A 108,843-nucleotide genomic window follows, 5' to 3' on the forward strand; every position below is an offset into this window, starting at 1 on the left:
GTCGGCGCGTTGGTGTTGCCCGAGGTGATCGTCGGCATCACGCTGGCATCCACGACCCGCAATCCCGCGATGCCCCGCAGGCGCAAGGCGCCATCGACCGGTGCGGCGGCGTCGATGCCCATGCGCAGGGTGCCGACAGGGTGAAAGATCGTGGTGCCGATGTCGCCCGCGGCGCGCACCAGTTCCGCATCCGACTGCGCCGCATCGCCGGGCGTCACCTCGCAAGGGCTGTAACGGGCCATAGGGCCTTGCGCCATGATCCGGCGGGTCAGGCGAATAGCATCGGCGGCGACCCTGCGGTCGCCCTCGGTCGACAGGTAATTCGGAGAGATCGCGGGTGCCGCACGGAAATCGGTCGAGGTCAGCCGGACCGTGCCGCGCGATTCGGGCCGCAGGTTGCACACGCTCGCGGTGATCGCGGGATAGGGATGCAGCGGCTCTCCGAAGGCCCCGAGTGACAGCGGCTGAACGTGGTATTCCAGATCCGGCGTCGCCAGATCCGGGCGCGACCTGGCGAACGCGCCCAGTTGCGACGGGGCCATCGACATCGGCCCGGTCCGCCTCAGCGCGTATTCCAGCCCGATCAGGGCCTTGCCCCAGAGCGCGTTCGCCAAGGTGTTCAACGTCTTGGCTCCGGTCAGCCGCCAGGAGCACCGCAGCTGAAGATGATCCTGCAGATTGCCCCCGACTTCCGCCATGTCACGCCGTACCGCGATGCCCTGTCCGGCCAGAAGATCTGCCGGGCCGTAGCCCGACAATTGCAGGATATGGGGCGATCCGATCGCACCGGCGCACAGGATCACCTCGGCCCGGGCGCGTGCGGTGCCCGCGACGCCGTCCCGGTCGAACTGCACGCCCACCGCGCGCCCCCCCTCGATGTCCAGCCGCTTGACCTGAGCGCCGGTCTCGATGCGCAGGGCGTCGGGATCGGCCTTGCGGAGAAACGCCTTGGCCATCGACACCCGCCAGCCGCCTTTCTGGCTGACCCGGAAATAGCCCACACCGGCGTTGTCGCCGGTATTGAAGTCATCGACTCTGGGAATGCCGGCCTCGGAGGCCGCGGCCATCCAGTCATCCAGAACCGCCCAGGACAGGCGCTGGTTTTCGATCCGCCAGGGCCCGCCCGCCCCGTGATGCGCGCTTTCGCCCTCGACGTAATCCTCGCTGCGCTTGAAATAGGGCAGCACGTCGTCCCACCCCCAGCCGGTCAGGCCCATCTGACGCCAGCCGTCGTAGTCGGCGGCCTGCCCGCGCAGGTAGAGCATGCCGTTGATCGACGAACACCCGCCCAGGATGCGCCCGCGGGGGTAAAGCAGCGATCGTCCGTTCAGACCGGGCTCGGCGCCGGTCCTGAACATCCAGTCGGTGCGCGGATTGCCGATGCAATAGAGATACCCCATCGGGATATGGACCCAGTGGTAATTGTCGCGCCCGCCAGCCTCGAGCAGCACAACCCGGTGGCCCGCATCGGACAGGCGGCGCGCAACGACGCAGCCTGCACTGCCCGCGCCGACAACGACGTAATCTGCCTCGATCTGCATGGCGTGTCCCTCCCTCGGGACAGGACCGTCGCTCCTGGCGGCGCGATTGACAAGTCCGTGGCCAGGCGGTCCGCTCACACCGATTGACATATGGCGGGCGTCCGTTACCCAAGGTCGGGATCGCCCGCGACATCGACCCGATGCGCGGCGCAACACCAAGGAGTGACGGGCATGCACTGGCAGTCCTGCCTGGAACCTGGACCGACAGAACGAGGAGGACAGAATGAAGATCGGCTGCCCCACAGAGATCAAGGCGCAGGAATTCCGCGTCGGCATCACACCCGAAGCCGCCGCCGAGGCGATCGCCCACGGTCACCAGGTTCTGATCCAGAAGGGGGCCGGTGACGGCGCCGGTTTCACCGATGACGACTATGCCGGGCGCGGCGCGCAACTGGTCGAGGCCGCGGACGACATCTTTGCCCAGGCCGACATGATCGTGAAGGTAAAAGAGCCGCAGGCTTCCGAACGCAAGATGCTGCGCGCGGGACAGATCCTGTTCACCTACCTCCATTTGGCGCCCGACCCCGAGCAGACCCGCGACCTGATCGCCTCGGGGGCCACCTGCATCGCCTACGAAACGGTGACCGATAACCGCGGCGGGCTGCCGCTGCTGGCGCCGATGTCGGAAGTGGCCGGCAAGCTGGCACCGCAGATGGGGGCCTGGACCTTGCAGAAATCCAATGGCGGGCGCGGTGTGCTGATGGGCGGCGTGCCCGGCGTCTTTCCGGCCCGCGTGGTGGTGATCGGCGGCGGCATCGTGGGCACCAATGCGGCGCGGGTCGCCGCCGGGATGGGCGCGGATGTCGCCGTGCTTGATCGGTCGCTGCCGCGCCTGCGCCATCTCGACGAGCTCTTCAAGGGGGCGTTCAAGACGGTCTATGCAAGCCAGGCCGCAACCGCCGAACTGGTGACCGAGGCCGATATGGTGATCGGTGCGGTGCTGGTCCCCGGTGACGCCGCGCCCAAGCTGATCAGCCGCGACCAACTGTCCACGATGAAGCCCGGCGCGGTGCTGGTGGACGTGGCCATCGACCAGGGCGGCTGCTTCGAGACCTCGAAGGCCACGACCCATCAGGACCCCATCTTCGAGGTGGACGGCATCATGCACTATTGCGTCGCCAACATGCCGGGTGCCGTGGCGCGCTCTGCAACCATCGCCCTCGGCAACGCCACGATGCCCTTCATGCTGGCGCTGGCCGACAAGGGCTGGAAACAGGCCTGCGCTGACGATCCGAACCTGCTGAACGGTCTCAACGTGCATGCCGGAAAGCTGACCTATGAGGCGGTCGGTCGCGCGCTCGGCATCGACGTGACCGCGCCACAGCGGGTCTTGCATGATGCAACGTAAGCCACCCGAACGATCCCCGGCGCCGCTGCCATGACCCGGTTGACCGTCCTGACCGACGTGCTCACCGACCGCGGTTCGAAATACGCGGTCTCGGGCGGCCCGGTCGGCAGCCGCGGCGCGGCACGAGCGTTGGCAAGCGATCTCAAGCGGCGCAAGACATTCGCCCGGGCGACACATGACAGTTGGGCGATCCTGCTGCCCGATGGCCCGATCAAACAGGACAACGGCGAAGGCGGCGCTGGAATGGTCATTCTCAAGCGCCTCACCGGTGCCGGGCTGACCGGCCACCTGGTGATCGTGACACGATGGTTTGGCGGTACGTGTCTGGGCGGCGACCGCTTTCGTAACGTCAAGACCGCAACGCAAACCGACCTCGACCACATCCCCCGCGCCTGAGCCCCGACAGCGGCTACCCGCCACTTTTTTTTCACGAACGGACCGGAAATACTCTCGGGGGAGTGTGAGGGGGCAGACAGCCCCCTCGCTGCGATCGCCGCGCTAGAGCACGACTATGCCGTTATGCTTGGCCTTGTGCTCTGGCTCCACATGGATCGTCACCGTGCATTCCGACAGGGTGGCCTTCAATGCGGCCTCGATCCGGTCGCAAATGCCGTGGGCATCGTGCACGCTCATCTCTCCCGGAACGATCAGATGGAACTCCACAAAGGTCGCGCGACCGGCGGACCGGGTGCGCAGATCATGCGCCTCGATGGCGCCCTCGGCGTGTTCCGAGATCAGATCGCGCAGCGCCGAAAGGTCCGCGTCGGGCACCGCCTCATCCATCAGCCCGCCGACCGAGGCCATGATGACGCGATAGCCAGACCACAGGATGTTCAGCGCCACGAACCCCGCCAGCGCCGGGTCGAGCCACATCCACCCGGTCAGCGTGGCCGCGGCGATCCCTGCCGCCACCCCCAGGGACGACACGATATCGGTGACCAGATGGCGGCCATCCGCCGACAGCGCCGGCGACCGCAGCGCCCGTCCTTGCCGGATCAGCACGAAGGCCCAGACACCGTTGATCACGCTCGCCCCCAGGTTCACCGCGAGTCCCTGCCAGGGGGCCGTGATCACGCGCGGCTCGAGCAATGCCCCCCAGGCCTCGCGCAGGATGAACAGCGCGGCGAGGATGATCAGAACGCCCTCGAAGATGGCCGAGAACAGTTCGGCCTTGTGGTGGCCATAGGGATGTTCGGCGTCGGGCGGACGGTCGGCGATGCGCACGGCGAGCAATGCCGCCAGCGCGGTGGCCACGTTCACGATGCTCTCGAGCGCATCCGACAACAGCGCCACAGAACCGGTGATTGCCCAGGCGAAGGTCTTGATGGCCAGCACCAGCACACCCACCAGAACCGAAAACGCGGCAATCCGTGCGGTTTTGCTCATGTGCCGAAGACCCCGTTCTGCGCGTTCTCCGGCGGGTCATAAAAGAGCCGGCGCGGTTCCTCAACCTCGCGCATGAAACCGGCCTGTTCCGATCGGAAACAGGCCGCCCGCATGACAATCGGATGGAGACCTATTTCTGCAGCGAGTCGCGGATCTGGATGAGGATGTCCAACTCGGACGGACCGGTCTTGACCTCGGGGGCGATCTCATCGGGCTTTTCGGCGGCGGATTTGATGCGGTTGACCATCTTGACCAGCACGAAGACCACGAAGGCCACGATCAGGAAGTTGATAACGGCCATCAGGAACGACCCGATCGCGAAGACCGGCACGCCCGCCTCCCGGGCGGCCTCGAGCGATGTCTGGTCGGACCCGTCAAGCGTGTAGAACCACCCCGAAAAGTCGATGCCGCCGGTGAACAGCGCGATGATCGGATTGATCAGATCGCCCACCAGCGAGGTGACGATGGCGGTGAACGCTGCGCCGACGATGATGCCGACAGCCATGTCCATGACATTGCCCTTGGCGATAAAATCCTTGAATTCGTTGATCATGTTCCCAATCCTTGAGGCGTCATGCCTTGAAAGTGCCACTGAAGCCGTGCCCGTTTCGGCCCGGACATCGCGAAACGCAAGCCAGGGTCCGAAAAATTTTTCAAATTCTTTCCTTGCCGACACACGGCAAATCCGGCAATCGCCAGAGTCCCCTGCCGCCACCGCGTGCGCCCCGGATTTTTTTGAAAAAAATCCGAGTATTGCCCGACATGGCAAAGACGCCGCGTTCAGCCCGGGATCTGCCCGGTCAGGACGTAGCGCAGCACGGCGACGACTTCTTCGGGGCTTCTGGCGACCGCGTCGGCAGCTGCATCGACCTCTTTCAGCGGGTGGTCGTGGTCCTCGGACTGCAGAACTACCAGGCTCTTGCCCAGCGCCGCCGCATAGCCCGCGTCGAAGGCCGCATTCCATTGCTTGTACTTGTCGCCAAAGCGCACGACGACAACGTCCGCGTCACCGATCGCCTTGCGCGTGCGGATACCGTTGACCAGCGCGCCCTTGCGGTCATGCCAGAACTTCCGCTCTTCGGCGCCGAGGATCGCCACGCCGCAATCGTCCGACGCCGCGTGATCGGTCACCGGCCCCGAAAAGGTCACGTCGAGCCCCTTGGCCCCGTCGATGATCTGATCCCGCCAGTCGGTGTGGATTTCTCCGGCAAGATATACGTTGAGACCCATGGCATATTCTCCCGTTCTGGTCCGGTCTGAGGAATTGGCGCGCGTTTTCACCCGCCTCTCGCGTGTTACTTTGACACCGCGCGCATGCAGGGTGTCACCCCCTGAGCACGCCGCCCGTGGCCCGCTGCACCTTCTCGACGATCCTGGCACCGACCGCCTCGATGTCCTTTTCCTTCAACGTCGCCTCGGTGGGCTGCAGACGCACGGTGATGGCCAGCGACTTCTTGCCCTCGCCGAGACTGCCGCCGATGAATTCGTCGAACACGCGGACCTCTTCGATCAGCGCCTTGTCGGCCCCTGCCGCGGCGTTGACCAGATCCAGTGCCTGCACCCCGGCATCGACGACGAAGGCGAAGTCGCGTTCGACCGGTTGCAGGTCGTTCAATGCCAGTGCGGGCCGGGTCGTGCTGCGGGATTTCGGCATCGGGATCTCGGCCGGCCAGAGGGTAAAGGCCACGGCGGGCCCCTTCACATCCATCTCGCGCAGAACGCGCGGGTTCAGCTCTCCGAAGATCCCCAGCACCTTTTTCGGCCCGAGACACAGTTTGCCGTGACGCCCGGGATGCCACCAGTCCGACGCACCGCGCAGGATCTGCATCCTGGCGGGCGCGTTCATCGCCGCCAGCACCGCCTCGGCATCGGCCTTGGCATCATAGAGGTCCACGGCGCGCGCGGCCCCATGCACATCCTTGGGGCCGGTACGTCCGACCAGGAGCCCCGAGATGAGCAGATGCTGCTCCCCCGGCTCGCCGCCGTGAAAGGCTGCTCCGATCTCGAACAGCGCGAAATCATTCTGCCCGCGGGCCTGGTTCCGCGCCGCCGCCAACAGCAGGCCGGGCAGCAAGGCCGGTCGCATGTGCGACATCTCGCTGCTGATCGGATTTGCCAGCATGGTCGAGTCATGGCCGCCGTTGAACAGGGCCGCCGACTTGGCGTCGATAAAGCTGTAGGTCACGCATTCGCTGTAGCCCAGCGACGCCGCCGTCCGCCGCGCCGCCTGTTCGCGCCGCTGCATCGGGGTCATCGTCGGTTTCGGAACGCCGGGCGCGCGCGGCAGCGGCTTGCCCTGCAGCCGGGTCAAAGACGCGACGCGGGCCACCTCTTCGACCAGATCGGCGGATCCCGTGACATCGGGGCGCCAGCTTGGCACATGCGCCATGTCGCCCTCGAGCCGGAACCCCAATGCGGTCAGGGTCTCGCGCTGTTCGGCCTCGGGAATGTCCATGCCGACCAGCGACTGTACGCGTGCCGGGTCCAGCTTGTAGGCGCGGGAATGGTCGGGGATGGCACCTGCCTGCACCACGTTCGACGCCTCGCCACCGGCGTGATCAAGGATCATGCGGGTGGCGTGTTCGATGCCGTGCGGTGTCCATTCGGGGTCGATGCCCCGCTCGAACCGGTAGCGCGCATCGGAATTGATCCGCAGCGCGCGCCCGGTATAGGCGGTGCGGACAGGCTCGAAGAAGGCCGCCTCGAGGAACACGTTGACGGTCGCCTCTGTCACACCCGACAAAGCGCCGCCCATGATGCCGCCAAGGCTCTGGATGCCGGTATCGTCCGAGATCACCGTCATGTCCGCATCGAGCCGATAGGTCTTGTCGTCCAGCGCCAGCAGCTCTTCGCCGCCCTCGGACCTGTGCACGCGCAGATCGCCCGAAAGCCTGTCGGCGTCAAACACGTGCAGCGGGCGGTTGCGGTCGACGGTGAAGAAGTTGGTCACATCCACCAGGAACGAGATCGGGCGCAGGCCGATCGCCTTGAGCTGCTGTTGCAGCCAGTCGGGCGACGGGCCGTTCTTCACGCCCCGGATCAGGCGGCCGAAAAAAACCGGACAGGCCGCACGCGTATCGTCGTCGATGGTGACATTGATCGGGCTGGCGAAAGCGCCGGGAATGGCATCGGTATCGCGGGCGATCATCGTGCCGAGGCCCCGCGCCGCAAGATCGCGGGCGATGCCGCGTACCCCCAGCGCATCGGGGCGGTTGGGGGTGATGGCGATCTCGATCACCGGATCGACCTTCGCGGGGTCGTGTTGCGCCAGCCAGTCGGCGTAGCTCTGGCCGATTTTGCCCTCGGGCAACTCGATGATCCCGGCATGCTCCTCGGAAAGCTCCATCTCGCGCTCGGAACACATCATGCCATGGCTCTCGATGCCGCGAATCTTGCCGACCTGGATGGTGGTGTCGATGCCGGGCACATAGGTTCCGGGCTTGGCGACGACGACGAAGATGCCGTCGCGGGCATTTGGCGCGCCGCAGATGATCTGGCTCTCGCCGGTATCCGTTTCGACCCGGCAGACCTTGAGCTTGTCGGCGTCGGGGTGCTTTTCGGCGGCGATGACCCGCCCGACGGTAAAGTCGCGCAGCTTTTCCGCGGGATTTTCAACGCCTTCCACCTCGAGGCCCAGATCGGTCAGCGTCTCGGCGATCTCATCGACGGAGGCTTGCGTGTCGAGATGGCTTTTCAGCCAGGAGAGGGTGAATTTCATCGCGTGCGGCCCTTTGGTGCGGTCTTGGGCCGCGTGTTAGCGGATCGGCGTCCGGGGGGGAAGGGGCAGCCGGTTTCAGCGGGTTTCGCGCTGCACCAGCGGCTCGAGCCTGCCCGCGCGATAAAGATGGATTTCGCGCGCCAGCCGCAGCGTGGGCTTGGTCGCGAAGAACACCGACCCCAGCACGAAACACCAGATCGCCGGGGTCTCGTAGGCCTTCCAGAAGAACAGGACAGAGCCCACGAGGAACAGCATCGCGGCGGTAAAATCGACGGCGGTATGCGCGATCTCGTAAAGCGCGTAGAGGGCGCGGGTGCGATCGTTGCGGTCGCGGTTCTCGTGGTGGAAGAGGGGCATGGCGGGGGTCCTTCGAAGATGCTTGCGAAAAGCCTAGCCGCCACTCTCCGGCTGTCCACCAGCCCAGCCGCGAGGGGCCGGGCCAGCGCCGGACCGGCGGGCTGGTGCAGCACCGAATGTGCTCAGCGGTTTATCTCGTCAGGTCATCGCCCCGCCCGAGCGGCGCACTGGCGTCCCCAAAGCGCCAGACCGTTCCGGTCGGGTCATGTGTGACGCATGCCTTTGGCATGTTCGCTGGCCCGGCGGCTGCCAAAGGCAGCTTTGCTCAGGCCAGAATCCCCAATGAAATCAATAAATTTAAAAATGTTTATATGCTCACGCCCAACTTCTCTGCAACTTCTTGCTTTAAGTAGGTAACGGCAATCTCTCGCATCATCGAGAGGGTCACTCCACCAACGCTTTTAGCACCCTCACGAGTTTTATTCCAAATCGTGTCACTTCGAATAGCGTCCAAGTAATCATACCCATCGTTTGTCAAACGATACGTGCTATTTGCCACAGGCGCGACAAAACCTGCATCCACCAGCAATCGAACGTGCCCGCTTTTGACGCGATCTTGCGTGTTACTTCCGAGCGTATCGGCCACTATAAGCAACCAGTCTTCGTTCGCTTCGAACTCAAAAAGTAAGCTGCGCAGTAGCTCCTGATCTCGCTTCACCGCGACAAGCCCCCATGCAGCGTCGGCACGTCCAGGCTTGAAAAACCGTAGTGCCGCAGCCACCGCAGGTCCGAGTCGAAAAACGCCCGCAGGTCCGGCATGCCGTATTTCAGCATCGCGATCCGGTCGATTCCCATGCCGAAGGCAAAGCCCTGCCATTCGTCCGGATCGACCCCTGCGGCCTGCAAAACCTTGGGATGCACCATGCCCGACCCCAGCACCTCGAGCCAGCCATCGCCCTCGCCGATCTTCAGCTGGCCATTTTCCCACGAACACTGGATGTCCACCTCGGCGGACGGCTCCGTGAACGGGAAATGCGACGCGCGGAAGCGGGTCTTGATGCCCTTGACCTCGAAGAAGGCGGCAAAGAACTCCTCAAGCACCCATTTCAGGTGCGCCATCGAGATGTCGCGGTCGATGGCAAGCCCCTCGACCTGATGGAACATCGGCGTATGCGTCTGGTCGTAATCGGCGCGGTAGACCCGCCCCGGCGCGATGATGCGGCAGGGCGCGCCGTGCTTTTCCATGTGCCGGATCTGCACCGGCGAGGTATGCGTGCGCAGCACATGCGGCGGGCGGTTATCGCCCGCGTCGCGGTGCATGTAGAAGGTATCCATCTCAGCCCGTGCGGGGTGGTGACCGGGGATGTTGAGCGCGTCGAAATTGTACCAGTCGGTGTCGATCTGCGGCCCTTCGGCCACCGCGAACCCCAGATCGGCGAAGATCGCGCCGACCTCCTCCATCACCTGGCTGATCGGATGGATCGTGCCCGCACGGCGGTCGCGCCCGGGCAGCGTCACGTCGAGCCATTCGTCCTTCAGGCGCGCATCGAGCGCGGCATCCGACAGCGCGGCTTTCTTGGCGCTCAGGGCAGAGTTAATTTCGTCCTTGAGCGCATTGAGCGCCGGGCCCGCGACCTGGCGCTCCTCGGCGCTCATCTTGCCCAACTCGCGCATCTTCAGGCTGATCTCGCCCTTCTTGCCAAGGGCCTCGACGCGCAATGCCTCGAGGGCGGTTTCGTCACCGGCCCCGGCAATCGCTTCGATATACTTGTCGCGCAGATCGTCCATGTCGCCCTCGGCGCTGCCTCATCGGGCGCCTAGCTACCGCGCCGCGCGGGTGGGCGCAACTCCCGCAGGACGTCCATTTACCGCGGCGCGGACCATGACAGCGACTGCGCCAGCGGCGCGCGCAGATGCGCCGCGATCAGACGTTCGGCCCCGATCCGGCTGAGGTGATCGTCGTCGCGGTAGAAAATTTCTTCGCCGTCAGCGATCGGACAGAATTCGGCGCACCACGTCTCGATCAGGGGCACGAAGGTGACATCCTCCCTGCCCTCCGCAAGCCGCGCCAACAAGGCCGAGGCCCGGGCGTTGCGCGCCTGGGTTTCCGCACGGCTGGGCGGATGGCGCAAGGAGGCGCCGAACAGCGTTGCGGACGCAAAGGCCTGCGGCACGTCGAAGCCGATCTCGGGCACCCCTTCCAGCAGCACCACGCGCCGTCCGGTCGCGGTAATGCGTGCGATCAGCGCGTCGAGCCCCGCCGCAATGAGTGCCGGATTGCCCGTGATGTCGCCCATGCCCGCAGCGGCCACATCGCCACCCGGCGTGACCTCGAAGGTCGCGATGCCCGGCGCTTCCCCCGGCGCGCGCACACCTTCGACCGCCAGCGCCCAGCGCGCCACCAGAACGATGGTGTCGTAATCCTCGGTGTCGAGCAGGCGCAGCAATTCCGCCTTGGCGTCGGTGCATTCGGCTTCCTCGTCGGTTCTGCGTACCCCGGCAAGCGGCGTGCAGGCCGAGGCATAGAGCAACGCCCCCCCAAGGCCTTCGTCCCGCATCAGCGCATCGAAGCCATAGGCAAGCGCGCCCGCGTGCGAATCCCCGAAGACCAGCACGTCGGGCGCGACATCCGGGGCAGCCGCCCCGCCCGAATGCGCCAGCCCCAGCGGGCAGGGCACGGCCTCGGAGCGCTTGCCACAGCGCGCCACCGGCAGCGTCTTTTCGTCCGAGATGGCCAGGATCGGCGTCAGCGCGGCAGGCATCCGCGCTGCATAGCCGTCTTCCGTGTCGATGGTGCTGCCCGCAGTATACAGCAGCGCGGCCCCCACCGCACTGGCGGCAAAGATGGTGCGACGGCGCAGACCGCCCGCCTTGGCCGGACGGCGGAATGGGCGCTCGACAAAACGCCAGCTCAGCACCGCAAGGATCAGCGCTGCGGCGATGGCAAGCGCTGTCAGGCCGGGCGACAGCACCCCGTCACCGACCCAGAGGCGCGCCGCGACCAGAACCGGCCAATGCCAGAGGTAGAGCGAATAGGACACCAGCCCGACCCCCACCAGCGGCGCCCAGCCCAAAATCCGCGCGGCAACGGTGTCATGCGTCGCGCCGGTCCAGATCAGACATGCCGCCCCCAGCACCGCCGGAAGCGCGGCGAGACCGGGGAACGGTGTCGTCGCGGAATAGAGCACCACCGAGGCGGCAATCGCACCCAGCGCGCCCAGCGACAGCGCATTGGCCACGGGTCTTGACGGCACCACGCGGGCGCCAAGCATCGCCACCAGGGCCCCTGCCCCCAACTCCCACGCGCGCCCGGGCGTGGCATAAAACCCCGCAACCGGGTCGGTCGCGACCAGGGTGGTGGCATAGGCCAGCGACACGGCCGACAGAAGCGCCACAAGCATCCAGGCTTGGTGCCGCATCAGCGCAGTCGCCCCCAGCAACAACAGCGGGAACACGATGTAGAACTGCTCTTCCACCGCCAGCGACCAGGTATGCAGCAGGGGCATGAACTCGGCACCCGGCGCGAAGTAGTCAGAGGCGATCCACAGGAAGTGATAGTTGGAAAAGAAAAACGTCGTGGCAATGACGCTTTCGGCCATCGCCTCGTATTGCCCCGGCACCAGCATCCACCAGCCCGCCACCAGCACCAGCAGGATCATGGCGAACAGTGCAGGCAGGATGCGGCGCGCCCGGCGTTCGTAGAACGAGACCAGACTGAACCGGCCCGCCGCGATCTCTTCCGCGAGGATGCGGGTGATCAGGAACCCCGAGATGACGAAGAAGATATCGACACCCACATAACCCCCGCCGAAACCCGGCACATGAGCATGGTCCAGTACGACGGGCAGTACCGCCACGGCGCGAAGTCCATCGATGTCGCGGCGGTATTTCAAGGCCGGCCTCCGCCATGCTGCAAGATTGCTTCCGCTTACCCGCGAACGCCGCCGACGTCAAAGCGCGCGCGAGAGGTCCGGATCGCGCATGTCGCGCGCCGGTCACTTGCATGCGTCGTGGGACCAGCGGCGAGGCCGGTTCGAAAGGTCCGGGGATAGACGCGGCACTTCCATCCCTTGCCCGCCCGGGGCCTTTGGGATGGGTGCGGCGGGCACCGCGGCTTGCGCCGGGGCCGGTGGCGTATAGGGTTGCAGGGCGCGGCGAGACAGGACGGGACGGGACGGGACATGCCAGCTTTCCGGCGGTCTGGTCCGGCGGGTTTGTCGCGTGGCACCGGGTTGCGCGCTTGCCCGGAAACGCCCGCGCTCCCACCTTGGGACCGGGCCATCGACGAGAGGATACCGGATGCGACTGCGCCTTGCCTTTCTTCTTATCTCTCTGACGGCCGCTTGCGGGCGCGGGGTGCCCGAGGGCGCGCAGATCGTCGTCGCGGGCGATTCGGTCATGGCCTGGAACCGCGTGCAGGGTGCGTCGGTCGCGGACGGTGTGTCGCAACGCCTCGGTCAGACCGTGGGCGATGTGTCCCTGCCCGGGGCCAGCGTGACCGGATCGTCCGGGGTGGCCGCGCTGAACATCTCTCGGCAGGTGGCCGATCTGTCGCCGCGCTGGGTGGTGATGAATGGTGGTGCCAATGATCTGGGCGTCGGCTGCTCGGGTTCGGAGACGGGCGCCATCCTCGACCGGCTCGTATCCGCTGACGGCACAAGCGGCGCGATCCCGCGCATGGTGTCGGGGCTGAGGGCGCGCGGCGTGCTGGTGCTTTGGGCGGATTACTACACCTCGCCGAAATACGCCGGGACGCTCTGCGGACAGATCTACGACCAGATGGGCGCGCGCACGTCGCGGATGGCCGCACGGGATTCGGGCATCGTCTTCGTCGACATGGGCGCCGTGGTGCCGGCGTCGAACCTCGGGCTTTTTGCGGGCGACCGGGTCCATCCCTCGGCGCAGGGATCGGATCGCATCGCCGGATTGGTCGCGGACGCCCTGCGGGCGGCGGATCCCGGGCTGGCGCGCTAGGTCGCGCCCCGGCTCGGGCGCAAGACAGGTCAGCCAGGACACGCGGGCCAGGGCATGTCGGCCGAAACATATTGGCCGAGATGGAAAAAGACCCCGGTCGCGCCTGCGATCCGGGGTCTTTTCCGTAGAGCGGTGCCGGGGCGCGTTACGCGGCCAGCGCGCCTTTCGCCTGATCGACGATGGCACCGAAGGCTTCGGGCTCGTGCACGGCGAGATCGGCCAGAACCTTGCGGTCGACCTCGATCCCGGCCAGCGACAGGCCGTTGATGAAGCGCGAATATGTCAGCGCGTCATCGTGCATGCGCACGGCGGCGTTGATCCGCTGGATCCACAGCGCCCGGAAGTTCCGCTTACGGTTCTTGCGGTCGCGCGTGGCGTATTGGTTGGCCTTGTCGACCGCCTGGGTGGCGACCTTGAAGGTGTTCTTGCGGCGACCATAGTAGCCTTTGGCTGCCTTGGTGATTTTCTTGTGACGGGCGTGGGTAACGGTCCCACCTTTGACTCGCGCCATGATCTAGCTCCTTGAATTCTGTATATCTGGGTGGGATCAGCGGTCGTAGGGCATGAAGCCCTTGATGATCTTTGCATCGGGGTCCGACAGGGTCGTCGTGCCACGTGCATCCCGGATGAACTTCTTGCTGCGCTTGATCATGCCATGGCGCTTGCCGGCCTGCGCCGCGAGGACTTTCCCGCCGGCGGTGACCTTGAAGCGCTTCTTGGCGCTCGACTTCGTCTTCATCTTGGGCATTTCCATCTCCATCTGCTTGAGCGTCGGTTACACGCGACTCGGCAATGCCACTTGGCCGGCCGCGCGACGGCGGAGCCGCCCCATTAGAACGGCGGCCCCCGGATTGCAAGCGCAGATCAGAGCGCGCGCAATGCCGCCACCAATTCGTAGAAAACCATCGGGATATCGGCCAGCCGGTATCCGCCCCCCGACGCGTCCCAGGCATAGAGAATCGCCGCTCCGGCCCCGCCGACCAGCACCAGCGCCAAGATCGGTCGACGCCCGTCGGCGAAAGCCGCCAGCGCGGATGTGACCGACAGCGCCAGGACAAACAGTCCCAGCGCCAGCGCGATATCAGGTGACATGACAGACCCCTTCCCGGCGTGCGGGAAGCCTACTCCGGGTCGGTGGCGTAGATCAAACGTTCGTCGCAGGGGGCCACACGCAGGATGTTGGTGGTGCCGGGCGTGTTGAACGGCACGCCGGCAGTGACCACGATGAGGTCATTCTCGTTGGCGTATCCCATCGCCCGGGCGGCCTTGGCCGCATCGACCACCGCCATCTTGAAGCGATCGAGCGGGCCGGTGGTCACACATTGGGTGCCCCAGGTCAGCGCCAGCCTGCGCGCCGTGCCCTTGGACGACGACAGCGCAAGGATCGGCACGCGGGGCCGTTCGCGTGCCACCAGAAGCGCCGTGGTTCCCGATTGCGTATAGCAGCAGATGGCTTTGACCTGCGCGCTTTCGGCGATCTCGCGCGCGGCGGCGACGATACCGTCCGCGACGGATTTCTTGCTGGCGATGCGCGACGCCTCGATGATGTCGGTATAGGTGGGGTCGCTTTCCACCTCCCTGGCGACGTTATCCATCGTCGTCACCGCCTCGATCGGATAATCGCCCGCCGCCGACTCCGCCGACAGCATGATCGCGTCAGAGCCTTCGTAGATCGCGGTGGCCACGTCCGAAACCTCGGCACGGGTCGGCATCGGGCTTTCGATCATCGATTCGAGCATCTGCGTCGCCACGATCACCGGCTTGGCAGCGGCGCGACACTTCCGGATCAGACGCTTCTGGATCGGCGGCACGTTCTGCACCGGCAGTTCGACACCCAGATCGCCGCGCGCGACCATGATGCCGTCCGACACCGCCAGAATTTCCTCGAAGGCCGTCACCGCGGCGGGCTTTTCGATCTTCGACAGGATCGCGGCGCGGCCCCGGGTCAGCGTGCGTGCCTCTTCGACGTCGGCGGGGCGCTGCACGAAAGACAGCGCCAGCCAGTCGACCCCGAGGTCGGCAACAAATTCCAGATCCTTGCGGTCCTTGTCCGACAGTGCCGCCAGGGGCAACACCACGTCGGGCACGTTCACACCCTTGCGATTCGAAATGGTGCCCCCCACCACCACCGTGCAATTGGCGAAATCGGCACCGCATTCCTCGACCTTGAGCCGGATCTTGCCGTCATTGACGAGCAGCGACGCGCCCACTTCCATCACCTGGAAAATCTCGGGATGCGGCAGGGTCACGCGGGTGGCGTCCCCCTCGGCCGGATCAAGATCGAGGCGGAACGCCTGCCCCACCTCAAGCTCTTCCTCGCCGTTGGCAAAGGCACCGACGCGCAGCTTGGGGCCCTGCAGGTCGGCCAGGATGCCGATGGTCGAATCGAGGTCTTCCTCGACCTGCCGGATAATCTTGTGACGTTCGGCGATTTCCGCGTGGCTGCCATGGCTCATGTTGAGACGAAACACATCGGCGCCAGCCTCGTGCAGGGCGCGTATCATCTCGTAGGTCGATGATGCCGGGCCCAGCGTCGCCACGATCTTTACGTTTCGCATCCGTTTCATGACAAGGTCCTGTTCGTTTCTTCCAAAGGGAGACGCAGCGATGTTACCGCTACCATTCGCGCACCTTATGGCGCGTTTCGTTCGCGTTCTCAACTGAAACCGGTGAATGCGATGAATGTCAAAGGGCGCGAGGCCAACCGGTGCCTTTTTGCGCCGCCTCTTGCGTTTCAGGGCCGGACGCACGACCTATGGCCCAAAGAGGGAGAGAGCCATGGAAGATCAGACCCGCCTAGAGCTTGAGGCCGCCGCGTTTCGCCGCCTGCGCCAGCACCTGATGCAGGACCGCACGGATGTTCAGAACATCGACATGATGAACCTTGCGGGGTTCTGCCGGAACTGCCTGTCGCGCTGGTATCAGGAAGCCGCCAACGATCGCGGCATCGAGATGGACAAGGACACCGCCCGCGAGATTTTCTACGGCATGCCGATGGCCGAGTGGAAAGCCAACTTCCAGACCGAGGCATCCCGCGAGAAGCAGGCAAATTTCGAAACCGCCTTCGCCGAGAACGTCGGCAAGAAGGACTGACCCGCATGCGCCCCGAAGACCGTCTGGATGCCTTTGTTGGTGACGCGCTTGCCGCCGGTCAGGCGCGCGACGCCATTGCCCGCCAGATTAAGGCTGCCGGATGGTCCGAGGCCGAGACCCGCGGCGCGATGGCGCGATGGGCCGACGGCGACGGCCCGCTGCCGGTGCCTCGGCCCCGTGCCGCCCTCGGGGCGCGCGATGCCTTTCTCTACGGGCTGATGTTCGTCTCTCTCGGCGCGATCATCGGCTATGCGGTGACCCTTGGCTTCAACCTGATCGACGCCTGGCTGCCCGATCCGGGGGACCGACGCTCCTTCGGGTTCAACGGCGCGATGCGCTGGTCCATCGCCAATCTGGTGATTTTCCTGCCGATCTTTCTGCTTCTCGACCGGCGCATGGTGAAGAACCGCATCGCCGATCCGGCGGGCGGGCGATCCCCCATGCGCGCGATGTTCGGCCACCTGTTGCTGTTTCTCGCCGCCGCGGCGCTGATCTGCGATGCGGTGGCGGTGCTCTATGCCTTCCTGTCGGGGGACCTGACGGCGCGCTTCATTGCCAAGGCCGCGCTGGTGGCCGTCGCCGCGGGCCTCGTCTTTCTCTATATCCGGGGCGTCATGACCCCCGAGGAGGCCGCATGAGCCCGGATCGCATCGCCGTCGGGGGCATCACGGCCCTGACCCTGGGCCTGGTCGCGCTGGCCTTCTGGCAAGTCGGCGGCCCCGCCACCGGCCGGATGGAAGCCCGTGACGAGACCCGCTTTTCGGACCTGCTGTCGCTGACCTCGGTGGTGACCTGCAAGGCCACGACCGAAGGCAACGTGCTGCCCCAGACCCTCGACGCGAGCGAAAGCTGCTACTACGACGTCCGCCGCGTGGACCCCTATAGCGGAGAACCCTATCGCTACGCCGTCGTCGGCCCCAACGAATACCGCCTCTGTGCAACTTTTGATGCGCCAGAACGACTGGCGCGGCGCGCCCAGAGCTTCGATCCTCAGACCGGCTGCCTCTACCAGCAGATCACTTTTGACTGACGTCGGGCGACGGACGACAGATCGCTAGACCGCCGCCTTGCGGCTTTCCTCGAGGTAGATCTCGCGCAGACGGGTCGTTCTTGCGCCCGGCGTGCCATCGCCAAGACGCACACCGTCGATCTCGACCACCGGCATCACGAAGGCCGAGGCCGAGGTGACGAAGGCCTCGTCGGCCTGTTGCGCCTCGTCGATCGAGAAGTTGCGCTCTTCCACCTTCATCTGCGCCTCGGCGGCATAGCGCAGCACCGCGGCTCTGGTGATCCCGTGCAGGATGTCATGCGACAGCGCCCGTGTGACGATGGTGTTGCCCTTGATGATATAGGCGTTGTTCGAGGTGCCCTCGGTGACGAACCCGTCCTCGACCATCCAGGCATCGTCCGCGCCCGCCTTCCTGGCCATCATCTTGCCCATCGACGGATACAACAGCTGCACCGTCTTGATGTCGCGCCGTCCCCAGCGCTGATCCTCGACCGAGATGACGCGCATGCCGGTCTTCGCCGCGGCGCTGTCGGCCAGACCCGGCTTGGCCTGGGTGAACAGCACGATGGTCGATGGCGTGACGTCGGGATCGGGAAAGACAAAATCCCGGTCATCCGGCGCGCCTCGGGTGATCTGAAGATAGACCAGACCTTCGGTGATGGCGTTCCGCGCCACCAGTTCGCGATGGATCTCCAGCAGCGCCTCCATGGTCACCGGGTTGCGCATCTCCAGTTCGGCCAGCGACCGTTCCAGCCGCGCCGCATGGCCCGCAAAGTCGATAAGCTTGCCATCCAGAACGCTGGTCACCTCGTAGACGCCATCCGCCATCAGGAAGGCGCGGTCGAAGATCGACACGCGCGCTTCGGTCTCGGGCAGGTAGTCACCGTTTACATAGACGGTCCGGGTCATGTCTGTCGCTCCTCGGTCGTATCGGTCAGCCCCAGAGGTCGGGCTTGGGGGGATGCACCCCCTGATCATCGTAGACCAGGGGCACGGCGCGGTCTTCGGCCAGAAGCAACGGCCCGTCAAGGTCGGTCACGCGCGCCCCCTGCGCCACCAGGACCGCGGGCGCCATGGCCAGCGACGAGCCGACCATGCAGCCGACCATCACCCCGAGCCCCGCGTCCCGCGCCGCCGCTTTCAAACCCAGCGCCTCGGTCAGACCTCCGGTCTTGTCGAGCTTGATGTTGACCACGTCATACTTGCCCCCGAGTGCTGCCAGCGACGCCCGGTCATGGCAGGATTCGTCGGCACAAAGCGGCACCGGCCGGTCGATCCCGATCAGCGCCTCATCCGCCCCCGCGGGCAGCGGCTGCTCGACCAGCGACACCCCCAGCCTGACCAGATGCGGCGCCAGTTCGGCGTAGATCGCGGCACTCCAGCCCTCATTGGCATCGACGATGATCCGCGCCCCGGGCGCGCCGCGCCGTACCGCCTCGAGCCTCGGCATGTCGTCCGGCGTCCCGAGCTTGATCTTCAACAGCGGGCGATGCGCATGCTTGCGCGCCGCCGCCTCCATCTTCCCGGCGCTGTCGAGCGACAGGGTATAGGCGGTGATCTCGGGTCCGGGCGCGGCAAGCCCGGCCAATTGCCAGACCCGCCGTCCGGTTTGCTTGGCCTCGAGATCCCAAAGCGCGCAATCGACCGCGTTGCGCGCCGCACCCGCGGGCAACAGCCTTTGCAGCGCCGCGCGGTCCACATCCTCCGGCAGCGCCGTGATCTGGTCGGTCACCGACGCCGACGTTTCTGCGTAGTGCCCGTATGGCACGCATTCGCCCCAGCCGGTCACGCCGCCCCGCGTCACCCGCACGGTCAGCACCTGCGCCTCGGTGCGCGACCCGCGCGAGATGGTGAAAGCCTCGGCCAGCTGGAAGACATCCGGTGTCACGGTGATGGTCAAATCGACGGTCCTGTCTTTCCATTTTCCAAATACGCATCCGCACCCTGCCGCCCCGCGCGGCACCGCGGTCAGAGCGCGACCAGCGCGTCCACGAGCCTGCCCGCGCCGTGCCGGTACGGATCGACCGCGGGCAGACCCAGCCGGTCCTCGAGATCCGCCAGATAGGCTTCGGCCTCGCGCTCGGCCAACGCCTTGGTGTTCACCGCGATTCCCACCACCCGGCACGCCGGGTTGGCCACCCGCGCCAGGGTCAGCGCAAGATCGCGCAGCGCCTCCAGCGACGGCAGGGCGTGGTCCGGCAGACCGCGCATATGCGTGCGCACCGGCTCGTGGCACAGGATCAGCGCATCGGGCTGGCCGCCATGGATCAATGCCAGCGTCACCCCGGAATAGGACACGTGGAACAGGCTGCCCTGACCCTCGATCACATCCCAATGGTCCGGGTCGTTGTCCGGCGTCAGCCATTCCACGGCACCGGACATGAAGTCCGCCACCACCGCATCAAGCGGCACACCCTCGCCGGTGATCAGGATGCCGGTCTGGCCGGTGGCGCGGAACGTCGCGGCCATGCCGCGCCGCCTCATCTCTGCATCGATCGCCAGCGCCGTGTACATCTTGCCGATCGAGCAATCGGTGCCCACCGGCAGGACCCGCTTGCCGCTGCGCTTGCGGCCATCCGCGATCGGATAGTCGACCGTCGGCACCCGCACGTCATGCAGAATTCTGCCCTTCTCGGTCGCTTTTGCGGCAAGATCGGCCTCGTTGCGCAAAAGGTTGTGCAATCCACTGGCGATATCGAACCCCTGGTCCAGCGCCTCGAGCAGCACCTCTTTCCACGCCGACGAGATCTTGCCGCCGCGATTGGCCACGCCGATGACCAGCGTCCGGGCCCCGGCGGCGCGCGCCTCGGCCAGCGTCATGTCGGCCAGCCCCATATCCGCGTTGCACCCCGCCAGACGCAGCTGGCCGACGCAGGTCTCGGGGCGCCAGTCCCTGATGCCCTGCGCCACCTTGGCCGCCAGCGGATCGGGCGCGTCGCCCAGGAACAGAAGATAGGGGGTCTCGATCATGTCAGAAGCTCCGGTTGTCGGATCGGCAGGCAGGCGGCGCGCGATGGACTGTTCTTCGTCATACCGCCCGATTGCAAGGGATACCCGGACATTTTGCCTGCGCGCGCGCATCCTTGCCCGCGAAAGGACTCCCGGTCCGCGAAAAGGACACCCTGCATGCCCACCGCAGAGGCGTCATGCTGCACCTGCAAAATCGGGTTGCGCGCGCGCCAGCAAGATTATACCGATTGCGCGATCCGTTTGGTAATTTCCTTAGCCCGAGAGGAGGCCGCATGTCCTTCCGTATCCAACCCACACCCGTCGCGCGTCTCAACCGCTGCCAGCTTTTCGGCCCCGGCTCGCGGCCCGCGATCTTTGAGAAGATGGCCGCCTCGGCGGCGGATGTCATTAATCTCGATCTGGAAGATTCGGTATCGCCGGGCGACAAGGACAGCGCACGGCAGAACGTCATCGCCGCTATCGGTGACGTCGACTGGGGCGACAAGACGCTTTCGGTCCGGATCAACGGGCTGGATACGCCCTATTGGTATCGCGACGTGGTCGACCTGCTTGAACAGGCGTCCGAACGGCTCGACCAGATCATGATTCCGAAAGTGGGCAATGCCGCCGATCTCTATGCGGTCGATGCCCTGGTGACGGCGATCGAGGCCGCGAAAGGCCGCAAGAAGAAGATCGGCTTCGAGGTCATCATCGAGAGCGCCGCGGGCATCAGCCATGTCGAGGACATTGCCGCCGCCACGCCCCGCCTTCAGGCGATGAGCCTCGGTGCGGCCGATTTTGCCGCCTCCATGGGCATGGCCACCACCGGCATCGGCGGCACGCAGGAATGGTACTACATGCACCGCGACGGGCAGAAGTACTGGTCGGATCCCTGGCACTGGGCCCAGACCGCCATCGTCGCCGCCTGTCGCTCCCACGGTGTATTGCCGGTGGACGGACCGTTCGGCGATTTCTCGGACGACGAAGGCTTCCGCGCCCAGGCCCGCCGGTCGGCGACGCTTGGCATGGTCGGCAAATGGGCGATCCATCCCAAGCAGGTGGCCCTGTCGAACGAGGTTTTCACTCCGTCGGACGATGCCGTCACCGAAGCCCGCGAGATTCTGGCGGCGATGGAAGAGGCCACCGCTCGCGGGGAAGGTGCCACGGTCTACAAGGGCCGCCTTGTCGACATCGCGTCGATCAAGCAGGCCGAGGTAATCGTGCGCCAAGCCGAGAAGATCGGGTTGTAGGCACTGCGTGGCTGGGGGCTCTGCCCCCAGACCCCCGGAGTATATCCGGTCCGATCGTGACAGGCGCCGCGCCTGCCGTCAGCTGTTGCGGTCTTTGCGGAGCCGCGCGAAATACGCCATCCGCTTCTTCAGGTCGCGTTCGAAGCCGCGTTCGACCGGTTGATAGAAGTCGGGACGTGCCATGCCGTCCGGAAAATAGTTCTGGCCCGAAAAGGCATCGTCCTGATCGTGATCATAGGCGTAGCCGGTGCCGTATCCCTGTGCCTGCATCAGCTTGGTAGGTGCATTCAGGATGTGTTTCGGCGGCGGGGCAGAGCCGGTCCTCTTCGCGGATTTCCGCGCCCCCTTGTAGGCCGCGTAGCCCGCGTTCGATTTGGGTGCCAGCGCCAGGTAGATCACCGCCTGCGCCAGGGCCAGCTCACCCTCGGGCGAGCCCAGCCGTTCGTAGATCTGCCATGCCTCGAGACATCGGGCCCGCGCCTCGGGGTCCGCAAGTCCGATATCCTCGACCGCCATTCGGGTGATCCGCCGCGCCAGGAAGCGGGGGTCTTCGCCGCCTTCGAGCATGCGGGCGAACCAGTAGAGCGCGGCATCCGGATCAGAGCCCCGCACCGATTTGTGCAACGCCGAGATCAGGTTGTAATGGCCGTCGCCCGATTTGTCGTATTGCGCCGCCCGGCGCATCAAGCGTGCCGACAGTTGCGCCGGTGCCAGCGGTGTCGCCACCGACCAGGCCGACACCTGCTCGATGAGGTTCAACAGCGCCCGCCCGTCGCCATCGGCCATCTCCCATAGTGCGCGCCGCGCATCGGCGTCGAGCGGCAGGGCCCGACCGAGGTCGTTTTCGGCCCGGACCGTCAGCGCCTCGAGGTCTGCCTCTGACAGCCGTTTGAGGACCATGACCTGCGCCCGCGACAGAAGGGCCGCGTTCATCTCGAAGCTGGGGTTCTCGGTGGTGGCCCCCACCAGAAGCAACGTGCCGTCTTCCATATGGGGCAGAAAGCTGTCCTGCTGGGCCTTGTTGAAGCGATGTATTTCGTCGACGAACAGCAATGTGCCCTGGCCCCTCTGGCGGCGCAGCCGGGCAGTCTCGAAGACCGCCTTCAATTCGGCCACACCCGAGAAAATCGCCGATATCTGCACGAAAGCGAGGTCGGTCTCATGCGCCAGCAGGCGTGCGATGGTGGTCTTGCCAACCCCGGGCGGCCCCCAGAAGATGATCGAGCCCAACGCACCGGCATCGAGCATGACGCGAAGAGGCCCGTCAGGGCCGAGGAGCTGCGCCTGACCGATCACATCGCCCAGCGATTGCGGTCGAAGCCTGTCCGCCAGAGGCCGCGGCGCAGAACCGTCGGGCACCGCGGCACCGGTATCGAAGAGATCTGCCATCAGGTCCGGAACCTGAGCGCGACGCGCTGCCCGTTCCGGTTCACATCGATCCGGATCCGCGGAGCGGCGGCGCGCAACGCGGACGCTATGTCAGCGGGATCTGCAGGCGTCTTTCCGTTGATCCGCAGGATCACGTCGCCGCTGCGCAGGCCGATCCGCGCGCCCCAGGGCCCGGGATCCCGCACCAAGAGCCCGCTGCTGCGCAGTCCCAGCCCCATCTCGTCGGCCACCGCCGGATTGATTCGCGACACGACCAGCCCCGGCAGCACGCTTCGCTCGCCAAGCGAAACGGTCCCACGCTCGGGGATCTCGGGCGCCGCGATCAACAGCACGCTCAGCTCCCGGGTCGCGCCGTCACGCCATATGCGCACCGGGACACGAGCCCCGATGCCCCTGACCGACATGCGGTAGATCATCTCGGGCGGCGTGTTGACCGGCGCGCCATCCACCGCCTCGATGACATCGCCGATCCCGAGACCTGCGGCGGCAAACGGGCTCAGGGGATGAATATCCGAAATCAGGATGCCGCCAGGCCGTGTCTGACCCAGGGTATCGGACAGATCCTGACCGACCGGCTGCCCGCTCATCCCCGCCCAGGGCCGGGTGAAGGACGTCCGGCCTGCTTCCGCCTGCACGACGAACTGCTTTACCAGCGCTGCCGGAATCGCAAAGCCGATGCCGTTCGATCCGCCCGAGCGGGTCAGGATCGATGTGTTGACCCCGATCAGCCGCCCGGCCACATCGACCAATGCGCCACCCGAATTGCCCGGGTTGATCGGCGCGTCGGTCTGGATGAAATAGCCGCGCGCATTGCCCGTCGCGGTACCCGAGCGCGCCAGCCCCGACACGATCCCCGATGACACGGTCTGGCCGACGCCGAACGGATTGCCGATCGCCAGCACCAGTTCGCCAACCTCCACCTCGGACCCTTCGCGCAGTGGCAGATATGGCATGTCGGTCGCGTCCTCGAGCTTGAGGATCGCAAGATCGGCTTCCTCGTCCCCCAGAAGGACGCGTGCAACAAATTCGCGCCGGTCGTTCAGCACGACGCGGATGTCCTCGGCATCGCCGACCACATGATAATTCGACACCACGATGCCGTCCGCCGACAGGATGACCCCCGAGCCCAGCGAATTCTGCACATGCGGGCGCGACGGCGCCAATTCCCTAAAAAACTCGCCGAATATCGGATCGTCCGCAAAGGGCGACCGACGCTCGACCACCCGGCGCGCATAGATGTTGACCACAGCCGGGGCCGCCGCGCGCACCAGCGGTGCAAAGGTCAGCGTGATCTCGGCAGGGCGTTGCGGCACCCGCTCCTCGGCGGCAAGCGGCATGGCAAGAAAACACAAGACCACGGCAATCAGGCGCATCTCGAAGACCCTCCCGGACGACATGACAGGGATATGTCCGGCTGACCCCTCGAATGCAAGCGCGCGACCCTGTCCTTTCCATTTTCCAAATACCGCCGGGGGTGAATTCGGCCCTCGGGCCGAAGAGGGGGCAGCGCCCCCGCCCGACCGCGACACCAAGAAACCCCGCCGGAGGTCCGGCGGGGTCCACTCTGCACAGGGCATGCAGAAAAATCGATTAGTCGGCGTCTGCCGTCGCGTCTTCCTCGGCGAGGCGGGCCTTGTCGGCGGCGCCCTTGGCATCCGGATCGCGGTCCACCAGCTCGATGATCGCCATCGGCGCCATGTCGCCATACCGGAAGCCGGCCTTCAGCACGCGCACATAGCCGCCCTGACGCTCGGCGTAGCGCGGCCCGAGGATCTCGAACAGCTTGGCGACGTGCATGTCCTGCTTGAGCTGTGCAGCGGCCTGACGGCGCGCGTGCAGATCGCCGCGCTTGCCCAGCGTGATCAGCTTTTCGATCACCGGGCGCAGTTCCTTGGCCTTGGGCAGGGTGGTCTTGATCTGCTCATGTTCGATGAGCGAACCGGCCATGTTCGCGAACAGCGCCTTGCGGTGTTCATGGGTGCGGTTCAGGCGGCGGTAGCCTCTTGCGTGACGCATTGTCGTTCTCCTAAGTACTCTTTTGCTTTGTCCGGCGGCCCATGCGTGGTGAAACCGCTCTCCTTGGGGCTTTTGGCCCGGGTCGATGCCCGGCTGGCGGTCAGACCTGCCGGGCGGTGTTCATGCGACGGGCGACCTCAGAACTGGTCTTCCATCTTCTTCGACAGATCCTCGATGTTGTCGGGCGGCCAATCCTCGACATCCATGCCGAGATGCAGGCCCATGCCGGACAGCACTTCCTTGATCTCGTTCAGCGATTTGCGGCCGAAGTTCGGCGTGCGCAGCATCTCTGCCTCGGTCTTCTGAATGAGATCGCCGATATAGACGATGTTGTCGTTCTTCAGGCAGTTGGCGGACCGCACCGACAGCTCCAGTTCGTCCACCTTCTTCAGCAGCAACGGGTTGAACTCGAGACCGTCGTCGTCGTCCTGACGCTGGGCGCTTTCCGGCTCGTCGAAATTGACGAAGATCGACAGCTGGTCCTGCAGGATGCGCGCGGCATAGGCGATGGCGTCCTCGGGCGTCACAGAACCGTCGGTATCGACCTTCATGGTCAGCTTGTCATAATCCAGAACCTGGCCTTCGCGGGTCGGCTGCACGTCATACGAGGCGCGCTTGACCGGCGAATAGATCGCGTCGATCGGGATCAGGCCGATGGGGGCGTCCTCGGGCTTGTTCTTGTCCGCCGAGACGTAGCCCTTGCCGGTGTTGACCGTCAGTTCCATGTACAGATCCGCGCCATCGTCGAGGTGACAGATGACGTGCTCCTTGTTCAGGACCTCGATGCCGTTCGATTCCGAAATATCGCCCGCGGTGACGACGCCCGGACCCTTCTTGGAGATCGACAGCCGCTTGGGGCCCTCGACTTCCATCTTCAGCGCAACCGCCTTGAGGTTCAGCACGATATCGGTGACGTCCTCGCGCACGCCCGACACCGACGAGAACTCGTGCAGCACGTTGTCGATCTGGACGCTGGTGATGGCGGCCCCCTGCAGCGACGACAGCAGGATGCGGCGCAGCGCGTTGCCAAGCGTCAGGCCGAAACCCCGCTCGAGCGGCTCTGCCACCAGCGTTGCGGTCTTGGCGGGATCGTTGCCGGGACGCACGTCAAGCTGGGTCGGCTTGATGAGCTCTGCCCAATTCTTATGGATCATGTGTGACCTCCATTCCTGTCCTGGCCCCATGTCCGAAAGGTCCAGGACGCCCGAGGTGAAATAAAACGGCGGTCCGGGGCCGTGCGCATGGCACAGCCCCGGACAGAAAGATCAGGCCTCAGACGCGGCGACGCTTGGGCGGGCGGCAGCCGTTATGGGCGATCGGTGTCACGTCGCGGATGGACGTGATGTTGAAGCCTGCGGCAGCCAGCGCACGCAGCGCGGACTCGCGGCCCGAACCCGGGCCCTGCACCTCGACCTCGAGGGTCTTGACGCCGTGCTCCTGGGCTTTCTTGCCCGCGTCCTCGGCGGCCAGCTGGGCGGCGTAGGGCGTGGATTTCCGCGATCCCTTGAAGCCCATGGTCCCGGCGGACGACCAGGCAATCGCGTTGCCCTGCACGTCCGAAATCAGGATCTTGGTGTTGTTGAAGCTGGAGTTCACATGAGCGACGCCAGCTGCGATGTTCTTGGAGACCTTCTTCTTGCCTCCGCGACGGGTATCTCGTGCCATTGCGCGTGCCCTCCCTTATTTCTTCTTGCCGGCGATAGCTTTCGCCGGACCTTTGCGCGTGCGCGCATTGGTGTGGGTACGCTGACCGCGCACGGGCAGGTTGCGACGATGACGCAGGCCGCGGTAGCAGCCGAGGTCCATCAGGCGCTTGATGTTGATCTGCACTTCACGACGCAGGTCGCCTTCGACGGTGTAGTTCGCGTCGATATGCTCGCGCATGGCGACGACTTCGGTGTCGCTCAGCTCGTTGATGCGGCGGCTCTCGTCGATGTTGACGGCAGCGCAGATTTCCTTGGCAGCGGTCGCGCCGATGCCGTGAATATAGGTGAGTGCAATCGGCACTCGCTTGTGGGTCGGGATATTGACGCCGGCAATACGTGCCAAATGTCTGTTCCTCTTCGTTGCGGTTCCGTAGCCCCAGAACCTTTTTTCACAACACAAGGCCCGAAGCGCGGTGCCGCGGGCCATAGGTCGATCAGGTGATCTTGCGGGAGCCTAGAAATGCGCCCCGCAGGAGACGATTCTCCGATGGAGATGGGGGTGCGTAGGGGGATTTTACACAAGCGTCAAGGGGTGCGTGGGCGATGTTCTGCCACCACCCCCGAAAGCGCGGGATGCCGTTGCGACAGGCAGCCCAGCCTGGGCGTTTGCCCGCCCTGCCCCGCGCCGCACCGGCAAGAGGCGGCGACGACTGATCCGTGTCGGCGGTACGGTATGGACGGCACCGGTCGCAATGCCCGGCCGCGCCCGATACGGCCCCCGGCGCGTCGGCTGGACACCATGGCAGCCCCCCGACCCTGTCGGAAGACCGGGTCGCGTCACGCGTCGAGAACGCCCGCGATCTCGGCTTGCACGGCTTCGATTTCGCCCAGGCCGTCCACGGTCGAAAGCTGACCCTTGGCGTGGTAGTAGCCGATCAACGGCGAGGTCTTCTTGTAATATTCCATCAGCCGCTGCTTCAGGCTGTCGGCGTTATCGTCGGCGCGGCGCTTGAACTCGGCCTTCTGGCCGCAATTTGTGCACACGCCGTCTTCCGGGATCGGCTTGGTGATGTCGTTGTAAACCTCGCCGCAATTGCCGCAGGTCGACCGCGCGGTGATACGCGCGACAAGGGCGCTGTCGTCCACCGCCATCTCGATCACCGCATCCAGCGTTTCGCCTTCTTCGGTCAGCAATTCGGCCAATGCGTCAGCCTGGGCCAGCGTGCGCGGGAAGCCGTCGAAAATGAACCCTTCGGTCTTTTCGCCTTTCAGCTTCTCGCGGATCAGGCCGATGACGATCTCGTCGGTGACAAGTTCGCCCTTGGCCATGACATCCGCCACCACACGGCCCATCTCGGTGCCCGAGTCCTTGGCCTCGCGCAGCATGTCGCCGGTGGACAGCTGGGTCATGCCCCGGGTGTCGACAAGATGGCGGGCCTGCGTGCCTTTACCGGCGCCCGGCGGTCCCAGAAGAATGATGTTCATCGACGCTGCGGACCTCTGTTCTTGCGACCCTTGCCCCGACCGCGCAACTGCGACTTCTGGATCAGGCCTTCATACTGATGTGCAAGCAGATGGCTCTGCACCTGCTGGATCGTGTCCATCGTGACGCTGACCACGATCAGTACCGACGTCCCGCCGAAATAGAACGGGATGGCGAACTGGTTGCGGATGATCTCGGGCAGGAGGCAGACGAAGGCCAGGTAGGCAGAGCCCATCACCAGGATGCGGTTGACCACGTATTCGAGGTATTCCGCCGTCCGCTTGCCGGGACGGATGCCGGGCACGAAGCCGTTCTGGTTCTTCAGGTTATCGGCCACCTCGTCGGGTTTGAAAGACACGTTGAAGGTGTAGAAATAGGCGAAGAACACGATCATCGCGGCGAAGAACAACAGGTAGAGCGGCTGGCCGGGCCCGAAATAGGCCAGCACCGTCGACATGATCGGCCCGGTATCCGACCCTGAGAAGGTCGAGATCGTCACCGGCAGCAGCAGCAGCGACGAGGCGAAGATCGCCGGGATCACGCCCGCGGGGTTGACCTTGACCGGCAGGTGGCTGTTCTGCGCCTCGGTCATCTTCATGCCGACCTGGCGGCGCGGATACTGGATGGTGATCTTGCGCAGCGCGCGCTCCATGAACACCACAAAGGTGATCACGGCGATGACCATGACAATCACGCCGAGGATGACCGCCGGGCTGATGGCGCCCGACCGACCCGAGGCAAAGAACTGCGCCAGCGCCGCCGGAACCTCGGCGATGATGCCGACGAAGATGATCAGCGAAATGCCGTTGCCGATGCCACGCGCGGTAATCTGTTCGCCGACCCACATCAGGAACATGGTGCCGCCCACAAGGGTGATGACCGTGGAGGCCTGGAAATAGAGCCCCGGATTGGTGACCAGGTCGCCCGCTTCCAGGCTGACGGCAAGCCCGTAGGCCTGGAAGGTCGCCAGGATCACCGTGCCGTAGCGCGTGTACTGGTTGATCTTCTTGCGGCCGACATCGCCCTCTTTCTTGATCTGCTCAAGCGCGGGCACCATCGAGGCCAGCAGCTGAACGATGATCGAGGCCGAGATATAGGGCATGATGCCGAGGGCGAAGATGCCCATGCGTCCCAGCGCACCGCCGGTGAACATGGTCAGGATGCCGCCGATACCGGCCTGCGCCCCCTCCATGAACTCGCGCAGCGCCAGTCCGTCGATGCCGGGCACCGGGATGAAGGTGCCCAGTCGGAAAATACAAAGCAACGCCAGCGTGTAGACGATGCGTTTGCGAAGATCGGTGGCCGAGGCGAGCGCGGACCAGCTCGTATTCGCGGCCATTTGTTCGACAGCAGATGCCATGAAGCGGTCTCTCTTTTCAGACGAACGCCGCCCCGAGCCATGTCCGGCTTGAGGCGGCGTCGGAAAACTCTTGAGGTGATGTAAGCGGCAGGCGCGCCGCCTACAACCTTATTCGGCCGCCTGCGCCGTGGTGAGCGATCCGCCGGCCTTCTCGACCGCGTCGACAGCGGACTTCGACGCACCGGTGACGGCAAGCGTCACCTTCGAGGTGATGTCGCCCTTGGCCAATACCCGGACACCGTCCAGCTTGCGACGCACGAGGCCGGACGCGACCAGCGCATCCTCGTCGATGGTCGCCGACGCGTCGAGCTTGCCCGCGGCGATGAACTTCTCGATCAGGCCCAGGTTGACGACGGCGAAGGCCTTGCGGTTGGGCTTGTTGAAGCCGCGCTTGGGCAGACGCTGGTAAAGCGGCATCTGGCCGCCCTCGTAGCCGTTGATGGCCACACCCGAACGGGACTTCTGACCCTTGATACCACGGCCACCCATCTTGCCGAGGCCCGAACCGGGGCCGCGGCCGACGCGCTTCTTGCGCTTGGTGGCGCCGTCGTTGTCGCGCAATTCATGCAGTTTCATTTCGCTTCTCCTCTGGCCGGATACGGTCCCCGAAGCGAAATGGACCGAACGCGGCATGTTGATGTCAGTGCGATCCCCTGGGATCACCCGGGGGCGTATAGACGGGGTTGGTTTGAGGATCAAGCGGTCGCGACACAAAACTCCGGATGCGGAGTTTTACCGATTTCCGAAGACGGAAATCGCGCATCGTGGCCACCGTTGTCCGCCTGAACCCTTTGCCCAGCGGCCGTCAAAGGGCGGCAAAAAATCCGTCTTCGGATTTTTCCGGCGACATCGTCGCGGGATGGCGGCGGCGGCAAACGAAAACGCCCCCCGGGAATCTCCGGAGGGCGCCATTCAAGTCCGGATGCGGACGGCTCAGTCGCGTTCTTCGACGATCTCGACCAGATGCGGGATCTTGTTGATCATGCCGCGCACCGAGGGGGTATCCTCAAGCTCGCGGGTCTTGTGCATCTTGTTCAGACCGAGACCGATCAGCGTCTGGCGCTGCTTCTCGGGGCGGCGGATCGGGCTGCCGATCTGCTTCACGACGATGGTCTTTGCCATGATGATCAGGCCTCCTCAGCCACTTGGCTCGATTCTGCCGGCGCATCGTCGCGCTTGGGCAGGATATCGGCCACTTTCTTGCCGCGACGCTGGGCGATCTGACGCGGGCTGGAGCCGCGTGTCAGGCCATCGAGCGTTGCGCGAATCATGTTGTAGGGGTTCTGCGAACCAGTCGACTTGGCGACCACATCCTGCACGCCCAGCATCTCGAAAACGGCACGCATAGGGCCACCTGCGATGATCCCGGTACCTTGCGGGGCGGTGCGCATCACAACGCGACCGGCGCCGTGACGGCCTTCGACGTCGTGGTGCAGGGTGCGGCCTTCGCGCAGCGGCACGCGCATCATGTTGCGCTTGGCCTGCTCGGTTGCCTTGCGGATGGCCTCGGGGACCTCCTTGGCCTTGCCCTTGCCAAAGCCGACACGACCCTTCTGGTCGCCGACAACGACAAGTGCCGCGAAGCCGAAGCGCTTGCCGCCCTTGACGGTCTTCGACACGCGGTTGATCGCGACCAGGCGATCTGCGAATTCCGGCGTTTCGTCGCGGTCGCGACGGTTGCCCCGGCGGTTATCACGTTCTGCCATATGGCATTCCCATTCTCTCATGCGCCACAGCGCGGTGTTCCAATCGAAGTGCCCCGGCGCGGCCGGGAGCCCCGATCATCGAGGCGGACACCCGGGCCCGCCTGCGTAGTCGACGAAACGGCGCGCGGTCGCCCGCGCACCCTTTCTGATCAGATCTTCAGACCCGCTTCGCGTGCGGCATCCGCCAGCGCCTTGACGCGACCGTGGAACAGAAAGCCCCCACGGTCGAAATAGGCCGCATCGACGCCGGCCTTCTTGGCCCGCTCGGCAATCGCCGCACCGACCTTCTGGGCCGCCGCGACATCGTTCTTGCCGACCACGCCGAGATCCTTCTCCATCGAGGAGGCGGCGGCGAGGGTCACGCCATTGACGTCGTCAATGAGCTGGGCGCTGATGTTCTTGTTCGAACGATGCACCGAAAGCCGTGCCCGTCCGGCGTTCGACTTGCGAAGCTTGCTCCGGACGCGCAGGCGGCGCTTCTGGAACAGTTCCCGTTTGCTGTTTGCCATTTCCTGCGATCCTTACTTCTTCTTGCCTTCCTTCTGGAAGATGTATTCGCCCTTGTAGCGGATGCCTTTGCCCTTGTAGGGCTCGGGCCGCCGCCAGTCGCGAATGTTGGCTGCCACCTGGCCGACCTGCTGCAGATCATGGCCTTCGACCGTGATCTCCGTGGGCTTGGCCGCAGTGACGGTCACACCGTCCGGAATGGGGAAGTTGACGTCGTGGCTGAGACCCAGGTTCAGCTTCAGGACATTGCCCTGAACCTGCGCGCGGTAACCCACGCCCTGGATTTCCAGCTCTTTCTTGAAGGTCTGCTGCACACCGTGGACCAGATTGGCCACGATGGTGCGGGTCATCCCCCACTGCTGGCGCGCGCGCTTGGACTTGCCGCGCGGCGACACGGTGACGCTGTCATCGGCGATGGTCAGCGTGACGTCGTCGGTCGCGGTGAAGCTTTGCGTGCCCTTGGGGCCTTTCACTTCGATCGTCTGGCCCGACAGGGAGGCCGAAACCCCCGAGGGCAGATCGACCGGAGTCTTACCAATACGAGACATGCTCAGCCCTCCTTAGAATACGGTGCAAAGCACTTCGCCGCCGACATTGGCTGCGCGTGCATTTGCATCCGACATCACACCCTTGGGCGTGGAGACGATCGACACACCAAGGCCCTGGCGGACCTGCGGGATGTCCGAAACCGCCATGTAAACGCGGCGACCGGGCTTGGAGACCCGTGTCAGTTCGCGGATCACGGGCGTGCCTTCGTAGTATTTCAGGCTGATCTCGAGCGTGCCGTGGCCCTTTGCATCCGTGCCGGTCTCGTAGCCGCGGATGTAGCCCTCATCGCTGAGGACGTCGAGAACCCAGGCGCGCAGCTTGGACGCTGGCGTCGAGACGGTGGACTTGCCACGCATCTGCGCGTTGCGGATGCGGGTCAGCATATCGCCGATAGGATCGTTCATCTGATGCCCTCCTTACCAGCTCGACTTGACCATACCGGGAAGCAGGCCTTGCGAGCCCAGCTCGCGCAGCATGATCCGGCTGATCTTCAGCTTGCGGTAATAGGCGTGCGGACGCCCCGTCAGCTGACAGCGGTTGTGAAGCCGGGTGGCCGAGCTGTTGCGCGGAAGCTCTGCGAGCTTGAGCCGCGCTTTGAAACGCTCTTCCATGGGCTTCGATTGGTCGTTCGCGATTTCCTTCAGCGCGGCGCGCTTCTCGGCGTACTTGGCCACCAGGCGCTGGCGCTTCTTTTCGCGTTCAACCATGGATTTCTTCGCCATTGGTTAAATCTCCTTACGCGCTGAACGGCAGGTTGAAGAGCTTCAACAATGCCTTGGCTTCCGCGTCGGTCTTCGCGGTCGTGGTGATGTTGATGTCCATGCCCCAAACCTCGTCGACCTTGTCGAAGTCGATCTCGGGGAAGACGATGTGTTCCTTGATGCCCATGGCAAAGTTGCCACGGCCGTCAAAGCTGGACTTCAGACCGCGGAAGTCGCGGATGCGGGGCATCGCGATCGTCACGAGGCGATCGAGAAACTCGTACATGCGGGCCTGGCGCAGGGTGACTTTCGTCCCGAGCGGCATTTCCTCACGGACGCGGAAGCCCGCGATGGACTTTTTCGCCTTGGTGATCACGGCCAGCTGACCGGCGATCTTGGTCAGGTCTTCCTGAGCCGATTTCGCCTTCTTGCTGTCGCGGACCGCCTCGGCGCCGCAACCGATGTTCAGAGTGATCTTGTCGAGGCGCGGAATCTGGAGGTCGTTCGTGTACCCGAACTCTTCCTTCATCGCGGCCTTGATCGTGTCATTGAACTGCGCCTTCAGGCGCGGGGTGTAATTCGCGGTATCAAGCATCAGATCACGTCCCCCGTGGTCTTGGCAAAGCGCACCTTCTTGCCGTCTTCCTCGCGGAAGCCGACGCGGGTCGGCTTGCCGTTCTTGTCGACCACGGCGAGGTTCGACAGATCGACCGGCATCGCCTTCGGCTGGCGGCCACCCTGGTTGGACTGGCTTTGCTTGACGTGGCGGATCGCCATGTTCACGCCGTCGATGACGGCCTTGCCGGCCTTGGGATCGACCGAGGTGATTTCACCGGTCTTGCCCTTGTCCTTGCCTGTGAGCACGATGACATTGTCACCTTTGCGGAGTTTGGCAGCCATTACAGCACCTCCGGAGCAAGCGAGATGATCTTCATGAAGTTCTTCGCCCGCAGCTCGCGCACGACCGGCCCGAAGATACGGGTGCCGACAGGCTCGCCCGCGTTGTTCAGGATGACGGCGGCGTTGCGGTCAAAGCGGATGGCGGTGCCGTCGTCACGACGGACTTCCTTGGCGGTGCGCACGACGACGGCCTTGCGGACGTCCCCTTTCTTCACGCGACCGCGCGGGATGGCTTCCTTCACCGAGACGACAATGATGTCGCCGACGGAGGCGTATCTACGCTTGGAACCACCCAGGACCTTGATGCACTGAACTCGGCGTGCGCCGGAGTTGTCAGCGACATCCAGATTGGTCTGCATCTGGATCATGTGGTTTCTCCCGACCTATGGGGGCTGTTCTCGTTAGCTCCCCCAGGGTTTCGATAAAACCGGGTGTTATCGCCTACTCGGCAATAACCTCCCAGCGTTTGGTTTTCGATCTCGGCGCGCATTCGATGATGCGCACGCTGTCGCCGACGGTGAATTTTTCCGCCTCGTCATGAGCACGGTACTTCTTCGACTTCCGGATGGTCTTCTGCAGCACGGGGTGCTTGAAGCGACGTTCGACCGAGACCGTCACGGTCTGGGCGTTCGCCGTCGAGGTCACGGTGCCTGAAAGGATACGCTTGGGCATAAGGTCCGTCCCCTCTTATTCTGCGGAGGCCGCAGCGGCGGCCTTCTGGTTCAGCACGGTCTTGACCCGTGCCACGTCACGACGCACGATGCGCATGCGTGCGGTGTTTTCCATCTGCCCGGTGGCCTGCTGAAAGCGCAGGTTGAAGGCCTCTTTCTTGAGCTGGACAAGCTGGTCCCGGAGTTCGTCCGGGGTCTTGTCACGGAGATCGCTGGCGTTCATGTCGCCCCTTTCTTCAACATCACCGGAGAGCCCCTCCCACTATGCGAGGGTCACCCTGATTCCGGTGGAGTCCGTGGATGAATGCGCCGCATACTAGGGAACGGATTTTGGTGCAACCCTTTCTTTCCGGCAGGCCTGCGGCGTTCGGTTCACGGCACTGCACGGGCGTGGCAGGCAGACGCGAGCCCGCCTTGTCGATGCGGATCGGGACCGGGTGTCAAGACCGGGCGGACAGCCGCCTCACACCCACTTGTAGTTGAAGCTGACCGAAATGCGTTCATCCTCCGCCGGGTTCATCGGCACCTCGTGGCGCAGCCACGATTCCCACAGCAGCACGTCGCCGGCCTTCGGCGATACATAGACAAAGCTTTTCAGTTCCTGCCGCGCATCCTTGCGGCGCACCGGGGCCGCCATCATCATCGGCAGGCGCGGGTCCTCGAGCTTGAGCGCCGAGGTGCCCTCGGGCATCGCCACGTAGGTGGTGCCGGAAATCACCGAATGCGGATGGATGTGACTGGCGTGAAAGCCGCCCTCGGGCAGAATGTTGATCCACAGATCCTCAAGCACCAGCTTGCCCTCGCCCAGATCGAAGGCCAGATCCTCGGCGAAGGTCGCCACATGCGCATCGAGCGCCGCCACCAGATCCTTAAAGATCGGAAACCGCCACGGCAGGTCGGTCAGCGACGCATATGACGTATAGCCGGGGTAGTCGTTGGCCGCGCACCAGTTCTGTCCGGCCTCGTCATCCTCGGCGATGGAATGGCACGACGCCTCAAGCTCCCGCGCGTCGACCGCGGGCGCGTGATCGGACAGGGGGGCATGATAAAGGCGGGTCGCGAACAGCGATGTGATCTGGGTCATGCGCGCCTTCTAGCGCAGGCCGCGTGGCGTGGCGAGGGGCCGCGCGGGATTGCGCGGGATCAAGGACGGGCGCGCGCGTCGGCGTATGATCCGGGCCGAACCCGTGGATATCTCTCAGCCCAGGAGGCCCGACATGATCGAAAAAATGCCCGGAACGACGGAAAACCGGCTTGAATTGCGCTTCTCCGGCGCAATCTCGGACGACGATTACAAGACCGTGCTGGTGCCCGCGCTGGAAGCGGCGATACAGGCCCGCGACCGCGTCCGCCTGCTGGTCCGGCTTGATAGCGAGTTCAAGGACTTCACCTTTGGTGCCATGATGCAGGACGCCAAGATGGGGCTGAAGCACTGGAACGGTTTCGACCGCGTGGCAATCGTCGCCGAGCCGGGGTGGATGACCACCGCCATGCGCGCCTTCAGCGTGCTATACCCATGCCCCGTGATGATCTTTGAGCCGTCCCAGGAAGACGAGGCCCGGCGCTGGCTGTCGGAATCGCTCGGCGCGATCCATCAGACAGACCTTGGCGGGGACGTGCTGCACGTGCAGCTTCTGGGCAAGCTGGATGCCGCCGTCTACGAAGAGGAAGAGCGCGACATCGACGCCTTCATCCGGACGCATGACCGCTTCAAGCTGCTGCTGGACCTGCGCGAATTCGACGGCTGGCAGGGCATGGGGGCATTGGGCCAGCACCTGTCGCTGGTGCGCGATCACCGCAAGCTGATCGACCGCTTCGCCATCATCGGCGACAGCGCCATGGCGAAAGCCGCCGAAACCCTGGCGCATTCCTTCGTCAACGCCGAGACGCGTTACTTCGACGCCGACGATTTCGACGCTGCGAAGCGCTGGATCTCGAAGGACTGAAGCGCGCGGCATCGCGCCCCCTTCATCCGGACACGAAAAAGCCCCCGCCGATAGACCGTCGGGGGCTGATCGTTCATCCGTTCGAGGGGGCGCCGTTGACCTCGCACCAATCCGCCCGACCTCGTCATCCATGGCGATGAAGCAATACGCATAAAGGAAATCGAAACCAGACCGATGCTAGGTAGCGTCCCATCGACATCTTTGCAGAAGGGCCGCACCATCCGCCGCATCCACGTTCTTTTCCTTGCCACAGCCCTGTTGTTCGCGGCGGTCTCCGCCCGGGCGGAGGGCTTCCTTGCCGCGCGACAGCCGCTGTTCCCGGGCACCGGGTCGGATGCAACAGCGTCGGATGCAACAGCGGACGCGCGCCGCTCTGGCAGCCTGTTTTCCGGTCAGGCCGGGCAAAGCCTGCTCAGCCGAGCGCCTCTCGATGTGTTCAGACAAGGCCCTCAAAGCAGCGACACGGCCACCCGGATCCGGCACCTGATCGCCGAGGCGGAAGCCGGGCCAAAAGGCTACGACGCCGTGCAACTCGGTGCGCGCGTTCGCCCCGCACGTGCCCCCACGCAAATGACGATCGCGGATATCGACGACTGGATCGACCGCACCCCCGGACAGCCGCACGCCATCGGGCGATACCAGTTCATCCCGCCGACCCTTCGTCGACTGGTGCGGGTGACCGGCATCGACCGGACGGCACGGTTTTCCCCGGCGTTGCAAGACCGGTTGGCCGATCAGCTTCTGCGAGAGGCGGGATTGCCCGCGCTGGAACGCGGTGACCTGCCGCTTGAGGACTTCATGCACAATCTGGCCAAGATCTGGGCCGGGCTGCCGACCTCGACCGGACGCAGCTATTACGCCGGATATGCGGGGAACAAGGCCACGATGACATGGAACGAGTTTCGCGCGCGCGTGGGTGCGATTTTCCCGGGATGATCGGCATGATCGGCCGTGCGATGGTGCCTCGCCGCCACTGGCGCAAAGGATGATCCGCAAAATTCAGCGGTCCGTGAACACGATCCACGCCACCGAAAGGCAGCGGGCGCATCGACTGGCCGGGCGCATCGACTGGCACAGGCCCGGCAAATGAAAAGCCCCTGCCGATCGCTCGACAGGGGCCAATTCATTCACGCGGGCTATGCGCCCACCATCGCTTACCAGTCTTCGCGCACCACGACACGGGTCTTGACCGGCAGCTTCATCGACGCGAGGCGCAGCGCTTCGCGGGCGATGTCCTCGGCGACGCCGTCGATCTCGAACATCACGCGTCCGGGCTTGACCTTGCAGGCCCAGAAATCGACCGAACCCTTACCTTTACCCATCCGCACTTCGGTGGGCTTGGAGGTTACCGGCACATCCGGGAAGATCCGGATCCAGACCCGGCCCTGACGCTTCATGTGGCGCGTCATGGCACGACGGGCAGCTTCGATCTGGCGCGCTGTCACCCGCTCGGGCTCAAGCGATTTCAGTCCGAAGGTGCCGAAGTTCAGATCGGAGCCGCCCTTGGCGACGCCCTTGATCCGGCCCTTGTGCTGCTTGCGGTACTTCGTTCTTTTGGGTTGAAGCATCTGTCAAACCTCCTCAGCGCCGCGGGCCGCGGGGTGCGGGGCCGTCTTGCAGCTCCTGCGCCTTGCGGTCACGCGCCTGGGGATCGTGCTCCATGATCTCGCCTTTGAAGATCCAGACCTTGATCCCGATGATGCCATAGGGCGTCTCCGCCTCGACGATGGCGTGGTCGATATCGGCGCGAAGCGTGTGCAGCGGCACCCGACCCTCGCGATACCACTCGGTCCGGGCGATCTCGGCACCGCCAAGGCGGCCCGCGACGTTGACCCGGATGCCGAGCGCACCCATGCGCATGGCGTTCTGCACCGCGCGCTTCATGGCGCGACGGAACGAGACACGGCGCTCGAGCTGCTGGGCGATGTTTTCACCCACCAGACGCGCGTCAAGCTCGGGCTTGCGCACCTCGACGATGTTGAGGTGCAATTCGCTGTCGGTCATCGCCGCCAGCTTCTTGCGCAACACCTCGATATCCGCGCCCTTCTTGCCGATGATGACACCCGGACGGGCGGCATGGATCGTGACACGGCACTTCTTGTGCGGACGCTCGATGATGATGCGGGCCACACCGGCCTGCTTGGCTTCCTTGTGGATGAAATCGCGCATTGCGATGTCTTCCAGCAAAAGATCGCCGTAGTCCTTGGTATCGGCGTACCAGCGGCTGTCCCAAGTGCGGTTGACCTGAAGGCGCATGCCGATCGGATTGGTCTTGTTACCCATTAGGCTTGCTCCTCGACCTGACGCACCTTGATGGTGATTTCCGAGAACGGCTTCAGGATCTTGCCGAACCGGCCACGGGCGCGCGGACGGCCACGCTTCATGATGAGGTTCTTGCCGACCCAGGCTTCCGCGACGACCAGTTCGTCGACATCGAGCCCGTGGTTGTTCTCGGCATTGGCGATGGCCGATTGCAGGCACTTCTTGACGTCAATCGCCACGCGCTTGTTCGAGAAGGTCAGATCGGTCAGCGCCTTCTCGACCTTCTTGCCGCGGATCATGGCAGCGACGAGGTTCAGTTTCTGCGGGCTGGTGCGCAACATGCGCAGCTTCGCCATCGCCTCGTTGTCCGCCACGCGGCGGGGATTCTTATCCTTGCCCATGGCTTACTTCCTCTTGGCTTTCTTGTCGGCCGCATGCCCGGTATAGGTGCGGGTCGGGGAGTATTCCCCGAATTTCTGGCCGATCATGTCCTCGGACACATTGACGGGCACATGCTTGCGACCGTTGTAGACGCCAAACGTCAGACCCACGAACTGGGGCAGGATCGTCGAGCGGCGCGACCAGATCTTGATCACTTCATTGCGCCCGGATTCGCGCGATGCCTCGGCCTTCTTGAGGACGTAGGCATCCACAAAGGGGCCTTTCCATACGGAACGTGTCATGGTTTAGCGCCTCTTCTTCCGAGCGTGGCGCGAGCGCAGGATCAGTTTCTGCGACGCCTTGTTGGTGTTGCGGGTGCGCGCGCCCTTGGTGGGCTTGCCCCACGGTGTGACAGGGTGGCGACCACCAGAGGTGCGGCCCTCACCACCACCATGCGGGTGGTCGATCGGGTTCATCACGACGCCGCGGACCGACGGACGCTTGCCCATGTGGCGCACGCGACCGGCCTTGCCGAGGTTCTGGTTCGAGTTGTCGGGGTTCGACACCGCACCGACCGTCGCGAGGCATTCCTGCCGCACGAGGCGAAGTTCACCCGAGGACAGGCGGATCTGCGCGTAACCACCGTCACGACCGACGAACTGGGCATAGGTGCCCGCGGCGCGCGCGATCTGGCCGCCCTTGCCGGGCTTCAGCTCGATGTTGTGGATGATCGTCCCGATCGGCATGCCCGAGAACGGCATCGCGTTGCCGGGCTTGATGTCGGCCTTGGCGGACGCGATGACGCGGTCCCCGATGGCCAGGCGCTGCGGCGCCAGGATATAGGCCTTTTCGCCATCGTCATACTGGACGAGCGCGATGAAGGCGGTGCGGTTGGGGTCATATTCGATGCGCGCGACGGTCGCGCCCACGTCAAACTTGTTCCGCTTGAAATCAACGATCCGGTAGAGGCGTTTTGCCCCGCCACCGCGGCGACGTGCCGTGATACGTCCGGTATTGTTCCGGCCACCCGATTTCGTCAAACCCTCGGTGAGGGCCTTGACGGGGCGTCCTTTCCACAGTTCCGAACGGTCGATCAGCACCAGCCCGCGCTGGCCCGGCGTCGTCGGCTTGTACGACTTGAGTGCCATGCTTTCTGTCTTCCGTATAGCAGACGGCGGATCTTGCCCCGATCGGGCGCGGTCCGCCTATGTTTTAAAGGACGGCTGGACCGTCCTTCGGATAAAGGCCCCCGTAGGTGCCCGGTGGTATGTCAATCCCGGCGGCAGGTCCGCCGAAACAAAAGCGAAGCCCCGGACGAATCCGGGGCCATGCCGATGGGGTCGTTTAGTCACGGCTGGCTGGAAGGTCAAGCGGTGCCGCCGTGGAACCCGTCATCCGCAGGAAAGCCGCAGTTTTTCCGCCGTCGGCGGGACCGGCGCCCGGGCACCGCGACCTGCACCGCGATGGCACGCGGACCCCGCCCCTCGGGCAGCCAATTGGCCACTGCCTGTTGCAGGCACGCGGACCACCGGTCCCACCATCCCCCTCCGATGCCCACGGTGTGAAAAGCCGCGCCCCTAGTAGATCTGGGCGAACGTTCCGGGCGTCATCGACGGCATCACGATCACCGTCGCGCCGTGGACCGCCCGTTGATGAAGATCGATGACATCGTGGTTCAGCATCCGGATACAGCCCGACGAAACCGCCTTGCCCAGTTCCCACGGCTTGGCATCGCCATGGACACGATAGAGCGTGTCCTCGCCGTTCTGGAACAGATAGAGCGCCCGCGCGCCCATGGGATTGCCCGGACCGGGATCCATGCCGCCATTGGCAACCGAATAGGGCGCAAGCTTGGGCTGGCGTTCGATCATGGTCGCGGGCACCTTCCAGCGCGGCCACTTGCGGCAGAACTGAAGCCGCGCCGTGCCCTCCCACGAAAAACCGACCGCGCCGACGCTGACGCCATAGCGCATGGCCCGGTCGGGCGACTCGACAAAATGCAGAACGGCGGCGTTCGGGTCGATGACGATGGTGCCGCGCGCATGTCCCGTCCAGGGGTTGGCAACCTCTCGCCGCCACATCTCGGGTGGTACGCTGCCCGCCTCGAGGGCGGGAACCGGGTAGGGTTCATCGGTGATCGCACCGTAGAAGTCCGGCATCGGTGGCAGGATCGGCTCCGGTATCTGCCGGGTCACGGTCTCGGTTTCGGTCTCGATTTCGGGTTGCGGGGTGGCGCAGGCCACAAGCCCGGCCATCGCCCCAAGGGCGGTAAAGCTGCGTCGCGTTAGCATGAGGATTTCCTGTTTTCAGTCTGAACGGTTTTGGCGGCGACCGCCGGATCCGGTTCAGACGAAACGAGGAGGCTCTCGGGGGGGCGCGGTCATGCGCCCTTCAAGAGCGAGATCTGGTATGGCCAGAACGACCGCCTGCCATGGCGCGTCCCGGCGCGTCGTCACCGTTTCGGGCAGCGCCCGGTCCGGGGCGCAGGACGCGCCCGGCAACATCGCCATGCGGCAGGCCTTTCTGACGGGTGCAACCGTCGGTCTCACGCTTTCGGGCTGGTCGTCGTTCAGGGCGTCGCCCTGATCGGGCGTATCGACCGCTGCAACCGCGCCGGACGCCGCGCGCGCGGTATCCGCCGCGTACGCGCCCCAGGGCAGCAGCATCACGGTTATCACGACCAGAAGCAGGGTTTGGACACAGCGCATCCAGAACGTGTCGGTCATCCGGCGCGGCTTGTCCACGCCGCACCCTTGCCGACCCATTCACATCTGGGCGAGTGGCCATCGGCGAGACCGATCGCCTCTGGATGGCCAGATGCCTAGAGCGCCGGACCCCACTCGTAGCGCGGGTCTTCCTCGGGACGGGACCAGTAAAGCGTTCCGCCATGGCGCCACGGATCAAGCACGAGCCCGTCGTCGATGTCCCCGCCCCGCGCGCTGATGACGGCGGAATGGTGGATGACCCGGAACCCCTCGGGCGGCGATGTCGACCAGTGCAGGCTCAGCGTCTGGAAGTCTTCTTGCCTCAACCGCGCCAGCATCGCCTCGGCCCAGTGGTTGCAAAGGCCCTTGTCGCGCAAATTGTGCAAAACCTTGGCATTGTGCACCAGGGGCGCATCCGTCACCCGCCAGTCCTCGGCCAGTTGCAGCGGGTAGTCGATGGCGATGCGGGCGGCAAGGTCCGCCTCTGCGGGGTCGACCTCCGGCCCAAGCGCCGCAATGGCCAGCGCCAGCGCATCGACATCGCGGGCGGAGGCATCCGGCTGTGCGGTGCATCCCGCGAGACCGGCCAGAAAAAAAGCCGCCAGCATGGGGGCGAACAGCCTTCTGATCATATCACCTGCACCCGTCATTCCGCCCCCATTCGCCGATTGGACCTGCCATACGCCAAGCCGCCTGCGCCGCCAAGTCTCCGCCCCGAAAAACCCCGGCAACTTGCGCAGCCGGGGTCCACCATGCCCCGCACGAGGCGGGCCACCGCCCGCGGTCACAGGGCTGCGTGAAAAACGGCAAAGGCCCCACCATCGGGCGGGGCCTTTGAAACTGTGCAATTCGGGCGTGCGTCCCGGCTCAGGCTTACAGCCCGGTGGTCACGTCGATCGTGTTGCCCTCTTCGAGCGTCACATAGGCCTTTTTGACGTCCGAGCGGCGACCGGGACGACCCTTGAACCGCTTGGTCTTGCCCTTGGTGATCGTCGTGTTGACCGCCTTGACCTTGACACCGAACAACGCCTCGACCGCATCCTTGATCTGCGGCTTGTTGCTGTCGATGGCCACTTCGAAGACAACGGCGTTGTTTTCGGACGCCATGGTGGTCTTCTCGGTGATGATCGGCTTGCGGATCACGTCGTAATGTTCTGCTTTCGCGCTCATTTCAGACGAGCCTCCAGTGCTTCGACACCCGCCTTCGTGATCACCAGGGTGTCACGCTTGAGGATGTCATAGACGTTTGCACCCATGGACGGCAGCACGTCGAGACCAACAATGTTGGCCGCGGCCTTGGCGAAGTTCTCGTTCACCTCGGTGCCGTCGATCACAAGCGCGCGCTTCCAGCCCAGGTCACGCACCATCTTGGCGAGTGACTTGGTCTTGCCGTCCGCATCGGCGGTGTCGATCACCACCAGCTGGCCGTCGCGGGCCTTGGCCGACAATGCGTGCTTGAGACCAAGCGCGCGGACCTTCTTGGGCAGGTCATGGGCGTGGCTGCGGGGCGTCGGGCCCTTGTAGACACCACCCTTGCGGAAGATCGGTGCCTTGCGGGACCCGTGGCGTGCGCCGCCGGTGCCCTTCTGGCGATAGATCTTCTTGGTCGAGTAGCTGACTTCCGAGCGGCCCAGCGTCGAGTGGGTACCGGCCTGCGCCTTGTTGCGCTGCCAGCGGACCACGCGGTGCAGGATGTCGGCGCGGGGTTCGAGACCGAAGATCTCGTCACCGAGCTCGACCGAGCCGGCAGAGCCGCCGTCGAGTTTGATCACGTCGAGTTTCATGCCTCACCGTCCTTCTTCTCGGTGTCCTCATCGGCCGCGATGTCGGATTCAGCCGCTTTCAAGGCCTCTTCCTGCTGCGCGGCTTCTTCCGCCAGACGGGCTTCTTCAGCGGCTTGCGCCTCTGCTTCGGCCTGCTTGGCAGCCTCTTCGGCAAGACGCTTGGCTTCTTCGCCAGCCGACTTCAGCGCCGCGGGAAGAATGACATTCTCCGGCGTGGCCTTCTTGACGGCGTCCTTGACGGTGACCCAGCCACCCTTGGCCCCGGGCACGGCGCCCTTGACCATGATGAGACCACGGTCGGCGTCGGTGCGGATGACCTGCAGGTTCTGCGTGGTCACGCGGACAGCGCCCATGTGACCGGCCATCTTCTTGCCCTTGAAGACCTTGCCCGGATCCTGACACTGGCCCGTCGAGCCGTGCGACCGGTGCGAGATCGAAACACCGTGCGAGGCGCGAAGACCGCCGAAGTTGTGACGCTTCATCGCACCGGCAAAACCCTTACCGATGGACGTGCCCGAGATGTCCACGAACTGGCCTTCGAAGTAGTGGTCAGCGGTGATCTCTTCGCCCACGTCGATGAGGTTCTCGGGCGCAACGCGGAATTCCGCGATCTTGCGCTTGGGCTCGACCTTGGCGGCGGCGAAATGGCCCCGCATCGGCTTCGAGACGTTCTTGACCTTGGCGGTGCCACAGCCCAGCTGGACTGCGGAATAGCCGTGGTCTTCGACGGTGCGCTGCGCCACCACCTGCAGCTTGTCCAGCTGCAGAACGGTGACGGGAATCTGCTTGCCGTCGTCCATGAAGAGCCGGGTCATGCCGACCTTCTTTGCGATCACTCCAGAGCGCATCATGATCTGCCCTCCTTATACCTTGATCTCGACGTCGACACCCGCCGCGAGATCGAGCTTCATCAGCGCGTCCACGGTCTGCGGGGTCGGATCGACGATGTCGAGAAGCCGCTTGTGGGTGCGGATCTCGAACTGGTCACGGGACTTCTTGTTCACGTGGGGACCACGCAGAACGGTGAAGCGCTCGATCTTGTTCGGCAGCGGAATGGGCCCGCGCACATCGGCGCCGGTCCGTTTCGCGGTGTTGACGATTTCCTGGGTGCTGGCGTCCAGCACGCGGTAGTCAAACGCCTTGAGCCGAATGCGAATGTTCTGGCTTTGCATAGGTCTGGCCTTATCTTGGCGCGTCAGAGTTGAGAGGAAGAGGCAAGACCACCCTGCCGCTTCATCGAACCCGTTTCGGCCCCGGGAACGACGCGCCCCGGACCTGATCCGGGGCCACGTCGAGCCGGAAGCCTGGAGATGCGGGATGCGCGCTTGGCGCACCGTTTGCCCGAGGTCCCGGATCACGTCCGGGACCTGCAGGCACTTGGCTTACTCGACGATCTTCGACACGACGCCGGAGCCGACGGTACGACCGCCTTCACGGATGGCGAAGCGCAGGCCGTCTTCCATCGCGATCGGCGCGATCAGCTCGACGCCGAACTTCAGGTTGTCGCCGGGCATGACCATCTCGGTGCCCTCGGGCAGGGTCACGGTGCCGGTGACGTCCGTCGTACGGAAGTAGAACTGGGGACGGTAGTTGGCGAAGAACGGCGTGTGACGGCCACCCTCTTCCTTGGTCAGGATGTAGACCTCGGCCTCGAACTTGGTGTGCGGGTTCACCGACTTGGGCTTGCACAGCACCTGGCCGCGCTCGACGCCTTCACGGTCGATGCCGCGCAGCAGCACGCCGACATTGTCGCCCGCCTCGCCGCGATCGAGCAGCTTGCGGAACATCTCGACGCCGGTGCAGGTCGTCTTCTTGGTGTCGCGGATGCCGACGATCTCAAGCTCGTCGCCGACATTGACCACGCCACGCTCGATCCGGCCGGTCACAACCGTGCCGCGACCGGAGATCGAGAACACGTCCTCGATCGGCATCAGGAACGGCTGGTCCACGGCGCGCGCGGGCTGCGGGATGTACGCGTCCACCGCCGCCATCAGTTCGCGGATCTTGTTCTCGCCGATCTCGGGATCGCGGCCTTCCATCGCCGCAAGCGCCGAGCCCGCGATGATCGGAATGTCGTCGCCCGGGTAGTCGTAGGCGCTCAGCAGTTCGCGGATTTCCATCTCGACCAGCTCGAGCAGCTCTTCGTCGTCGACCTGGTCGACCTTGTTCATGAACACAACCATGGCGGGAATGCCGACCTGACGACCGAGCAGGATGTGCTCGCGCGTCTGGGGCATCGGGCCGTCGGCGGCGTTCACCACGAGGATCGCGCCGTCCATCTGCGCCGCACCGGTGATCATGTTCTTGACGTAGTCGGCGTGGCCGGGGCAGTCGACGTGAGCGTAGTGGCGCGCGTCGGTCTCGTATTCCACATGCGCGGTCGAGATGGTGATGCCGCGGGCCTTCTCCTCGGGCGCGCCGTCGATCTGGTCATACGCCTGGAAGTCGCCGAAATACTTGGTGATCGCCGCCGTCAGCGTGGTCTTGCCGTGGTCGACGTGACCGATCGTGCCGATGTTGCAATGCGGCTTCGAGCGATCAAACTTTTCCTTTGCCATGCGAAAGGCTCCTTTTTCTCTTTCGGATGGTGAGCCTGGGCTCACCCTACGGTGGTGGGTAGGGCGGGGTTGTCCCCGCCACCCGGGTTATGCGTATTTCGCCTGAATCTCGTCCGAGATATTCTGCGGAACCGGATTGTAATGATCGAACTGCATCGTGAACTGCGCACGGCCCGAGGACATCGAGCGCAGGGTGTTGATGTAGCCGAACATGTTGGCAAGCGGCACCATGGCGTGGATCGCGACGGCATTGCCGCGCGGTTCCTGACCGGTCACCTGACCCCGACGGGATGTCAGGTCCCCGATGATGTTTCCGGTGTATTCTTCCGGACCCACCACTTCGACGCGCATCATCGGCTCGAGCAGTTTCGCGCCGGCCTTGCGAAGACCTTCACGCATGCCCATCCGTGCCGCGATCTCGAAGGCGAGAACCGAGGAGTCCACGTCGTGGAACTTGCCGTCGATCAGCGACACCTTGAAGTCGATCACCGGGAAGCCCGCCAGCGGACCGGAGTCCATCACCGACTTGATGCCCTTTTCGACACCGGGGATGTATTCCTTCGGCACCGAACCGCCAACGATCTTCGACTCGAACGAATAGCCTTCGCCCGGTTCTGTTGGCGAGATGACCAGCTTGACCTCGGCGAACTGACCCGAACCACCCGACTGCTTCTTGTGGGTGTAGGTATGCTCGACCTCGTGACCGATGGTCTCGCGGTAGGCCACCTGGGGCGCGCCGATGTTGGCTTCGACCTTGAACTCCCGCTTGAGACGGTCGACCAGGATGTCGAGATGCAGTTCGCCCATGCCCTTCATGATGGTCTGACCCGATTCGAGATCGGTTTCGACCCGGAAGGACGGATCTTCCGCCGCCAGTCGTGCAAGACCGGCCGACATCTTCTCTTGGTCGCCCTTGGTCTTGGGCTCGACCGCGATCTCGATGACCGGGTCGGGGAAAGTCATGGTTTCCAGAACCACCTGCTTCTGCGCATCGCAGAGCGTGTCGCCGGTGGTCGTGTCCTTCAGACCGGCCAGCGCGATGATGTCGCCTGCAAAGCCTTCCTCGATCTCCTGGCGGTCGATCGCGTGCATCACCATCATCCGGCCGATGCGCTCGCGCTTGCCCTTGGTCGAGTTCATGATCGCGTCGCCCTTGCGGATCACGCCGGAGTAGATCCGGGTGAAGGTCAGGGAACCCACGAAGGGGTCGTTCATGATCTTGAACGCCAGCGCCGAGAACGGCTCTTCGTCAGAGGCCGGGCGCGGAATGTTGCGCGTCTCGGTCTCGTCGTCGGGCGAGAAACCCATCAGCGTCGGCACGTCGAGCGGACCCGGCAGGAAGTCGACCACGGCGTTGAGCAGCGGCTGGACACCCTTGTTCTTGAACGCGGAACCGGCCAGCATCGGGAAGAACGACAGCGACAGCGTGCCCTTCCGGATCAGCTTGCGCAGCGATGCCTCGTCGGGCATTTCGCCTTCGAGATACGCTTCCATCGCGTCGTCGTCCATCTCGACGGCGAGCTCGATCATGTTGTCGCGCCATTCGGCGGCCAGATCCTGAAGCTCGTCACGGATCGGACGGCGTTCCCAGGACGCGCCCAGATCCTCACCGATCCAGACCCATTCTTCCATCTTGATCAGGTCGACGATGCCTTCCAGCGAATCCTCGGATCCGATCGGCAGGGCGATCGGCATCGGGGTGCCGCCGGTGCGTTCCTTGACCATCTTCACGCAGTTGAAGAAGTCGGCACCGATCTTGTCCATCTTGTTGACGAAGACAAGCCGCGGAACCTTGTAGCGGTCGGCCTGACGCCACACCGTTTCAGTCTGCGGCTCGACACCGGCATTGCCGTCCAGCAGCGCCACGGCGCCGTCCAGAACCGCCAGCGAACGCTCGACTTCGATGGTGAAGTCGACGTGTCCGGGGGTGTCGATGATGTTGAACCGCGTCTTGGTGTCCGAGGTGCCTTCCGGCGTCGGATCTTCCTGGCGCTGCCAGAAGGTCGTGGTCGCCGCCGACGTGATGGTGATCCCGCGCTCGGCTTCCTGCTCCATCCAATCCATGGTGGAGGCGCCCTCGTGGGTTTCGCCCATCTTGTGGTTCTTGCCGGTGTAGAACAGGATGCGCTCGGTCATCGTGGTCTTGCCAGCGTCGATATGCGCCATGATTCCGAAGTTGCGGTAGCGCTCGAGCGGATATTCGCGTGCCATTGGGAGGTGTCCTCAGGCTAAATTTCAATTACCAGCGGTAGTGGCTGAATGCCTTGTTGGCATCGGCCATCTTGTGCGTGTCTTCGCGCTTCTTCACGGCAGAGCCGCGCGACTGAACAGCATCCAGAAGTTCACCGGCAAGGCGCTCTTCCATGGTGTTCTCGTTGCGACCGCGCGACGCGGTGATCAGCCAGCGGATGGCCAGTGCTTCGCGACGTTCGATGCGGACTTCGACGGGCACCTGGTAGGTCGCACCGCCAACCCGGCGGGAACGGACCTCGACGGCCGGCTTGATGTTCTCGAGCGCCTCGTGAAAGACCTCGATCGGGGCGCGCTTGATCTTGCTCTCGACGCGGTCCAGCGCGTTGTAGACGATCCGTTCCGCGACCGACTTCTTGCCGTCGATCATCAGGTTGTTCATGAACTTGGTCAGGACCGTATCGCCATATTTGGCGTCGGGCAGGATATCGCGCTTCTCGGCGGAGTGACGACGGGACATGGTGTAATCCTCTTACTTCGGACGCTTGGCGCCGTATTTCGAACGACGCTGCTTGCGGTCCTTGACGCCCTGGGTGTCAAGCACACCGCGCAGGATGTGGTAGCGCACGCCGGGAAGGTCTTTCACACGACCGCCCCGGATAAGCACGACCGAGTGCTCCTGCAGGTTGTGGCTTTCGCCCGGAATGTAGCTGATGACTTCGTAGCCGTTGGTCAGACGCACCTTGGCCACTTTCCGCATCGCCGAGTTCGGCTTCTTCGGAGTGGTGGTGTAGACGCGCGTGCACACGCCCCGCTTTTGCGGGCACTGCTCGAGGTGCTGTGATTTCGAGCGCTTGACTTTGGGCTGCCGCGGCTTGCGGATCAGCTGCTGGATCGTTGGCATTCCGGTTTCCCCGTGTAGCTCACATATAAAGTGCGACAGGCCAAATGCCCGACGCAGGTTCTTTTGGTCTGGTGTTCGCGCGTCCGCGACAGCACCGGTATCTCTTTCGCGGGCCTCCGGGGGCGCCAAAACTGGTCGCGCCGCCTTTGCCGGTCTGGTCCCCGTCGATCCACGTGAGACCGACGCAAAAAGCCGCATTCGTTCCCCGATTTCGGGAACGACGCGGGAGATACCAGAGGATCGGGGCTGATGCCCGGATCATGACCGCAACTCGTCTGTATTTCAGACCGTCCGCATGGCGCGGGTCCGGTCAGGATGGGCGGCGTATATGGGGAGTCGGATAGCTTGTCAACAGCCGCCCGGGCCGGGTTTCGGCCCCTGCGCACCGACATGTTCGGGCGCGTGTTCGGCCCCGTGTTCAGGCCGGTCTTCGGGCTGCTCTCCGACACCCGGATTTTTTTGCCCGGCGAAAGCCTTGCCGCGTCGCCGACACCCTGCCACGCTGCCTGTGATCGTCCCCAATGCGCAAGGTGCCCCGCAAGATGCAGGTAATCGGTTTCTGCCGCTTTTCCTATCCCGCCGAGGGCGGTTTCCAGGTCGAGCATGACGACCTCGCCAGCCGCATCGCCTATCTCTATGCGCCAGAGCGCCTGGACGAGCGGCTGCGCCTGTTCGAGACCGTCTGCCTGCCGTCCCTGCGCGCCCAGAGCGACCCGGACTTCACCTTCGTCGTGCTGGTCGGCGACAGCCTGCCCGCCGATGCCCGCGCCCGCCTTGACGCGATGGTCGCGGATCTTCCGCAGGTGGTGATCGAAGCACAGCCCCCCGGCCCGCACCGGCAGGTCTGTCAGGACGTGATCAACGCCACCCGTGACGACATCACCGCGCCCTGCCTGCAGTTTCGCCATGACGACGACGACGCCGTCGCGGTGAATTTCGTGGCATCGCTGCGCAAGGCCGCCGCCGATTGCGCCCCCCTGTGTGCCGAGCACCGCCTTGTCGGCTTTGACTGGAACCGGGGGTATCTTGTCAGCGCCGACGCCAACGGCCTGTGCGCCGAGCCGGTGGTGCACCCTTACTGGGGCGTGGCGCAGGCGGTCGCGGCGCAGGGTGGCGTGCGGCAGACGGTGATGAACTTCGGGCATCAGAAAATCAACCTGCACATGCCGACGGTGACCTTCAACGCGCCCGCGATGTATCTGCGGGGCCATAACGGCTTCAACGACTCGCGGCAGAAGAAACATGTCAAGCCACACCCCCTGCCCCGGCTCGATGCGGCGGGCGAGGCCGAGATGAAGCGCCTGTTCAACGTCGATGCGGACCACGTCCGGCAGGTCTTCGGTGGCACGGCCCGAACCGCTGTTCCGGCCCGGGGCTGAAAAGCCCCGCCGCCGCAAAGGTCGGCGGCTCGGGCCCGGTCACCCAGGGCGACACCCAAAGACGACAGGGCCGAGGATCGACGCCCAAAGCAGACCGGTGCGGCGAAACGTCGACACCGCGCTGACATCGGCCAATCGCGCCAACCTGCAAAGACACCGATGCTCTATCGGGCAGACCTTGCCGTGCGGCCCATGCCCCTGTCACCCGACGGCATGCCACGCCAGATATTGCGGCGCTTGCCCCGCCTGCCGCCAGATGGTCTAATCCGGGTCCAACCCAACCATAGAATCCGGGACCGAGCAGCGTATGGCCGAAGACCTTCTCTCGGGCCAAGAGCCCACCGACTACGACGCCTCCTCCATCGAGGTGCTGGAGGGGCTCGAGCCCGTCCGCAAACGCCCCGGCATGTATATCGGCGGCACCGACGAACGCGCGCTGCATCACCTGGTGGCCGAGATCCTCGACAACTCGATGGACGAGGCGGTGGCCGGCCACGCCAACCGCATCGAGGTCGAGTTGCTGGCCGACGGGTCCTGCACGATCCGCGACAACGGGCGCGGCATCCCCATCGACCCGCACCCGAAGTTTCCCGACAAATCCGCGCTCGAGGTGATCCTGTGCACGCTGCACGCGGGCGGCAAGTTCGGCGGCAAGGCCTACGAGACCTCGGGCGGCCTGCACGGCGTCGGTGCCTCGGTGGTCAACGCGCTGTCGGATTCCATGGTGGTCGAAGTGGCGCGCAATCGCGAACTTTTCGAGCAGCGCTTTTCGCGCGGCGTGCCGCTGGGCCCCGTCGCCAAGATCGGGCAGACCCCGAACCGGCGCGGCACCACCATCACGTTCCATGCGGACCCCGAGATCTTCGGTCACCACAAGCTCAAGCCCGCGCGGCTCTTTGGCATGGTCCGGTCGAAGGCGTACCTGTTCTCGGGCGTCGAGATCCGCTGGAAATCGGCCATCGACGACGGTACCACGCCGACCGAGGCGACGTTCCACTTTCCCGGCGGGCTGTCGGACTACCTGACCGAAACGCTGGGCACCGCATCGACCTATGCGGCCGCGCCCTTCGCGGGCACGGTCGGGTTCCGTGAACGCTTTGGCCGGCCCGGCAAGGTCGAATGGGCGATCAACTGGACACCGTCACGCGACGGCTTTCTGCAAAGCTATTGCAACACCGTGCCCACCCCCGAAGGCGGCACCCACGAACAGGGCTTCTGGGCCGCGATCCTCAAGGGCATCCGGGCCTATGGCGAGCTTGCGGGCAACAAGAAGGCCTCCAACATCACCCGCGAAGATCTGATCACCGGCGGTTGCGCGCTGGTGTCGTGCTTCATCCGCGAGCCGGAATTCGTCGGCCAGACCAAGGACCGGCTGGCTACGGTCGAGGCGGCGAAGCTGGTCGAAGGCGCGGTGCGCGACCACTTCGACAACTGGCTGGCGTCGGATACCAAAAGCGCCGGGGCCATCCTCGATTTCCTGGTGCTGCGCGCCGAGGAACGGATGCGCCGCCGCAAGGAAAAAGAGACCGCGCGCAAGACCGCGACCAAGAAGCTGCGCCTGCCCGGCAAGCTGACCGACTGTTCATCGAAGACCCGCGAGGGCACCGAACTGTTCATCGTCGAGGGCGACTCGGCGGGCGGGTCGGCCAAGGGCGCGCGCTTCCGCGAGACGCAGGCGCTCTTGCCGCTGAAAGGCAAGATCCTGAACGTGCTGGGCGCAGCCTCGTCGAAACTGGGCTCCAACGCCGAGATCAGCGACCTTTGCGAGGCACTGGGCGTGGGCATGGGCACCAGATTCAACCTCGACGATCTGCGCTACGAGAAGATCATCATCATGACCGACGCCGATGTCGACGGCGCACATATCGCGTCATTGCTGATGACGTTCTTCTTCTCGCAAATGCGGCCCCTGATCGACAACGGCCACCTCTACCTTGCCTGCCCGCCGCTCTATCGGCTGACCCAGGGTGCGCGGCGGCTTTACGTCGCCGACGAGGCCGAAAAGGAGCTGTGGCTGGAAAAGGGGCTCGGCGGCAAGGGCAAGATCGACCTGCAACGCTTCAAGGGTCTGGGCGAAATGGACGCAAAGGACCTGAAGGAAACCACGATGGACCCCGCCACCCGCAAATTGATCCGCGTCACCATCGACGAGGACGAACCGGGAGAGACCGGCGATCTGGTCGAACGCCTGATGGGCAAGAAGCCGGAGCTTCGGTTTCAGTACATCCAGGAAAACGCGCGGTTCGTAGAAGAGCTGGATGTGTGAGCGCGCGCGCGCAGTTCCCGAGCCATTGACTGAGTGATCGGCGCGGCAGGTCGCCACCGGGCCAGCGCCGGTCTGGTGGGCGGGCGCTGCAACGGCTGGGGTCGGCACTTTTTCCCGCCGTCTCATCGCGTCGCCCGAACCGCGCGCCCACGGCACCAAAGCGTCCCTCCGGTGGGGCCGGACCGGCGCTGGCCCGGTGGCTGCCGATGGCAGCCTTGTTCCTGGCCGGGTGCTTGGTTCGAACGCGTCCTGATCATGACCCCGTGTCAGTCGGAAAATATCATCCCGGAAAACACTTGCGCCGCACCCCCGGGACACCCCATCTTTGAAAGGCAGATCGCGCGTCGTTCTGCCTCACCGGTGACATCGCCCTGATCCCTCAGGCAACCCTGCCCCTCTGAGCGCTGATCCGGCGGGCATTGGGTCCGGCGGAGCCTTAAGGGAGACCCCCATGTCCAAGAGCAAGAACCGCGGCAACCGCGAAGTCAAAAAACCCAAGAAGGAAAAGCCCAAGGTGTCCGCGACGGCCAACAGCGGTGCGGGCAAGACCGTCACCACCATTGCCGGAAAATCCGTCAAGTAGGCCTGACGCCCAGCCGGGCGGGGTGCCCCCACGAAACGCGGCGCGCACGTTTCGCCTGCCCGGCGCAGCGGTCGTCGGCGGTGTGTCTGGGCACGCGCCTGCGCGACGCCGTGACTCGCGGACTTCCGGAACCGGCGCACATGCCCTGCGGTCGGGTGGCCGTTGCGCCCCAGCGGGGCGCGCGTGCCATGGATCGCGATCCGTTGATATCCCATCCCCCGACCGGGGCTTGCCGAGCCGCGTCTTTTCCGCTTCCCTCCGCGCATGCGCGTTGTCCTTCCCCTCACCCTTGTCCTGCTGGCGTCCTGCGGTCGCCCCCTGACCGAGAACGAGACCCAATTCGCCCATGCGCTGCACGGCGCGGGGATCGATCCCGCCCGCGTGCGTTTTTACGATGGCCACTTCGCCAGCGCGGTCACCTACCTACGCCCGGCCCGCCCGCGCGTCACTTGTCAGGAACGTATCCTTCCGCCCCGGGACGAAAAGATGGTGACGGTCTCTCCCGGGGCGACGACCCTTTTCAATCACGTTCTCTACCGCGAGGACCTCTATCGCGACGACTTCCTTGCCGAGCTGCCCAAGGTGATCGACCTCTATAGCGCCATGCTCTTCGCGCATGAGATGACCCATGTCTGGCAATGGCAGAACAGGGACCGCACCGGATTTCACCCGATCCGCGCCGCGCTTGAGCACACGGCCAGCGCCGATCCCTACCTGTTCGAGGCCGACCAGGGCGATTTCCTGGAGTACGGGTTTGAGCAGCAAGGCTCCATCGTCGAGGAATATGTCTGCTGTCGTCTGCTCGACCCCGACGCCCCCCGCACCGCGCGGCTGGGTGCGATGATCGGGGCCGCAATGGACATCTCGCGCCTCGACAGCGCGCTCGCGGGTCCGGACATCCGCATTCCCTGGTCAGGGGCCGAAACCGACGGCATCTGTCGCGCCGAGTAAGCGCCGCTGCCCGGTCCGTGCGACCCATCAGGCCCCCGAACATCCCGGAAACGCCCCGGGCCTGACCCGGGGCCTCGGATCCCGTGCCCGCTTGCTCCTGATCGCACCCGCAGCACTCCGGTAACCGGTTCCTGTCAGCGCGCCCCGGTCACTGTTGCAACGATTGAAGATAGACCACGAGGTCCGCCACCGCCTCCGACATCAGGATCGGCTGGCCGGACCCGGCCTTCATGGCGACCGATTGCACACCCTCGAAAAAGTCGCCGTAGACCGGCATCGGAGAGCCGTGGCTGACCAGCGGTTCGCGCCCATCGATGCGGGTGACGACGCGCATCAGGGGAAAGGACCCGCCGCCGCGCTCGGAAAGATCCGTCAGGTCGGGCGGCTGCAACAGCAGGACCGATGCCATCGGCCCGCCCCCTTCCGCCGTCGCGCCGTGGCAGGTCGCGCAGTGCTTGGCATAAAGCGCCGCCCCCGATTCGACGTCCTGCGCCTCCACCGAGGGCGCGATACAGACGATTGTGACGACGAGCAGGGGCAGGATGCGCATGGGGAACCTCGCGATATGCATTCCGCTAGGCTCTCACATCGGTGCCGCGCGCGCCTTGATCCCAATCAACCTTAAGGATCAACCGCCCCGCGATGTGCGCATGAAAACGGGCGGCCCCTGGGGACCGCCCGGCAACGTCAGGCATGCGGATGATCAGAGCCGCGAGACCCACTTGTCGAACTCGCGCTCGGCCTGTTCGCGGGTCTTGCCGTACTTGGCCTGGATCTTGCCGATCAGCTGCTCGCGCTCGCCTTGGGTTTCGGCAACCTCGTCATCGGTCAGATCGCCCCATTCTTCGCGAACCTTGCCTTTGAACTCGGTCCAGCGGCCTTTCAATTCGTCGGTATTCATAGCGTCTCTCCTGTGCAGTTCTGGGAAAGAAACCCTGAGCCTCGGCCAGATGTTCCATCGTGCGGGCAGAAAAAATCGGGCGGCGTCGAACCATCGTCGCGGGCCGCATCGCGGTCACGAACGCCACGCCCGATCATTCAGGGGCGGGCAGAGAGCCCACGCGGACGTCACCGACCCGGTCGCCCCGGGTGTGGCGCAAGCCCCGGGGTCCGCGCGGGTGTCGGTCATGCGCCAGAGGCAGCATCGGGCGCGGTGCACCCCGGTGCCTCAAGACACCGTCCGATCGCGCGCCGAAGGTCACGTGCCGGTCGGCAAGCGGTTCCGGTCGGGTGCGGCGCAGGGGGCGCGCGATCCCGCGCTAGTCGTCCAGTTCTCCGTGCACCGCAAAGGCCTCGAGCTCGGCATCCTGCCCCTCGATCGCCCGGAACGACTCGCGGACGCCCGCCTCGGTCAATTCGCGCGCCACGGTCAAAACGGTGTTCGGCGCAAAATCGGCGCACATGTCCTGCATCTCCGCAATCTCGGCCTCGGCCACGGCGCGGGCATCGTCCTGCGACGGCGCGCCATAGATCGCCACGAAATGCGCCGCCAGCGCGTCGACCAGCGCGGCGCGCTCGGCGGCTTCGATGCGGGTGACGGCGACGAAGGTCACGCGCCCGAAGGTCTCGAGCCCCAGCCAGCCATTGGCGAAGGCCTGCCGCGCCTTGCCTTCAAGATCGCCCTCGCCCCAGTTCGAAAACTCGAAGCCACCCGCGATGCACCATTCTCCGGTGCGCGCCGGAGCGGCGAAGACGCGGGTGTCGCTTTCATCGAAATGAATGGCGCGGGCAAGGTTCATCAGGGCGTCTCCAACAACAGGGACAGGGGCAGAAGATGCGTCGTACCGCCGGATTTCACAAGTGCGCCGAGCCGTTCGTCAAGGCCGAGGAAATGCCCCTCATGCCCGGCAAGCGTGATGGGTTCGCCCAATTGCCAGACCAGCCCCGCAAAGTCCCGGTGCAGATGGCCAAGACCCTCGGTTTCCCAGTCGTGCAACCAGTGCATGAGGTGGCGCGTCCAGCTTTCCAGAAGCGGCATCGGCGCAAGATCGCCGCAGCCCTCGGCATGAAGCGCCGTCTCTCCGGGGGTGTCGCCGCCATCCCCGTCGCGGGCGGCAAAACGCAGATCAAGCGTGACCACCAGCCAGTCGGGCACCGCGTCGTCCGGGCCCTCGGGGGCGATCAACCGCAATTGTCCGGCCAGACCGCCATTGACCCTGATGCCGCCATCCCAGTCCAGATGCACCGCCACCTCGGGCGGCGCGATAGTGCCCAGCGCGTTCTGCAGGGCAACCCCGGCCAGCGGCAGCATCACCGCCGCATCGCTGCGCGCGACATCGGGCGCAAGAACCATGGCCGCGTGCAGATCGTCCGACACCGGATCAAAAAGCACCAGCCCCGGCTCCGCCCCCGCCATCGCGGCCCGGACCGCCGCCGCGCCGGGCGCGTCACCCGCCACGGCCCGGCCCGACAGCAGCGGGGGAAAGACCGGTCCGGTACTCATGACGCCATCACGCGTGACCGGTCTTGACCAGCGCGCGGGCCACGTCGCGGAACGCCTGCGCCTGCGGGCTGTCGGGCTTGGAGACGACAATCGGCGCGCCGCCGTCAGAGGCGGTGCGGATATCGAGATGCAGCGGGATCTCGGCCAACAGCGGCGCCCCCATCTTTTCGGCCTCGGCAGCGACGCCGCCATGGCCGAAGATATGCTCCTCATGGCCGCAGTTCGAGCAGATATGCGTCGACATGTTCTCGATCAGGCCGACGATCGGCACCTTGAGCTGGGTGAACATGTCGATGCCCTTGCGCGCGTCCAGAAGGGCCACGTCCTGCGGCGTCGACACGATCACCGCGCCGTCGACCTGGAACTTCTGGCTCAGGGTCATCTGCACATCGCCGGTGCCCGGCGGCAGATCGACGATCAGCACATCGAGCGCCCCCCATTGCACCTGGGTCATCATCTGTTGCAGCGCGCCCATCAACATCGGACCGCGCCAGATCACCGCCTGGCCTTCGTTCATCATCAGACCGATCGACATCATGGTGACGCCGAAATTGCGCAACGGCAGGATGGTCTTGCCATCTGGGCTCGCGGGCCTGCCCGACACGCCCAGCATGCGCGGCTGCGACGGCCCGTAGACATCCGCGTCCAGCAGCCCGACGCGCCGCCCCTCGGCAACCAGCGCACAGGCCAGGTTCGAGGCCACGGTCGACTTGCCGACGCCGCCCTTGCCCGACGCCACCGCCAGAATGCGGTCGATCCCGGGCACCTTCTGCGGTCCCTGCACCTTGGGCTTGCCCGCGCCCGCGCCCTTCAGGTCCGGCGGCGGCTTCGGGGCGGCATGCGCGGTCATCACCACGGACACCTGCCCCGCCCCCTCCAGCGCCTTCACCGCAGCCTCGGCTTGGTCGCGGACCGGCTTGAAGGCCTCTCCCCTGTCGGCGGGCACTTCCAGCACGAAGCGCACCGCGCCGCCCTCGACGTTGAGGGCCTTGACCCGGTTGGCCGCGACGATGTCGCCCCCTGCGGGATCGGAAATGCCCTTGAGCGCGGTCAGAACCGCATCGCGTGTCAGTGCCACAGCTGTAATTATCCCTTGATTGTGCCGGTCACGACATGCTCGAGATCCAGCCCCTCGACGGTCAGCACGACCTTCGCCTCGAAGCTCTGCCCGTCGATGCCCCCCTTGGCCGCGACCGCATCCTCGATCGCCTTCTGCGACGTCACCCCGACCTGCTTCAGGAACTTGCGCAGCGACATGTTCAGTTCTTCGTTCATGGGTGGTCCCTCCCTATCAAACCGTTGACCTCTCTAGGATAGGGCCACTAGCCTTGCAAGCCACAGACCATCTCGGGAAGGTACGCCCATGCTGCGTTATCTCGGCGTCGCGATCGCTGCCCTCTGCGCCGCGGCTCCTGTTCTGGCCGAGGCCGACAAGCGGTTCAGCCTTGCCGCCCCCGCCGCGCTCGAGGACAGCGGCCTGCTCGACTATCTGGTGCCGCGGTTCGCGCTGAAGACCGCGACGCGGATCGCGCGCGGGGCCGACCCCGCGACAGCCGATGCCATCTTCGGCGACCACGGGCGGGCCATGTTCCAGGGCCCGTCCCGCACCTGGTCGCTGGTGGTGCGCGACGACCCGGACGCGCAGGCCTTCGCGGACTGGCTCACCTCCGACATCGGGCGCGGCACCATCGCGGCCTTCCGCGTCGACGGCACCGCCCCCTTCTCGCCCGAGATCCCGCGCCAGGCCACGGTCGCGACGCCGACCTTCGATGGCGACGCGCGGGACGGGGCCGACCTGTCGCTGAAGCTCTGCGGGCGCTGCCACGTGGTCGGCGCGATCAACCGCATGAAGGCCATCGGCTCGACGCCCTCCTTCGCGATGCTGCGCACCCTGCCCGACTGGTCCGCGCGCTTCGAGGGCTTCTATGCGCTGAACCCGCATCCCGCCTTCACCCAGATCGCCGAGGTGACACCCGCCTTCGACCCGATGCGCCCCTCGCCCATCGTGCCGGTCGAGATGACGCTTGACGATCTCGACGACATCCTGGCCTTCGTCTCCGGGATCGCGCCTGCCGATCTCGGCGCGCCGGTCGCGTCGAAATGACCTGACCCGCCCCGGCCCCACGCTCCTGCACGACCCCCTCTTCCGGCCTTTTCTCACGATCGGACCCGAAATACTCCGGAGGTTTGGAGGCAGCGCCTCCAACGCGTCCCCTTGCAAGGGGACGCCCGAGAAAAACCGACGCCCCGGTGCCGTCAGTGATCGCGCCGCTTCGAAGGGCCGTCCTCGAGATAGTCTTCCGTGCGGCGTACACGCGGCCGCTCGGCCCCTGCAAACGGGTTGTTCTGCATGTGGAACTGCGCGTTGACCCGGCAATTGTCGCACATCTGGATCATCCGTGTCGCATCGGGATTGGCAAACATCGCATGATTGCCCGCCAGCTTATCGATGATCCGGTCGATGGTCGATTTCACCCCGAACAGCGCCCCGCATTCGACGCAGGCGAAAGGTTCTTCCTCGTTCAGCACCACCTGCGACAATGCCGCGTCGGTGGTGTTCATGCGCGGGGCAAGGGTGATCGCGGCCTCGGGACAGATCGTCGCACAGAGACCGCATTGCAGGCAGGCATCTTCCTGAAACAGCAGTTGCGGCATGTCCGGGTTGTCGCCCAGCGCGCCCGACGGGCAGAGCGACACGCAGGACAGGCACAGCGTACAGGCCTCCTGGTCGACCAGCACCGCGCCGTAGGGCGCGCCCTGGGGCAGATCGATGATCCCCGCCCCGGGCCGCAGGGCCTTCGTCGCCACCCGTGTAACCTGACGCCGTGTCCCGATCGGCAGGGTCGGCGCGCAGAGCGCGTCGGCCGCGCCGCCATAGAGCGCCTCGGGCAGCGCGTCGGGGTCGGCCAGATCCAGCAGCCGCACCGCCGCCTGCCCGGTCAGCGCATTGGCCAGCCGCATCTCGTGCTCGGGCGTGTCGCGCTCTGTCCGGGGGGCCAGCAGCACATCGACGCGGGAAAAACCCGCCGCCAGCGCCGCCACCATCTCCGCATGGCCGAAACTGGCGATGCTGTCGATCTCGAACGGGATCACGTCGGCGGGCAGGCCGCGTCCGAATCGCGCCACGAGCCGGATCATCCCGCCGCCGTGGTCGGCATCGTGCACCAGCAACCGGGGTGCCGCGCCGCCCGCCCCGCGATAGCTCCGCGCCAGCACATCGAGACGGCGGAACACGGCGGCCACGGGCGGCGCGTCATAGGTGATCGCCCCCGACGGGCAGAGCGCCGAACAGGCGCCACAGCCCGCGCAGACCATCGCGTCGATGGTGACGTGATCGCCGTCGGGCAGAATCGCGCCGGTGGGACAGATATCGAGGCATTTCGAACAACCGACCTGTCCGGCGCGCGAATGGGCGCACAGCGCAGGCTCGGTGCGCACGTAAAGCGGTTTTTCGAAGGTGCCCACCAACTGCGCCGCAAGCGCGGCGGTCTCGGCCACCAGCGCGGGCCGTCCGGGATCGGCGCGCAGATAGCCTTCGCGCTTCTCCGGCGCCGGGAACAGCGGCGTCCCGCCCCGCAGATCGAGGATGATGTCGCATCGCGCCCGCGCGCCGTCCTTCGGCTCGGAAAAGCCGAAGGTTCCGCGCCCCGCGGGCAGCATCTGCCGGAACCCGTCGATCTGCACCGCAAAGCCGCCCAGCGCGCCCTCGGCCCGCACCACGGTCCCGCGCACCACGTCGAAGCGGCGGTCGACAGGCGGATCGCCCATGTCCGATTGCAGCACGGTGACGGCCAGCTGATCGGCCAGCGCCGCGGCGGTTTCGAACACCCTGTCCCCCGCGCCCAGCACGAAACAGGTGCCCTCGGACACGATGTCGCGGCTGCGCGGGGCGGGCACCTCGACCAGCGCCTCGGCGGCCAGCGCGGCCTGTTTCGGCCCCGCCCCGCGCGCCTCGTCGGACCATCCCGCCCGGTCGCGCAGATCGACGAACCCCGGGGTCTCGACACCCAGTTCCTCGGCCAGCATGGTGAAAAACGCGGTCTCCTGCCCGCAGGCCACCAGCGTATCGCCCTTGGCAAGCGCCCTTGCGGCGGCCTCTGCCTCGTGTTGGCAAAGCGCGGTATGGGTGCGGCTCACCTCTAGCCCGGTGGCCTTTGCCAGCGCGGCGGGATCCAGGGATTGCGATCCCAGGCAGTCACAGATCAGTAACCGTTTCACCATGCTCTCCCCGGATGATGTGAGATGTCCCGCAAACGTGCCGCGCCTTGGCGGACATGTTGGGAAATTGTGATTTTGGATACCGGGGTATTGGCGTATAAACAAGAATGAGGCTCGAAATGTTACAAAGCCAAGAGCCATGGGAGAGACCGAAATCACCATTGCCGACCAAATGGCGGCCAGCATTCCTGTCGGCGTGATCATCGAACGCCGACCGGGCGTGACCCGTTGGGTGCGCGAGATCTGGCAACCCCGGGCGCTGTTGCCGCATGCGCCGGACGCCGACTGGCGCGTGCTGCGCCGCGATGGCGACCGCGTCGAGTATCACGCCGCGACCGTGCCGCTGACCCTCTATCGCGGCGAGGCCGAGGCGTACCGCGTCGCGCTGAGCGAACCGGTGCCGGCGGCCTATGTGGTGCTGCGCCCGTCCGTCCGCGAGGATTTCCCCTGGTACGTTCACCTGGTGACCGTGTCGCCGCACGAGGCCGCGCTGTTCGAGCAATCGGGCGACGAGCTGGTCGAAAAGGTGGCGCTTCCGCCAGAACTCGTCGGCTGGACCGGGCGCTGGATCGCGGCGCATTACCACGACGAACCCTTCATCAAGCGCAAGCGCCGCCCCGCCGAGGGGCCCGAGGCCGAAACCCGGCTGGGGGATCCGCGCATCGACAAGGCAACCGACATCTACCGCGCTCCCACCGCGCGGCGTCATGGCGATACGTCATGAGCCGCCCGCGCGATTTCTGGTCCCGCCGCAAGGCGCAGGTCGAGGCAGAAGCCGCCGAGGACGCCCGCAGGGCGGACGAGGTGCAGCGCGACGCCCGGGCGCAGATACTCGCCGAGCAATCCGACGCGGACATCCTCGCGCAATACGGCCTGCCCGATCCCGACAGCCTGATGCCGGGCGACGGCATCGCGGGCTTCATGCGCCGCGAGATCCCCGATCGTCTGCGCCGCCGCGCGATGCGCAAACTCTGGCGGTCGAACCCGGTGCTGGCCTGCGTCGACGGTCTGAACGACTACGACGACGATTACTCCAACGCCGTGACCGACATGCCGGGCGTCAGGACCGCCTACCAGGTCGGCAAGGGCATGAAAGCCCATGTCGAGGCTTTGGCCGCCGAAAAGCGCAAGACCGAGGCGGCGCTGGCGCCGGTCGATGACGATGCCGCAGCGGCCCTGCCCCCGGAGGCCGCGACCGCAGAGGTGTCGCCCGGTGACCGTGTGGCGGACAGCGTGGACGACCGCTTCGACGACATCGGTGGCGGCGACCATGCCGCCACGCCGATCGATGAGCGGCGGCAGGACGCGCCCGAAGGCACAGCTACGACCAAGGTCGCAGATGTGATTGACGAGACGTCGGGAACACCTTTGTATACACTTGACGAAACGATGCCGCGTCCACGCCGGATGCGATTCCGTTTCGAGGAGACGACATGACCCGTGCCGCCGTGGCAGAAATCCAGGTAAGCGACGAGGACCGCCTGCGCGCGGATCTCTACAATTTCCTCGGGCTGCTGCTGGCCGCCCCCCCCGACGAGATGCTGATCGCGCAGGTTGCCTCGCTCTCGGGCGATGACAGCGATCTCGGGCGGGCGATCACCCGGCTGGCGGACTGCGCGCAAACCTCGACGCCCCGGGATCTCGAACGCGAATTCAACGCGCTGTTCATCGGGCTCGGACGCGGCGAATTGCTGCCCTATGCCAGCTATTACCTGACCGGTTTTCTGAACGAGAAACCGCTGGCGACGCTGCGGCAGGATCTGCGCGCGCGCCAGATCACCCGCGCGCCCAACGTCTTCGAGCCCGAAGACAACATCGCATCCCTGATGGAGGTCATGGCCTCGCTGATCGTGGGCCGCTTCGGCGCACCCGCGTCGCTTGAGGATCAGAAGACCTTCTTCAACCGTCACATCGGCCCCTGGGCCGGTCATTTCTTTGCCGATCTCGAAGGCGCCAAGGCCGCGATGCTCTATGCCGCAGTCGGTTCCGTCGGGCGCGCCTTCGTCGAGATCGAGCGCGAGGCTTTCAGATTGTCGTCGGACTAGTCCGGCGCAGGCTCCAACCGGTCCCGGGGGCACGTCAAGGGGATCACACGATCGGGCAGGCAGCGGCCGGCCCATAGCCGAAAAAGGGAGGCATCTTGATGTCGGAGAACAAGCAACAGGCGGGCGCGAGCCGCCGGGACTTCCTGAAGCTCGCAGGCACCACGGCTCCGGCCGCACTTGCAGCGGTCGCCGTCGCCGGCACCGAGGCCGAAGCGTCGGCGCCGACCGATGCCGGTAAGTCCGGAATGCAGGACACCGCGCATACCCGCGCCTATTTCGACAGCGCCCGTTTCTGACGGACGTCTTCACCCGATACCCGGCAGCAGGGCAAGACGCGCCCCGAACGCCCGGACCTGGCCCGTCGAGATGATCCTCTCGGGGCACATAGCGGAGGGAACTATGCTCAGGAAAAAGACAAGCGGGGTCGCGCGGCGATCCCAGAACACCGGACTTCTGTCCGACATCGCAGGCAAATCCGTCGATCGCCGCGCGTTCCTGCGCGGCTCCGGGCTTGCCATCGGCGGTCTTGCCGCCATCAGCGCGACCGCGGGATCGGTCACCCAGGCCTCGGCCCAGCAGGCGGTCAGCGACGCGGTCAAGACGGTCAAGTCGGTCTGCACCCATTGCTCGGTCGGCTGCACCGTGATCGCCGAAGTGCGCGACGGCGTCTGGACCGGCCAGGAGCCGGGCTGGGACAGCCCGTTCAACCTCGGGGCGCATTGCGCCAAGGGCGCCTCGGTCCGCGAGCACACCCATGGCGAGCGTCGCCTGAAGTACCCGATGAAGAAGGTCGGTGGCGAATGGACCCGGATTTCCTGGGAACAGGCGATCAACGAGATCGGCGACGAGATGCTGCGCATCCGCGACGAAAGCGGCCCGGACTCGGTCTATTGGCTGGGCTCTGCCAAGCACAACAACGAACAGGCCTACCTGTTCCGCAAGTTCGCCGCCTACTGGGGCACCAACAACGTCGACCACCAGGCGCGGATCTGCCACTCGACCACGGTCGCGGGTGTTGCGAACACATGGGGCTACGGCGCCATGACCAATTCCTACAACGACATCCACAACTCGAAGGCGATCTTCGTCATCGGCGGCAACCCCGCCGAGGCGCACCCGGTCTCGCTCTTGCACCTGCTGAAGGCCAAGGAGCAGAACAACGCGCCGTTGATCGTCTGCGATCCGCGCTTCACCCGCACCGCGGCGCATGCGGACGAATATGTCCGTTTCCGTCCCGGCACCGACGTGGCGCTGGTCTGGGGCATCCTGTGGCACATCTTCCAGAACAAGTGGGAGGATGAGGAGTTCATCCGCACCCGTGTCTGGGGCATGGACCAGATCAAGGAAGAAGTGGCCAAGTACACCCCCGAAGAGGTCGAGCGGATCACCGGCACCCCCGGATCGCAACTCGAGCGCGTCGCGCGGACCATGGCCAACAACCGTCCCGGCACCCTGATCTGGTGCATGGGCGGCACCCAGCACACCAACGGCAACAACAACACCCGCGCCTATTGCGTGTTGCAGCTGGCGCTTGGCAACATGGGCGCCGCCGGTGGCGGTACCAACATCTTCCGCGGCCACGACAACGTGCAGGGGGCCACGGATCTCGGCGTTCTGGCCGATACGCTGCCGGGCTATTACGGCCTGTCCGCAGGGGCCTGGGCCCACTGGGCGCGCGTCTGGGAAGAGGATCTGGACTGGCTCAAGGGCCGCTTCAGCCAGCAGACGGCGTCCGACAAGGGCAGCGACGATGTGCCGATGATGAACGTCACCGGCATCCCGGTGTCGCGCTGGATCGACGGCGTTCTGGAGGACGCGGCCGATATCGAACAGCCCGACAACACCAAGGCGATGGTGTTCTGGGGCCACGCACCCAACTCGCAGACCCGCCTGCCCGAGATGAAGACGGCGATGGAGAAGCTCGACCTGCTGGTCGTGATCGATCCCTACCCCACCGTCTCGGCGATCATGCAGGACCGCACCGACGGCGTGTACCTGCTGCCCGCGGCCACGCAGTTCGAAACCTATGGCTCGGTCACCGCATCGAACCGGTCGCTGCAATGGCGTGAAAAGGTCACTGACCCGATCTTCGAATCAAAGCCCGATCACACCATCATGAAGCTGTTCGCGGACAAGTTCGGCTTCTCCGAGCAGATGTTCCGCAACATCGAGGTGAACGGCGACGAGCCGCTGATCGAGGACATCACCCGCGAGTTCAACCGCGGCATGTGGACGATCGGCTATACCGGCCAGTCGCCCGAACGCATGCGGATGCACATGCAGAACCAGCACACCTTCGACCGCACCACCCTGAAGGCGCTCGGGGGGCCTGCCGATGGCGATTACTACGGTCTGCCGTGGCCCAGCTGGGGCACGCCCGAGATGAACCACCCGGGCTCGCCGAACCTCTATGACATCTCCAAGCCCGTCGCCGATGGCGGCATGGGTTTCCGCGCGCGCTTCGGCGTGGAACGGGACGGCGACAACCTTCTGGCGGAAGGTGTGGCGCCTGTTGGCTCGGAAATCATGGATGGTTATCCAGAGTTCACCATGCAGATGCTGATCGATCTGGGTTGGGACGGCGACCTGACCGCCGAGGAACGCGCCTCGATCGAGAAGGTCGCGGGCTACCAGGCCCCCGAAGACGCGGGCGACGGCCAGGAAGAGGTCGGCGAGCAAAGCCAGACCGGCCCGATGTCGTCGGATTACGCCAAGCAGGTCGGTGGGATCAACTGGAAGACCGACCTGTCGGGCGGTATCCAGCGTGTCGCGATCGCCCATGGCTGCGCGCCCTACGGCAATGCCAAGGCCCGCGCCGTGGTCTGGACCTTCCCCGACCCGGTGCCGATCCACCGCGAGCCGCTCTATACGCCGCGCTACGATCTGGTCGCCGATTACCCGACCTACGAGGACAAGAAGTTCTGGCGTCTGCCGACCCTCTATGCCTCGATCCAGAAGGACGACTACTCGAAGGACTTCCCGATCACGCTGACCTCGGGCCGACTGGTCGAATACGAGGGCGGCGGCGAGGAAACCCGGTCGAACCCCTGGCTTGCGGAACTTCAGCAGGACATGTTCGTCGAGATCAATCCGCGCAACGCCAACGATCTGGGCATCCGCGACGGGTCCGACGTGTGGCTCTACAGCCCCAGCGGCGGCAAGGTGAAGGTGATGGCGATGGTGACCCAGCGGGTTGCCGAAGGTGTCGCCTTCATGCCCTTCCACTTCGGCGGATTCTGGCAGGGCGAGGATCGCCGCAGTCACTATCCAGACGGCGCGGACCCCTATGTCCTCGGCGAAAGCGCCAACACTGCACAGACCTACGGTTACGACTCGGTCACCCAGATGCAGGAAACCAAGGCAACACTCTGCCGCATCGAAGCCGCGTAAGGAGGAACACTTAAATGGCACGCGCTAAATTTCTCTGCGACGCCGAACGCTGCATCGAATGCAATGCATGTGTGACGGCCTGTAAAAACGAGCACGAGGTGCCCTGGGGTATCAACCGCCGCCGGGTGGTGACGATCCAGGACGGCCAGCCGGGCGAACGCTCGATCTCGGTGGCCTGCATGCACTGCTCTGACGCGCCCTGCATGGCGGTCTGCCCGGTGGACTGTTTCTACCAGACCAACGATGGCGTGGTCCTGCACTCCAAGGACCTCTGCATCGGCTGTGGCTATTGCTTCTACGCCTGCCCCTTCGGCGCGCCGCAATATCCCCAGGCGGGCAACTTCGGCAGCCGTGGCAAGATGGACAAGTGCACCTTCTGCGCCGGCGGACCCGAGGAAGACAATTCCCAAGCCGAGTTCCAGAAGTACGGTCGCAACCGGATCGCCGAAGGCAAGCTGCCGATTTGCGCCGAGATGTGTTCGACCAAGGCGCTTCTGGCCGGTGACGGCGATGTCGTCTCGGGCATCTATCGTGAACGCGTCGTCGCCCGTGGCTTCGGCTCGGGCGCATGGGGCTGGGGCACGGCCTACGACCAGAAGGGCCAGTGAGCCTTTGACACCCAAGGCGGGGGCTGGCCGATCCGGCCGGTCCCCGTTTTTTATCCCGGCCCGGCACGACCCGGCGCATGGGCCAGCGGACAGACCCGAACGGCCCGTTTGATCGCGGACCGTTTCGGTCTATCTGCCAAGCAGTAAAGTTGTCCTGCATCGGGTCATGGAGGCCGCATTATGACCATCCTCAGATACCTTGTCCTGACGCTCGCGCTGCTGGGCGCGGGCCTGCCTGCCGCACTGAAGGCGCAGGCGGTCGATCCGGACGTGCAGCAAGCGGTGCCCAACGAGGCGACCACGACGCTTGAGGACATCCTGCGCCGCCAGCGCGGGCTCAGCGCGGACGACACCGAGGCGCGCCGCGGGCTGGTCGGGCAAAGCGCCCCCACCGCCAGCGCCGACACCGGCCCGCTGGGCACCCTTGGCGGTTCGTCCGATGCCGATCTCTGGCGCGCCCTCCGCTTCGACGAGCGCGAGATCACGACCCAGGCGCGCGGCCCCGCGTCGGCGGTCATCATCCAGGGCGGCGGGCAATGGTGGCTTGAACTGCGCGAAGGTCCGGTGCTGCATTGGGGCGGCTACCTGTTGCTCGGCACCATCGCGCTGCTGGCCCTGTTCTACCTGATCAAGGGGCGCATCCGCATCGACGGCGAAAAGACCGGACGCACCATCGAACGGTTCAAGGGCATCGAGCGTTTCGGCCACTGGCTGATCGCGGGCTCCTTCATCATCCTCGCCTTGACCGGGCTGATCACGCTGATGGGCCGCAAGTTCCTGATTCCGGCCTTCGGGCACGAGGCCTTCGCGACCATGGCGGTGGCGTCGAAATGGTTGCACAACAACGTTGCCTGGGCCTTCATCCTGGGCCTCGTGATGGTGTTCGTCATGTGGGTTGCCCACAATATCCCCGACCGCACCGACCTCAACTGGATCCTCAAGGGCGGCGGCCTTCTGATCAAGGGCCACCCACCCGCGAAGAAATTCAATGCCGGTCAAAAGATGATCTTCTGGGTTGTGATCCTGTTCGGCACCTCGGTCGCGGCCTCTGGCGTGGCGCTTCTGTTCCCGTTCCAGATCACCCTGTTCGAGCCGACCTTCGAGGCGCTGAACGGCTGGGGCGTGCCGTCGCTGTTCGGGCTCGAGGCGTTTCCGACCAACCTCGAACCGCAGGAAGAGATGCAGTTCGCCCAGCTCTGGCACGCCATCCTGGCCTTCGTGATGATGGCGGTGATCCTGGCGCATATCTATATTGGCACAATCGGCATGGAGGGCGCGTTCGATGCCATGGGCTCTGGCGATGTCGAAGAGCAATGGGCGGTAGAGCACCATTCGATCTGGGCCGAAAAGGCCATCGCAGCACGCGACGATGGCCCGCAGAACGCCACCACTGCGGCGGCCACGCCCGCGGAATAGCGCCATGCGCTGCGCCGCCCTTGTCGCCTGCCTCGCGCTGTCCGGGCTGCCCGGGCTGCCCGTGACCGCACAGGACTACGTGGTTTTCGACGGCCATGGCGGGCCGGTCATGGACATCGCCGTCGGGCCCGATGGCCGGATCGCAACGGCCAGTTTCGACAATGCCGTGGGTGTCTGGACAGACGGCGCGCCGCGTTGGCTCGACGGTCACGCGGCGGCAGTGAACACGGTGCTGATCCTGTCCGACACCGAGGCCATTTCGGGCGCCGACGATTTCGACCTGATCCACTGGGACCTCGCCTCTGGGCAGGCGACGCGCCTGCCGGGCCACCAGGGCAAGGTCATGGCGCTGGCCGCCACCGACCGGGTGATCGCCAGCGCCAGTTGGGACGGGCGCATCGGGCTCTGGACCCGCGATGGCGGCGCGGCGCGCTTTCTCGACGGGCATGCCGGGCCGGTCAATGATGTGGCCTTCGCGGCCGGCGGCACGCGGCTTTATTCCGCCTCTGCCGATGGCACCCTGCGCCTCTGGGACGTGGCCTCGGGCGCGTTGATCGAAGAGGTGGTGGAACATGGCTTCGGTCTCAATGAGCTGATCCTCGACGAGAACGCGGGGTGGCTGGCATACGGGGCCGTCGATGGTGTCACCCGCGTCATCGACATCGCCACCGGCACCCCCCGCGCCGACCTGACGCTGGATCGCCGCCCGATCCTGGCGCTGGCCCGGTCCGACGATGGCCGCCGCATCGCGATCGGCGACGGAGAGGGCTATATCTCGGTCATCGACACCGACGACTGGCGCATCGAACGGGATTTCCGCGCCACCACCCACGGGCCGATCTGGGCGCTGGCCTTCTCGCCCTCGGGCGAAAACGTGCACGCCGCGGGGCTCGACAGCCGGGTGCATTCCTGGCCCGTGGCGCGCCTTGGCGAAGACGCGCGGATGCAGACCGAGGGGGCCGCCTTTCTTGCCGATCCCGACGAGATGCCCAATGGCGAACGGCAGTTCAAACGCAAATGCTCGATCTGCCACACGCTGACGCCCGGGTCCGGCCGTCGCGCCGGGCCGTCGCTTTACGGGCTGTTCGGACGCGTCGCGGGCACCGAACCGGACTACATCTATTCGGACGCGCTGGACGGGCGCGACCTGGTCTGGACCGCCGACACCATCGATGCCCTGTTCGACATCGGGCCAGAGCACTACATCCCCGGCACCAAGATGCCGATGCAACGCATCGCCGGGGAACAGGATCGCGCCGATCTGATCGCTTATCTGCGCCGGGAAACCGCGCCCAAGGAGGAAACCGAATGAAAGCCATGCTGCTGGGATTCATCGCCATCGCCGTCATCTCGGTCGCCGCCTGGTTCGGACTGAACGCCTGGGGCTTTTCCGCCGCCGACGTCACCGCGAGCCAGTCCAAGGTGCGCCTTGGCGAGGCCGGACCGGAAAACCCCGGCGATCCGCTGTCCGAATAGGGCAAGCCGCCTAGTCGCGGATCGCGGGTTGCGCCTCCGGATCGTCCTCCCCCGCCAGCACGGCGGTCTCGGGCGTGATCGCGCGCGCCGAGGGCGATACCTTGAAGGCGGTCTTGTCGCGGGGTGCCACGGCCGCCCGCTTCGAAATCCGCAACAGCGCGAACAGAATCAGCAGCACATGCGCCGATGCGGTCGTGAAGAACAGGCTGCTGGTGCCGACCTCGGTCATGGCAAAGCCCGCGACCGTAGGGCCGACGATCGAGCCCACGCCATAGACCAGCAACAGACCGCCACTGACCTGCAACGACGTGCCCGGGGCGGCGTGGTCGTTCGCATGGGCCACGATCAGCGGATACAGCGAAAAGACCGACGCACCGAAAATGGCCGACACGGTCAGGTTCGCCCAGACCGTATCGAGGTCCGTGAAGATGAAGGTGGCATCCGCCATCAGACCCAGTGCCGCCACCCCGACCAGCACGACGCGCCGGTCCAGCCGGTCCGACATCGCGCCCACCGGCACCTGCGCCAGCGCCCCCGCCAGCACCGGCACGCTCGCGAACAGCGCGACATCGGTCAGCGATAATCCGATCCGCGCCGCGTAAACCGCCGACAGCGCCCCGAAAGCCGCGTTCGAGACGCCGACCATCAGCACCGAGAACACCGCGATGGGCGAGTTGCGCCAGAGGTTCCCAAGCTCGAGCTTGACGCTGACCAGCGCCGTCGGCGTCGTGGTCGCCGACACGGCGGTGGGCAGCAGCGCCAGGCAATAGAACATCGCCGCCAGAACGAAGAACATGTACCCGGCCGGATCGCCCAGCGTCAGCACCAGCTGGCCCGCCGTCGTCGCCGACAGGTTGACCATCGTGTAGACCCCGAAGATGCGCCCCCGAGAGCCATGATCGGCCTTGTCGTTGAGCCAGCTCTCGACCACCATCGCGGCCCCGGCAAAGCAGAAACCCGAAAGCCCCCGGAGCGGAATCCATACCCACGGCGTCAGGAAGATAAGCGAAGCCAGCACCGTGATCGCCGCCAGCGCGCACATCGCACCGAAGGCGCGGATATGCCCGACACGCGCCACAAGCACCGGCGTGAACATGCACCCACCGACATAGCCAACCGCCCAGCCTGTGCCCAGAAGACCCAGCGAGGCGGCGGAAAAGCCCTCGATTTCCCCCCGGATGGGCAGGATCAGCCCGTTCATGCCGCCTGCAAAAAGCAACAGCGCGGAGCCCAGCAAGAGCGCCCCCAAAGGCAGCAGGTTACGGATCACGGCACGCTCCTTCGTCAGGCTTGCGACGACGGTATGACCTTGGACGGTCGGATGACAACTGTCGAAATGCGCGGCGGCGGCATCGCGGCGGCACGGCGGCGGCACGGGCGGCGAGGCGCGCGACGAAGCGGGCGGCACCGGATCGCTTGCCGTCGGCATCGGCGCGCGCCATGATGCATGCGCATATCTGGGCGTGCATGGCAGACCGGTGCCATCCACCCGCTACCGCATCTGGCAGACCATCCGCGATGCGTCCGGCCAACAGGGAGGATCGCCATGACCTCGGTCGGCATCATCGGCGCGGGTCCCGTGGGCACCAGTCAGGCGCTCGCCCTGCTGCGCGCGGGCTTCGAGGTGACGCTGTTCGAGCGCGAGGCTCATCTGCCCGCCGACCCCCGCGCGGCCACGCTGCAACCCCCGACGCTCGAGATGCTGACCGCTCTGGGCAGCGGCGCGGCCATCGTCGAACAGGGTCTCCAGGCCCCGGTCTTCCAGTTCCGCGATCGCCAGAGCGATACGGTCATCGCCGAATACGACTACGGGCGGCTTGCGTCCGAGACCGACTTTCCCTTCGCGTTGCAATGCGAGCAATTCAAGGTCGCCGACGCCAACGTGCAGCTGATCGAGACGCTGGCTCCCGGAACGGTGCAATTCGCGACCACGATCATCGGCTTCGCGCAGGATGCCAATGGGGTAACCGTGTCGGCGCGCGGACCGGGCGGCGATGACACCCACCGGTTCGACTATCTCATCGGCTGCGATGGCAATCGAAGCGCCACCCGCAAGATGCTCGGCATCGCGTTCGAGGGCTTTACCTATGCGAACCGCTTCCTCGTGCTGTCGACCCCCCATGACTTCTACCGGCATGGCTACCGGACCCGCAACAATGTGCTTGATCCCGATCGGTGGTGCGCCCTCTACAAGGTGCCGCACAAGGGTCCGCCGGGGCTCTGGCGCATCGTCCTGCCCGCGCCGCCGGTGGATGTGGATGTCACCACCGACGCCTATGTCGCCGACCAGATCGGCGGCATCGACTCCGCCCTGCGCCTGACCGACATCCATCACCGCAACATCTATTCGGTAAACCAGCGCGTTGCCGCGCGTTTCCACAAGGGACGGGTCTTTCTGGCCGGGGATTCGGCGCATGTGAACAATCCGCTGGGCGGGCTGGGGATGAACTCCGGCATCCATGACGCGATCAACCTGACCGAGAAACTGGTCGCCGCGCGCGACCGGCCCGAAGACGCGGACGCGTTTTTCGACGCCTATACGCGCGAACGGCGCGGCATCGCCACCGGGTATGTGCAGGCCCAGTCGATGCGGAACAAGGCCCGCATCGAAGCCCGCACGCCCGAGGACCGCAAGGCGACCATCGACGCGCTGCGTGCCGATGCCGACGATGCCGCCCGGCACAGGCACTGGGTGATGGAAGCCTCCTTGATCAAGGGCCTGCGCGATCTTGCGGCCGGGTCCGTCTGATGTCGTGGCAGGGGTGTCACCGGTGGCGCATGATCGGGGCGACGGACCGGAACGGGGTCGCCGCTTGAACGACAAACGCGCTCAGGGGCTGTCCGTCGGACGCATCGCCGAAGCGGTCGGCAGGGCCACGCCGGGCCTTGCTGTCGCCGCCGTCATCGCGCTGGCCAGCAAGTTCGTATCCCAGCATTACGGCGCGCCCGCCATGCTGCTGGCCCTGCTGTTCGGCATCGCTCTGAACTTTCTCAGCGACAACGAACGCTGCACCCACGGCATTGCCGTCGGCGCGCGGACCGTGTTGCGGCTGGGGGTGGCCCTGCTTGGCCTGCGGATCAGCTTCGACATGGTCACCGCCCTCGGCCTGCCCGTCGTGCTGCTGATCAACGGGGCCGTCGCGGCGACCATCGGTTTCGGCCTCGCGGTGTCGCGGCTGTTCGGCTTCCGCTACCGGTTCGCGTTCCTGTCTGCGGGGGCGGTGGCGATCTGCGGAGCCTCGGCGGCCCTTGCCATCGCCGCCGTGCTGCCCCGGGACGAAAAATCCGAACAGCGGCTGGTGTTCACCGTGGTCGGCGTGACCGTCCTGTCGACCATCGCGATGGTGCTCTATCCGATCTTCGGCCAGCTCATGGCATTTGACGATGTGACCGCCGGCATCTACCTCGGGGCGACCGTTCATGACGTGGCCCAGGTGGTTGGCGCGGGCTTCTCGATCTCCGAGACGGCGGGCGAAACGGCGACGCTGGTCAAGATGCTGCGGGTGGCGATGCTGGCCCCCGTGGTGGTCATCGCGGCGTTGGTGATCCGCAGCCGCGCCGACGCCGATGCGACCGCCCCGCGACCCCCGCTGGTGCCGGGCTTCGTGCTGGGCTTTGTGCTGCTGGCGGCGCTCAATTCGCTGGTGGCCCTGCCGCAGATCGTCACCACCGGCGCGCAGACCGCGTCGTCCTGGCTGTTGCTGATGGCCATCAGCGCGGTCGGGCTCAAGACCCGGCCGGGCGAGATCCTCAAGGTCGGTCGCGCCGCCGCCGCACTTCTGCTGGCCGAGACGGTGTTCCTGGCATTGCTGGTCACCACGGCGCTGCTGCTGATGCGGGGGTGACGCCGTGCGCTCGAGCGGACCCCCAGTCGATATCGGTACCGGGCATAGCCTGCGGCACCCTGCGGCCCCGCCCGCCTGCGAAGACGTGTGCGGACCGGCTTTGATCTGGAATGCGCGGCGCGCCTGTGGCAAGCATCCGGCATGGTTCTGGACACGCCCCGCAAATCCCTGCCCCGGCTCGATGAGAGCCTGCTGACGCATATCCCGCCGTTTTCTCGGCTCGATCGGCGTCAGATCCGGACCATTCTCGACCTGGCGCTGGTGCGCCGCTACGAGACCGGCGCGCATATCTTCGACGAAGGTGCCGCGGCGGACCGCTTCTTCATCCTGCTCGACGGATATGTGCGGGTTGTGCGGGTCACGCCGAACGGCGACCAGGTCACCGCGCTGCACATCCCCTCGGGCCAGCTTCTGGGCTTTGCCAAGGCCGTCGGGCGCGACACCTATCCCGCGACGGCGGTGGCGGCATCGGACTCCATCGCGCTGAGCTGGCCCATGCGACTGTGGGACAGCTTTGTGGCCGACTATGACGGCTTCGCGACCGAGACCTACAAGACCATCGGCAACCGGCTTGGCGAAATGAACACCCGCATCATGGAACTGGCCACCCAGCAGGTCGAGCAGCGCGTCGCCAACGCGGTCCTGCGGCTGGCCAACCAGAGCGGGCGCAAGGTCGACGACGGCATAGAGATCGATTTCCCGATCACCCGGCAGGACCTGTCCGAGATGACGGCAACCACCCTGCACACGGTCAGCCGCATCCTGAGCGCCTGGGAAAAGCAGGGGCTGGTGCAAAGCAAGCGCAAGCGCATCAAGGTCTGCGACCCGCATGCCCTGGTGGTGCTGAGCCAGGCCTGAACCCGTCGCGCATCGCCGACCGCCTGCCATCGGCGCATCGCCCTGTCAGCGCCCCCTGTCGATCGCCCCGCGCAGTTCCGCAACAAACGCATCCCTGTCGAGGCGGTACTCGAAGCAGGCATCCGAGACGGTGTGGAACGGTCCGATCAGGCAACCCACACACAGCATGTCATGCCGCAGGAACACCACAGACGCCTGCGGCCAGCGCGCCATCAGATCGGACACCGGCAGGTCGGGATCATCAAGGCGGTCCGGTCGGGGCATCGGCATTCCTTTTGCACCATGATCCCCGGCTTTCCGCTACAGACGTTGAGCAAGCGCAAAGTTCAGACTGTCTCGACACGTGCGGGCCGGTCCTGTGGCACGCCGCGTGCACCGAGCCAGGATGACCTAGGATGCCGCACCGTTCACGACGCGCGCGAATAGCGCACACCGTCCGGCACATGGGCGTCGAAGGCGCTGGCGATGATCCGCGTCAGGGGGCGTCCCTCGGGCCGGATCTCGATCACGTCGCCGGTCTGCTCGACCAGATCGCCGAACCGCGCCGCGATGCCCGCCAGCAGCGGCGCGAGGACGCGCGCGGCTTCGCCGAACTCGGCGCGCAGATCGGCCGGATCCAGCCGGAAATCGCACATCAGCCGCTCGATGGCGCGGGCGCGCAGGTCGTCCTCTCCGGCCATCTCGTGGCCGCGGATCCCGGCCAGCTGCCCGGCCTCGATGCGCTGGATATAGGCTGCCGTGGCGGCGGCGTTCTGCACGTAGCCACCGGGCAACCGCGAGATGGACGAGGCCCCGAGCCCGATCAGCGTCTGGCAGGTATCGGCGGTATAGCCCTGGAAGTTGCGTCTGAGCATGCCGGTGCGCCGCGCGGTGTCCAGCGCATCGCCGGGCCGCGCGAAATGGTCGATGCCCACCGGGGCCAGCCCCGCCGCCTCGAACCGCGCTGCCGCCAGCTGCGCCAGACGCAACCGCGCCTCGTCGTCCGGCAAGGCGTCCTCGTCGATCAGTTTCTGACGCTTGGACACCCAGGGCACATGCGCATAGCCGAACAGCGCCACCCGGTCGGGCGCGAAGCTCAGCACCTTCTCGACGGTGTCGGCGATCCGCGCCTCGGTCTGGTGCGGCAAGCCGTAAACCAGATCGGTGTTGAGCGAGGTAATCCCCGCCGCGCGCAGATCGGCGACGCAGGCGCGGGTCACGTCGAAGGGCTGTGCGCGCCCGATGGCGGCCTGCACCTCGGGGTCGAAGTCCTGGATGCCGATCGAGGCGCGCGTCATGCCCTCGGTCGCCAGCGCGTCGATCTTGGCGCGGTTGACCATGGTCGGGTCGATCTCGACCGAGAACTCGAAATCCTCTGCCGGGGCAAAGACCTCGCGCACCGCGCCCGCAAGCCGGTGGATCAGCGCGGGCGGCAGGATTGTCGGCGTGCCGCCGCCCCAATGCAACCGCCCCATCCGCAGCCCCCTTGGCAGGATTTCGCGCATGAGCGCCAGCTCGGCCTCGAGCGTGCCGATATAGGCCTCCACCGGGCTGAGTGTCTGCGTGCCCTGCGTGTGACACGCGCAGAACCAGCACAGACGTTCGCAAAACGGGATGTGCAGATAGACCGACACCGGCACGCCCGGATCGAGCGCGGCCAGCGACGCCGCCTGAAACGCCGCCCCCGTCCCGGGCGAGAAGACCGCCGCCGTCGGATACGAGGTATAGCGCGGCACCCGCGCATCGAAGAGGCCAAAGGCCCGAAGCTTGTCGAGATGTGTCATGCACTCTCAATGGCGCAGATGGCGGTGCGATTCCTTGCGCTCGATCAAACCGTACGCGTGTCGCGGCCATCGCTGCCGCACCGCCGGTGCCTTTGCCGGGCGTGGCGCGGAAGATGCAATGGCGATCCCTGAAGGACTCGAACCCTCAACCTGCTGATTAGAAGTCAGCTGCTCTATCCAGTTGAGCTAAGGGACCGCTCTGACCCCGGTCAACGTGGCCGGGCCATCGCGTCCTAGCGCAGCACGGACAGACGGGCAATCCCATGTGGCGCGGTCGGGGGCCCGGCAATCGATGCGCTGCCGGAACGCGCAGGCTCAGTGCGTCCAGGCCGACCGGCGGTCATAGGCGAAATTCTCGGAATAGCCCTTGGGGCGCACGTTGTGCTTGCGGCGCTTGGGGTCGAAAACCTGCGCGTCGATGCCGTGGTCGCGGGCATAGTCCACCGCCGCTTCCTTGGTCTCGAACGGTATTCTCACCTGCGCCTGCGTGTCCGAGGACGATGTCCACCCCATCAGCGGGTCGACCGTGCGCGGCGTCTCGGCGACGAATTCCAGAACCCAGCCTCGGGTTTTGGCGTATCCAGACGACATGGCGGTCTTGGCGGGCTGATAGATACGGGCGCGCATGGAATCCTCCGAACGATGCGCGATACTTATCGGCAAATTCCGCGCCTTGCGCAAGGCGGCGGATCATCCTTGGGCGATGGCTGCGTCCCGCGCGCCCGATTGCCCGCAGATCGCCACCACGGGTATCGACCGCCAAACCCGCGCGCCGCGTCTTGCGCCCGGCACCGCACGATGCGCGCACACCATTGTGACCCCGCTCAGGCCGCATGAGCGTAGTCTGACCCGGTAAAGCGCGACATCCGGTCGCAATGGGAGCAGGCCATGAAACGCATCCTCTGGGCCGCGGCCCTGATCTGCCTCGCCACGCCGGGATCGTCCGGGGAAGGCAGGCGCATCACCGTCGAGGGAGAGTTCATCGACACCTGGTGCTACTTCTCGGGCGTCATGGGCGGCACCGATGCGGTCGTGGGCGCGGCGCATCACACCTGCGCGCTGTGGTGTTCTGCGGGCGGCATTCCGGTCGGCCTGCTGGCCCCCGACGGCACCGTCTACATGGTGCTGACACTGCCCGGCACCGATCAGCTTGCGGGGGGCGACACGGCGCTGACCCTGGCGTCGCACAGCGTCACGGCGGACGGCATGTTCTACGAACGCGACGGGCTCAATTACATCCTGGTCGAGACCGTGGTGACCGATCACGGCATCACCAATCGCAACCACGAAGACTACGGCGTCGTCCCCGGCTTCGCGATCCCCGACGATGCACTGGAGAACTGAGATGCGCATCATTGCCCTTGTCGCAAGTCTGCTCGGCCTGATCGCGGCCCCGGCCTTCGCGCAGGACTTCTCGGAAGGCTCGGAAGCCCAGTCCTGGAACCTCTACGGTGAACAGAAGGCCCGCTTCGAGGCCGAGGTCGTGGACCCGATCTGCATCCTGACCGGGGCCTGTGACGACGCCTGCGCGCCCGGTCGCCAGTCGGCGCTGCTGCGATCCGCCGACGACGTTCTGGTGATGCCGCTGAAAAACGGCCAGCCGGTGTTTTCCGGTGCGGCAGCGGATCTGGCCCCGTTTTGCGGCCAGTCGGTCGAGGTCGACGGGTTGATGATCGAGAACCCCGAAAACGGCGCGACCCGCGTCTATCAGGTGCAACGCATCCGCACCTTGCCGGGGGGCGACTGGATGCCCGCCGACCGCTTTACCCGCGACTGGGCCAAGGCCAACCCGGACGCGGCGGGCGACGGGCCATGGTTTCGCCGCGATCCACGGGTGAAGGCCCGCATCGCCGCACAGGGCTGGACCGGGCTTGGCGTCGCGGCAGAGGAGGCCTTCGTCAGGGACTGGCTCGGCGTCGAATGATCCGCGCTGCCGTCCTGATCCTGCTGGGGCTTTCCGCACCGGCCCTTGCGGCGGGCGCGCCGTCCAGCGCCGCGCCCTTCCCGATCGAGCTGGGCGGGGCCTTCACGCTGACCGATCAGGACGGTGCCCCGCGCACCGAGGCGGCCCCGGGCAGCGATCTTCAACTGCTGTTTTTCGGCTATGCCAATTGCCGGTCGATCTGCGCCGTGGCCCTGCCCTTGATGGCCGAAGCCACCCACCAGCTTGAAGCGGCGGGCGTCGACGCGCGCCCGGTGATGATCACCGTCGATCCAGAACAGGACCGGGTCGACACCATCGGCGCGCCGCTGGCCGCGTTTCACCCGGCCTTCGAGGGGCTGACCGGCAGCGCCGCTGCCCTGCAGACGGTCTATGACCTGTTCGCGGTCCCCCATGAGGTGCTGTTCATCGAACCGTCGGGCCAACCGGTCTATGCGCATGGCAGCCACATCTATCTGCTCGACGGCAAAGGCAGCTTACTGACGTTGCTGCCGCCGATCCTGTCGGGGCACCGGCTGGCCGAGGTCGCGGCGGGCTACGTCGCGCGTTGAGCCCGGATCTCAGCCCATGCTGGTCATGACCTGCCGCCGCGCCGCACGCTTGCGGTCGTCGTTCCAGCTCCAGAACGCGGCGGCGGCCCAGATCAGGCAATAGAGCGCCCCGACCGCCAGAACGAACACGCCGCTCAGCGGCCCGATCGTCGCCCGCTCGACCATGGTCGCGACGTCCGGCACCGGAGTCGGATGCACCACCAGCTTGCCGACATAGGCCGAAGTCTGGATCAGCAGGATCCAGAAATAGCTGCGCCGGATACGCCGCCCCAGCGCCACCCCCATCGAGACATGATGGCGCGGCGTCCAGTAATCCTCGGCCAGGGTCTTCTGCCAGCCCTGCTCCATGTGCAGATTGCCGTCATGCAGCATCGGCGCGAAGAAATGCGTCTCCATCCAGCGGCACCGCGCCCGCCAGACGTTGAAATACCGGTAGCGCCGGGCCTCGAGCGTCAGGAAGAAACAGATCAGGATACCGACGAGGATCAGCGGCAGCGCCGAGGCCGCGGGCGACGAATACGAGATCGACAGCGCGATCCCCAGCGTCACCACCGCCCAGTTGGTCGTGGTATCAAGCCGCGTGCGCCAGATCGTCGAGCGGTAGACCTCGCCGCGGTAAAGGTGCGCAATGGCCCCGATTTCCGCCGCGTTCAGTGTCTTGCGCTCCTTTTCGACCGTATCCTCCATGCGCTTTCCCCCCGCGATCAGCTTCGCACGATGCCCCTTTTTTAAGCAAGCGCAACCCGCGCCCGCAGCGCCATCTCGCAACCGGTCGAGGCGGCGCGCGCCGGTCATCTGCTGCGGCCCCTTGAATACCGCGCCGCAGCGCGCAAGTCTCACCTCTGACAAGGAGCCGAACGATGCACAACAATCGCCCCGACAGCATGCCGATGCTGCTGCATACCTCTGCCCCGGATGTGGCCGCGCGCGAAAAGCTGGAAGGCGGTCGGCGCTTTGTCATGCACACGGAATACAGCGCCGCGGGCGATCAGCCCAATGCCATCGAAGAGATCAGCGAAGCGGTGCGAAGCGGCGAACGCGACCAGGTGCTGCTGGGGGCGACCGGCACCGGCAAGACCTTCACCATGGCCCGCGTGATCGAGGAAACCCAGCGCCCCGCCATCATCCTCGCCCCGAACAAGACGCTGGCAGCGCAGCTTTACGGCGAGTTCAAGCAGTTCTTCCCGGAAAACGCGGTCGAATATTTCGTCAGCTACTACGACTACTACCAGCCCGAGGCCTATGTCGCGCGGTCGGACACCTATATCGAGAAGGAATCCCAGATCAACGAACAGATCGACCGCATGCGCCACTCGGCCACCCGGGCGCTGCTGGAACGCGACGACGTGATTATCGTGGCCTCGGTGTCGTGCATCTACGGTATCGGTTCGGTCGAGACCTATGGCGCGATGACCGTCGATCTGTTCACCGGCAAGGAATACGACCAGCGCAAGGTCATGGCGGATCTTGTGGCCCAGCAATACCGCCGCAACGACCAGGCGTTTCAGCGCGGGTCGTTCCGGGTGCGGGGTGACGTGCTGGAGGTATGGCCCGCCCACCTTGAAGACCGCGCCTGGCGGTTTTCCTTTTTCGGCGAAGAGCTTGAGGCGATCACCGAATTCGACCCCCTGACCGGGCAGAAGACCGGCACCTTCGACCGCATCCGCATCTACGCCAATTCGCACTACGTCACGCCGCGCCCGACGATGAAACAGGCGGTGGTCGAGATCAAGAAAGAGCTGCGCATGCGGCTCGATCAACTGGTCAGCGAAGGCAAGTTGCTGGAAGCCCAGCGGCTGGAGCAGCGGACGAATTTCGACATCGAGATGCTGGAGGCCACCGGCGTCTGCAACGGCATCGAAAACTATTCCCGCTACCTCACGGGCCGCGCCCCCGGAGAGCCGCCGCCGACCCTGTTCGAGTTCATTCCCGACAACGCCATCGTCTTCGCCGACGAAAGCCACGTGTCGGTGCCGCAGATCGGCGGCATGTACAAAGGCGACTACCGGCGCAAGTTCACGCTGGCCGAGCACGGCTTCCGCCTGCCCTCCTGCATGGACAACCGCCCCCTCAAGTTCGAGGAATGGGATGCCATGCGCCCGCAATCGGTCTTTGTCTCGGCCACGCCCGCCGCGTGGGAGCTGGAGCAGACCGGCGGCGTCTTCACCGAACAGATCATCCGCCCCACCGGCCTGCTCGATCCACAGGTCGAGATCCGGCCCGTCGAAACCCAGGTCGACGATCTTCTCGACGAGATCCGGCAGGTCAGCGCGGCGGGGTTCCGCACGCTCTGCACCGTGCTGACCAAGCGCATGGCCGAGGATCTGACCGAATACATGCACGAACAGGGCATCCGCGTGCGCTACATGCATTCCGACATCGACACCATCGAGCGGATCGAGATCCTGCGCGACCTGCGGCTTGGTGCGTTCGACGTGCTGATCGGCATCAACCTGTTGCGCGAGGGGCTGGATATTCCCGAATGCGGACTGGTGGCCATCCTGGATGCGGACAAGGAAGGTTTCCTGCGCTCCGAAACATCGCTCATCCAGACCATCGGGCGGGCGGCACGCAACGCCGACGGTCGCGTCATCATGTATGCCGACCGCATGACCGGGTCGATGGAGCGCGCCATCGGCGAAACCAACCGCCGCCGCGACAAGCAGATCGCCTATAACGAAGAGCACGGCATCACCCCCGCGACGATCAAGAAAAACGTCGAGGATATTCTGGCCGGGTTCTACAAGGGCGACGTGGACATGAACCGCGTCACCGCGCAGATCGACCCGAAGATGCAGGGTTCGAACATGCAGGCGGTTCTGGACGGGCTGCGTCAGGACATGCGCAAGGCCGCCGAAAACCTCGAATTCGAGGAAGCCGCGCGGCTGCGCGACGAGGTCAAGCGGCTGGAAGCGGTCGATCTGGCCATCGCCGACGACCCGATGGCGCGCCAACAGGCGGTCGCGCGAGCCTCCGAAGAGGCCACCAAGCGGTCGGGCCGGTCAACCGCCGGACGCGGCGGGATGCGCGGCGGCAACGTGCAACGCAGAAAGAAGCGCTAGGCCGGGGCCAGTCCGACCCGCCCCCCGGCGCGCACCCTGCCCCGGACCCGATCCGGGGCCTCTCTTGAGCCCCATTCAAAACGCTCGGTACGTCGGCCCGCGGGATGGCGCTACAACGGTCGAACGCGGGCGCTTTATCCCAGCCACGCCCGCGCGAAGATCGAAAGAGGTACACACGGCATCAAAGCGCCAGCCCACCGGAGCGGGCAGGCGCTGGCGCGGCGGCTGCAGGCAGCCTTGCTCCGCGCCTCGGTTTCTCAGACACCGTGGTCCATGCGCCCTCAGCGCTCCAGCTTCCGCGCGATCGCCAGCACGATGACCGCTCCGACCAGCGCAACGGCGAGGATCACCAGCAATCCCCCGGCGGCCAGGATCCCCACGCCCAGCGCCGCCAGAATGAACGGCAGGGCGACGGCCCCCGCTACACCCAGCACCATGTAGCGCAGGCGGTGCCCGCCCGCGATGACGCTGGCGATAAAGCCGGACAACAGACCGACCAGCACCAGCAGGGTCAGTGACACCGCCCCCAGCACATCAAGAAACGCTTCCATCTTCACCTCCTTGCAGGTTCCGGCAGCTTGCCGCGCGCCCGCCACCCCCCGCAACCCCGCCCCGGCCCCGCGCCGGGGCCTCGGATCGAAAAACGCCCGCGGGCAAGGCCGACGCTCAGCTTCCGCCCGCGACGGTCAGACCCAGCATCCGCCAGCCCTGCATGCCCCAGCGGTAATAGCTGATCTTCTCGGCCGGAAACCCCGCCTCGACGATGCGCCGGATCGCGGTGGGCGACTGGCCGCACCACGGGCCGTTGCAGAACAGCACGATCGCGCCCACGTCGGGGCCGCATTCGAAGCCCTCGAAATCCGGCGCGCAGCCCAACTCGTGCAGGCGGTCGGCCATCTCCGTGTAGGGCATCGAGATCGCGCCGGGGATGGTGCCGGTTTCCCAATCGGGACGCACGCGGCTGTCGATCACGGTCACGTCGGGGTCCTGAAGCGCCGCCAGCAGTTCAAGTTCGCCAATGGTGGTGACACCCGGCGCGGGCTGCATCGGCTGGATGCAGAAGTCGGGGCAAGGCCGCGAGGTCTGCGCGAAATCGCCGGTCAGCATGTGTCCGGTGTCCTGGATGCGCGAAATCTCGACCGGGCCGCTGGCCGTCTCGACCGTCACCGAGGCGGTATCGCGGGTGATGTTCACCACGTCGTTGGCCTGCGCGGCACCCGCGAACAGGCAAAGACAAAGGATCGTTCTCAGCATTTTCGTTCTCCCTTTTCCGGCCACATGTCCGGATCTGCGCCGAAATTGATGCACCGGCCTTGGAACCCGATCCGTCACCGGTCGTTAACAAGTATATCAAATGCAAATATCCGCAATCTACGGAGACATCTCATGGAATATGGACTTTTCGGCCTGATCATCCTCGTTCTGGACCTCTACGCCATCTACAAGACCATCACCTCCGGCGCATCGACGCTGGCCAAGGTTTTGTGGACGCTGGCGATCCTCATCCTGCCGATCCTGGGCTTCATCGCCTGGCTCGTGGCGGGTCCGAAAGGCGCAGACGTCCACGTGTGACGCTGCCCGCGCGGGTCAGACCCAACCCTGCAGATCGGGGCCGGGGCACATGGGTGCCCCGGCCCTGTTGCGTTCGGATCGCGCCCGACCTGAACGGCCCGGACCGCCTGGACGGCCCCGGATCGTCGCCTGTTCAGCGAATGACATGCACCGAGCAGTCCGCGTGCCGGACAACGCGCCCCGCGGTCGACCCCAGCACCCAGTCGGCCAGTTCGGGCTTGTGCGACCGGATGATCACCAGATCGACCTTGAGGTCCTTGATCCGGTCCAGGATCAGCGTCGGCGCGTGCCCGTGGATCACCTCGAGCGCGATGTCCGGCGCATCCGCCAGCGCAGCTTTCAATGACTTTTCCGCCTCACCCTGCGCCTGCTCGAAAATCAGGGCCGGGACTTCGGCGGCGATATAGAGTGGCACCGCCTCGATCACGGCAATCACCGCGATCTTGGTGTCCTTGTCGGCCAGCGCCCGGGCCACGGTCAATTGCTCGGCCAGACGTTCGGGATGATCCGGGGCGACGGGAATGAGGATGTTCTTGTACATTGGCAAATCTCCTTGAAATCACATTTGGCACGGCCGAGGGCATCGGGCCTTGATCTGGATCACCCGCAGCGAAACTCGATCACGAGCCCCGTGTCGTCGGTCAGCACATTCAGCCGGTCGATGCGGTAATCCATCGTCATCATGCTGTCCGGCGCAAGCACCCGCACGGACCGGTCCGGCGGGAACGTCAGGCTCGACGCGGGCTGTCCGATGCTGCCCGCATATTCCGACGCGCCGCACGGATCCTCCCCCTTGCTGTCCGGCGGGGTGCCGCCCGCCTCGACACATGCGGTCAGTGCGACCCCCAGGGCAAGCGCATGGAATCGCGACATGGCATTTCCTTTCCCGAACCGTTTGCGGCAGGGTAGCCATTACAACGGCCGGTTGCCAAGCTCGGCCGGCGTCACCGGCCCCGGCCATGTGCCCGGCAACGCGAAGAACCAAAGGACGTCCCGATGCGACCGCTCATCGCCCTGCCCGCGCTTCTGCTGCTGTCGGCCTGCCTCAGCCCGCTCGAGCGATGCGTCGAACAGGCCAATCGCAGTCTCTGGGCGGCAGAGGCGGAACTGGCCGAACTGGAAGCGACGCTGGCCCGCGGCTACGCGCTGGAAACCCGGGAAAGCACGATCCCGTTCTTCGCGACCTGCTACGACTCGGGCACGCAAAGCCGCGTTCCCTGCTTTCACGATGTCACCCGGACCACCACGCGGCAGGTGGCCGTCGACCTTGTCGCGGTGCGCCGCCGCGCCGATGCGCTGAATGCCCAGATCGCCGCCCTGCGCCCGGGGGCGGACGCGGCCTCGGCGCAGTGCCGGGTTGCGCTTGCCGGGGTGGAGTAGCGGCCACAGTCGCCCGGCCCCTTGCCCCCGGCCTCTTTACGGACCGCGCCACGCCGCCCTATCGTGGCCGAAAACCGAGCGGTGAGGCCCGATGAAGATTGCAGCGCTGACCATGGTCTATCAGGACCACTGGTATCTTCGCCAATGGCTGCGCCATTACGATGCCCTGATCGGACGCGAGAATTGCGTGGTGGTCAGCCACGGCGATGCCCCCGAGATCCGCGAGATCGCCAAGGGCGCACGCATCATCCCGTTTCCGCGCGAGGATCTGGCCAATTTCGACGATGCGCGCTGGCTGTTCCTGAATGACCGGCAGGCTGAACTGCACGACACCCATGACTGCGTCATCACCGGCGATGTCGACGAACTGGTCTTCGGCAGCGATGTGGACCGCCCGCTGGCGTCGGTGCTGGGCCAGTGGCGCGACCGACCTTGCGTCTTTGCGATGGGGTTCGACCTTGTCGAGCATCCGGGCATGGAGGCGCCGTATGACGACGCCAGACCGCTCTGGTCGCAGCGCCGCTACGGGCTCTGGTCGTCGGGCTATTCGAAACCGGCGGTGACTTTCCAGCCGGTCGCGTACCGGCCCGGGGCGCACCGGGCGCTCGATGTGCCCTACTACCTCGCGCCGGGGCTGCATCTGGCGCATATCCACTACGCCGACAGCCGCCAGCTGAAAGCCCGGCGCGACACCCACACGGAAGTTGCCGCCCACTGGCCGGACCGGGCGCGTTTCACCAACCACTGGAAGCCCGGAGTCGAGCGCGACATCGCCATTGCCGATGCCGACGCTGACATCCCGGGATACGAGGAAAGCTACCTGGCCTTCTACGCGATGATCCGCGAAGGGTTTCGCGGACGCGGGCGCGGCGTCGGGGCCCCGCGCACGGGTGGCAAACTGCCGTTCCGACTGCCCGCCACCTTCGCACGCATCGCGGCCCCGGCCGCGCAAGAGGCGGCCACCGCCATGCCCAAAAAGAAGGCTGCAAGCCGCCCCAAGACCACAAGGACCACCAGGACCACAAAGCGCAAGGCCTCCTGAGCGGCACGGAAAAGGCGCGGAAGCCTTGTGCCTCCGCGCCTTCCCCGCCGTCCGGGCCGGCGATGCCTTGGGGACTGGCCCGCCCGGATCCGGGTCCGGGCTTACGCGTCAAGGTTGGCGCGGTCGCCCAGCGTCACGGTGACGGAGGTCTCGTTGCCGCGGCGCAGATAGGTGATCTCGACCTCGGCACCCGGACGTTCGGTGGCGATCGCGCGGGTCAGATCGCGCGGGGTCTCGACCGCCGTGCCGTTCACCGACAGCACGATGTCGCCCTGCTTCAGCCCCGCGTCCTCTGCCGGGGTGTCGGCGGTCACGTCGGCGATCATCACGCCCTTGCCGTCGTCAAAGCCCAGCGCCATCGCCACCTCGTCGCTGACCGGCTGGATGCGCACGCCAAGCCAGCCGCGCTCGACCGAGCCGTCATCCGCCAGATCGGCCACGATATCCGCCGCAAGATCCGACGGCACCGAGAAGCCGATCCCGACAGAGCCGCCCGTGGGCGAGATGATCGCGGTGTTCACGCCCACAACCTGGCCCTGCTCGTTGAACAGCGGCCCACCGGAATTGCCCCGGTTGATCGCGGCATCGGTCTGGATGAAATCGTCGAACGGGCCCGCGTTGATGTTGCGGCCCAGCGCCGAAACGATGCCCGTGGTCACGGTGTTGCCAAGGCCGAACGGGTTGCCGATGGCGATCACGTTCTGGCCAACCTTGAGCGACGTGCTGTCGCCAAAGCCGACGAAGGGCAGATCGTCACCCTCGATGTCCAGCACCGCGATATCCGTCGCCGGGTCCATGCCGATGATCGTCGCCAGATGCTCGGAGCCGTCCTCGAAGGTCACGGTGACCTCGTCGGCACCTTCGACCACATGCGCGTTGGTCACGATGCGCCCGTCCTTCGAAACGATGAAGCCGGTGCCCGCACCGGTGATGTCGCCGCCGGGACCGCGCGGGCCGCCGGGCTGGCCGGGCATCGGCATCCCGAAGCGCTTCTGGAATTCCTCCATGAAGTCGCGCTGTTCACGCGGCATCTCGGCTGCGGCGGTCTGCGCGCGCTTGGTCACCTCGATGGTCACCACCGCGGGCGACAGTTCGGCCACGAGATCAACGTAATCGACGCCCATGCTAGGGGCGGCGGTCGCGGGGGTTGGGGTGGCACCGAGGCTCAGCGCGCCGCCGGTGGCGATTAGCGCGGCCAGTGCCACACCGGTAAACAAGCTTTGCGGTCTGCTTGCGGTTTTCATCATGGTCTGGTCTCCGTTTTCGGTGTCTTCGGACAGTCTGGGATGGTTCAATCTGGGATCGCCGCCCGGGGTGGATGACCCGGGGTTGATCCCAACATCGGTCATCAAGATTGCAGGGACGCACCCGCGTGCATTACAACTGTGCAAGGTTTCTCACAGGGGCGGCACATGCGCGGCAGATCGGGGTCAACCCCTTGAACTTGCGCGTCCCGCACCCCTTGTTGCGGTGACCCGCCCCCAGCGAACGGCGCTTGCACATGAAGATCCTCGTCGTCGAAGACGATGCCACCACCGCAGGTTTCATCACCCGTGGCCTGACCGAGGAAGGCCACGCGGTCGATCATCTGTCCTCTGGCCGCGACGCGCTGAGCCTTGCGATGTCGCAGCCCTTTGATGTGCTGGTCGTCGACCGGATGCTGCCGGATCTGGACGGGCTGTCGCTGATCAAGGCGCTGCGGTCTGCCAAGGTCACCACGCCCGCGATCTTCCTGACCGCCATGGGCGGGCTCGACGACCGAATCGAGGGGCTGTCGGCGGGCGGCGACGACTACCTCGTGAAACCTTTCGCCTTCGGGGAACTCTCCGCGCGGATCGCCGCGCTTGGCCGCCGTCTGCCGATGTCGGACGCCGCCGAGACCGTGCTGCGGGCGGGCGATCTCGAGATGGACGTTGTTCGCCGCACCGTCACCCGCGCGGGCCAGTCGCTGGACCTCTTGCCGCGCGAGTTCGCGCTGCTTGAACATCTCTTGCGCCGCAAGGGTCGGGTGCAGACCCGCACCATGCTGCTCGAGGCGGTGTGGAACATCCATTTCGATCCGCAGACCAACGTGGTCGAGACGCATATCTCGCGGCTGCGCGCCAAGGTCGACAAGCCGTTCGCGCGCGATCTCATCTTCACCGTGCGCGGGGCGGGCTACAAGATCACCGAATGAATGCCCCGCGCGCCAGCCTGTCGAACATCGTCCGCTCCACCCCGGTGCGGATCGCGCTCTGGCTCGTGCTGGTTTTCGCGGCGGTCAACCTGGTGACGCTGGGCGGCGCATATCTGACCCTGAAGGCACAGGCAGAGGCGTCGATCCGCACCGACCTGGTCGCCGAGATGGCGGGGCTCGACATCACCGCCACGCCCAATGCGCTGCGCACGCTGGTGCAGGCCCGCGCCAGTGCCGCCGATCCGCGCGAACGGGTCTACCTGTTTCTCGGCGACGATGGCCGCCGCGCCGGAAATGCCGATGCGCGCCTTGCCGACGGGCAGGTGATCCTGAGCGCGGCACCGGGCGACAGGCTGTCGGGTGCGGGCTATCTGCAAGAGGTCCGCCGCCTGTCATCGGGTCTTCTGGTGATCGCCCAGAGCCTTGAACGCATCGAGGATCTGCGCCGCACCTTCCTGTGGTTGCTGGCGCTGTCTCTCCTGCCGACCTTCGTTCTCTCGCTGGGCCTCGGCACGCTGATCGCCCGCCGCTCGGCCCGGCGCGTGGCCCGGATCGAGGCGACGCTGGGCAAGATCGCGGCCGGGGACCTGTCGGCGCGCTACGATCCGGGGGCGGCGGGCGAGGATGACCTCACGCGGATCGGACGCGGCGTCAACCGCATGGCCGCGCGGCAGGAAGAGGCGACCGAAGCGCTGCGGCAGGTCAGCGCCGACATTGCCCACGACCTGCGCACGCCGCTGCAACGCATCGCGGTACTGCTCGACGAATTGCAGGCCAAAACCGAACCGGACGACCCCCGCGCACCCTTGGCCGACCGTGCCCGCGCCGAGGTCGAGCGCGCGGTACAGGTGTTCCGGTCGCTGCTGCAGATCGCGCAGATCGAGGGCGCGGGTCAGCGCGCCGACGTGGCCCCGGTCGACCTGTCCGGGATCGCCCGCGAGATGGTCGAACTATACGAGCCTGCCGCAGATGAGGCAGGCGTGACCCTGACCGCCGATCTGCCGCCCGATCCGGTATGTGTCAGCGGCGACCGCGCGCTTCTGGGGCAGGCGCTGGCCAACCTGATCGAGAACGCCCTGCGCCACGGTGACGGCACGCCCATCACGCTGTCGGTGACAGATGGCCCCACCGGTCCCAGCCTGTCGGTGGCCGATCGCGGGCCGGGCATCCCCGAGGACGAGCGCGGCCATGTCACCCGCCGCCTCTACCGGCTCGAACGCAGTCGCACGACGCCCGGAAACGGCCTTGGGCTTGCCCTGGTCGCGGCAATTGCACAGGCGCATCGGGCCGACCTGCGCCTTGCCGATAACGCCCCGGGGCTGCGCGCGACGCTGCATTTCGCGGCCCCCGGATAATTATTTTCGCCCGGGCCTTGTGCGGCCTTCGCGCCCCCCCATTTTCGCGATATCGAAACCCCGTTCCCAAGGAACCACGCGCATGCGCACCCCCTTCATCGCCGCCCTCATCGCCCTGACGCCGCTGGCGGCTTTCGCCGACGAGACCTCGGGCACCGTCCTCGCCTATGACCGCGTTGCCAATATCCTCGTGCTTGGCGACAAGTCGGTCTGGTCGCTCGAGACCCTGAAAGAGGTGCCCGCGGATCTGTCCGCCGGTCAGCGCGTCACCATCACCTACACGTCGAACGGCGATAACGGCTGGTCTGCGATCAACGCCGTGACCATCACCGACAAGGGCTGATCGCGATCCGGGCGGACCGGCGGGCCTATTGCAGCCCGCCCGGTCCGGTCCTGAGGATCACCGGCACGATCAACTCTTCCTCGTCGGTCAGGTGCCGGTTCAGCAGCCCCTCGAAGGACAGCAGTTCGTCTCGGAAACGTCCGGTCTCAGCCGTGCCGTTCAGGACCGCGTTGGCCGACGTGGCAAAGCGATCGAGCAACCCGTCCATGTCGTGGTGATCGGATTCGAGGATGTCGAACCCCCTGGCCACCCGCGGCTCAAGCCCGACAAGCTTCGGAAAATAGTGGCGATCCTCGATCCGGTGATGGCCATGCAATTCGTTCAGCAACATGCCGCCATAGCGTGACAGCCGCGGATCGCGCGCCGCGGTGTCCATCTTGCCGTCCATCTCGGCCTCTGCATCCGCGCGCAGGACCGCGCAGATCTGGCGGAACATGCTGTGGCGGCCCAGCCAGAATTCCACCAGCCCGGTAAAGTTCGGATGCGCCTGCCAGCCGGTCTTGGGGTAGTCGGCGACCAGCACGCGCAGCGCCTCGGGCAGGCCCGCCCGGTTGGCCAGCCGCAGCGTGTCGTCGATCCTGACGGTCATGGCGCGCATCGCCGGGCTGTCAGGCGGGCCCGCGGGGCGTCGCGGACCGGCTCAGATCGGCGCATAGACGACGCTCCAGCGCCGCAACAGCGCCTGCTGCAACCGCTTGGCCTTGCCGTTCCAGCTGCGTCCGCCGGGGGGGCGTTCGCGTTCTTCGCGCGAGATTTCCGCGCGGCGGCCCAGATCGGCCGAGAACACCGCGAAGGCCAGTTCGGTGCCGTCCGGCAGCGTCTGGAACCCGGCCAGCCCGGAGACGAAATTCAGCGTTCCGGTCTTGGCGCGAATCTCGACGCCGGAATTCGGGATCGCGTTGCGGTCGTCGTCCTGCAACGGGATATCCTTGAGCAGGGGCCTGAGGGTCTTTCGGCCCCGCAGCGCGATCAGCCCGCGCACCATGTCCACCGCCGAGATGCGGCTGGCGTCGCCAAGCCCCGAGTGATCGACAAACGCAATCCTCTCGAGTCCCAGCGTGGTTGTCGCCCAGCGGTTCATGCTTTCGGCGGACGCCAGCAGACTCGTGGGCGCCGCCCCCATGGCAATGCTGGCCGCAAGCCCGACCAGTTCGGCGGTCAGATTGGTCGAATAGCGCAGCATGTCGCGCAGGATCCGCTCCAGCGGGTCGCTTTCGACCGTTGCCACGACACCGGTGTCCTCTGGCAGGGTGTCGATATTTTCGGGCGCCTTGAGCCTTATGCCCTGCGCGCCCGCGAGGGTCTGAAACACCTCGCCCGCGTAAAGCTCGGGCTGGCGCACCGGCAGCCAGCGCGCCCCGCCATTGCCCAGCGCGGATCTGGCCACGGTCCAGTCGTCGCGCCCGCCGGTGTCGCGATAGGTGTAGATCGGCGTGCTGCGCGCCACCACGACCATGCGCGCCATGGTCACTTCGGGCCGGTACTTGGCAGACCGGCCATCCATCGTGACGGCATAGTCGGCCCCGGCCTTGCGCCACTCGAAATGCACGCGGTTGTAGTTGAGGTTCAGCCCCGAGATCGCCGGATTGTACCCCACGTGGTCCGGTTGCTGCGGGTCGATGCCCGCGATCTTCGGCAGCGCCCCGCCCCAGACGAGGAACCGGCCCCGGACCTCGCGCAGGCCCGCTGCCTTGATCGCTGCGCCAAGCTCGGCCAGCCGGTCGGTGTCAAGCGTCGGATCGCCGCCGCCCGCCAGGATGAGATCCCCCTCGAGCACGCCTTCCGCGCTGATCGGCGCGGTCGCGAGCACCCTGGTGGCAAAGCGGTGATCCGCCCCCAGCGCCTCGAGCGCATAGGCCGCAGTCAATGCCTTCGCCACGCTCGCGGGCGGCAGGTTCAGGGTCCCGGCATATTCCTCGAGCACCTGCCCCGATCCCACATGCGCCACGGCGACGCTTGTGGCACCGCCAAGCCGGGCCTCGGCGACCAGCGTCTGGACCGACGGGATCGACTTGACCAGCAGATCGGGGGCACGTGCGATCGGGCGCAGCGATGCCTCTGGCGCGCGCGCAAGGGCCGGGCCCGCCAGCAGACCAGCGACCATCCCTGTCAGGAACCTGCGTCGAGCTTTATCTGTCTTCATGCCACCGACATAATACAGGCTGTCCGGGCAGAACAAGGACAGCGCATTGCAATTCCGCGACCCGGGGCCGGTGATAGCGCGATTGTCATTGGCGAACGCGGACAAAGGCGACGGTGGCGGCCTATGCGCCCTGCCCCGCATGCCTTGCCCTGATCGCGGTCGAGCTGAGATCGCTCATCGGCATGTTCACGAAACACCACGCCGGGGCCGAGGCCCACGGCAAAAGGCGCGCCTGCGACGCCGGGATACGCGCCCGGGCAAACCGCCGCGCCGCGACCGAGCGACGCGCCGCCATGCGCGCGCCGGGTCGGGCCAGAACCCCCACCGGCACGCGGGCCATGATCGCCTGCCAGTCCTGCCAGAGATGCAGCTGCGCCAGGTTGTCGGCCCCCATCAGCCAGGTAAAGCGGACCTGCGGAAACAGTCGCTGAATGACGCCGATGGTATCCGCGGTATAGCGCGTGCCGATCCGGGCCTCGATATCCGAGACCACCACGCGCGGCCGCGCGACCAGCGCCCTTGCCGCGCGCAGCCGGTCGGGCATCGGCGCGGGACCATGCGCCTTCAGCGGATTTCCGGGCGAAACAAGCCAGACCACGCGGTCAAGCCCGAACCGGTGCAACGCGGCCTGGCTGATCGCGACATGACCGGCATGGGCAGGATCGAACGAGCCGCCCAGCAGCCCGACGCGTAGGCCCGGCGGCAAGGTCAGTCCGATATCGCTGCGAATGATCGACATGCTTCGGTTGAAACACCGGATCGGGCGCGAAGGCAATCGCCGGTCTCCGGTTCGGTGCGCGGATATCGCCACGCGATGCAACAGCGCGGCGTCTCGGCTGCCCGGTCTTCCGCGCGGGACGACGCGATCCTTGTGGCAACCCCGCGCCGGTCGCGTCCGTCACCCCCAGAAGACGGTGTGCCCGGCCCCCTCTTCCAGTGCGATGCCAAATCCCGTAGAGAGCGGCCAACACGTCACACATCCGCAAGGGGGGCCTGCAATGGCAGCCTATCAATACGTCTATCACATGGATGGCGTCTCCAAGACCTATCCCGGTGGCAAGACCTGCTTCGAGAACGTCAAGCTGAACTTCCTGCCCGGGGTCAAGATCGGCGTCGTTGGCGTCAACGGCGCGGGTAAGTCGACCCTGCTCAAGATCATGGCCGGCATCGACAAGGACTACTCGGGCGAGGCCTGGGCCGCCGAGGGCGTCAAGGTCGGCTACCTGCCGCAGGAACCCGAGCTTGACCCCGCGCTTGACGTGCGCGGCAACGTGATGCTGGGCGTCGCGCCGAAGAAGGCCAAGCTCGACCGCTTCAACGAACTGGCGATGAACTATTCCGACGAGACCGCCGACGAGATGGCGCAACTGCAGGACGAGATCGACGCCGAGAACCTCTGGGATCTCGACAGCCAGATCGACGTCGCGCTCGAGGCGCTGCGCTGCCCCGCCGACGATGCCGACGTCACCACCCTGTCGGGCGGCGAAAAACGCCGGGTCGCCCTGTGCAAGCTGTTGCTCGAAGCGCCTGAAATGCTGCTGCTCGACGAGCCGACCAACCATCTCGACGCCGAAACCATCGCCTGGCTGCAGCAACACCTGATCGACTACAAGGGCACCATCCTGATCGTCACGCACGATCGGTATTTCCTCGACAGCATCACCAGCTGGATCCTCGAACTCGACCGCGGACGCGGGCTGCCCTACGAGGGCAACTACTCGGCCTGGATCGAGCAGAAGGCCAAGCGGCTGGCGCAGGAAGCGCGCGAGGACAAGGCCAAGCAGCGCACGCTGTCGCGCGAACTGGAATGGATGCGGCAGGGCCAGAAGGCGCGGCAGGCCAAGTCGAAGGCCCGCATCCAGTCCTACGAGAAGATGGCCAGCCAGTCCGAGCGCGAGCGCGTCGGCAAGGCCCAGATCGTCATCCCGAACGGCCAGCGGCTCGGCTCCAAGGTGATCGAGGTCGCCAACCTCAACAAGGCGATGGGCGACAAGCTGTTGATCGAGGATCTGACCTTCTCACTGCCGCCGGGCGGCATCGTCGGCGTGATCGGCCCGAACGGCGCGGGCAAGTCGACGCTGTTCAAGATGCTGACCGGGCACGAAGCCCCGGATGGCGGCTCGATCGAGTTGGGCGAAACGGTCGATCTGTCCTATGTCGACCAGAGCCGCGACGATCTGAACCCGACCGACACGGTCTGGCAGGCGATCTCGGGCGGGGCCGAGGTGATCAAGCTGGGCGATGCCGAGATCAATTCGCGCAAGTATTGCGGCGCCTTCAACTTCAAGGGCGGCGACCAGCAGAAGGTCGTGGGCCAGCTGTCAGGCGGTGAGCGCAACCGGGTCCACATGGCGCGGCTGCTGAAATCGGGCGGCAACGTGCTGCTGCTTGACGAACCGACCAACGATCTGGACGTCGAAACCCTGCGCGCGCTGGAAGATGCGCTGACCGAATTTGCCGGCTGCGCGGTGGTCATCTCGCACGATCGCTTCTTCCTCGACCGGATCTGCACGCACATGCTGGCCTTCGAGGGCGAGGCGCATGTGGAATGGTTCGAGGGCAACTTCGAGGATTACGAGGAAGACAAGAAGCGCAGGCTCGGGGCCGATGCGCTGGAACCCAAGCGGATCAAGCACAAGAAGTTCGCGCGCTAGACATCGCGCGTTGCACGGCAGCGGTGCCCTTCGCCCCCGGGCGGAGGGCCCTTGGCGCCGGTCGGGCGCACGGCCCCGGCACCTGCGGCGGATGTCGGCACGCGGGCCGCGAGCGATAGCGCATCCGACGCGGCGGTGCCTGCCGACCGGGCATCACGGGTGGCCTTGCCGCCGTCCGCCAGCGCATGGCACGGTCGCCCGCCCGCCAGCTTGATGTCCCGATGGATCGAGGAAAAGGGCCAGTCCTCTGCGCAGGATGCGAGCCCGTGTTTGACCGGGTCCTGCCAGCAGGTCCGCAACAGCGCGGCGTAGTCATCCGCATCCGCCACGACCCGGCGTTCGATCCGTCGTGACCAGATCCCGTTCGTGCCCTGCCGCATGGCCTTGGCCGACATCCCCTCGCGGGCGCGGCCCAGCGCGCGCAGCAGCGCCTGCGCCGGCGTCGCCCGCATCGCCCCCTGCGTCATCCCCTGCCTCAATCCCTGCGTCGCCCCTTGGGACAAACCGCGCGCCGGCCCGGCGCGTCGCAGACGGCGGGTGAACTGTGCCTGAAGATCGCCCCAGCGTTCGGCGGCATCCGGTTCATCCTCTGGCAAGGTCCAGACCGCGTGCAGATGATCCGGCAGAATCACGAAGGCGTCGATGTGAAACCACCGCTTGCGAAGCACGTCGCGCACCGCGGCCCGCAGGTGGCCCACCTCGTCGGTCAGCAAGGACGTGCCCCGCCGTGCCAGCCTGGCGGTCAGGAACAGGGTCGTTCCACGTATGTGTGGGTGGCAAAACGGCATGACCCGGCCAGCTTGCCTCATCGAATGTTAACAAGCCGTGAAGCGCGCCGATCCCCGCATGCCCGATCCGGCCGCATTTCGATTTTCCTTGTCACATGCCCTGGAATATGTCATATGCAATCTCGCTGACGATCTTCTCTTTCGACCCTGCTGTTCTCCGACCATCGGCACTCAGGTCTATCGATCAAGACGTGACTTCGCCGATCTGCCGCACTTCCGCGGGCAGGAAACAGTAAGGAATACTCACATGGCAACTGGCACTGTGAAGTGGTTCAACACCACAAAAGGCTTCGGCTTCATCGCACCCGAGACTGGCGGCAAGGACGTGTTCGTACACATCTCCGCAGTCGAGCGTTCGGGCCTCACCGGCCTCAGCGACGACCAGAAGGTCACCTTTGACCTCGAGACCGGCCGCGATGGCCGCGAGAGCGCGACCAACCTCGCCCTCGCATAACGGTTTTTCGACCTTGGGCCCCGCGCCCGGTCGCGACTGACAGAACCGCCCCGCCGCTGACAAGCGCGGGGCGGTTTTCGTTTGCACGTGTCCTGCCCCCTCGTTATCGCGAGCCGCGCCAGCCCTCGACTTCACCGTCGCCGGGCGGCAGGGTCGGCGCATGAGTGCACCCGGCCACATCGACCGCCCGCTGCTGGGCATCGCCCTGATGACGGGTTTTTGCGTGCTCGCCCCCCTGGGTGACAGCATCGCAAAGCTGCTGGGCCCGACGATTCCGGTGATGCAACTTCTGCTGGTGCGATTCGCGGCCCAGGGTCTGCTGATGGCCCCCACGGCGCTGCGCCGCCGCCCGCACCTGTCGCGCCGGGCACTGACCCTGATCGGGCAGCGTGCCCTGCTGCATATCGCGGGCATTGGCATGATGTTCACGGCGCTGCAGCACATGCCGCTGGCCGATGCTGTCTCGATCGCCTTCGTGATGCCGTTCATCCTGTTGCTGCTGGGCTGGCTCTGGCTGGACGAAGATGTCGGCCTGCGCCGCCTGCTTGCCTGTCTTGCGGGCTTTGCGGGCACGCTTCTGGTGCTGCAACCGGCCTTTGCCGACATCGGCTGGCCCGCGCTTCTGCCGCTGGGCGTGGCGGTCACATTCGCGCTCTTCATGCTGGTGACGCGCAGCCTTTCGCGCCACGTCGACCCGATCTCGATGCAGGCGGTGTCGGGCGGCATGGCGACACTGATGCTGTTGCCCGCCACCGCCCTTCTCGGCCTGTGGGTCGTGCCCACGGCGCAGGATGCGCTGCTGCTGCTGGCGCTTGGAGTGCTTGGGACCTATGCGCATCTTCTGATGTCCTGGTCGCTGAAATTCGCCCCGTCGACGACGCTGGCTCCGATGCAATACATCGAGATCCCCGTGGCCACGGCCTTCGGCCTGCTGATCTTTGGCGATCTGCCCGGCCCGCAGGCGGCGCTGGGGATTGCGGTGATCTGCGCCGCGGGTCTTTACGCCATCCATCGCGAAAGGGTCACGGCGCGGTCGCTCATGCGGGCCAGCGCGGGGCCGCCATGATCGCCGCCTGCAGCACCTCGGCCTGATCCACCGGAAGCACCAGCAACATCCCCGCCGCGTCCATCTCGAGCGTCACGGGCCCATGCGCCCGGTTCGACGTGCCGACCACGTCCCAGGGCGCGAATGTGGTCCCCTCGATCGGCCAGTGCAGCCCTTGCGACCGTCCCGACACCGACGCCACCGGCCAGAGCGACACCCGTGTCCCGGCAGCCAGCGCGAGCGACAGCCGCGGCGGGCAAAGCGCCACCACGTCGACCGCTCCGATCAGCAGGCAGGGCCGCGACGCGTACCGCGCCAGCACGGTGAAGGCCGCCAACTGGTGATCCACACGCCGCCCCAGAAACCCCATCGCGACAACCATCGGCGCATCGAGGTTGCGCAGACACTTGTCGAAATCCGTGCTGTCCTGTTCGTCGATCCGGTGCAGAATATCACCGGACAATCGGGCCCTTGCGGCTTCCGACAGCGAATCCAGATCGCCGATCACCGCGTCGGGCAGCCCCCCGGCACCCAGCACGGCGTCCGCGCCCCCGTCGGCTGCGACAACATGCCCGAAACGCGTCATGGCCTGTGTCAATAGCGCCTGATCGACCTCACCGCCCCCCACCAGAAGGATTGGGTCCGATGTGGAAACAATTGCATTAATCATGGCGAATTCATCTCAATTTAAGCCATGCACCACAATACAGACATGAAATGATACGCTGTAGGACGCAGATTCGGTCAGCTTTGGTCCCTGTCCAGATGCTAAACAGTTTGTTGCGTATAGACTGAAAGTGAGCAGACATGGTGAGTTCAAGCAAGATCCTAACGGTCTCTTATGGGACCTTCTCCTGCACACTCGAAGGATTCGACGAGTCGTTCGATACGATGAAGGCGATTGCGGAGTATTTTCGCGATCTGGCGCAGGACGATCGATACTTCGGCGCAGAGCCGCCGACCCCGGACGCCGAAATGCTGGCCCGGATCGCCGAGCGCGAAATCTCTCGTCGGGTGGAAGCCCGGTTCGAGGAAAACGGCGCGGTCGTCTTGCGTGCCCGCCTGGGCAAGGACAGCGACGACTCTGATCGGGAAATTACGCAAAACAACCTGACCGCGATGCCGACCCCGACTGTCAGCGACGCACAACCGGACGATACGAAAGTTGCGCCAGGTGAAGACGCCATTGCAGCGGCAGTCGATAACCGAGTGGCCGAAGAGACGTCGCACGACGCCGCCGCGCAGCCTGTGCAGGACACGCCGCGGGCCACGATGGCCGATGTCACCGACATCGCGACCGCGCAGCAGGGCGACGCCGTCGCCGATACACCGATTTCCGCAAAGCCCGCCGAGCCCCTCGCCGATGCGATTGCAACGGATTCGCTCGACGCACCGGATGCACCGGTCGAAAAAGCTGCGGAAAACGTCGGGCTTGCCCCGAACCCCGAAGATGACACGGACGCGACTTACCCGGCGTTCACCGCCGCACCCGACAGCAGCGTCGCCGCAAAGCTGGCGCGGATTCGCGCCGTGGTCTCGTCGCAGCGCGGCAGCGCCACAACCGCGCCTACCGCACCGCTGCTGACCAACGGCTTCAGCGAAGACGAGCATGCCGATGACATGCTCGGCGCCACCGGTGATCTGACCGAGGCCAACGGAACCGAAGCGGTCGATGGTGAAGAACCGCAAGACCAGGTCGCTAGCGAGCCGGTGGATGCAAGCACGGACGCAAAAGAAGCGGCCCCCGTCGCAGAGGATGCGACCCCCGAGCGGTCCGCAGACCTGACCCCAGACGAGACAGCGGCAACCGATATCGACGCGCGGCAAGCCGACGCGCCGCAAGCCGACGCACCTGTCGCCACGTCCGACGCTGTGGACACAGCCGACGCGGCAGACGCGGCAGACGATGACACCCAGGAAGAAGACGACCCCTTCGATGCCGCCGCGCTTGCCGCGGCCATGCGGGCCGCGCTCCTGACCGATGACGCACCCGAACATGACCCCGCCCCCACAGTGGAAGAGGTCTCCGAGGCCGTCGGGACCGACACGCAGGAGGCCGACGACGCCCCAGCGGACGCGAAAATCGAAATGGAGGATTCGGCGCTGGGTGACACCATCGCCGGGATGCTTGCCGAAAGCGCCGCGGATGCCGACGCCCGGCGTGCCGCAGAACCAAAGGCCGAGCTTGCCGTCGCGGCTGTGCCGGCAGAGGCAGCGGAGGAAGAACCCGAAGTTACGGCACAGCACGAGCTCGAGGTCGCCGCCGAGGAAGATCTCGCGCCGGATGCCGAGGCCGACACGCGCGATGCCGAAGATGTCGCGACGGATGACGAAGAGATGCCGACCACCGCCGCGATCGCGACGGACGATGCCGAAAGCGACGACGCGACAAGTGCCGATGCCGTCATCACGGATACGGCGGACCTGCCGCAACGCCCGGAGACGGACGCGACCGAGGCCGACGCCGAGGCCGCGGCGGTGTCCGATGCGCCTGCCAAGTCCCAGCTGAGAATCATGAAGGTCAAGCGCGCCGACTTCGACCGTGCCCTGTCCGAAGGCACGCTTGAGCCGGTCGAGGACGATGCCAGCGCGGCGGCCGACCTGCATGCGGCGCCAAGCGGCGCGCGCGCCGACAGCAGCCTGTCAGACGAGGAAGAGGCAGACCTCGCCCGTGAACTGGCCGCCTTCGAGGCCGAGGAACTGGCCGGAGACAATGCCGGATCCGATGGATCGGTCGGGCTCGATGATCTCGACGACCTCGATGATTTCGACGAATTGGACGATGAGGAGGTCGCGGAACAGACCGCAGAGGCATCCTCTGGCGCGGCACCGTTCAAGTTGACCGCCGCCCATGCCGCCCCGACGAGCCCGACCGCCGGGACTGCAGAGACCGATTTCGACGATGATTTCGAGGATGACCTCGACGCCAATACCGACATCGCGGACGACGCGGCCACCGATGAACTGCAGCCCGCCGAAAAACTGCGCCGCACCGACACGGTGCAGGCGGACGTTACGGACGATCTCGACCTCGAGGATGCCTTTGCCAGCGAGCTGGACGAGGCCTTCGCCGATGATGAGGCCACTGACCTGCGCGCCACCGCCCAGGCCATGGAAGCCGAGATCGGCGCGGAAGAACTGACCGACGAGGACACATCGGAACCGGAGGCCGAGACCAAGGATCAGGTTGCCGCCATCCGCGCCGCCGCCGATGGGGCGCGCAGGGCCGTCAAGATGTCATCCCCGGCGCGCGCCATGCTGACCGAAAGCCCGATCGAGGATGGCGACCGCGCGGTGAACCGCCTGCTCGACGAAACCGACCGCGAGATGAACGAACCGGAATCCAAGGGCCGCCGTTCCGCGATCCAGCATCTGCGTGCCGCAGTTGCGGCAACCCGCGCGGACCGCCTTCTGGGCCGCAAGGCCGACGAAAGCGAAAAGACCGAGCCTTACCGCGAGGATCTTGCCAACGTCGTCCGCCCGCGCCGCCCGGCGACCCGCACCGAGACCGATCGGTCCGAGCGCCCCGCGCCGGTGCGCCCCGCCCCGCTGAAGCTTGTCGCCGAGCAGCGGGTAGATGCCGCCGCCCCGGAACGCCGCCCGGTCCAGCCGCGCCGCGTCGCGCTGGTCGAGGAGGCGACGCAAGGCAAAACGCCATCCGATGCCGAGAGCTTTGCAGAATACGCCGCAAAGGTCGGTGCCCGCGAACTGGGCGACCTGCTCGAGGCGGCAGCGGCCTACATGGCCTATGTCGAAGGCCGCCCCGAGTTCTCGCGCCCGCAGCTGATGACCAAACTTCGCGAGGCCGAGGATTCCGAAAGCAGCCGCGAGGATCGGCTGCGCATCTTCGGCAAGCTGCTGCGGGAGGGCAAGATTGCAAAGCTCGACGGCGGGCGCTTTGCCGCATCGCAGGAGATCGGGTTCCAGCCCCCGAAGCGCGCCGCGGGCTGATTGCCGCGCGATCCCAACGGAAAACGGCGCCCCGATCACGGGCGCCGTTTCGCGTTTTCAGAGGGTCTGCAGGCGTATTTGGAAAATGGAAAGGATCAGAGAATCTTGATCCCGGCCTTTTTCGAATCAGCCACGAACTGGTCCAGCCCCTTGTCCGTAAGAAGGTGATTTGCCATCGCCTTGATCACGCCCGGCGGGGCGGTCGCCACATCCGCGCCGATCTTGGCGCATTCGGACATGTGGTTGGCGGATCGGATCGACGCGGCCAGCACCTGGGTCTCGAAGCCGTAATTGTCGTAGATCTGGCGAATATCCGCGATCAGGTCGAGCCCGTCCTGGTTCAGGTCGTCGAGGCGCCCGATGAAGGGCGAGATGAAGGTCGCCCCGGCCTTGGCCGCCAGAAGCGCCTGGTTGGGCGAGAAGCAGAGCGTGACATTGACCATCCGGCCCTCGTCCGTCAGCGTCTTGCAGGCCTTGAGCCCGGCCCAGGTCAGCGGCACCTTTACGGCGATGTTTTCAGCGATTTCGGCCAGTTTGCGGCCTTCCGCGATCATGTCGTCGGCCTCGAGCGCGACCACCTCGGCCGAGACCGGGCCCGAGACCATGCCGCAGATCTCTTTGGTGACCTCGAGGATGTCGCGTCCTGATTTCATGATGATCGAGGGGTTGGTGGTGACCCCGTCGACCATGCCGAGGTCGTTCAGTTCGCGGATCGCGTCGATATCTGCAGTGTCGACGAAGAATTTCATGTGGCGCTCCTCCCGGATGGCTTGGCGTTCCCTGTCGGAGTCTTTACCCCAGACGCGATCAAGGCAAAACCTCGGATGTTGACGGACACACCCTCATTCTTCGCAGAAGGCGACCGGATCGCCGTGCTGACGACGCAACCTCTGGGCGGCGCGCTGGATTATCGTGCGCCCGAGGGCGGTGTCATGCTGGGCGCATTCGTCGAGGTTCCGCTTGGGCCGCGGCGCGTGATGGGCGTGGTCTGGGGGCCCGGAGACGGCCAATTCGACGCGGCGAGGCTGCGCTCTGTCGGCGCGGTCCTCGATATCCCGCCGATGCGCGACGAAATGCGTGCGTTCCTGACCCGGGCGGGCGGCTACACGCTGACGCCGCTGCCGCAGATGCTGCGGCTTGCGACCCGCGCGCCGGGACTGGGCCAGCCGCCGTCGAAGCGCAAGGTCTACCGGCAGGGCACCGGACGGCCCGAGCTCGCGACCGCGGCGCGGGACCGGGTGATGGCCGCCCTGTCCGAGATGGGCGGCCTGGCGCTGACCCTGTCGGAGCTGTCGCAGATGGCAGGCGTCACGTCGTCAGTGGTCAAGGGACTTGTCAAGCAAGGCGTGGTTCTGGAAGAGGAAAGCCCCCGGGACACGCCTTTCCCGCGACTTGACCCGACGCTGCCGGGCAAGCCCCTGGCGAAAGATCAGGGCGCCGCCGCCGAGGCGCTGTGCGCGGGCATCGCATGTGGCGGCTATGGTACAACGCTTCTGAAGGGTGTGACCGGGTCGGGCAAGACCGAGGTGTATCTCGAGGCGGTCGCCGCGTGCTTGCGCGCCGGTCGGCAGGCGCTGGTGCTCTTGCCCGAGATCGCCTTGTCGGCGGAGTTTCTGACCCGCGTCGAGGCCCGGTTTGGCGCGCGCCCCGCCGAATGGCATTCCGGCGTCACCCAGACCGAGCGCCGCCGCGTCTGGCACATGGTGGCGCAGAACGGCGCGCAGCTTGTGGTGGGGGCGCGGTCGTCACTGTTCCTGCCGTTCCAGGATCTGGGTCTGATCGTCGTCGATGAGGAACACGATACCGCCTACAAGCAGGAGGAGGGCGCGCTTTACAATGCCCGCGACATGGCGGTGTTGCGCGCGTCGATCAACGCGGCAAGGGTGGTGCTGGCCTCGGCCACGCCGTCGCTGGAAAGCTGGGCCAATGCCGAGGCCGGCAAATACGAGCGCCTGACGCTGAGCGCGCGCTTCGGCACCGCGGCGCTGCCGGACATGAAGAGCCTCGACATGCGCGGCGAGGATCTGCCGTCGGACCGGTGGATTTCCGAGACGCTGGCGCAGGCGGTCGGCAGCCGCATCGAGAAGGGCGAACAGGCGCTGCTGTTTCTCAACCGGCGTGGCTATGCGCCGGTGACCATCTGCCGGGCCTGCGGGCACCAGATCGGCTGCAAGCATTGCGACGCGCGCATGGTCGAGCACCGCTTTCTCAAGCGCCTGGTCTGCCACCAGTGCGGCGAGACCGAGCCAAAGCCCGAGGTCTGCCCGTCCTGCGCGGTCGAGGGCAAGCTGGCCGCAGTCGGCCCCGGTGTCGAACGGCTGGCCGAAGAGGCCCGCGCGCGGTTTCCCGAGGCGCGCGTCGCGGTGCTGTCGTCGGACATGTACACCACCGCGCGGCAGCTCAAGGCGGAAATCGCGGGCATCGCGGCGGGGGCGGCGGACATCATCGTCGGCACGCAGCTTGTCGCCAAGGGGCACAATTTTCCGCTGCTGACGCTGGTCGGCGTGATCGACGCGGACCTGGGCCTGCAGGGCTCGGACCTGCGCGCCGCCGAGCGGACGTTTCAGCTGATGCGGCAGGTGGCGGGCCGCGCCGGTCGGGCGGAAAAGCCGGGCGTTGCGATGTTGCAGACCTATCAACCCGAGCATCCGGTGATCCGCGCGATCCTGTCAGGGGACGAGGAAGGCTTCTGGCGCGCCGAGGCACGCGAACGGGAAGCGGCGGGCGTGCCGCCTTACGGGCGCATGGCCGGGATCATCCTGTCGTCAGAGGACGTGCAGAAGGTATTCGATCTGGGCAATGCGCTGGCGCGGCAGTCGCAGATGCTGCGCGCGGTGGGGGCCGAGGTCTATGGCCCGGCCCCGGCGCCGGTCGCCAAGGTGCGCGGGCGGCACCGGGTGCGGCTGCTGGTGAAGGCGCCGAAGGGCACGGCCCTGCAACCCGCGCTTGCGGACTGGGTCGGGCAGTTCCGGCTCAAAGGGGATCTGCGCGTCTCGATCGATATCGACCCGCAAAGCTTCTTCTGATCCGCCCCGTCAGCGCAGCCCGGTCACCACCCAATCGGCGAAGTCCCGCATCAGCGCGTCCGAGGCCTGGTCGAAGGCGGCGATGATCGCGGCATTGTCGCGCGAGGCCGATCGCGCCTCTGCGGTGAAGGTGCGGCTGGCCAGGATCGATATATCCTTTTCGCGCACCAGTTGCACCGCGATGCGCAGGGTGACGATGGCGGCGTCGGCCTCGGGCAGGTCGCGGGCCTGGAAGTCGATGATGTCGGTGACGATGGCGATGTCGCCCGACAGGCCAAGCGGTTCGCGCCCCACATAGGCTAGCCCGTCGGTCGCCTGCAACGACCGCAGAAGCAGCGATTGCACCATCACCGGCACCTCTTCGCCCCAGCGCGCGTCGGGCAGGTATTGCGCCTGCAATTCCGACGGCCGGATCATGATCCGGTCGGTCAGCAGCGCCCCGGTCGTCGTCGGTTCCTCGACGGTGACGTTGTAGTTGCGCTGGCGCGGGGCCTTGGCGATGTCGTCGGGCGCGCGCAGTTCGTACACATCAAGCACGCTGGTCGCGTCCGACAGCGCCGACAGCGCCGAGCAGCCGGGCAGGACAAGCAGGGCAAGAACGGGCAACAGGCGGATCAGGGGCATGGCAGGTCTCATCTTCGGAATTCCGGCGTGTTGCGGTCAAGCAGAAGCCGCGTGGGATCGCGGGCAAGCTGCCGCGTCAACTGGTCGAGATTCTGGATCAGGCGACGCGTCTCGGAGGCAAGGGCGGAGTATTGCGGCAACCCGTCGCGGGCGAAGGTCGCGACCGGCGTGCCGGTTGCCACCACGACGCGCTGCAACTCCACGAAGGTGGCCTGGGCCGCCGATGCCGCTTCGCGCAGGTCCTGGCTAAGCGCGGGGATGTCTTCCGACACCTCGCCGACGGCGGTGTCGAAACTGGTGATGGCGCTGCGCAGATCGGCGGTGATGGCGGCCACTTCGGAGTTGATCACCCGGTCCGCGCCGTCGAAGGCCCGCTCTGCCGCGAGCAGCGTCCGGTTGCCGGTCACAAGCGCCTCGTTTACCGCCTCAAGCGTGCCATTCGCGGTCTCGAAGGTGGTTGTCGCGGCGACCAGCGCCGCCTCTGCCTCGTCGGTCAGGCCGACGACCTTGCCCGACGCGTCGGTCACGTTCGCGCCCACGTCCTCGATCACGCGGCGCGTCGTTGCCGAGGCCGCGCGCACATCCTCGAGCACAATGGGCAAATCGTTGCGCGCCGCCTCGGCGATAATTGCGACCACCTCGGCGGTGTCGGCGGCCACGATCCGCATCTCGTCGATCAGCCACTGGCCGTCTTCCTCGAACAGCAGGTCGATATTCTCGGAGGTTTCGTAGATGGAATCCGACGCCTCCTCGAAGCTTTCGATCAGCGCTGAGGTTTCGGCGATCAGCGGACCGGCCTCCTCGAAGCGCTGCTGCGCCACGCCGCCCGCGTCCGTCAGTGCCGTCAGCGTGACCGACGCTTCCTCGGTCAGCACCAGCAATTCGCGCCTGAGATCGGCAATCGCCCCCTGCAACTCGATGCTGAGCGCGGGCAGGTCGTTCGACAGGAACCCCTGCGCGCTGTCGATGGTCCGGGTCGTCGCATCCAGCGTCCCCTGGCCGCGTTGCAACAGCGACTGACCGTCCTGGGCCAGTTCATTGATCGAGATCAGCGTCGTGTCGGCGGTTCCCAGCACCACCGACAGATCGTCAGACAGGGTCTCGAGCGTGGTATTGAACCGGTCGATCTGGGACGAAAAGTTCGAGATCTCGGACGTCACGGCCGAAAAGTCCTGCAGTACGGTGGAAAAGCTCTCGGAGGCTTCGGCCACATTCCCCAGGATCGCATCCACCCGGTCCCGGTTCTCGTCGCTCATCAGGGAGTTGAGGTCCTGCACCACTCCCAGCGCCTCTGCCAGCAGTTCCGGCGCGTCCTCGCTCAGCGATTGCAGCACCGACCGGCCCGCCGGAATGACCGGAACGTTGTCTTCCGACACGTAGACGAGCAGCGGCGCATCGGGGGTGCCGGCGCTGATTCCGACATAGGACACGCCGGTCACACCCTGGCTTTCGATGGTCGCTTCCGAATTTATCCGCACCGGCGTCTCGGCGTCGATCTCGAGCCGCACCTGCACCGTGCCATCGCGTTCCGGCGACAGGCCGATATTGACGACCTGCCCCACCGGGAAGCCCGCAAAGCGCACGTCCGACGCGTTCGACAACCCCGAGACAGAGCTGAATTTCACGTCATAATACGCATACCGATTGTCCAGCTCGACCCCGGCGAACCACAGGAAAAACCCCAGGATTCCGACGAACCCGGCCACGGTGAAGGCACCGATGATGATGAAGTTGGCGCGTGTTTCCATCCCGTCGCCCTACGCCTCGTCGTGGGCGGCAATCGCCGCCCGGGCGCGCGGCCCGTGGAAGTAGTCGTGCACCCAAGGATGATCCACCTGGCCCATCTCCTCAATCGTTCCGCTCACCAGAACGCGTTGTTCGGCCAGCACCGCGACCCGGTCGCAGACTGCATACAGCGTGTCGAGATCGTGGGTAACCAGAAACACCGTTAGACCCAGTGACCGGCTAAGTCCATGGATCAGCCGGTCAAATGCCGCCGCCCCGATCGGGTCGAGCCCGGCGGTCGGCTCGTCGAGGAAGACGATATCGGGATCGAGGGCCAACGCGCGGGCCAGACCGGCGCGCTTGCGCATGCCGCCCGACAACTCGGACGGGTACTTGTCGCCCGCCGACCAGGACAGCCCCACCATCGAGATCTTCAGATCGGCCAGCGCGCTGCGCGTCGCGGGATCGAGGTTTGGCACGTGTTTCAGCGGCACTTCCACGTTTTCGCGCACGGTCAGCGACGAGAACAGCGCGCCGTCCTGGAACATCACGCCCCACCGGTCGCTGACCTTGTCGAAGGCTTCATCGCCGCCCCGGGTCAGATCGACGCCCAGCACCTCGATCTCGCCCTTCTGGGGCACCTGCAGCCCGACGATGGTCTTGAGCAGCACCGACTTGCCCGTGCCCGAACCGCCGACGACGCCCAGAATCTCGCCGCGATAGACATCGAGATCGAGGTCGTGATGCACCACCTGCCGTCCGAACTGGTTGTGTATGCCGCGCAGGCGGATCACCACGTTGTCGTCGCCGTCGCGCCGCGCATCGGTCATAGCCCGATCTCCGCGAAGAAGACCGAAAAGACCGCATCCGCCACGATGACCGCGAAGATCGCCTGCACCACCGCGCTCGAGGTCTGCCGCCCGAGGCTTTCAGCGTTCGAGCCGACCTGCATGCCCGCGTTGCAGCCCACCACGCCGATGATGACCGCGAAGACCGGCGCTTTCACCAGACCGACGAAGACGTTGGAGACGTCCGTGCCCTCGATCAGCCGGGTCAGGAAGATCCCCGGCGAAATGTCGAGCACCAGATAGGACATGATGCCGCCGCCCAAGAGGCCCATCACGTTCGACACCAGCCCGAGGATCGGCAGCATCAGGATCAGCGCCAGGATGCGCGGCACGAACAGCGCCAGTGCCGGGTCGATGCCCAGCGTGCGCATCGCGTCGATCTCTTCGCGCATCTTCATCGACCCGATGGCGGCGGTGAAGGCCGACGCGGTGCGCCCGGCGACGATGATCGAGGTCAGCAGGATGCCCAGTTCGCGCAGGATCGAGATCGCGATCAGGTCGACGACGAAGACCTCTGCGCCGAATTGCCGCAACTGGGTCGCGCCCTGGAAGGCCAGCACAACCCCGATGAGAAACGACAGCAGGCTGACGATGGGCACCGCGCGCAGGCCCACGTCCTCGCAATGGGCGACCAGCGCGGTAAAGCGAAACTCGCTTGGACGCCGCAGGGTGAAGCCCAGCCGCGTCAGGAACATCCCCAGCATGTTCAGAAAGACGCCGCCCCGCTTGGCCGAACGAACCACCGCCTCGCCGACCAGTGCGACCCGGTCGACCAGCGACTTGGGTCCGCCATCGAGATCCGGATCGGGCACCGGCATGGCCTCGGCGACGCGGTCCAGCAGCGTGGCCAGATGGGGTGCGGCAGCGTCATAGCGCAGATCGTGCCCGGCCGCGCCGAGCCGCAGCCGCAGCCGGTCCAGCGCCCAGGCCCCGGCGGTATCGAGGTGCTGCAGGTCCTGCATCTCGACCACGACCGGCCGGTCGGCGGGAATCGCCGTCAGTTTCGATCCGTAGCGCGGCAACTGGCGCACGCTAAACGTCCCCGACAGCCGCAGGATATGCTGCTCGGGCGTGGTCTCGACAGCAAGGGTCAGGGCTTCGGTCATGGGTGCCGCCACTCTTGTCGTTTTTCCGCCCGACGCAAGGTCAGGCCCGCCAGAAGCGGACTGTGAACAGCACAAACACCGCCATCAATTCCAACCGCCCCATCAGCATCGCGAGGATCAGCAGCCATTTCGCCATATCGTTGAGCGGCGCGAAATTGCCCGTGGGCCCGATGATCGGCCCCAGCCCGGGCCCGATATTGGCCAGCGCCGTCGCGGCCCCCGACACCGAGGTGATGAAATCGAGCCCGGTCATCCCCAGCGCCACCGCAAAAAGCCCCAGCGTGACGATGAAGAACAGAAAGAACGTCATCACCGACGACAACACATCCTCGCCCAGCGGGCGCCCCTCGAAGCGCGGGGTGAAGATGCCGTGCGGCGCACGGATGCGGCGTAGCTGCGAGCGCACCGACACGAACATCAATTGCCAGCGAAACACCTTGATCGAACAGGCGGTCGAGCCCGCGCACCCCCCGATCAGGCCGATAAAGAAGAACAGCGCGACAAAGAACGGCCCCCAGAGCATGTAATCGACCGAGGCATAGCCGGTGCCCGTCATGATCGAGACGATGTTGAACAGCGCCTCGCGGGCGGC

At 65.8% G+C, this 108,843-nt stretch carries 122 protein-coding genes and 1 tRNA gene (2 of these 123 running past the window's edge); 41 read left to right on the forward strand and 82 right to left on the reverse strand.

The genetic code is table 11. The features are described from left to right. Positions 1-1,541, reverse strand: partial view of a GMC family oxidoreductase gene (locus ACXYMN_RS07955; RefSeq protein WP_459013015.1) — the 5' portion only. Its footprint begins 55 nt before the window's first position; only the first 1,541 of its 1,596 coding nucleotides appear in the window; its start codon is at positions 1,539-1,541; its stop codon lies beyond the left edge, outside the window. A gap of 223 nt (positions 1,542-1,764) precedes the next feature. Here ACXYMN_RS07955 and ald point away from each other — a divergent pair, with 223 nt between their 5' ends. After that, positions 1,765-2,889 (forward strand): alanine dehydrogenase, encoded by a 1,125-nt coding sequence (ald, locus tag ACXYMN_RS07960; RefSeq protein WP_459013016.1) that lies wholly within the window; start codon positions 1,765-1,767, stop codon positions 2,887-2,889. A gap of 30 nt (positions 2,890-2,919) precedes the next feature. Beyond that, the gene (locus tag ACXYMN_RS07965; RefSeq protein ID WP_459013017.1) at positions 2,920-3,285 is read left to right on the forward strand and encodes a YigZ family protein; all 366 of its coding nucleotides are present in this window, start codon (positions 2,920-2,922) and stop codon (positions 3,283-3,285) included. A gap of 102 nt (positions 3,286-3,387) precedes the next feature. Here ACXYMN_RS07965 and ACXYMN_RS07970 read toward each other — a convergent pair whose 3' ends face one another. From ACXYMN_RS07970 to ACXYMN_RS08005, 8 genes are all read right to left on the reverse strand, one after another. After that, complete coding sequence (locus tag ACXYMN_RS07970; RefSeq protein WP_459013018.1) at positions 3,388-4,275, reverse strand: cation diffusion facilitator family transporter; 888 nt, start codon at positions 4,273-4,275, stop codon at positions 3,388-3,390. A 130-nt stretch (positions 4,276-4,405) separates the two neighbouring features. Then, a complete protein-coding gene (mscL, locus tag ACXYMN_RS07975; RefSeq protein WP_459013020.1) occupies positions 4,406-4,828 on the reverse strand; it encodes a large conductance mechanosensitive channel protein MscL in 423 nt (140 codons plus the stop codon). A 227-nt stretch (positions 4,829-5,055) separates the two neighbouring features. Beyond that, entirely contained in the window at positions 5,056-5,505 is a 450-nt protein-coding gene (locus ACXYMN_RS07980; RefSeq protein ID WP_459013021.1) for a YtoQ family protein, read from the reverse strand. 94 nt (positions 5,506-5,599) lie between these two features. Further along, positions 5,600-7,993: a phenylalanine--tRNA ligase subunit beta gene (gene pheT / locus ACXYMN_RS07985; protein WP_459013023.1), complete on the reverse strand. Its 2,394-nt coding sequence runs from the start codon at positions 7,991-7,993 to the stop codon at positions 5,600-5,602. Positions 7,994-8,068: 75 nt separating this feature from the next. Continuing rightward, positions 8,069-8,350, reverse strand: coding sequence for a YrhK family protein (locus tag ACXYMN_RS07990; protein ID WP_459013024.1), 282 nt, complete (start codon positions 8,348-8,350; stop codon positions 8,069-8,071). A 307-nt stretch (positions 8,351-8,657) separates the two neighbouring features. Beyond that, positions 8,658-9,008, reverse strand: coding sequence for a DUF2513 domain-containing protein (locus ACXYMN_RS07995; RefSeq protein WP_459013026.1), 351 nt, complete (start codon positions 9,006-9,008; stop codon positions 8,658-8,660). After that, complete coding sequence (gene pheS / locus ACXYMN_RS08000; RefSeq protein ID WP_459013027.1) at positions 9,005-10,078, reverse strand: phenylalanine--tRNA ligase subunit alpha; 1,074 nt, start codon at positions 10,076-10,078, stop codon at positions 9,005-9,007. Before pheS ends, ACXYMN_RS07995 begins: the two co-directional genes overlap by 4 nt. Before the next feature lie 77 nt (positions 10,079-10,155). After that, complete coding sequence (locus ACXYMN_RS08005) at positions 10,156-12,183, reverse strand: acyltransferase family protein (protein ID WP_459013028.1); 2,028 nt, start codon at positions 12,181-12,183, stop codon at positions 10,156-10,158. A 406-nt stretch (positions 12,184-12,589) separates the two neighbouring features. Between ACXYMN_RS08005 and ACXYMN_RS08010 the strand changes: the two genes are divergently transcribed. Further along, entirely contained in the window at positions 12,590-13,264 is a 675-nt protein-coding gene (locus tag ACXYMN_RS08010; protein ID WP_459013029.1) for an SGNH/GDSL hydrolase family protein, read from the forward strand. Between the two features lie 145 nt (positions 13,265-13,409). On the opposite strand, the gene rplT is transcribed toward ACXYMN_RS08010, so the two are convergent. From rplT to pyk, 4 genes are all read right to left on the reverse strand, one after another. Continuing rightward, the gene (gene rplT, locus ACXYMN_RS08015; protein WP_459013030.1) at positions 13,410-13,775 is read right to left on the reverse strand and encodes a 50S ribosomal protein L20; all 366 of its coding nucleotides are present in this window, start codon (positions 13,773-13,775) and stop codon (positions 13,410-13,412) included. 36 nt (positions 13,776-13,811) lie between these two features. Next, entirely contained in the window at positions 13,812-14,012 is a 201-nt protein-coding gene (gene rpmI, locus ACXYMN_RS08020; protein WP_459013031.1) for a 50S ribosomal protein L35, read from the reverse strand. A 116-nt stretch (positions 14,013-14,128) separates the two neighbouring features. Continuing rightward, positions 14,129-14,356, reverse strand: coding sequence for a hypothetical protein (locus tag ACXYMN_RS08025; RefSeq protein ID WP_459013032.1), 228 nt, complete (start codon positions 14,354-14,356; stop codon positions 14,129-14,131). A 29-nt stretch (positions 14,357-14,385) separates the two neighbouring features. Then, positions 14,386-15,831 carry a pyruvate kinase gene (gene pyk / locus ACXYMN_RS08030; RefSeq protein ID WP_459013033.1) on the reverse strand — a complete coding sequence of 482 codons (1,446 nt, stop codon included), beginning with the start codon at positions 15,829-15,831 and terminating at the stop codon, positions 14,386-14,388. A 211-nt stretch (positions 15,832-16,042) separates the two neighbouring features. On the opposite strand from pyk, the gene ACXYMN_RS08035 reads away from it, so the two are divergent. The 3 genes from ACXYMN_RS08035 to ACXYMN_RS08045 are packed head-to-tail and all read left to right on the forward strand — an operon-like array spanning position 16,043 to position 17,387. Beyond that, complete coding sequence (locus ACXYMN_RS08035; protein WP_459013034.1) at positions 16,043-16,357, forward strand: DUF1244 domain-containing protein; 315 nt, start codon at positions 16,043-16,045, stop codon at positions 16,355-16,357. A 5-nt stretch (positions 16,358-16,362) separates the two neighbouring features. After that, complete coding sequence (locus ACXYMN_RS08040; protein WP_459013035.1) at positions 16,363-16,995, forward strand: DUF5671 domain-containing protein; 633 nt, start codon at positions 16,363-16,365, stop codon at positions 16,993-16,995. Further along, the gene (locus tag ACXYMN_RS08045; protein WP_459013036.1) at positions 16,992-17,387 is read left to right on the forward strand and encodes a hypothetical protein; all 396 of its coding nucleotides are present in this window, start codon (positions 16,992-16,994) and stop codon (positions 17,385-17,387) included. The genes ACXYMN_RS08040 and ACXYMN_RS08045 overlap by 4 nt, the downstream gene beginning before the upstream one ends. A gap of 24 nt (positions 17,388-17,411) precedes the next feature. Here ACXYMN_RS08045 and ACXYMN_RS08050 read toward each other — a convergent pair whose 3' ends face one another. From ACXYMN_RS08050 to dgcN, 3 genes are all read right to left on the reverse strand, one after another. Further along, a complete protein-coding gene (locus ACXYMN_RS08050; RefSeq protein WP_459013037.1) occupies positions 17,412-18,275 on the reverse strand; it encodes a D-amino-acid transaminase in 864 nt (287 codons plus the stop codon). Between the two features lie 25 nt (positions 18,276-18,300). Next, positions 18,301-19,266 (reverse strand): N-acetyl-D-Glu racemase DgcA, encoded by a 966-nt coding sequence (gene dgcA, locus ACXYMN_RS08055; protein ID WP_459013038.1) that lies wholly within the window; start codon positions 19,264-19,266, stop codon positions 18,301-18,303. Between the two features lie 68 nt (positions 19,267-19,334). Next, a complete protein-coding gene (dgcN, locus tag ACXYMN_RS08060; protein ID WP_459013039.1) occupies positions 19,335-20,336 on the reverse strand; it encodes an N-acetyltransferase DgcN in 1,002 nt (333 codons plus the stop codon). A gap of 272 nt (positions 20,337-20,608) precedes the next feature. Between dgcN and ACXYMN_RS08065 the strand changes: the two genes are divergently transcribed. After that, on the forward strand, positions 20,609-21,565 hold the full coding sequence (locus ACXYMN_RS08065) for an L-malyl-CoA/beta-methylmalyl-CoA lyase (protein WP_459013040.1): 957 nt from the start codon (positions 20,609-20,611) through the stop codon (positions 21,563-21,565). 78 nt (positions 21,566-21,643) lie between these two features. On the opposite strand, the gene ACXYMN_RS08070 is transcribed toward ACXYMN_RS08065, so the two are convergent. The 21 genes from ACXYMN_RS08070 to ACXYMN_RS08170 form a co-directional block, all read right to left on the reverse strand. Continuing rightward, positions 21,644-22,954, reverse strand: a complete 1,311-nt coding sequence (locus tag ACXYMN_RS08070; RefSeq protein WP_459013041.1) for a replication-associated recombination protein A — start codon at positions 22,952-22,954, stop codon at positions 21,644-21,646. Beyond that, on the reverse strand, positions 22,954-24,327 hold the full coding sequence (locus ACXYMN_RS08075; RefSeq protein WP_459013042.1) for a trypsin-like peptidase domain-containing protein: 1,374 nt from the start codon (positions 24,325-24,327) through the stop codon (positions 22,954-22,956). The genes ACXYMN_RS08070 and ACXYMN_RS08075 overlap by 1 nt, the downstream gene beginning before the upstream one ends. Positions 24,328-24,544: 217 nt before the next feature. After that, positions 24,545-24,970 (reverse strand): 50S ribosomal protein L17, encoded by a 426-nt coding sequence (rplQ, locus tag ACXYMN_RS08080; RefSeq protein WP_459013043.1) that lies wholly within the window; start codon positions 24,968-24,970, stop codon positions 24,545-24,547. A gap of 137 nt (positions 24,971-25,107) precedes the next feature. Further along, complete coding sequence (locus ACXYMN_RS08085) at positions 25,108-26,124, reverse strand: DNA-directed RNA polymerase subunit alpha (protein WP_459013044.1); 1,017 nt, start codon at positions 26,122-26,124, stop codon at positions 25,108-25,110. Between the two features lie 118 nt (positions 26,125-26,242). Then, the gene (gene rpsK / locus ACXYMN_RS08090) at positions 26,243-26,635 is read right to left on the reverse strand and encodes a 30S ribosomal protein S11 (RefSeq protein WP_009506355.1); all 393 of its coding nucleotides are present in this window, start codon (positions 26,633-26,635) and stop codon (positions 26,243-26,245) included. A gap of 15 nt (positions 26,636-26,650) precedes the next feature. Further along, the gene (gene rpsM / locus ACXYMN_RS08095; RefSeq protein ID WP_459013046.1) at positions 26,651-27,019 is read right to left on the reverse strand and encodes a 30S ribosomal protein S13; all 369 of its coding nucleotides are present in this window, start codon (positions 27,017-27,019) and stop codon (positions 26,651-26,653) included. Between the two features lie 434 nt (positions 27,020-27,453). Beyond that, the gene (locus ACXYMN_RS08100) at positions 27,454-28,101 is read right to left on the reverse strand and encodes an adenylate kinase (protein WP_459013048.1); all 648 of its coding nucleotides are present in this window, start codon (positions 28,099-28,101) and stop codon (positions 27,454-27,456) included. Further along, the gene (gene secY, locus ACXYMN_RS08105; RefSeq protein WP_459013049.1) at positions 28,098-29,459 is read right to left on the reverse strand and encodes a preprotein translocase subunit SecY; all 1,362 of its coding nucleotides are present in this window, start codon (positions 29,457-29,459) and stop codon (positions 28,098-28,100) included. The genes ACXYMN_RS08100 and secY overlap by 4 nt, the downstream gene beginning before the upstream one ends. 108 nt (positions 29,460-29,567) lie before the next feature. Continuing rightward, positions 29,568-30,035, reverse strand: coding sequence for a 50S ribosomal protein L15 (rplO, locus tag ACXYMN_RS08110; RefSeq protein WP_459013050.1), 468 nt, complete (start codon positions 30,033-30,035; stop codon positions 29,568-29,570). A 357-nt stretch (positions 30,036-30,392) separates the two neighbouring features. Further along, on the reverse strand, positions 30,393-30,581 hold the full coding sequence (gene rpmD, locus ACXYMN_RS08115) for a 50S ribosomal protein L30 (RefSeq protein ID WP_459013051.1): 189 nt from the start codon (positions 30,579-30,581) through the stop codon (positions 30,393-30,395). A 5-nt stretch (positions 30,582-30,586) separates the two neighbouring features. Then, positions 30,587-31,165, reverse strand: a complete 579-nt coding sequence (rpsE, locus tag ACXYMN_RS08120; RefSeq protein WP_459013052.1) for a 30S ribosomal protein S5 — start codon at positions 31,163-31,165, stop codon at positions 30,587-30,589. 149 nt (positions 31,166-31,314) lie between these two features. Beyond that, positions 31,315-31,674, reverse strand: a complete 360-nt coding sequence (gene rplR, locus ACXYMN_RS08125) for a 50S ribosomal protein L18 (protein ID WP_459013053.1) — start codon at positions 31,672-31,674, stop codon at positions 31,315-31,317. A 12-nt stretch (positions 31,675-31,686) separates the two neighbouring features. After that, positions 31,687-32,220, reverse strand: a complete 534-nt coding sequence (rplF, locus tag ACXYMN_RS08130) for a 50S ribosomal protein L6 (RefSeq protein ID WP_459013054.1) — start codon at positions 32,218-32,220, stop codon at positions 31,687-31,689. Positions 32,221-32,232: 12 nt separating this feature from the next. Next, positions 32,233-32,625 (reverse strand): 30S ribosomal protein S8, encoded by a 393-nt coding sequence (gene rpsH / locus ACXYMN_RS08135; protein WP_459013055.1) that lies wholly within the window; start codon positions 32,623-32,625, stop codon positions 32,233-32,235. Between the two features lie 12 nt (positions 32,626-32,637). Continuing rightward, positions 32,638-32,943 (reverse strand): 30S ribosomal protein S14, encoded by a 306-nt coding sequence (rpsN, locus tag ACXYMN_RS08140; RefSeq protein WP_459013057.1) that lies wholly within the window; start codon positions 32,941-32,943, stop codon positions 32,638-32,640. A gap of 13 nt (positions 32,944-32,956) precedes the next feature. After that, positions 32,957-33,517: a 50S ribosomal protein L5 gene (gene rplE, locus ACXYMN_RS08145; protein ID WP_459013059.1), complete on the reverse strand. Its 561-nt coding sequence runs from the start codon at positions 33,515-33,517 to the stop codon at positions 32,957-32,959. After that, positions 33,517-33,822, reverse strand: coding sequence for a 50S ribosomal protein L24 (gene rplX / locus ACXYMN_RS08150; protein ID WP_459013060.1), 306 nt, complete (start codon positions 33,820-33,822; stop codon positions 33,517-33,519). The genes rplE and rplX overlap by 1 nt, the downstream gene beginning before the upstream one ends. Next, positions 33,822-34,190: a 50S ribosomal protein L14 gene (rplN, locus tag ACXYMN_RS08155; RefSeq protein WP_114510773.1), complete on the reverse strand. Its 369-nt coding sequence runs from the start codon at positions 34,188-34,190 to the stop codon at positions 33,822-33,824. Before rplN ends, rplX begins: the two co-directional genes overlap by 1 nt. Before the next feature lie 73 nt (positions 34,191-34,263). Continuing rightward, a complete protein-coding gene (gene rpsQ / locus ACXYMN_RS08160; RefSeq protein ID WP_459013061.1) occupies positions 34,264-34,494 on the reverse strand; it encodes a 30S ribosomal protein S17 in 231 nt (76 codons plus the stop codon). Positions 34,495-34,509: 15 nt separating this feature from the next. Continuing rightward, on the reverse strand, positions 34,510-34,716 hold the full coding sequence (gene rpmC / locus ACXYMN_RS08165) for a 50S ribosomal protein L29 (RefSeq protein ID WP_459013062.1): 207 nt from the start codon (positions 34,714-34,716) through the stop codon (positions 34,510-34,512). A 240-nt stretch (positions 34,717-34,956) separates the two neighbouring features. Then, entirely contained in the window at positions 34,957-35,577 is a 621-nt protein-coding gene (locus tag ACXYMN_RS08170; protein ID WP_459013063.1) for a TIGR02466 family protein, read from the reverse strand. 133 nt (positions 35,578-35,710) lie between these two features. Here ACXYMN_RS08170 and ACXYMN_RS08175 point away from each other — a divergent pair, with 133 nt between their 5' ends. Continuing rightward, on the forward strand, positions 35,711-36,439 hold the full coding sequence (locus ACXYMN_RS08175; protein ID WP_459013064.1) for a SpoIIAA family protein: 729 nt from the start codon (positions 35,711-35,713) through the stop codon (positions 36,437-36,439). Positions 36,440-36,613: 174 nt separating this feature from the next. Beyond that, the gene (locus tag ACXYMN_RS08180) at positions 36,614-37,375 is read left to right on the forward strand and encodes a lysozyme family protein (RefSeq protein ID WP_459013066.1); all 762 of its coding nucleotides are present in this window, start codon (positions 36,614-36,616) and stop codon (positions 37,373-37,375) included. A gap of 218 nt (positions 37,376-37,593) precedes the next feature. On the opposite strand, the gene rplP is transcribed toward ACXYMN_RS08180, so the two are convergent. The 16 genes from rplP to rpsL all read right to left on the reverse strand — a co-directional run bounded on the left by rplP (position 37,594) and on the right by rpsL (position 49,223). Continuing rightward, on the reverse strand, positions 37,594-38,007 hold the full coding sequence (gene rplP / locus ACXYMN_RS08185; protein ID WP_459013067.1) for a 50S ribosomal protein L16: 414 nt from the start codon (positions 38,005-38,007) through the stop codon (positions 37,594-37,596). A 13-nt stretch (positions 38,008-38,020) separates the two neighbouring features. Next, positions 38,021-38,722, reverse strand: coding sequence for a 30S ribosomal protein S3 (rpsC, locus tag ACXYMN_RS08190; RefSeq protein WP_459013068.1), 702 nt, complete (start codon positions 38,720-38,722; stop codon positions 38,021-38,023). Beyond that, positions 38,722-39,102: a 50S ribosomal protein L22 gene (gene rplV, locus ACXYMN_RS08195; RefSeq protein WP_459013069.1), complete on the reverse strand. Its 381-nt coding sequence runs from the start codon at positions 39,100-39,102 to the stop codon at positions 38,722-38,724. Before rplV ends, rpsC begins: the two co-directional genes overlap by 1 nt. Positions 39,103-39,105: 3 nt before the next feature. Further along, complete coding sequence (rpsS, locus tag ACXYMN_RS08200) at positions 39,106-39,384, reverse strand: 30S ribosomal protein S19 (RefSeq protein ID WP_459013071.1); 279 nt, start codon at positions 39,382-39,384, stop codon at positions 39,106-39,108. A 3-nt stretch (positions 39,385-39,387) separates the two neighbouring features. After that, positions 39,388-40,230: a 50S ribosomal protein L2 gene (gene rplB / locus ACXYMN_RS08205; RefSeq protein ID WP_459013072.1), complete on the reverse strand. Its 843-nt coding sequence runs from the start codon at positions 40,228-40,230 to the stop codon at positions 39,388-39,390. A 429-nt stretch (positions 40,231-40,659) separates the two neighbouring features. Continuing rightward, positions 40,660-41,373: a L,D-transpeptidase gene (locus tag ACXYMN_RS08210; RefSeq protein WP_459013074.1), complete on the reverse strand. Its 714-nt coding sequence runs from the start codon at positions 41,371-41,373 to the stop codon at positions 40,660-40,662. Between the two features lie 54 nt (positions 41,374-41,427). After that, positions 41,428-41,826: a hypothetical protein gene (locus ACXYMN_RS08215; protein WP_459013075.1), complete on the reverse strand. Its 399-nt coding sequence runs from the start codon at positions 41,824-41,826 to the stop codon at positions 41,428-41,430. Between the two features lie 77 nt (positions 41,827-41,903). After that, the gene (locus ACXYMN_RS08220; protein ID WP_459013076.1) at positions 41,904-42,395 is read right to left on the reverse strand and encodes a hypothetical protein; all 492 of its coding nucleotides are present in this window, start codon (positions 42,393-42,395) and stop codon (positions 41,904-41,906) included. 265 nt (positions 42,396-42,660) lie between these two features. Continuing rightward, complete coding sequence (locus ACXYMN_RS08225; protein ID WP_459013077.1) at positions 42,661-42,957, reverse strand: 50S ribosomal protein L23; 297 nt, start codon at positions 42,955-42,957, stop codon at positions 42,661-42,663. Further along, entirely contained in the window at positions 42,954-43,571 is a 618-nt protein-coding gene (gene rplD / locus ACXYMN_RS08230) for a 50S ribosomal protein L4 (RefSeq protein WP_459013078.1), read from the reverse strand. The genes ACXYMN_RS08225 and rplD overlap by 4 nt, the downstream gene beginning before the upstream one ends. Continuing rightward, a complete protein-coding gene (gene rplC, locus ACXYMN_RS08235; protein WP_459013079.1) occupies positions 43,568-44,422 on the reverse strand; it encodes a 50S ribosomal protein L3 in 855 nt (284 codons plus the stop codon). The genes rplD and rplC overlap by 4 nt, the downstream gene beginning before the upstream one ends. A gap of 12 nt (positions 44,423-44,434) precedes the next feature. After that, the gene (gene rpsJ, locus ACXYMN_RS08240; RefSeq protein WP_076450108.1) at positions 44,435-44,743 is read right to left on the reverse strand and encodes a 30S ribosomal protein S10; all 309 of its coding nucleotides are present in this window, start codon (positions 44,741-44,743) and stop codon (positions 44,435-44,437) included. A 210-nt stretch (positions 44,744-44,953) separates the two neighbouring features. Continuing rightward, positions 44,954-46,129 carry an elongation factor Tu gene (tuf, locus tag ACXYMN_RS08245; RefSeq protein ID WP_459013080.1) on the reverse strand — a complete coding sequence of 392 codons (1,176 nt, stop codon included), beginning with the start codon at positions 46,127-46,129 and terminating at the stop codon, positions 44,954-44,956. Positions 46,130-46,216: 87 nt separating this feature from the next. Next, complete coding sequence (fusA, locus tag ACXYMN_RS08250) at positions 46,217-48,340, reverse strand: elongation factor G (RefSeq protein WP_459013081.1); 2,124 nt, start codon at positions 48,338-48,340, stop codon at positions 46,217-46,219. 28 nt (positions 48,341-48,368) lie between these two features. Beyond that, on the reverse strand, positions 48,369-48,839 hold the full coding sequence (gene rpsG / locus ACXYMN_RS08255) for a 30S ribosomal protein S7 (protein ID WP_459013082.1): 471 nt from the start codon (positions 48,837-48,839) through the stop codon (positions 48,369-48,371). 12 nt (positions 48,840-48,851) lie between these two features. Further along, complete coding sequence (rpsL, locus tag ACXYMN_RS08260; protein ID WP_005862801.1) at positions 48,852-49,223, reverse strand: 30S ribosomal protein S12; 372 nt, start codon at positions 49,221-49,223, stop codon at positions 48,852-48,854. A gap of 542 nt (positions 49,224-49,765) precedes the next feature. Here rpsL and ACXYMN_RS08265 point away from each other — a divergent pair. From ACXYMN_RS08265 to ACXYMN_RS08280, 4 genes are all read left to right on the forward strand, one after another. Further along, positions 49,766-50,602 carry a putative rhamnosyl transferase gene (locus tag ACXYMN_RS08265; protein ID WP_459013084.1) on the forward strand — a complete coding sequence of 279 codons (837 nt, stop codon included), beginning with the start codon at positions 49,766-49,768 and terminating at the stop codon, positions 50,600-50,602. Between the two features lie 307 nt (positions 50,603-50,909). Further along, entirely contained in the window at positions 50,910-52,868 is a 1,959-nt protein-coding gene (gene parE / locus ACXYMN_RS08270) for a DNA topoisomerase IV subunit B (RefSeq protein WP_459013085.1), read from the forward strand. A gap of 451 nt (positions 52,869-53,319) precedes the next feature. Further along, positions 53,320-53,451 carry a hypothetical protein gene (locus tag ACXYMN_RS08275; protein ID WP_459013086.1) on the forward strand — a complete coding sequence of 44 codons (132 nt, stop codon included), beginning with the start codon at positions 53,320-53,322 and terminating at the stop codon, positions 53,449-53,451. 264 nt (positions 53,452-53,715) lie between these two features. Further along, positions 53,716-54,402 carry a hypothetical protein gene (locus ACXYMN_RS08280; RefSeq protein WP_459013087.1) on the forward strand — a complete coding sequence of 229 codons (687 nt, stop codon included), beginning with the start codon at positions 53,716-53,718 and terminating at the stop codon, positions 54,400-54,402. Between the two features lie 148 nt (positions 54,403-54,550). Here the strand turns inward: ACXYMN_RS08280 and ACXYMN_RS08285 are convergent, their stop codons facing one another. From ACXYMN_RS08285 to ACXYMN_RS08310, 6 genes are all read right to left on the reverse strand, one after another. Then, positions 54,551-54,952 carry a c-type cytochrome gene (locus ACXYMN_RS08285; protein ID WP_459013089.1) on the reverse strand — a complete coding sequence of 134 codons (402 nt, stop codon included), beginning with the start codon at positions 54,950-54,952 and terminating at the stop codon, positions 54,551-54,553. A gap of 153 nt (positions 54,953-55,105) precedes the next feature. After that, positions 55,106-55,303: a CsbD family protein gene (locus ACXYMN_RS08290; protein WP_459013090.1), complete on the reverse strand. Its 198-nt coding sequence runs from the start codon at positions 55,301-55,303 to the stop codon at positions 55,106-55,108. Positions 55,304-55,661: 358 nt separating this feature from the next. Further along, complete coding sequence (locus ACXYMN_RS08295; protein ID WP_459013091.1) at positions 55,662-56,141, reverse strand: DUF6505 family protein; 480 nt, start codon at positions 56,139-56,141, stop codon at positions 55,662-55,664. Continuing rightward, positions 56,141-56,845, reverse strand: a complete 705-nt coding sequence (locus tag ACXYMN_RS08300; protein ID WP_459013092.1) for a biotin/lipoate--protein ligase family protein — start codon at positions 56,843-56,845, stop codon at positions 56,141-56,143. The genes ACXYMN_RS08295 and ACXYMN_RS08300 overlap by 1 nt, the downstream gene beginning before the upstream one ends. Positions 56,846-56,852: 7 nt before the next feature. Next, on the reverse strand, positions 56,853-57,923 hold the full coding sequence (locus ACXYMN_RS08305; RefSeq protein WP_459013093.1) for an Mrp/NBP35 family ATP-binding protein: 1,071 nt from the start codon (positions 57,921-57,923) through the stop codon (positions 56,853-56,855). A gap of 8 nt (positions 57,924-57,931) precedes the next feature. Then, on the reverse strand, positions 57,932-58,120 hold the full coding sequence (locus tag ACXYMN_RS08310; protein WP_459013094.1) for a DUF6494 family protein: 189 nt from the start codon (positions 58,118-58,120) through the stop codon (positions 57,932-57,934). An 88-nt stretch (positions 58,121-58,208) separates the two neighbouring features. Here ACXYMN_RS08310 and ACXYMN_RS08315 point away from each other — a divergent pair, with 88 nt between their 5' ends. Beyond that, complete coding sequence (locus ACXYMN_RS08315) at positions 58,209-58,949, forward strand: hypothetical protein (protein WP_459013096.1); 741 nt, start codon at positions 58,209-58,211, stop codon at positions 58,947-58,949. 152 nt (positions 58,950-59,101) lie between these two features. Here the strand turns inward: ACXYMN_RS08315 and ACXYMN_RS08320 are convergent, their stop codons facing one another. Continuing rightward, a complete protein-coding gene (locus ACXYMN_RS08320; protein WP_459013097.1) occupies positions 59,102-61,066 on the reverse strand; it encodes a 4Fe-4S binding protein in 1,965 nt (654 codons plus the stop codon). Between the two features lie 136 nt (positions 61,067-61,202). Between ACXYMN_RS08320 and ACXYMN_RS08325 the strand changes: the two genes are divergently transcribed. The 9 genes from ACXYMN_RS08325 to ACXYMN_RS08365 all read left to right on the forward strand — a co-directional run bounded on the left by ACXYMN_RS08325 (position 61,203) and on the right by ACXYMN_RS08365 (position 69,998). Then, on the forward strand, positions 61,203-61,787 hold the full coding sequence (locus ACXYMN_RS08325) for a DUF3305 domain-containing protein (RefSeq protein ID WP_459013098.1): 585 nt from the start codon (positions 61,203-61,205) through the stop codon (positions 61,785-61,787). Beyond that, positions 61,784-62,500, forward strand: a complete 717-nt coding sequence (locus ACXYMN_RS08330; protein ID WP_459013099.1) for a DUF3306 domain-containing protein — start codon at positions 61,784-61,786, stop codon at positions 62,498-62,500. The genes ACXYMN_RS08325 and ACXYMN_RS08330 overlap by 4 nt, the downstream gene beginning before the upstream one ends. Next, positions 62,497-63,108 (forward strand): TorD/DmsD family molecular chaperone, encoded by a 612-nt coding sequence (locus tag ACXYMN_RS08335; protein ID WP_459013100.1) that lies wholly within the window; start codon positions 62,497-62,499, stop codon positions 63,106-63,108. Before ACXYMN_RS08330 ends, ACXYMN_RS08335 begins: the two co-directional genes overlap by 4 nt. Before the next feature lie 98 nt (positions 63,109-63,206). Continuing rightward, complete coding sequence (locus tag ACXYMN_RS08340; RefSeq protein WP_459013102.1) at positions 63,207-63,404, forward strand: twin-arginine translocation signal domain-containing protein; 198 nt, start codon at positions 63,207-63,209, stop codon at positions 63,402-63,404. 103 nt (positions 63,405-63,507) lie between these two features. Then, complete coding sequence (locus ACXYMN_RS08345) at positions 63,508-66,498, forward strand: formate dehydrogenase subunit alpha (RefSeq protein ID WP_459013104.1); 2,991 nt, start codon at positions 63,508-63,510, stop codon at positions 66,496-66,498. A 14-nt stretch (positions 66,499-66,512) separates the two neighbouring features. Further along, the gene (gene fdh3B, locus ACXYMN_RS08350; RefSeq protein ID WP_459013105.1) at positions 66,513-67,106 is read left to right on the forward strand and encodes a formate dehydrogenase FDH3 subunit beta; all 594 of its coding nucleotides are present in this window, start codon (positions 66,513-66,515) and stop codon (positions 67,104-67,106) included. A 180-nt stretch (positions 67,107-67,286) separates the two neighbouring features. Then, on the forward strand, positions 67,287-68,522 hold the full coding sequence (locus ACXYMN_RS08355) for a formate dehydrogenase subunit gamma (protein ID WP_459013106.1): 1,236 nt from the start codon (positions 67,287-67,289) through the stop codon (positions 68,520-68,522). A 4-nt stretch (positions 68,523-68,526) separates the two neighbouring features. Next, on the forward strand, positions 68,527-69,834 hold the full coding sequence (locus tag ACXYMN_RS08360) for a c-type cytochrome (protein ID WP_459013108.1): 1,308 nt from the start codon (positions 68,527-68,529) through the stop codon (positions 69,832-69,834). Next, positions 69,831-69,998 carry a hypothetical protein gene (locus ACXYMN_RS08365; RefSeq protein ID WP_459013110.1) on the forward strand — a complete coding sequence of 56 codons (168 nt, stop codon included), beginning with the start codon at positions 69,831-69,833 and terminating at the stop codon, positions 69,996-69,998. The genes ACXYMN_RS08360 and ACXYMN_RS08365 overlap by 4 nt, the downstream gene beginning before the upstream one ends. A 10-nt stretch (positions 69,999-70,008) precedes the next feature. Here the strand turns inward: ACXYMN_RS08365 and ACXYMN_RS08370 are convergent, their stop codons facing one another. Then, a complete protein-coding gene (locus ACXYMN_RS08370; RefSeq protein ID WP_459013111.1) occupies positions 70,009-71,268 on the reverse strand; it encodes an MFS transporter in 1,260 nt (419 codons plus the stop codon). 276 nt (positions 71,269-71,544) lie between these two features. On the opposite strand from ACXYMN_RS08370, the gene ACXYMN_RS08375 reads away from it, so the two are divergent. The 3 genes from ACXYMN_RS08375 (at position 71,545) to ACXYMN_RS08385 (ending at position 74,701) form a co-directional block, all read left to right on the forward strand. Beyond that, positions 71,545-72,747 (forward strand): FAD-dependent oxidoreductase, encoded by a 1,203-nt coding sequence (locus tag ACXYMN_RS08375; RefSeq protein WP_459013112.1) that lies wholly within the window; start codon positions 71,545-71,547, stop codon positions 72,745-72,747. A gap of 64 nt (positions 72,748-72,811) precedes the next feature. Further along, positions 72,812-73,843, forward strand: a complete 1,032-nt coding sequence (locus ACXYMN_RS08380; protein WP_459013114.1) for a YeiH family protein — start codon at positions 72,812-72,814, stop codon at positions 73,841-73,843. Between the two features lie 141 nt (positions 73,844-73,984). Then, positions 73,985-74,701 carry a Crp/Fnr family transcriptional regulator gene (locus tag ACXYMN_RS08385; protein ID WP_459013115.1) on the forward strand — a complete coding sequence of 239 codons (717 nt, stop codon included), beginning with the start codon at positions 73,985-73,987 and terminating at the stop codon, positions 74,699-74,701. Between the two features lie 45 nt (positions 74,702-74,746). Here ACXYMN_RS08385 and ACXYMN_RS08390 read toward each other — a convergent pair whose 3' ends face one another. The 4 genes from ACXYMN_RS08390 to ACXYMN_RS08405 all read right to left on the reverse strand — a co-directional run bounded on the left by ACXYMN_RS08390 (position 74,747) and on the right by ACXYMN_RS08405 (position 77,091). Continuing rightward, positions 74,747-74,965, reverse strand: coding sequence for a DUF1858 domain-containing protein (locus ACXYMN_RS08390; protein WP_459013116.1), 219 nt, complete (start codon positions 74,963-74,965; stop codon positions 74,747-74,749). Positions 74,966-75,108: 143 nt separating this feature from the next. Continuing rightward, positions 75,109-76,464, reverse strand: coding sequence for an oxygen-independent coproporphyrinogen III oxidase (gene hemN / locus ACXYMN_RS08395; protein ID WP_459013117.1), 1,356 nt, complete (start codon positions 76,462-76,464; stop codon positions 75,109-75,111). Between the two features lie 119 nt (positions 76,465-76,583). Beyond that, positions 76,584-76,660 (reverse strand) — tRNA-Arg (locus ACXYMN_RS08400). Positions 76,661-76,779: 119 nt separating this feature from the next. Then, positions 76,780-77,091, reverse strand: coding sequence for an ETC complex I subunit (locus tag ACXYMN_RS08405; protein ID WP_459013118.1), 312 nt, complete (start codon positions 77,089-77,091; stop codon positions 76,780-76,782). A gap of 261 nt (positions 77,092-77,352) precedes the next feature. Here ACXYMN_RS08405 and ACXYMN_RS08410 point away from each other — a divergent pair, with 261 nt between their 5' ends. Genes ACXYMN_RS08410 through ACXYMN_RS08420 form a run of 3 tightly spaced genes read left to right on the forward strand, consistent with a single transcriptional unit; the run spans position 77,353 to position 78,957 of the window. Further along, complete coding sequence (locus ACXYMN_RS08410; RefSeq protein ID WP_459013119.1) at positions 77,353-77,808, forward strand: hypothetical protein; 456 nt, start codon at positions 77,353-77,355, stop codon at positions 77,806-77,808. A gap of 1 nt (position 77,809) precedes the next feature. Further along, positions 77,810-78,388: a hypothetical protein gene (locus ACXYMN_RS08415; protein ID WP_459013120.1), complete on the forward strand. Its 579-nt coding sequence runs from the start codon at positions 77,810-77,812 to the stop codon at positions 78,386-78,388. Further along, complete coding sequence (locus ACXYMN_RS08420; RefSeq protein ID WP_459013121.1) at positions 78,385-78,957, forward strand: SCO family protein; 573 nt, start codon at positions 78,385-78,387, stop codon at positions 78,955-78,957. Before ACXYMN_RS08415 ends, ACXYMN_RS08420 begins: the two co-directional genes overlap by 4 nt. 9 nt (positions 78,958-78,966) lie before the next feature. Here the strand turns inward: ACXYMN_RS08420 and ACXYMN_RS08425 are convergent, their stop codons facing one another. Beyond that, positions 78,967-79,644 carry a DUF2270 domain-containing protein gene (locus ACXYMN_RS08425; RefSeq protein ID WP_459013122.1) on the reverse strand — a complete coding sequence of 226 codons (678 nt, stop codon included), beginning with the start codon at positions 79,642-79,644 and terminating at the stop codon, positions 78,967-78,969. Between the two features lie 173 nt (positions 79,645-79,817). Here ACXYMN_RS08425 and uvrB point away from each other — a divergent pair, with 173 nt between their 5' ends. Then, on the forward strand, positions 79,818-82,019 hold the full coding sequence (uvrB, locus tag ACXYMN_RS08430; protein WP_459013123.1) for an excinuclease ABC subunit UvrB: 2,202 nt from the start codon (positions 79,818-79,820) through the stop codon (positions 82,017-82,019). Between the two features lie 281 nt (positions 82,020-82,300). Here the strand turns inward: uvrB and ACXYMN_RS08435 are convergent, their stop codons facing one another. Further along, on the reverse strand, positions 82,301-82,570 hold the full coding sequence (locus ACXYMN_RS08435) for a GlsB/YeaQ/YmgE family stress response membrane protein (protein WP_459013124.1): 270 nt from the start codon (positions 82,568-82,570) through the stop codon (positions 82,301-82,303). Between the two features lie 115 nt (positions 82,571-82,685). Then, on the reverse strand, positions 82,686-83,273 hold the full coding sequence (locus ACXYMN_RS08440; protein WP_459013125.1) for a rhodanese-like domain-containing protein: 588 nt from the start codon (positions 83,271-83,273) through the stop codon (positions 82,686-82,688). 132 nt (positions 83,274-83,405) lie between these two features. On the opposite strand from ACXYMN_RS08440, the gene ACXYMN_RS08445 reads away from it, so the two are divergent. After that, on the forward strand, positions 83,406-83,591 hold the full coding sequence (locus ACXYMN_RS08445) for a PLD nuclease N-terminal domain-containing protein (protein ID WP_459013127.1): 186 nt from the start codon (positions 83,406-83,408) through the stop codon (positions 83,589-83,591). Positions 83,592-83,724: 133 nt separating this feature from the next. Here ACXYMN_RS08445 and ACXYMN_RS08450 read toward each other — a convergent pair whose 3' ends face one another. Beyond that, positions 83,725-84,132, reverse strand: coding sequence for a universal stress protein (locus ACXYMN_RS08450; protein ID WP_459013128.1), 408 nt, complete (start codon positions 84,130-84,132; stop codon positions 83,725-83,727). Positions 84,133-84,191: 59 nt separating this feature from the next. Next, positions 84,192-84,464, reverse strand: coding sequence for an I78 family peptidase inhibitor (locus tag ACXYMN_RS08455; protein WP_459013130.1), 273 nt, complete (start codon positions 84,462-84,464; stop codon positions 84,192-84,194). 123 nt (positions 84,465-84,587) lie between these two features. Here ACXYMN_RS08455 and ACXYMN_RS08460 point away from each other — a divergent pair, with 123 nt between their 5' ends. Then, positions 84,588-84,971, forward strand: a complete 384-nt coding sequence (locus ACXYMN_RS08460; RefSeq protein ID WP_459013131.1) for a hypothetical protein — start codon at positions 84,588-84,590, stop codon at positions 84,969-84,971. A 91-nt stretch (positions 84,972-85,062) separates the two neighbouring features. After that, positions 85,063-86,013, forward strand: a complete 951-nt coding sequence (locus ACXYMN_RS08465; RefSeq protein ID WP_459013133.1) for a glycosyltransferase family 2 protein — start codon at positions 85,063-85,065, stop codon at positions 86,011-86,013. Between the two features lie 101 nt (positions 86,014-86,114). Here the strand turns inward: ACXYMN_RS08465 and ACXYMN_RS08470 are convergent, their stop codons facing one another. Next, positions 86,115-87,260, reverse strand: coding sequence for a S1C family serine protease (locus ACXYMN_RS08470; protein ID WP_459013134.1), 1,146 nt, complete (start codon positions 87,258-87,260; stop codon positions 86,115-86,117). Between the two features lie 254 nt (positions 87,261-87,514). Here ACXYMN_RS08470 and ACXYMN_RS08475 point away from each other — a divergent pair, with 254 nt between their 5' ends. The 3 genes from ACXYMN_RS08475 (at position 87,515) to ACXYMN_RS08485 (ending at position 89,887) form a co-directional block, all read left to right on the forward strand. After that, positions 87,515-88,189 carry a response regulator gene (locus ACXYMN_RS08475; RefSeq protein ID WP_459013135.1) on the forward strand — a complete coding sequence of 225 codons (675 nt, stop codon included), beginning with the start codon at positions 87,515-87,517 and terminating at the stop codon, positions 88,187-88,189. Beyond that, a complete protein-coding gene (locus tag ACXYMN_RS08480) occupies positions 88,186-89,544 on the forward strand; it encodes a HAMP domain-containing sensor histidine kinase (RefSeq protein WP_459013136.1) in 1,359 nt (452 codons plus the stop codon). The genes ACXYMN_RS08475 and ACXYMN_RS08480 overlap by 4 nt, the downstream gene beginning before the upstream one ends. A gap of 82 nt (positions 89,545-89,626) precedes the next feature. Then, positions 89,627-89,887: a hypothetical protein gene (locus tag ACXYMN_RS08485; protein WP_459013137.1), complete on the forward strand. Its 261-nt coding sequence runs from the start codon at positions 89,627-89,629 to the stop codon at positions 89,885-89,887. Between the two features lie 25 nt (positions 89,888-89,912). Here the strand turns inward: ACXYMN_RS08485 and ACXYMN_RS08490 are convergent, their stop codons facing one another. From ACXYMN_RS08490 to ACXYMN_RS08500, 3 genes are all read right to left on the reverse strand, one after another. Next, the gene (locus tag ACXYMN_RS08490; protein WP_459013138.1) at positions 89,913-90,476 is read right to left on the reverse strand and encodes a hemerythrin domain-containing protein; all 564 of its coding nucleotides are present in this window, start codon (positions 90,474-90,476) and stop codon (positions 89,913-89,915) included. Between the two features lie 51 nt (positions 90,477-90,527). Beyond that, positions 90,528-92,030 carry a D-alanyl-D-alanine carboxypeptidase/D-alanyl-D-alanine endopeptidase gene (gene dacB / locus ACXYMN_RS08495; protein WP_459013140.1) on the reverse strand — a complete coding sequence of 501 codons (1,503 nt, stop codon included), beginning with the start codon at positions 92,028-92,030 and terminating at the stop codon, positions 90,528-90,530. Positions 92,031-92,151: 121 nt separating this feature from the next. Beyond that, positions 92,152-92,769 (reverse strand): nicotinate-nucleotide adenylyltransferase, encoded by a 618-nt coding sequence (locus ACXYMN_RS08500; protein WP_459013141.1) that lies wholly within the window; start codon positions 92,767-92,769, stop codon positions 92,152-92,154. Positions 92,770-93,028: 259 nt separating this feature from the next. On the opposite strand from ACXYMN_RS08500, the gene ettA reads away from it, so the two are divergent. After that, positions 93,029-94,684, forward strand: coding sequence for an energy-dependent translational throttle protein EttA (gene ettA, locus ACXYMN_RS08505; RefSeq protein ID WP_459013142.1), 1,656 nt, complete (start codon positions 93,029-93,031; stop codon positions 94,682-94,684). Here ettA and ACXYMN_RS08510 read toward each other — a convergent pair. Then, positions 94,681-95,472 (reverse strand): REP-associated tyrosine transposase, encoded by a 792-nt coding sequence (locus tag ACXYMN_RS08510; protein WP_459013143.1) that lies wholly within the window; start codon positions 95,470-95,472, stop codon positions 94,681-94,683. The two genes, ettA and ACXYMN_RS08510, sit on opposite strands and share 4 nt — an antisense overlap. Before the next feature lie 247 nt (positions 95,473-95,719). Here ACXYMN_RS08510 and ACXYMN_RS08515 point away from each other — a divergent pair, with 247 nt between their 5' ends. Both ACXYMN_RS08515 and ACXYMN_RS08520 read left to right on the forward strand, forming a co-directional pair. After that, positions 95,720-95,926 carry a cold-shock protein gene (locus ACXYMN_RS08515; RefSeq protein ID WP_459013394.1) on the forward strand — a complete coding sequence of 69 codons (207 nt, stop codon included), beginning with the start codon at positions 95,720-95,722 and terminating at the stop codon, positions 95,924-95,926. Between the two features lie 160 nt (positions 95,927-96,086). After that, on the forward strand, positions 96,087-96,992 hold the full coding sequence (locus ACXYMN_RS08520; protein ID WP_459013144.1) for a DMT family transporter: 906 nt from the start codon (positions 96,087-96,089) through the stop codon (positions 96,990-96,992). Here the strand turns inward: ACXYMN_RS08520 and ACXYMN_RS08525 are convergent. Further along, positions 96,964-97,641, reverse strand: coding sequence for a thiamine diphosphokinase (locus ACXYMN_RS08525; RefSeq protein WP_459013145.1), 678 nt, complete (start codon positions 97,639-97,641; stop codon positions 96,964-96,966). The genes ACXYMN_RS08520 and ACXYMN_RS08525 overlap by 29 nt on opposite strands. Positions 97,642-97,778: 137 nt before the next feature. Here ACXYMN_RS08525 and ACXYMN_RS08530 point away from each other — a divergent pair, with 137 nt between their 5' ends. Beyond that, a complete protein-coding gene (locus ACXYMN_RS08530; protein ID WP_459013146.1) occupies positions 97,779-100,922 on the forward strand; it encodes a hypothetical protein in 3,144 nt (1,047 codons plus the stop codon). 95 nt (positions 100,923-101,017) lie between these two features. On the opposite strand, the gene fsa is transcribed toward ACXYMN_RS08530, so the two are convergent. Continuing rightward, on the reverse strand, positions 101,018-101,671 hold the full coding sequence (gene fsa, locus ACXYMN_RS08535) for a fructose-6-phosphate aldolase (protein ID WP_459013147.1): 654 nt from the start codon (positions 101,669-101,671) through the stop codon (positions 101,018-101,020). A gap of 75 nt (positions 101,672-101,746) precedes the next feature. Here fsa and ACXYMN_RS08540 point away from each other — a divergent pair, with 75 nt between their 5' ends. Beyond that, complete coding sequence (locus ACXYMN_RS08540) at positions 101,747-103,948, forward strand: primosomal protein N' (protein ID WP_459013149.1); 2,202 nt, start codon at positions 101,747-101,749, stop codon at positions 103,946-103,948. Positions 103,949-103,957: 9 nt separating this feature from the next. On the opposite strand, the gene ACXYMN_RS08545 is transcribed toward ACXYMN_RS08540, so the two are convergent. The 5 genes in view from ACXYMN_RS08545 to ACXYMN_RS08565 are tightly spaced (at most 40 nt apart) and all read right to left on the reverse strand, a layout consistent with a single transcriptional unit that may run on beyond the window. Next, on the reverse strand, positions 103,958-104,572 hold the full coding sequence (locus ACXYMN_RS08545; protein ID WP_459013150.1) for an ABC-type transport auxiliary lipoprotein family protein: 615 nt from the start codon (positions 104,570-104,572) through the stop codon (positions 103,958-103,960). Positions 104,573-104,580: 8 nt separating this feature from the next. Continuing rightward, on the reverse strand, positions 104,581-106,320 hold the full coding sequence (locus ACXYMN_RS08550; protein WP_459013151.1) for an MlaD family protein: 1,740 nt from the start codon (positions 106,318-106,320) through the stop codon (positions 104,581-104,583). A 9-nt stretch (positions 106,321-106,329) separates the two neighbouring features. Continuing rightward, positions 106,330-107,127 (reverse strand): ABC transporter ATP-binding protein, encoded by a 798-nt coding sequence (locus ACXYMN_RS08555; protein WP_459013152.1) that lies wholly within the window; start codon positions 107,125-107,127, stop codon positions 106,330-106,332. Then, complete coding sequence (locus tag ACXYMN_RS08560; RefSeq protein ID WP_459013153.1) at positions 107,124-108,251, reverse strand: ABC transporter permease; 1,128 nt, start codon at positions 108,249-108,251, stop codon at positions 107,124-107,126. The genes ACXYMN_RS08555 and ACXYMN_RS08560 overlap by 4 nt, the downstream gene beginning before the upstream one ends. A 40-nt stretch (positions 108,252-108,291) precedes the next feature. Beyond that, a protein-coding gene (locus ACXYMN_RS08565; RefSeq protein WP_459013154.1) for a TrkH family potassium uptake protein crosses the window boundary here: on the reverse strand, positions 108,292-108,843 show its 3' portion. 897 nt of this gene lie beyond the right edge of the window; 552 of the gene's 1,449 nt are visible here — the last part of the coding sequence; its start codon lies off the right edge, out of view; its stop codon occupies positions 108,292-108,294.

It is taken from the genome of Roseivivax sp. CAU 1753 (assembly GCF_054482575.1).

Excerpts from the sequence above, each read along its gene's own strand:
- ald (WP_459013016.1), top strand. The coding sequence starts at position 1,765 with ATGAAGATCGGCTGCCCCACAGAGATCAAGGCGCAGGAATTCCGCGTC.
- ACXYMN_RS07965 (WP_459013017.1), top strand. The coding sequence starts at position 2,920 with ATGACCCGGTTGACCGTCCTGACCGACGTGCTCACCGACCGCGGTTCG.
- ACXYMN_RS07970 (WP_459013018.1), bottom strand. The coding sequence starts at position 4,275 with ATGAGCAAAACCGCACGGATTGCCGCGTTTTCGGTTCTGGTGGGTGTG.
- mscL (WP_459013020.1), bottom strand. The coding sequence starts at position 4,828 with ATGATCAACGAATTCAAGGATTTTATCGCCAAGGGCAATGTCATGGAC.
- ACXYMN_RS07980 (WP_459013021.1), bottom strand. The coding sequence starts at position 5,505 with ATGGGTCTCAACGTATATCTTGCCGGAGAAATCCACACCGACTGGCGG.
- pheT (WP_459013023.1), bottom strand. The coding sequence starts at position 7,993 with ATGAAATTCACCCTCTCCTGGCTGAAAAGCCATCTCGACACGCAAGCC.
- ACXYMN_RS07990 (WP_459013024.1), bottom strand. The coding sequence starts at position 8,350 with ATGCCCCTCTTCCACCACGAGAACCGCGACCGCAACGATCGCACCCGC.
- pheS (WP_459013027.1), bottom strand. The coding sequence starts at position 10,078 with ATGGACGATCTGCGCGACAAGTATATCGAAGCGATTGCCGGGGCCGGT.
- ACXYMN_RS08010 (WP_459013029.1), top strand. The coding sequence starts at position 12,590 with ATGCGACTGCGCCTTGCCTTTCTTCTTATCTCTCTGACGGCCGCTTGC.
- rplT (WP_459013030.1), bottom strand. The coding sequence starts at position 13,775 with ATGGCGCGAGTCAAAGGTGGGACCGTTACCCACGCCCGTCACAAGAAA.
- rpmI (WP_459013031.1), bottom strand. The coding sequence starts at position 14,012 with ATGCCCAAGATGAAGACGAAGTCGAGCGCCAAGAAGCGCTTCAAGGTC.
- ACXYMN_RS08025 (WP_459013032.1), bottom strand. The coding sequence starts at position 14,356 with ATGTCACCTGATATCGCGCTGGCGCTGGGACTGTTTGTCCTGGCGCTG.
- pyk (WP_459013033.1), bottom strand. The coding sequence starts at position 15,831 with ATGAAACGGATGCGAAACGTAAAGATCGTGGCGACGCTGGGCCCGGCA.
- ACXYMN_RS08035 (WP_459013034.1), top strand. The coding sequence starts at position 16,043 with ATGGAAGATCAGACCCGCCTAGAGCTTGAGGCCGCCGCGTTTCGCCGC.
- ACXYMN_RS08040 (WP_459013035.1), top strand. The coding sequence starts at position 16,363 with ATGCGCCCCGAAGACCGTCTGGATGCCTTTGTTGGTGACGCGCTTGCC.
- ACXYMN_RS08045 (WP_459013036.1), top strand. The coding sequence starts at position 16,992 with ATGAGCCCGGATCGCATCGCCGTCGGGGGCATCACGGCCCTGACCCTG.
- ACXYMN_RS08050 (WP_459013037.1), bottom strand. The coding sequence starts at position 18,275 with ATGACCCGGACCGTCTATGTAAACGGTGACTACCTGCCCGAGACCGAA.
- dgcN (WP_459013039.1), bottom strand. The coding sequence starts at position 20,336 with ATGATCGAGACCCCCTATCTTCTGTTCCTGGGCGACGCGCCCGATCCG.
- ACXYMN_RS08065 (WP_459013040.1), top strand. The coding sequence starts at position 20,609 with ATGTCCTTCCGTATCCAACCCACACCCGTCGCGCGTCTCAACCGCTGC.
- ACXYMN_RS08070 (WP_459013041.1), bottom strand. The coding sequence starts at position 22,954 with ATGGCAGATCTCTTCGATACCGGTGCCGCGGTGCCCGACGGTTCTGCG.
- ACXYMN_RS08075 (WP_459013042.1), bottom strand. The coding sequence starts at position 24,327 with ATGCGCCTGATTGCCGTGGTCTTGTGTTTTCTTGCCATGCCGCTTGCC.
- rplQ (WP_459013043.1), bottom strand. The coding sequence starts at position 24,970 with ATGCGTCACGCAAGAGGCTACCGCCGCCTGAACCGCACCCATGAACAC.
- ACXYMN_RS08085 (WP_459013044.1), bottom strand. The coding sequence starts at position 26,124 with ATGATCCATAAGAATTGGGCAGAGCTCATCAAGCCGACCCAGCTTGAC.
- rpsK (WP_009506355.1), bottom strand. The coding sequence starts at position 26,635 with ATGGCACGAGATACCCGTCGCGGAGGCAAGAAGAAGGTCTCCAAGAAC.
- ACXYMN_RS08100 (WP_459013048.1), bottom strand. The coding sequence starts at position 28,101 with ATGAACATCATTCTTCTGGGACCGCCGGGCGCCGGTAAAGGCACGCAG.
- secY (WP_459013049.1), bottom strand. The coding sequence starts at position 29,459 with ATGGCATCTGCTGTCGAACAAATGGCCGCGAATACGAGCTGGTCCGCG.
- rplO (WP_459013050.1), bottom strand. The coding sequence starts at position 30,035 with ATGAAACTGCATGAATTGCGCGACAACGACGGCGCCACCAAGCGCAAG.
- rpmD (WP_459013051.1), bottom strand. The coding sequence starts at position 30,581 with ATGGCAAAGACCATCGTCGTGAAGCAGATCGGCAGCCCGATCCGCCGC.
- rpsE (WP_459013052.1), bottom strand. The coding sequence starts at position 31,165 with ATGGCAGAACGTGATAACCGCCGGGGCAACCGTCGCGACCGCGACGAA.
- rplR (WP_459013053.1), bottom strand. The coding sequence starts at position 31,674 with ATGGCAAACAGCAAACGGGAACTGTTCCAGAAGCGCCGCCTGCGCGTC.
- rplF (WP_459013054.1), bottom strand. The coding sequence starts at position 32,220 with ATGTCTCGTATTGGTAAGACTCCGGTCGATCTGCCCTCGGGGGTTTCG.
- rpsH (WP_459013055.1), bottom strand. The coding sequence starts at position 32,625 with ATGAACGATCCTATCGGCGATATGCTGACCCGCATCCGCAACGCGCAG.
- rpsN (WP_459013057.1), bottom strand. The coding sequence starts at position 32,943 with ATGGCGAAGAAATCCATGGTTGAACGCGAAAAGAAGCGCCAGCGCCTG.
- rplE (WP_459013059.1), bottom strand. The coding sequence starts at position 33,517 with ATGCTTGATACCGCGAATTACACCCCGCGCCTGAAGGCGCAGTTCAAT.
- rplX (WP_459013060.1), bottom strand. The coding sequence starts at position 33,822 with ATGGCTGCCAAACTCCGCAAAGGTGACAATGTCATCGTGCTCACAGGC.
- rplN (WP_114510773.1), bottom strand. The coding sequence starts at position 34,190 with ATGATCCAGATGCAGACCAATCTGGATGTCGCTGACAACTCCGGCGCA.
- rpsQ (WP_459013061.1), bottom strand. The coding sequence starts at position 34,494 with ATGCCCAAGCGTATCCTTTCAGGCACCGTGACCTCGACGGCGAACGCC.
- rpmC (WP_459013062.1), bottom strand. The coding sequence starts at position 34,716 with ATGAACGCCAGCGATCTCCGTGACAAGACCCCGGACGAACTCCGGGAC.
- ACXYMN_RS08170 (WP_459013063.1), bottom strand. The coding sequence starts at position 35,577 with ATGACCCAGATCACATCGCTGTTCGCGACCCGCCTTTATCATGCCCCC.
- ACXYMN_RS08175 (WP_459013064.1), top strand. The coding sequence starts at position 35,711 with ATGATCGAAAAAATGCCCGGAACGACGGAAAACCGGCTTGAATTGCGC.
- ACXYMN_RS08180 (WP_459013066.1), top strand. The coding sequence starts at position 36,614 with ATGCTAGGTAGCGTCCCATCGACATCTTTGCAGAAGGGCCGCACCATC.
- rplP (WP_459013067.1), bottom strand. The coding sequence starts at position 38,007 with ATGCTTCAACCCAAAAGAACGAAGTACCGCAAGCAGCACAAGGGCCGG.
- rpsC (WP_459013068.1), bottom strand. The coding sequence starts at position 38,722 with ATGGGTAACAAGACCAATCCGATCGGCATGCGCCTTCAGGTCAACCGC.
- rplV (WP_459013069.1), bottom strand. The coding sequence starts at position 39,102 with ATGGGCAAGGATAAGAATCCCCGCCGCGTGGCGGACAACGAGGCGATG.
- rpsS (WP_459013071.1), bottom strand. The coding sequence starts at position 39,384 with ATGACACGTTCCGTATGGAAAGGCCCCTTTGTGGATGCCTACGTCCTC.
- rplB (WP_459013072.1), bottom strand. The coding sequence starts at position 40,230 with ATGGCACTCAAGTCGTACAAGCCGACGACGCCGGGCCAGCGCGGGCTG.
- ACXYMN_RS08210 (WP_459013074.1), bottom strand. The coding sequence starts at position 41,373 with ATGCTAACGCGACGCAGCTTTACCGCCCTTGGGGCGATGGCCGGGCTT.
- ACXYMN_RS08220 (WP_459013076.1), bottom strand. The coding sequence starts at position 42,395 with ATGCTGGCGGCTTTTTTTCTGGCCGGTCTCGCGGGATGCACCGCACAG.
- ACXYMN_RS08225 (WP_459013077.1), bottom strand. The coding sequence starts at position 42,957 with ATGAGCGCGAAAGCAGAACATTACGACGTGATCCGCAAGCCGATCATC.
- rplD (WP_459013078.1), bottom strand. The coding sequence starts at position 43,571 with ATGAAACTCGACGTGATCAAACTCGACGGCGGCTCTGCCGGCTCGGTC.
- rplC (WP_459013079.1), bottom strand. The coding sequence starts at position 44,422 with ATGATGCGCTCTGGAGTGATCGCAAAGAAGGTCGGCATGACCCGGCTC.
- rpsJ (WP_076450108.1), bottom strand. The coding sequence starts at position 44,743 with ATGCAAAGCCAGAACATTCGCATTCGGCTCAAGGCGTTTGACTACCGC.
- tuf (WP_459013080.1), bottom strand. The coding sequence starts at position 46,129 with ATGGCAAAGGAAAAGTTTGATCGCTCGAAGCCGCATTGCAACATCGGC.
- fusA (WP_459013081.1), bottom strand. The coding sequence starts at position 48,340 with ATGGCACGCGAATATCCGCTCGAGCGCTACCGCAACTTCGGAATCATG.
- rpsG (WP_459013082.1), bottom strand. The coding sequence starts at position 48,839 with ATGTCCCGTCGTCACTCCGCCGAGAAGCGCGATATCCTGCCCGACGCC.
- rpsL (WP_005862801.1), bottom strand. The coding sequence starts at position 49,223 with ATGCCAACGATCCAGCAGCTGATCCGCAAGCCGCGGCAGCCCAAAGTC.
- ACXYMN_RS08265 (WP_459013084.1), top strand. The coding sequence starts at position 49,766 with ATGCAGGTAATCGGTTTCTGCCGCTTTTCCTATCCCGCCGAGGGCGGT.
- parE (WP_459013085.1), top strand. The coding sequence starts at position 50,910 with ATGGCCGAAGACCTTCTCTCGGGCCAAGAGCCCACCGACTACGACGCC.
- ACXYMN_RS08275 (WP_459013086.1), top strand. The coding sequence starts at position 53,320 with ATGTCCAAGAGCAAGAACCGCGGCAACCGCGAAGTCAAAAAACCCAAG.
- ACXYMN_RS08280 (WP_459013087.1), top strand. The coding sequence starts at position 53,716 with ATGCGCGTTGTCCTTCCCCTCACCCTTGTCCTGCTGGCGTCCTGCGGT.
- ACXYMN_RS08285 (WP_459013089.1), bottom strand. The coding sequence starts at position 54,952 with ATGCGCATCCTGCCCCTGCTCGTCGTCACAATCGTCTGTATCGCGCCC.
- ACXYMN_RS08290 (WP_459013090.1), bottom strand. The coding sequence starts at position 55,303 with ATGAATACCGACGAATTGAAAGGCCGCTGGACCGAGTTCAAAGGCAAG.
- ACXYMN_RS08295 (WP_459013091.1), bottom strand. The coding sequence starts at position 56,141 with ATGAACCTTGCCCGCGCCATTCATTTCGATGAAAGCGACACCCGCGTC.
- ACXYMN_RS08300 (WP_459013092.1), bottom strand. The coding sequence starts at position 56,845 with ATGAGTACCGGACCGGTCTTTCCCCCGCTGCTGTCGGGCCGGGCCGTG.
- ACXYMN_RS08310 (WP_459013094.1), bottom strand. The coding sequence starts at position 58,120 with ATGAACGAAGAACTGAACATGTCGCTGCGCAAGTTCCTGAAGCAGGTC.
- ACXYMN_RS08315 (WP_459013096.1), top strand. The coding sequence starts at position 58,209 with ATGCTGCGTTATCTCGGCGTCGCGATCGCTGCCCTCTGCGCCGCGGCT.
- ACXYMN_RS08320 (WP_459013097.1), bottom strand. The coding sequence starts at position 61,066 with ATGGTGAAACGGTTACTGATCTGTGACTGCCTGGGATCGCAATCCCTG.
- ACXYMN_RS08325 (WP_459013098.1), top strand. The coding sequence starts at position 61,203 with ATGGGAGAGACCGAAATCACCATTGCCGACCAAATGGCGGCCAGCATT.
- ACXYMN_RS08330 (WP_459013099.1), top strand. The coding sequence starts at position 61,784 with ATGAGCCGCCCGCGCGATTTCTGGTCCCGCCGCAAGGCGCAGGTCGAG.
- ACXYMN_RS08335 (WP_459013100.1), top strand. The coding sequence starts at position 62,497 with ATGACCCGTGCCGCCGTGGCAGAAATCCAGGTAAGCGACGAGGACCGC.
- ACXYMN_RS08340 (WP_459013102.1), top strand. The coding sequence starts at position 63,207 with ATGTCGGAGAACAAGCAACAGGCGGGCGCGAGCCGCCGGGACTTCCTG.
- ACXYMN_RS08345 (WP_459013104.1), top strand. The coding sequence starts at position 63,508 with ATGCTCAGGAAAAAGACAAGCGGGGTCGCGCGGCGATCCCAGAACACC.
- fdh3B (WP_459013105.1), top strand. The coding sequence starts at position 66,513 with ATGGCACGCGCTAAATTTCTCTGCGACGCCGAACGCTGCATCGAATGC.
- ACXYMN_RS08355 (WP_459013106.1), top strand. The coding sequence starts at position 67,287 with ATGACCATCCTCAGATACCTTGTCCTGACGCTCGCGCTGCTGGGCGCG.
- ACXYMN_RS08360 (WP_459013108.1), top strand. The coding sequence starts at position 68,527 with ATGCGCTGCGCCGCCCTTGTCGCCTGCCTCGCGCTGTCCGGGCTGCCC.
- ACXYMN_RS08365 (WP_459013110.1), top strand. The coding sequence starts at position 69,831 with ATGAAAGCCATGCTGCTGGGATTCATCGCCATCGCCGTCATCTCGGTC.
- ACXYMN_RS08375 (WP_459013112.1), top strand. The coding sequence starts at position 71,545 with ATGACCTCGGTCGGCATCATCGGCGCGGGTCCCGTGGGCACCAGTCAG.
- ACXYMN_RS08385 (WP_459013115.1), top strand. The coding sequence starts at position 73,985 with ATGGTTCTGGACACGCCCCGCAAATCCCTGCCCCGGCTCGATGAGAGC.
- ACXYMN_RS08390 (WP_459013116.1), bottom strand. The coding sequence starts at position 74,965 with ATGCCCCGACCGGACCGCCTTGATGATCCCGACCTGCCGGTGTCCGAT.
- hemN (WP_459013117.1), bottom strand. The coding sequence starts at position 76,464 with ATGACACATCTCGACAAGCTTCGGGCCTTTGGCCTCTTCGATGCGCGG.
- ACXYMN_RS08405 (WP_459013118.1), bottom strand. The coding sequence starts at position 77,091 with ATGCGCGCCCGTATCTATCAGCCCGCCAAGACCGCCATGTCGTCTGGA.
- ACXYMN_RS08410 (WP_459013119.1), top strand. The coding sequence starts at position 77,353 with ATGAAACGCATCCTCTGGGCCGCGGCCCTGATCTGCCTCGCCACGCCG.
- ACXYMN_RS08415 (WP_459013120.1), top strand. The coding sequence starts at position 77,810 with ATGCGCATCATTGCCCTTGTCGCAAGTCTGCTCGGCCTGATCGCGGCC.
- ACXYMN_RS08420 (WP_459013121.1), top strand. The coding sequence starts at position 78,385 with ATGATCCGCGCTGCCGTCCTGATCCTGCTGGGGCTTTCCGCACCGGCC.
- ACXYMN_RS08425 (WP_459013122.1), bottom strand. The coding sequence starts at position 79,644 with ATGGAGGATACGGTCGAAAAGGAGCGCAAGACACTGAACGCGGCGGAA.
- uvrB (WP_459013123.1), top strand. The coding sequence starts at position 79,818 with ATGCACAACAATCGCCCCGACAGCATGCCGATGCTGCTGCATACCTCT.
- ACXYMN_RS08435 (WP_459013124.1), bottom strand. The coding sequence starts at position 82,570 with ATGGAAGCGTTTCTTGATGTGCTGGGGGCGGTGTCACTGACCCTGCTG.
- ACXYMN_RS08440 (WP_459013125.1), bottom strand. The coding sequence starts at position 83,273 with ATGCTGAGAACGATCCTTTGTCTTTGCCTGTTCGCGGGTGCCGCGCAG.
- ACXYMN_RS08445 (WP_459013127.1), top strand. The coding sequence starts at position 83,406 with ATGGAATATGGACTTTTCGGCCTGATCATCCTCGTTCTGGACCTCTAC.
- ACXYMN_RS08450 (WP_459013128.1), bottom strand. The coding sequence starts at position 84,132 with ATGTACAAGAACATCCTCATTCCCGTCGCCCCGGATCATCCCGAACGT.
- ACXYMN_RS08455 (WP_459013130.1), bottom strand. The coding sequence starts at position 84,464 with ATGTCGCGATTCCATGCGCTTGCCCTGGGGGTCGCACTGACCGCATGT.
- ACXYMN_RS08460 (WP_459013131.1), top strand. The coding sequence starts at position 84,588 with ATGCGACCGCTCATCGCCCTGCCCGCGCTTCTGCTGCTGTCGGCCTGC.
- ACXYMN_RS08465 (WP_459013133.1), top strand. The coding sequence starts at position 85,063 with ATGAAGATTGCAGCGCTGACCATGGTCTATCAGGACCACTGGTATCTT.
- ACXYMN_RS08470 (WP_459013134.1), bottom strand. The coding sequence starts at position 87,260 with ATGATGAAAACCGCAAGCAGACCGCAAAGCTTGTTTACCGGTGTGGCA.
- ACXYMN_RS08475 (WP_459013135.1), top strand. The coding sequence starts at position 87,515 with ATGAAGATCCTCGTCGTCGAAGACGATGCCACCACCGCAGGTTTCATC.
- ACXYMN_RS08480 (WP_459013136.1), top strand. The coding sequence starts at position 88,186 with ATGAATGCCCCGCGCGCCAGCCTGTCGAACATCGTCCGCTCCACCCCG.
- ACXYMN_RS08485 (WP_459013137.1), top strand. The coding sequence starts at position 89,627 with ATGCGCACCCCCTTCATCGCCGCCCTCATCGCCCTGACGCCGCTGGCG.
- ACXYMN_RS08490 (WP_459013138.1), bottom strand. The coding sequence starts at position 90,476 with ATGACCGTCAGGATCGACGACACGCTGCGGCTGGCCAACCGGGCGGGC.
- dacB (WP_459013140.1), bottom strand. The coding sequence starts at position 92,030 with ATGAAGACAGATAAAGCTCGACGCAGGTTCCTGACAGGGATGGTCGCT.
- ACXYMN_RS08500 (WP_459013141.1), bottom strand. The coding sequence starts at position 92,769 with ATGTCGATCATTCGCAGCGATATCGGACTGACCTTGCCGCCGGGCCTA.
- ettA (WP_459013142.1), top strand. The coding sequence starts at position 93,029 with ATGGCAGCCTATCAATACGTCTATCACATGGATGGCGTCTCCAAGACC.
- ACXYMN_RS08510 (WP_459013143.1), bottom strand. The coding sequence starts at position 95,472 with ATGCCGTTTTGCCACCCACACATACGTGGAACGACCCTGTTCCTGACC.
- ACXYMN_RS08515 (WP_459013394.1), top strand. The coding sequence starts at position 95,720 with ATGGCAACTGGCACTGTGAAGTGGTTCAACACCACAAAAGGCTTCGGC.
- ACXYMN_RS08520 (WP_459013144.1), top strand. The coding sequence starts at position 96,087 with ATGAGTGCACCCGGCCACATCGACCGCCCGCTGCTGGGCATCGCCCTG.
- ACXYMN_RS08525 (WP_459013145.1), bottom strand. The coding sequence starts at position 97,641 with ATGATTAATGCAATTGTTTCCACATCGGACCCAATCCTTCTGGTGGGG.
- ACXYMN_RS08530 (WP_459013146.1), top strand. The coding sequence starts at position 97,779 with ATGGTGAGTTCAAGCAAGATCCTAACGGTCTCTTATGGGACCTTCTCC.
- fsa (WP_459013147.1), bottom strand. The coding sequence starts at position 101,671 with ATGAAATTCTTCGTCGACACTGCAGATATCGACGCGATCCGCGAACTG.
- ACXYMN_RS08540 (WP_459013149.1), top strand. The coding sequence starts at position 101,747 with ATGTTGACGGACACACCCTCATTCTTCGCAGAAGGCGACCGGATCGCC.
- ACXYMN_RS08545 (WP_459013150.1), bottom strand. The coding sequence starts at position 104,572 with ATGCCCCTGATCCGCCTGTTGCCCGTTCTTGCCCTGCTTGTCCTGCCC.
- ACXYMN_RS08550 (WP_459013151.1), bottom strand. The coding sequence starts at position 106,320 with ATGGAAACACGCGCCAACTTCATCATCATCGGTGCCTTCACCGTGGCC.
- ACXYMN_RS08555 (WP_459013152.1), bottom strand. The coding sequence starts at position 107,127 with ATGACCGATGCGCGGCGCGACGGCGACGACAACGTGGTGATCCGCCTG.
- ACXYMN_RS08560 (WP_459013153.1), bottom strand. The coding sequence starts at position 108,251 with ATGACCGAAGCCCTGACCCTTGCTGTCGAGACCACGCCCGAGCAGCAT.